General features: G+C 53.3%; 99 protein-coding genes and 3 tRNA genes (2 of these 102 cut by a window edge). 78 read left to right on the top strand and 24 right to left on the bottom strand.

From position 1 onward, the window contains the following. The 4 genes from recC to recD form a co-directional block, all read left to right on the top strand. Positions 1–2,212, top strand: partial view of an exodeoxyribonuclease V subunit gamma gene (gene recC / locus EHV07_RS18460; protein ID WP_147199628.1) — the 3' portion only. Its footprint begins 1,157 nt before the window's first position; the window shows 2,212 of its 3,369 coding nt (coding positions 1,158–3,369); the start codon falls outside the window, past its left edge; its stop codon occupies positions 2,210–2,212. 151 nt (positions 2,213–2,363) lie between these two features. Beyond that, positions 2,364–5,252 carry a pitrilysin gene (ptrA, locus tag EHV07_RS18455; RefSeq protein ID WP_147199627.1) on the top strand — a complete coding sequence of 963 codons (2,889 nt, stop codon included), beginning with the start codon at positions 2,364–2,366 and terminating at the stop codon, positions 5,250–5,252. Further along, positions 5,249–8,776 carry an exodeoxyribonuclease V subunit beta gene (recB, locus tag EHV07_RS18450; protein WP_147199626.1) on the top strand — a complete coding sequence of 1,176 codons (3,528 nt, stop codon included), beginning with the start codon at positions 5,249–5,251 and terminating at the stop codon, positions 8,774–8,776. The genes ptrA and recB overlap by 4 nt, the downstream gene beginning before the upstream one ends. Then, positions 8,767–10,602: an exodeoxyribonuclease V subunit alpha gene (gene recD / locus EHV07_RS18445; RefSeq protein WP_147199625.1), complete on the top strand. Its 1,836-nt coding sequence runs from the start codon at positions 8,767–8,769 to the stop codon at positions 10,600–10,602. The genes recB and recD overlap by 10 nt, the downstream gene beginning before the upstream one ends. A gap of 27 nt (positions 10,603–10,629) precedes the next feature. On the opposite strand, the gene argA is transcribed toward recD, so the two are convergent. Beyond that, complete coding sequence (argA, locus tag EHV07_RS18440) at positions 10,630–11,973, bottom strand: amino-acid N-acetyltransferase (RefSeq protein WP_147199624.1); 1,344 nt, start codon at positions 11,971–11,973, stop codon at positions 10,630–10,632. 235 nt (positions 11,974–12,208) lie between these two features. Here argA and amiC point away from each other — a divergent pair, with 235 nt between their 5' ends. Next, entirely contained in the window at positions 12,209–13,462 is a 1,254-nt protein-coding gene (amiC, locus tag EHV07_RS18435) for an N-acetylmuramoyl-L-alanine amidase AmiC (protein WP_147199623.1), read from the top strand. Positions 13,463–13,631: 169 nt separating this feature from the next. On the opposite strand, the gene EHV07_RS18430 is transcribed toward amiC, so the two are convergent. From EHV07_RS18430 to EHV07_RS18420, 3 genes are all read right to left on the bottom strand, one after another. Then, positions 13,632–13,708, bottom strand: a tRNA-Met gene (locus tag EHV07_RS18430). A 61-nt stretch (positions 13,709–13,769) separates the two neighbouring features. Next, a tRNA-Met gene (locus EHV07_RS18425) sits at positions 13,770–13,846 on the bottom strand. 55 nt (positions 13,847–13,901) lie between these two features. Continuing rightward, positions 13,902–13,978, bottom strand: a tRNA-Met gene (locus EHV07_RS18420). Between the two features lie 204 nt (positions 13,979–14,182). On the opposite strand from EHV07_RS18420, the gene mltA reads away from it, so the two are divergent. Together mltA and tcdA are read left to right on the top strand one after the other, a co-directional pair. Further along, positions 14,183–15,325 carry a murein transglycosylase A gene (gene mltA, locus EHV07_RS18415; protein ID WP_147199622.1) on the top strand — a complete coding sequence of 381 codons (1,143 nt, stop codon included), beginning with the start codon at positions 14,183–14,185 and terminating at the stop codon, positions 15,323–15,325. A 28-nt stretch (positions 15,326–15,353) separates the two neighbouring features. Then, the gene (gene tcdA / locus EHV07_RS18410; RefSeq protein WP_147199621.1) at positions 15,354–16,154 is read left to right on the top strand and encodes a tRNA cyclic N6-threonylcarbamoyladenosine(37) synthase TcdA; all 801 of its coding nucleotides are present in this window, start codon (positions 15,354–15,356) and stop codon (positions 16,152–16,154) included. Positions 16,155–16,161: 7 nt separating this feature from the next. Here tcdA and csdE read toward each other — a convergent pair whose 3' ends face one another. Together csdE and csdA are read right to left on the bottom strand one after the other, a co-directional pair. After that, positions 16,162–16,608, bottom strand: coding sequence for a cysteine desulfurase sulfur acceptor subunit CsdE (gene csdE, locus EHV07_RS18405; RefSeq protein ID WP_147199620.1), 447 nt, complete (start codon positions 16,606–16,608; stop codon positions 16,162–16,164). 2 nt (positions 16,609–16,610) lie between these two features. Continuing rightward, positions 16,611–17,816 (bottom strand): cysteine desulfurase CsdA, encoded by a 1,206-nt coding sequence (gene csdA, locus EHV07_RS18400; RefSeq protein ID WP_147199619.1) that lies wholly within the window; start codon positions 17,814–17,816, stop codon positions 16,611–16,613. Positions 17,817–18,042: 226 nt separating this feature from the next. Between csdA and EHV07_RS18395 the strand changes: the two genes are divergently transcribed. From EHV07_RS18395 to rlmM, 4 genes are all read left to right on the top strand, one after another. Next, on the top strand, positions 18,043–18,267 hold the full coding sequence (locus tag EHV07_RS18395; RefSeq protein ID WP_147199618.1) for a YgdI/YgdR family lipoprotein: 225 nt from the start codon (positions 18,043–18,045) through the stop codon (positions 18,265–18,267). 324 nt (positions 18,268–18,591) lie between these two features. Beyond that, positions 18,592–19,509, top strand: coding sequence for a transcriptional regulator GcvA (locus EHV07_RS18390; protein WP_147199617.1), 918 nt, complete (start codon positions 18,592–18,594; stop codon positions 19,507–19,509). 58 nt (positions 19,510–19,567) lie between these two features. Then, complete coding sequence (locus EHV07_RS18385; protein ID WP_147199616.1) at positions 19,568–19,963, top strand: DUF423 domain-containing protein; 396 nt, start codon at positions 19,568–19,570, stop codon at positions 19,961–19,963. Further along, positions 19,956–21,056 carry a 23S rRNA (cytidine(2498)-2'-O)-methyltransferase RlmM gene (gene rlmM, locus EHV07_RS18380; protein ID WP_147199615.1) on the top strand — a complete coding sequence of 367 codons (1,101 nt, stop codon included), beginning with the start codon at positions 19,956–19,958 and terminating at the stop codon, positions 21,054–21,056. The genes EHV07_RS18385 and rlmM overlap by 8 nt, the downstream gene beginning before the upstream one ends. A gap of 178 nt (positions 21,057–21,234) precedes the next feature. Here the strand turns inward: rlmM and xni are convergent, their stop codons facing one another. From xni to queF, 3 genes are all read right to left on the bottom strand, one after another. Next, on the bottom strand, positions 21,235–22,005 hold the full coding sequence (gene xni / locus EHV07_RS18375; RefSeq protein ID WP_147199614.1) for a flap endonuclease Xni: 771 nt from the start codon (positions 22,003–22,005) through the stop codon (positions 21,235–21,237). A 45-nt stretch (positions 22,006–22,050) separates the two neighbouring features. Beyond that, positions 22,051–23,412 carry a nucleotide 5'-monophosphate nucleosidase PpnN gene (gene ppnN, locus EHV07_RS18370; protein ID WP_147199613.1) on the bottom strand — a complete coding sequence of 454 codons (1,362 nt, stop codon included), beginning with the start codon at positions 23,410–23,412 and terminating at the stop codon, positions 22,051–22,053. 195 nt (positions 23,413–23,607) lie between these two features. After that, positions 23,608–24,453: an NADPH-dependent 7-cyano-7-deazaguanine reductase QueF gene (queF, locus tag EHV07_RS18365; RefSeq protein WP_147199612.1), complete on the bottom strand. Its 846-nt coding sequence runs from the start codon at positions 24,451–24,453 to the stop codon at positions 23,608–23,610. 136 nt (positions 24,454–24,589) lie between these two features. Here queF and syd point away from each other — a divergent pair, with 136 nt between their 5' ends. The 4 genes from syd to EHV07_RS18345 all read left to right on the top strand — a co-directional run bounded on the left by syd (position 24,590) and on the right by EHV07_RS18345 (position 27,301). Continuing rightward, a complete protein-coding gene (gene syd, locus EHV07_RS18360) occupies positions 24,590–25,144 on the top strand; it encodes a SecY-interacting protein (RefSeq protein WP_147199611.1) in 555 nt (184 codons plus the stop codon). A 584-nt stretch (positions 25,145–25,728) separates the two neighbouring features. After that, positions 25,729–26,055 (top strand): YqcC family protein, encoded by a 327-nt coding sequence (locus EHV07_RS18355; RefSeq protein ID WP_147199610.1) that lies wholly within the window; start codon positions 25,729–25,731, stop codon positions 26,053–26,055. After that, positions 26,055–26,834 (top strand): tRNA pseudouridine(65) synthase TruC, encoded by a 780-nt coding sequence (gene truC, locus EHV07_RS18350; RefSeq protein ID WP_147199609.1) that lies wholly within the window; start codon positions 26,055–26,057, stop codon positions 26,832–26,834. The genes EHV07_RS18355 and truC overlap by 1 nt, the downstream gene beginning before the upstream one ends. A gap of 17 nt (positions 26,835–26,851) precedes the next feature. Continuing rightward, positions 26,852–27,301, top strand: a complete 450-nt coding sequence (locus EHV07_RS18345; protein ID WP_147199608.1) for a flavodoxin — start codon at positions 26,852–26,854, stop codon at positions 27,299–27,301. Between the two features lie 71 nt (positions 27,302–27,372). On the opposite strand, the gene garD is transcribed toward EHV07_RS18345, so the two are convergent. Further along, positions 27,373–28,932 carry a galactarate dehydratase gene (gene garD, locus EHV07_RS18340; RefSeq protein ID WP_147199607.1) on the bottom strand — a complete coding sequence of 520 codons (1,560 nt, stop codon included), beginning with the start codon at positions 28,930–28,932 and terminating at the stop codon, positions 27,373–27,375. A 510-nt stretch (positions 28,933–29,442) separates the two neighbouring features. Here garD and EHV07_RS18335 point away from each other — a divergent pair. The 6 genes from EHV07_RS18335 (at position 29,443) to EHV07_RS18310 (ending at position 36,409) form a co-directional block, all read left to right on the top strand. After that, complete coding sequence (locus EHV07_RS18335; protein ID WP_147199606.1) at positions 29,443–30,786, top strand: MFS transporter; 1,344 nt, start codon at positions 29,443–29,445, stop codon at positions 30,784–30,786. Between the two features lie 9 nt (positions 30,787–30,795). Next, the gene (locus EHV07_RS18330) at positions 30,796–32,133 is read left to right on the top strand and encodes an enolase C-terminal domain-like protein (RefSeq protein ID WP_147199605.1); all 1,338 of its coding nucleotides are present in this window, start codon (positions 30,796–30,798) and stop codon (positions 32,131–32,133) included. A 26-nt stretch (positions 32,134–32,159) separates the two neighbouring features. Beyond that, positions 32,160–33,494 (top strand): glucarate dehydratase, encoded by a 1,335-nt coding sequence (gene gudD, locus EHV07_RS18325; RefSeq protein WP_147199604.1) that lies wholly within the window; start codon positions 32,160–32,162, stop codon positions 33,492–33,494. Between the two features lie 20 nt (positions 33,495–33,514). Then, complete coding sequence (gene garL, locus EHV07_RS18320) at positions 33,515–34,285, top strand: 2-dehydro-3-deoxyglucarate aldolase (RefSeq protein ID WP_147199603.1); 771 nt, start codon at positions 33,515–33,517, stop codon at positions 34,283–34,285. Between the two features lie 22 nt (positions 34,286–34,307). After that, positions 34,308–35,192: a 2-hydroxy-3-oxopropionate reductase gene (gene garR / locus EHV07_RS18315; protein ID WP_147199602.1), complete on the top strand. Its 885-nt coding sequence runs from the start codon at positions 34,308–34,310 to the stop codon at positions 35,190–35,192. A gap of 77 nt (positions 35,193–35,269) precedes the next feature. Next, positions 35,270–36,409, top strand: coding sequence for a glycerate kinase (locus tag EHV07_RS18310; RefSeq protein WP_147199601.1), 1,140 nt, complete (start codon positions 35,270–35,272; stop codon positions 36,407–36,409). A 61-nt stretch (positions 36,410–36,470) separates the two neighbouring features. Here EHV07_RS18310 and barA read toward each other — a convergent pair whose 3' ends face one another. Beyond that, positions 36,471–39,203, bottom strand: coding sequence for a two-component sensor histidine kinase BarA (barA, locus tag EHV07_RS18305; protein ID WP_147199600.1), 2,733 nt, complete (start codon positions 39,201–39,203; stop codon positions 36,471–36,473). 112 nt (positions 39,204–39,315) lie between these two features. Between barA and rlmD the strand changes: the two genes are divergently transcribed. The 3 genes from rlmD to mazG all read left to right on the top strand — a co-directional run bounded on the left by rlmD (position 39,316) and on the right by mazG (position 43,884). After that, positions 39,316–40,632 (top strand): 23S rRNA (uracil(1939)-C(5))-methyltransferase RlmD, encoded by a 1,317-nt coding sequence (gene rlmD, locus EHV07_RS18300; RefSeq protein WP_147199599.1) that lies wholly within the window; start codon positions 39,316–39,318, stop codon positions 40,630–40,632. A gap of 33 nt (positions 40,633–40,665) precedes the next feature. Beyond that, positions 40,666–42,894: a GTP diphosphokinase gene (relA, locus tag EHV07_RS18295; RefSeq protein WP_147199598.1), complete on the top strand. Its 2,229-nt coding sequence runs from the start codon at positions 40,666–40,668 to the stop codon at positions 42,892–42,894. Positions 42,895–43,101: 207 nt separating this feature from the next. Beyond that, positions 43,102–43,884 carry a nucleoside triphosphate pyrophosphohydrolase gene (gene mazG, locus EHV07_RS18290; RefSeq protein ID WP_217363416.1) on the top strand — a complete coding sequence of 261 codons (783 nt, stop codon included), beginning with the start codon at positions 43,102–43,104 and terminating at the stop codon, positions 43,882–43,884. A gap of 42 nt (positions 43,885–43,926) precedes the next feature. Here mazG and EHV07_RS18285 read toward each other — a convergent pair whose 3' ends face one another. Together EHV07_RS18285 and EHV07_RS18280 are read right to left on the bottom strand one after the other, a co-directional pair. Then, positions 43,927–45,264: a peptidase gene (locus EHV07_RS18285; RefSeq protein ID WP_147199596.1), complete on the bottom strand. Its 1,338-nt coding sequence runs from the start codon at positions 45,262–45,264 to the stop codon at positions 43,927–43,929. A 92-nt stretch (positions 45,265–45,356) separates the two neighbouring features. Next, the gene (locus EHV07_RS18280) at positions 45,357–46,013 is read right to left on the bottom strand and encodes an O-methyltransferase (RefSeq protein ID WP_147199595.1); all 657 of its coding nucleotides are present in this window, start codon (positions 46,011–46,013) and stop codon (positions 45,357–45,359) included. A 143-nt stretch (positions 46,014–46,156) separates the two neighbouring features. Between EHV07_RS18280 and EHV07_RS18275 the strand changes: the two genes are divergently transcribed. After that, positions 46,157–46,825 carry a TetR/AcrR family transcriptional regulator gene (locus EHV07_RS18275; RefSeq protein WP_147199594.1) on the top strand — a complete coding sequence of 223 codons (669 nt, stop codon included), beginning with the start codon at positions 46,157–46,159 and terminating at the stop codon, positions 46,823–46,825. Here EHV07_RS18275 and EHV07_RS18270 read toward each other — a convergent pair. Beyond that, positions 46,822–47,007, bottom strand: coding sequence for a hypothetical protein (locus tag EHV07_RS18270; protein WP_147199593.1), 186 nt, complete (start codon positions 47,005–47,007; stop codon positions 46,822–46,824). The genes EHV07_RS18275 and EHV07_RS18270 overlap by 4 nt on opposite strands. A 74-nt stretch (positions 47,008–47,081) precedes the next feature. On the opposite strand from EHV07_RS18270, the gene pyrG reads away from it, so the two are divergent. The 3 genes from pyrG to queE all read left to right on the top strand — a co-directional run bounded on the left by pyrG (position 47,082) and on the right by queE (position 50,948). Next, the gene (pyrG, locus tag EHV07_RS18265) at positions 47,082–48,719 is read left to right on the top strand and encodes a glutamine hydrolyzing CTP synthase (RefSeq protein WP_147199592.1); all 1,638 of its coding nucleotides are present in this window, start codon (positions 47,082–47,084) and stop codon (positions 48,717–48,719) included. Between the two features lie 78 nt (positions 48,720–48,797). Beyond that, positions 48,798–50,093 carry a phosphopyruvate hydratase gene (gene eno / locus EHV07_RS18260; protein ID WP_147199591.1) on the top strand — a complete coding sequence of 432 codons (1,296 nt, stop codon included), beginning with the start codon at positions 48,798–48,800 and terminating at the stop codon, positions 50,091–50,093. Positions 50,094–50,276: 183 nt separating this feature from the next. After that, entirely contained in the window at positions 50,277–50,948 is a 672-nt protein-coding gene (gene queE / locus EHV07_RS18255) for a 7-carboxy-7-deazaguanine synthase QueE (RefSeq protein ID WP_147199590.1), read from the top strand. A 56-nt stretch (positions 50,949–51,004) separates the two neighbouring features. Here queE and EHV07_RS18250 read toward each other — a convergent pair whose 3' ends face one another. Further along, a complete protein-coding gene (locus tag EHV07_RS18250) occupies positions 51,005–52,417 on the bottom strand; it encodes a GntR family transcriptional regulator (RefSeq protein ID WP_147199589.1) in 1,413 nt (470 codons plus the stop codon). Positions 52,418–52,785: 368 nt separating this feature from the next. Between EHV07_RS18250 and EHV07_RS18245 the strand changes: the two genes are divergently transcribed. From EHV07_RS18245 to EHV07_RS18180, 14 genes are read left to right on the top strand one after another with little or no spacing between them, the layout of a single operon-like run. Next, positions 52,786–53,028, top strand: coding sequence for a Flp family type IVb pilin (locus tag EHV07_RS18245; protein ID WP_254446269.1), 243 nt, complete (start codon positions 52,786–52,788; stop codon positions 53,026–53,028). Between the two features lie 45 nt (positions 53,029–53,073). Further along, positions 53,074–53,505 carry a prepilin peptidase gene (locus EHV07_RS18240; protein ID WP_147199588.1) on the top strand — a complete coding sequence of 144 codons (432 nt, stop codon included), beginning with the start codon at positions 53,074–53,076 and terminating at the stop codon, positions 53,503–53,505. Continuing rightward, the gene (locus EHV07_RS18235) at positions 53,502–54,254 is read left to right on the top strand and encodes a hypothetical protein (protein ID WP_147199587.1); all 753 of its coding nucleotides are present in this window, start codon (positions 53,502–53,504) and stop codon (positions 54,252–54,254) included. The genes EHV07_RS18240 and EHV07_RS18235 overlap by 4 nt, the downstream gene beginning before the upstream one ends. Further along, positions 54,254–55,576 carry a type II and III secretion system protein family protein gene (locus EHV07_RS18230; RefSeq protein ID WP_147199586.1) on the top strand — a complete coding sequence of 441 codons (1,323 nt, stop codon included), beginning with the start codon at positions 54,254–54,256 and terminating at the stop codon, positions 55,574–55,576. Before EHV07_RS18235 ends, EHV07_RS18230 begins: the two co-directional genes overlap by 1 nt. A gap of 12 nt (positions 55,577–55,588) precedes the next feature. After that, positions 55,589–56,035, top strand: coding sequence for a hypothetical protein (locus EHV07_RS18225; protein WP_147199585.1), 447 nt, complete (start codon positions 55,589–55,591; stop codon positions 56,033–56,035). Between the two features lie 21 nt (positions 56,036–56,056). Beyond that, entirely contained in the window at positions 56,057–57,181 is a 1,125-nt protein-coding gene (locus EHV07_RS18220; protein ID WP_147199584.1) for a hypothetical protein, read from the top strand. A 3-nt stretch (positions 57,182–57,184) separates the two neighbouring features. Next, complete coding sequence (locus EHV07_RS18215) at positions 57,185–58,459, top strand: CpaF family protein (protein ID WP_147199583.1); 1,275 nt, start codon at positions 57,185–57,187, stop codon at positions 58,457–58,459. Positions 58,460–58,463: 4 nt separating this feature from the next. Then, positions 58,464–59,393: a type II secretion system F family protein gene (locus EHV07_RS18210; RefSeq protein WP_147199582.1), complete on the top strand. Its 930-nt coding sequence runs from the start codon at positions 58,464–58,466 to the stop codon at positions 59,391–59,393. Between the two features lies 1 nt (position 59,394). Beyond that, positions 59,395–60,240, top strand: coding sequence for a type II secretion system F family protein (locus tag EHV07_RS18205; RefSeq protein WP_147199581.1), 846 nt, complete (start codon positions 59,395–59,397; stop codon positions 60,238–60,240). Continuing rightward, positions 60,233–60,994 (top strand): lipopolysaccharide assembly protein LapB, encoded by a 762-nt coding sequence (locus EHV07_RS18200; RefSeq protein ID WP_147199580.1) that lies wholly within the window; start codon positions 60,233–60,235, stop codon positions 60,992–60,994. Before EHV07_RS18205 ends, EHV07_RS18200 begins: the two co-directional genes overlap by 8 nt. 36 nt (positions 60,995–61,030) lie before the next feature. Continuing rightward, a complete protein-coding gene (locus EHV07_RS18195; protein WP_147199579.1) occupies positions 61,031–61,561 on the top strand; it encodes a TadE/TadG family type IV pilus assembly protein in 531 nt (176 codons plus the stop codon). Continuing rightward, positions 61,539–62,129 (top strand): tight adherence pilus pseudopilin TadF, encoded by a 591-nt coding sequence (tadF, locus tag EHV07_RS18190; RefSeq protein WP_168199648.1) that lies wholly within the window; start codon positions 61,539–61,541, stop codon positions 62,127–62,129. The genes EHV07_RS18195 and tadF overlap by 23 nt, the downstream gene beginning before the upstream one ends. A 9-nt stretch (positions 62,130–62,138) precedes the next feature. After that, positions 62,139–62,525: a hypothetical protein gene (locus EHV07_RS18185; protein ID WP_147199576.1), complete on the top strand. Its 387-nt coding sequence runs from the start codon at positions 62,139–62,141 to the stop codon at positions 62,523–62,525. Continuing rightward, a complete protein-coding gene (locus tag EHV07_RS18180; protein WP_147199574.1) occupies positions 62,516–64,219 on the top strand; it encodes a TadE/TadG family type IV pilus assembly protein in 1,704 nt (567 codons plus the stop codon). The genes EHV07_RS18185 and EHV07_RS18180 overlap by 10 nt, the downstream gene beginning before the upstream one ends. 43 nt (positions 64,220–64,262) lie before the next feature. Here the strand turns inward: EHV07_RS18180 and queD are convergent, their stop codons facing one another. Then, a complete protein-coding gene (queD, locus tag EHV07_RS18175; protein ID WP_147199572.1) occupies positions 64,263–64,622 on the bottom strand; it encodes a 6-carboxytetrahydropterin synthase QueD in 360 nt (119 codons plus the stop codon). Positions 64,623–64,922: 300 nt separating this feature from the next. Here queD and cysJ point away from each other — a divergent pair, with 300 nt between their 5' ends. The 4 genes from cysJ to EHV07_RS18155 all read left to right on the top strand — a co-directional run bounded on the left by cysJ (position 64,923) and on the right by EHV07_RS18155 (position 69,599). Further along, entirely contained in the window at positions 64,923–66,728 is a 1,806-nt protein-coding gene (cysJ, locus tag EHV07_RS18170; RefSeq protein ID WP_147199571.1) for an NADPH-dependent assimilatory sulfite reductase flavoprotein subunit, read from the top strand. After that, positions 66,728–68,443, top strand: coding sequence for an assimilatory sulfite reductase (NADPH) hemoprotein subunit (gene cysI / locus EHV07_RS18165; RefSeq protein ID WP_147199569.1), 1,716 nt, complete (start codon positions 66,728–66,730; stop codon positions 68,441–68,443). Before cysJ ends, cysI begins: the two co-directional genes overlap by 1 nt. Positions 68,444–68,455: 12 nt before the next feature. Next, positions 68,456–69,187 carry a phosphoadenosine phosphosulfate reductase gene (cysH, locus tag EHV07_RS18160; protein WP_147199567.1) on the top strand — a complete coding sequence of 244 codons (732 nt, stop codon included), beginning with the start codon at positions 68,456–68,458 and terminating at the stop codon, positions 69,185–69,187. Positions 69,188–69,305: 118 nt separating this feature from the next. After that, on the top strand, positions 69,306–69,599 hold the full coding sequence (locus EHV07_RS18155; protein WP_147199565.1) for a hypothetical protein: 294 nt from the start codon (positions 69,306–69,308) through the stop codon (positions 69,597–69,599). On the opposite strand, the gene EHV07_RS18150 is transcribed toward EHV07_RS18155, so the two are convergent. Together EHV07_RS18150 and EHV07_RS18145 are read right to left on the bottom strand one after the other, a co-directional pair. Beyond that, positions 69,585–69,869 carry a YciI family protein gene (locus tag EHV07_RS18150; protein WP_147199563.1) on the bottom strand — a complete coding sequence of 95 codons (285 nt, stop codon included), beginning with the start codon at positions 69,867–69,869 and terminating at the stop codon, positions 69,585–69,587. The genes EHV07_RS18155 and EHV07_RS18150 overlap by 15 nt on opposite strands. Then, the gene (locus tag EHV07_RS18145; protein WP_147199562.1) at positions 69,869–70,903 is read right to left on the bottom strand and encodes an aminopeptidase; all 1,035 of its coding nucleotides are present in this window, start codon (positions 70,901–70,903) and stop codon (positions 69,869–69,871) included. The genes EHV07_RS18150 and EHV07_RS18145 overlap by 1 nt, the downstream gene beginning before the upstream one ends. A gap of 253 nt (positions 70,904–71,156) precedes the next feature. On the opposite strand from EHV07_RS18145, the gene cysG reads away from it, so the two are divergent. The 13 genes from cysG to rpoS all read left to right on the top strand — a co-directional run bounded on the left by cysG (position 71,157) and on the right by rpoS (position 82,494). Then, positions 71,157–72,572, top strand: coding sequence for a siroheme synthase CysG (cysG, locus tag EHV07_RS18140; protein WP_147199560.1), 1,416 nt, complete (start codon positions 71,157–71,159; stop codon positions 72,570–72,572). Between the two features lie 9 nt (positions 72,573–72,581). Next, positions 72,582–73,490 carry a sulfate adenylyltransferase subunit CysD gene (gene cysD / locus EHV07_RS18135; protein WP_147199559.1) on the top strand — a complete coding sequence of 303 codons (909 nt, stop codon included), beginning with the start codon at positions 72,582–72,584 and terminating at the stop codon, positions 73,488–73,490. Between the two features lie 9 nt (positions 73,491–73,499). Continuing rightward, complete coding sequence (gene cysN / locus EHV07_RS18130) at positions 73,500–74,930, top strand: sulfate adenylyltransferase subunit CysN (protein ID WP_147199558.1); 1,431 nt, start codon at positions 73,500–73,502, stop codon at positions 74,928–74,930. Continuing rightward, positions 74,930–75,538: an adenylyl-sulfate kinase gene (gene cysC / locus EHV07_RS18125; RefSeq protein WP_147199557.1), complete on the top strand. Its 609-nt coding sequence runs from the start codon at positions 74,930–74,932 to the stop codon at positions 75,536–75,538. Before cysN ends, cysC begins: the two co-directional genes overlap by 1 nt. Before the next feature lie 56 nt (positions 75,539–75,594). After that, on the top strand, positions 75,595–75,915 hold the full coding sequence (locus EHV07_RS18120; RefSeq protein ID WP_147199556.1) for a DUF3561 family protein: 321 nt from the start codon (positions 75,595–75,597) through the stop codon (positions 75,913–75,915). A 204-nt stretch (positions 75,916–76,119) separates the two neighbouring features. Then, the gene (gene ftsB / locus EHV07_RS18115) at positions 76,120–76,434 is read left to right on the top strand and encodes a cell division protein FtsB (RefSeq protein WP_147199555.1); all 315 of its coding nucleotides are present in this window, start codon (positions 76,120–76,122) and stop codon (positions 76,432–76,434) included. A 3-nt stretch (positions 76,435–76,437) separates the two neighbouring features. Next, positions 76,438–77,154, top strand: a complete 717-nt coding sequence (gene ispD, locus EHV07_RS18110) for a 2-C-methyl-D-erythritol 4-phosphate cytidylyltransferase (RefSeq protein ID WP_174822364.1) — start codon at positions 76,438–76,440, stop codon at positions 77,152–77,154. After that, positions 77,154–77,633, top strand: coding sequence for a 2-C-methyl-D-erythritol 2,4-cyclodiphosphate synthase (gene ispF / locus EHV07_RS18105; RefSeq protein ID WP_147199554.1), 480 nt, complete (start codon positions 77,154–77,156; stop codon positions 77,631–77,633). The genes ispD and ispF overlap by 1 nt, the downstream gene beginning before the upstream one ends. Continuing rightward, entirely contained in the window at positions 77,633–78,679 is a 1,047-nt protein-coding gene (truD, locus tag EHV07_RS18100; RefSeq protein WP_147199553.1) for a tRNA pseudouridine(13) synthase TruD, read from the top strand. The genes ispF and truD overlap by 1 nt, the downstream gene beginning before the upstream one ends. Positions 78,680–78,852: 173 nt before the next feature. Further along, the gene (surE, locus tag EHV07_RS18095; protein WP_147199552.1) at positions 78,853–79,614 is read left to right on the top strand and encodes a 5'/3'-nucleotidase SurE; all 762 of its coding nucleotides are present in this window, start codon (positions 78,853–78,855) and stop codon (positions 79,612–79,614) included. After that, positions 79,608–80,234, top strand: coding sequence for a protein-L-isoaspartate(D-aspartate) O-methyltransferase (locus tag EHV07_RS18090; protein WP_147199551.1), 627 nt, complete (start codon positions 79,608–79,610; stop codon positions 80,232–80,234). Before surE ends, EHV07_RS18090 begins: the two co-directional genes overlap by 7 nt. Positions 80,235–80,383: 149 nt before the next feature. Next, positions 80,384–81,451, top strand: coding sequence for a murein hydrolase activator NlpD (gene nlpD / locus EHV07_RS18085; RefSeq protein WP_147199550.1), 1,068 nt, complete (start codon positions 80,384–80,386; stop codon positions 81,449–81,451). Positions 81,452–81,501: 50 nt separating this feature from the next. Continuing rightward, a complete protein-coding gene (rpoS, locus tag EHV07_RS18080) occupies positions 81,502–82,494 on the top strand; it encodes an RNA polymerase sigma factor RpoS (protein WP_147199549.1) in 993 nt (330 codons plus the stop codon). Between the two features lie 114 nt (positions 82,495–82,608). Here rpoS and mutS read toward each other — a convergent pair whose 3' ends face one another. Continuing rightward, positions 82,609–85,164 carry a DNA mismatch repair protein MutS gene (gene mutS, locus EHV07_RS18075; RefSeq protein ID WP_147199548.1) on the bottom strand — a complete coding sequence of 852 codons (2,556 nt, stop codon included), beginning with the start codon at positions 85,162–85,164 and terminating at the stop codon, positions 82,609–82,611. A 1,371-nt stretch (positions 85,165–86,535) separates the two neighbouring features. Between mutS and EHV07_RS18070 the strand changes: the two genes are divergently transcribed. Both EHV07_RS18070 and EHV07_RS18065 read left to right on the top strand, forming a co-directional pair. Then, positions 86,536–87,522 carry a glycosyltransferase gene (locus EHV07_RS18070; RefSeq protein ID WP_147199547.1) on the top strand — a complete coding sequence of 329 codons (987 nt, stop codon included), beginning with the start codon at positions 86,536–86,538 and terminating at the stop codon, positions 87,520–87,522. A gap of 45 nt (positions 87,523–87,567) precedes the next feature. Further along, on the top strand, positions 87,568–88,860 hold the full coding sequence (locus tag EHV07_RS18065) for a flippase (RefSeq protein WP_147199546.1): 1,293 nt from the start codon (positions 87,568–87,570) through the stop codon (positions 88,858–88,860). 142 nt (positions 88,861–89,002) lie between these two features. On the opposite strand, the gene narL is transcribed toward EHV07_RS18065, so the two are convergent. Next, entirely contained in the window at positions 89,003–89,653 is a 651-nt protein-coding gene (gene narL, locus EHV07_RS18060) for a two-component system response regulator NarL (RefSeq protein ID WP_147199545.1), read from the bottom strand. A gap of 307 nt (positions 89,654–89,960) precedes the next feature. Here narL and EHV07_RS18055 point away from each other — a divergent pair, with 307 nt between their 5' ends. From EHV07_RS18055 to lldD, 6 genes are all read left to right on the top strand, one after another. Continuing rightward, a complete protein-coding gene (locus tag EHV07_RS18055; protein ID WP_147199544.1) occupies positions 89,961–91,355 on the top strand; it encodes a NarK family nitrate/nitrite MFS transporter in 1,395 nt (464 codons plus the stop codon). 78 nt (positions 91,356–91,433) lie between these two features. Beyond that, the gene (locus tag EHV07_RS18050; protein ID WP_147199543.1) at positions 91,434–95,195 is read left to right on the top strand and encodes a nitrate reductase subunit alpha; all 3,762 of its coding nucleotides are present in this window, start codon (positions 91,434–91,436) and stop codon (positions 95,193–95,195) included. Beyond that, positions 95,192–96,760: a nitrate reductase subunit beta gene (gene narH, locus EHV07_RS18045; RefSeq protein WP_147199542.1), complete on the top strand. Its 1,569-nt coding sequence runs from the start codon at positions 95,192–95,194 to the stop codon at positions 96,758–96,760. Before EHV07_RS18050 ends, narH begins: the two co-directional genes overlap by 4 nt. Next, positions 96,757–97,479, top strand: a complete 723-nt coding sequence (gene narJ / locus EHV07_RS18040; RefSeq protein WP_147199541.1) for a nitrate reductase molybdenum cofactor assembly chaperone — start codon at positions 96,757–96,759, stop codon at positions 97,477–97,479. The genes narH and narJ overlap by 4 nt, the downstream gene beginning before the upstream one ends. Before the next feature lie 2 nt (positions 97,480–97,481). Next, positions 97,482–98,159 (top strand): respiratory nitrate reductase subunit gamma, encoded by a 678-nt coding sequence (gene narI / locus EHV07_RS18035; protein WP_147199540.1) that lies wholly within the window; start codon positions 97,482–97,484, stop codon positions 98,157–98,159. Positions 98,160–98,368: 209 nt separating this feature from the next. Further along, positions 98,369–99,505: an FMN-dependent L-lactate dehydrogenase LldD gene (lldD, locus tag EHV07_RS18030; protein ID WP_147199539.1), complete on the top strand. Its 1,137-nt coding sequence runs from the start codon at positions 98,369–98,371 to the stop codon at positions 99,503–99,505. Positions 99,506–99,633: 128 nt separating this feature from the next. Here lldD and mdtI read toward each other — a convergent pair whose 3' ends face one another. The 3 genes from mdtI to EHV07_RS18015 all read right to left on the bottom strand — a co-directional run bounded on the left by mdtI (position 99,634) and on the right by EHV07_RS18015 (position 101,320). Continuing rightward, positions 99,634–99,963, bottom strand: coding sequence for a multidrug/spermidine efflux SMR transporter subunit MdtI (mdtI, locus tag EHV07_RS18025; RefSeq protein ID WP_147199538.1), 330 nt, complete (start codon positions 99,961–99,963; stop codon positions 99,634–99,636). Then, the gene (mdtJ, locus tag EHV07_RS18020; RefSeq protein WP_147199537.1) at positions 99,950–100,300 is read right to left on the bottom strand and encodes a multidrug/spermidine efflux SMR transporter subunit MdtJ; all 351 of its coding nucleotides are present in this window, start codon (positions 100,298–100,300) and stop codon (positions 99,950–99,952) included. The genes mdtI and mdtJ overlap by 14 nt, the downstream gene beginning before the upstream one ends. Positions 100,301–100,735: 435 nt before the next feature. Next, complete coding sequence (locus EHV07_RS18015; RefSeq protein WP_147199535.1) at positions 100,736–101,320, bottom strand: DJ-1/PfpI family protein; 585 nt, start codon at positions 101,318–101,320, stop codon at positions 100,736–100,738. A 200-nt stretch (positions 101,321–101,520) separates the two neighbouring features. Here EHV07_RS18015 and mltB point away from each other — a divergent pair, with 200 nt between their 5' ends. Beyond that, positions 101,521–102,588, top strand: coding sequence for a lytic murein transglycosylase B (gene mltB, locus EHV07_RS18010; protein WP_147199533.1), 1,068 nt, complete (start codon positions 101,521–101,523; stop codon positions 102,586–102,588). On the opposite strand, the gene EHV07_RS18005 is transcribed toward mltB, so the two are convergent. Beyond that, positions 102,585–103,733 (bottom strand): carboxylesterase, encoded by a 1,149-nt coding sequence (locus EHV07_RS18005; RefSeq protein ID WP_147199531.1) that lies wholly within the window; start codon positions 103,731–103,733, stop codon positions 102,585–102,587. The two genes, mltB and EHV07_RS18005, sit on opposite strands and share 4 nt — an antisense overlap. 388 nt (positions 103,734–104,121) lie before the next feature. On the opposite strand from EHV07_RS18005, the gene EHV07_RS18000 reads away from it, so the two are divergent. The 10 genes from EHV07_RS18000 to csrA all read left to right on the top strand — a co-directional run. Then, positions 104,122–104,691, top strand: coding sequence for a fimbrial protein (locus EHV07_RS18000; protein WP_147199529.1), 570 nt, complete (start codon positions 104,122–104,124; stop codon positions 104,689–104,691). Positions 104,692–104,751: 60 nt separating this feature from the next. After that, positions 104,752–105,435: a molecular chaperone gene (locus EHV07_RS17995; RefSeq protein ID WP_147199527.1), complete on the top strand. Its 684-nt coding sequence runs from the start codon at positions 104,752–104,754 to the stop codon at positions 105,433–105,435. 41 nt (positions 105,436–105,476) lie between these two features. After that, complete coding sequence (locus EHV07_RS17990) at positions 105,477–108,032, top strand: fimbria/pilus outer membrane usher protein (protein ID WP_147199523.1); 2,556 nt, start codon at positions 105,477–105,479, stop codon at positions 108,030–108,032. Continuing rightward, positions 108,023–108,550, top strand: a complete 528-nt coding sequence (locus EHV07_RS17985; RefSeq protein ID WP_147199521.1) for a fimbrial protein — start codon at positions 108,023–108,025, stop codon at positions 108,548–108,550. Before EHV07_RS17990 ends, EHV07_RS17985 begins: the two co-directional genes overlap by 10 nt. Positions 108,551–108,602: 52 nt before the next feature. Beyond that, positions 108,603–109,631 carry a fimbrial protein gene (locus EHV07_RS17980; protein WP_147199518.1) on the top strand — a complete coding sequence of 343 codons (1,029 nt, stop codon included), beginning with the start codon at positions 108,603–108,605 and terminating at the stop codon, positions 109,629–109,631. Positions 109,632–109,796: 165 nt separating this feature from the next. Beyond that, complete coding sequence (pncC, locus tag EHV07_RS17975) at positions 109,797–110,291, top strand: nicotinamide-nucleotide amidase (RefSeq protein ID WP_147199515.1); 495 nt, start codon at positions 109,797–109,799, stop codon at positions 110,289–110,291. Between the two features lie 97 nt (positions 110,292–110,388). Beyond that, positions 110,389–111,453 carry a recombinase RecA gene (recA, locus tag EHV07_RS17970; RefSeq protein ID WP_147199512.1) on the top strand — a complete coding sequence of 355 codons (1,065 nt, stop codon included), beginning with the start codon at positions 110,389–110,391 and terminating at the stop codon, positions 111,451–111,453. A gap of 204 nt (positions 111,454–111,657) precedes the next feature. After that, positions 111,658–112,173 (top strand): regulatory protein RecX, encoded by a 516-nt coding sequence (locus tag EHV07_RS17965; RefSeq protein WP_147199509.1) that lies wholly within the window; start codon positions 111,658–111,660, stop codon positions 112,171–112,173. Between the two features lie 141 nt (positions 112,174–112,314). Continuing rightward, on the top strand, positions 112,315–114,942 hold the full coding sequence (gene alaS, locus EHV07_RS17960; protein WP_147199507.1) for an alanine--tRNA ligase: 2,628 nt from the start codon (positions 112,315–112,317) through the stop codon (positions 114,940–114,942). A 246-nt stretch (positions 114,943–115,188) separates the two neighbouring features. Then, on the top strand, positions 115,189–115,343 hold the 5' portion of the coding sequence (gene csrA, locus EHV07_RS17955) for a carbon storage regulator CsrA (RefSeq protein ID WP_004155916.1). It continues 31 nt past the right edge of the window; only the first 155 of its 186 coding nucleotides appear in the window; its start codon is at positions 115,189–115,191; the stop codon falls past the right edge of the window.

The following is a 115,343-nucleotide window of genomic DNA, read 5'->3' as shown; positions in this document are numbered from 1 at the left end:
TTTGCAGGATCGTCTGTTAGAGATCATGGCTAACGATCCCGCGCTTTCACCGCGCGATATTATCGTGATGGTGGCAGATATTGACGCCTACACGCCTTTTATTCAGGCCGTATTTGGTAATGCGCCGGCCGGACGCTATTTGCCTTTCTCCATTTCTGACCGCAGAGCCAGCCAGGCGCATCCTGCGCTACAGGCTTTTATTTCGTTGCTGAGCCTGCCAGACAGCCGCTTTACCTCCGAGGGCGTACTGGCGCTGCTTGAGGTCCCGGCCCTGGCCAGCCGCTTTGCTATTGATGAAGAGGGGCTGCGGCGCCTGCGCCACTGGGTGGGCGAATCGGGCATCCGCTGGGGTCTGGATGACGACACGGTCCGCGAGCTGGATCTGCCGCCAACCGGGCAACATACCTGGCATTTTGGCCTGACGCGAATGCTGCTGGGCTACGCGATGAACAGCGAAACCGGGCACTGGCAGGGGATTTTGCCTTATGACGAGTCCAGCGGATTAATTGCCGAACTGGCTGGCAATCTGGCCGAGCTGCTGATGCGGCTGCGTCGCTGGCGTGAGCTGTTAAGCGCGCCTCGGGAGCTGGAAAGCTGGCTACCGCTGTGCCGCGAGCTGCTAAACGACTTTTTTGCCGGAGATGCCGATGCCGAAGCCGCGCTGGCGCTGATTGAAGAGCAGTGGCAGCAGGTCATTAACTACGGCGTGCAGGCTCAGTATCAGCAGGCCGTGCCGCTTTCTCTGCTGCGTGATGAGCTGGCTTCCAGGCTTGATCAGGAAAGGATCAGCCAGCGCTTTCTCGCCGGACCCGTCAACTTCTGTACCCTGATGCCGATGCGTTCCATTCCCTTTAAGGTAGTTTGTCTGCTGGGCATGAACGATGGCGTTTACCCGCGCACGCTGCCGCCGCTGGGGTTTGACCTGATGAGCCAGCAGCCCAAAAAAGGCGATCGCAGCCGGCGCGACGATGATCGCTATCTGTTTTTAGAGGCGCTGAATTCGGCTCAGCAACAGCTTTATATCAGCTATATCGGCCGTACAATTCAGGACAACTCGGAACGTTTTCCGTCGGTACTGGTCAGTGAACTGGTGGAATACATCAGTCAGAGCTTCTGTTTGCCTGGCGACCAGGGGCGGGATGTTGATACCAGCGCGGCGGCCGTTGTGGCGCACCTGCATCATCTGCACAGCCGTATGCCGTTTGCCGCCGAAAACTTTCTGCCGCAGGCGAAATATCAAAGCTATGCGGCAGAATGGCTACCGGCGGCAAAGGCCAGCGGCGTACCGCATCCGCCTTTTATGCAGCCGCTGCCCGAACTGGAGATGGCCGAACTGAATTTCGAGCACCTGGTGCGCTTCTGGCGTCATCCGGTGCGTGCCTTCTTCAGCCAGCGGCTGGGCGTCAGTTTCCTGCTCTCCGATACCGAACTGCCCGATGCTGAGCCCTTTACGCTGGATAATCTCAGTCGCTACCAGCTAAACAGCCAGCTGTTGAATACCCTGATTGATGAGCAGCCCAGCGAACCGCTGTATGCCCGGCAGCGCGCCGCAGGGAATCTGCCTTACGGCGCCTATGGCGAGCTTTTCTGGCAGGAACAGTTAACAGATATGAGCGAGCTGGCAGGGCAGGTACGCGAACAGCGTAAAGACTCGAAGAGTTGGGAGATCAACCTGCAAATCGCCGGTCTTCAGCTGAACGGCTGGTTGCCCCAGGTTCAGGATGATGGTTTGCTGCGTTGGCGCCCGGGGCATCTTAACTTCACTGACGGACTGGCGCTGTGGCTTGAGCACCTGGTTTATTGCATTTTGGGCGGCAGCGGTGACAGCCGAATGTATGGCCGAAAAGAGAGCCAGTGGCGTTTTCCGGCGTTGCCGGTTGAGGAAGCGCAGGCGTGGCTGGCGCGTTATATTCAGGGCTACAGGCAGGGGATGTGTTCGCCCTTGTTGCTGCTGCCCAAAACGGGTGGCGCATGGCTGGAAGCCAGCTATGACGAGAAGTCCGCCTCAATCCTGCACGATGAAGCGACCCAGGCAAAAGCGCGCATCAAACTGTTGCAGGCCTGGCAGGGCAATATGCAGGTTGAAGGTGAGGGCAGCGACCCTTATCTGGCACGGCTTTTCCGCACGCTGGATGAAGCTACGTTTCGTGCAATTACCGATAACGCAGAAGCGTGGCTGTTACCACTAATGCAGATCAATGACATTAAGTAAGACATCCTGTAATGTTACTTTATAACTATTTTTAACGTTTATTTCTGTTTGCTTGTCCGCCGGGGATAAGTGAAGTCTTTAGGTTTAACGGTCTCACCGCCCCGTGTGCACGGCATGGGGTAACAGAGCAACAGATCGTCGAGGAGTTTGAATGCGTCGTTATGCAGTCTGGTTCACCACTCTTTTCCTGCTTTTTACCTTCTGGAGTCCACTGACACAGGCGCAATCGGGATGGCAGCCCGTCCCTGAAACGATTCGTAAAAGCGAGAAAGATCCGCGCCAGTATCAGGCGATCAAGCTGGATAACGGGTTAACCGTACTGCTGGTTTCCGATCCGCAAGCGACCAAGTCATTATCGGCGCTGACGATCCCCATCGGCTCGCTAGACAATCCACGTAATCAACAGGGGCTGGCTCACTATCTTGAGCATATGTTGCTGATGGGGTCGAAGCGCTACCCGCAGCCAGACAACCTTGCCGAGTTTCTGAAAAAGCACGGTGGCAGCCACAATGCCAGCACCGCTTCCTACCGCACTGCGTTCTATCTTGAAGTTGAGAACGATGCACTGGAGCCTGCTGTTGATCGGCTTGCCGATGCCATTGCCGAACCGCTGTTGGATCCGGTAAACGCCGATCGTGAACGTCATGCGGTCAATGCAGAGCTGACGATGGCGCGGTCCCGGGATGGCTTACGAATGGCGCAGGTGGGTGCGGAAACCTTAAACCCTGAGCACCCGGCTTCGCTGTTCTCAGGCGGGAACCTGGAAACGCTGAAGGACAAACCAGACAGCAAGCTACATGATGCGCTAACCGCTTTTTATCAGCGTTACTACTCGGCCAACCTTATGAAAGCGGTAATTTACAGCAACAAGCCGCTGGCCGAACTGCAAGCTATTGCCGCAAAAACCTATGGCCGTGTGCAAACGCACCAGGCTGCTGTGCCGGAGATCGCCGTCCCGGTGGTGACCGATAAGCAGAAAGGCATCATCATTCATTACGTACCGGCCCAGCCTCGTAAGCAGCTAAAAATTGAATTCCGTATCGACAATAACAGCGACAAATTCCGCAGCAAAACCGATACGCTGATCGGCTATCTGATTGGCAACCGCAGTAAAAATACGCTCTCCGACTGGCTGCAAAACCAGGGACTGGCAGATTCGATTGATGCGGGAGCCGATCCGGTTATCGATCGTAACGGCGGCATCTTCTCTATTACCGTTTCGCTGACCGATAAAGGGCTGGCTAACCGTGATGAAGTGGTGGCAGCAGTGTTCAGCTATCTGAACACCTTGCGCAGCGGCGGCATCGATAAACGCTATTTTGACGAAGTCGCCCACGTGCTGGATCTGGACTTCCGTTATCCCTCCATTACCCGTGATATGGACTATATTGAATGGCTGGCGGATACCATGTTGCGCGTTCCTGTCGCCGATACGCTGGTCGCCCCCTATATTGCTGACCAGTACGATCCCCAGGCCATCAAAGCGCGGCTTGACGGTATGACGCCACAGAACGCGCGCATCTGGTACATCAGCCCGAATGAACCGCACAACAAAATGGCTTACTTCGTGAATGCGCCATATCAGGTGAATAAGATTGAGCCAGAGCGTTTCAAAGCGTGGCAGGCCGCCAGCGATAAGATTTCGTTATCTCTGCCCGTGCTTAACCCGTACATCCCCGACGACTTCACGCTGATTAAGCCGCAGCATAAATATGCGCACCCGGAGCTGCTTATCAATCAGCCTGGCCTGCGGGCGTTTTATATGCCGAGCCAGTTCTACGCGGACGATCCCAAAGCCAATATCACCCTGGCGCTGCGCAACAAAGAAGCGATGAGCACGGCGAAAAATCAGGTGATGTATGGTTTGAATGACTATCTGGCCGGGCTGGCGCTGGACGAGCTGAGTTCGCAGGCGTCGGTTGGCGGCATCAGCTTCTCCACCAGCGAGAACGATGGCGTCACCTTTAATGCCAGCGGTTTTACTCAGCGCCTGCCGGATTTGATGAAAACCTTGCTCAAACGTTATGCCAGCTATCAGCCGGATCGGCAGCAGCTGGATCAGGCGAAATCCTGGTATCTGGAGCGGCTCGACTCCGCGGACAAAGGCAAAGCCTTTGAGCTGGCAATCCAGCCTGCACAGATGTTGTCGCAGCTGCCATACACCCAGCGCAGCGAGCGCCGTAAGCTGGTGGCGGAGGTGACGCTTGAGGATTTGAAGGCGTACCGCAAAATGCTGCTGGAAAATGCTACGCCGGAACTGCTGGTCGTCGGTAACATGACCGCTGACAGCGTTAAGACACTGGCAGGCGAGTTAAAAAACCAGCTTAACTGCGAAGGCCAAAGCCGGTGGCATAGCCAGTATCTGGTGGTTGACAAGAAAACGACGGCTAACCTGCAAAAAGAGGGCAGCAGCACCGATTCTGCGCTGGCCGCGCTTTACGTGCCGCCTGGCTATGAAGAACATGACAGCATCGCTAACAGCGCCATGCTCAGCCAGATTATTCAGCCATGGTTTTACAACCAGCTGCGCACGGAAGAGCAGCTCGGCTATGCGGTCTTCTCTTTCCAGATGCCGGTTGGGCGTCAGTGGGGGATCGGCTTCCTGCTGCAAAGCAACGTGAAACAGCCGGCTTATTTGCTTGAGCGTTTCGCCGCGTTCTATCCGACAGCGGAAAAGCGTTTACGTGACATGAGTAAAGAGGATTTTGCTCAGTATCAGACCGCGATGATCAACGAGCTGAAACAACGTCCGCAAACGCTGGATGAAGAAGCCGGACGCTTTAGCAAAGATTTCAATCGTGAAAATGACAACTTTGATACGCGGGAGCAAGTGATAAAACGCATTCAGGCGCTAACGCCGGAAAAAATCGCGACCTTCTTCCACGATGCCGTCATGGCGCCACAAGGATTAACGCTGCTGTCGCAGATTTCTGGCAGCCAGCACGATAAGGCTGATTACGCTGCACCGTCAGGCTTTACCACCTGGCAGGAAGTGTCGAAATTGCAGCAGTCATTTCCGGTGAAAAGCGACAAATCATGACATTGCAGCGCCTTGATCCTCTGACTCTGCCGCTACAGGGTGAGAGGCTGATTGAAGCTTCTGCGGGAACAGGTAAAACCTTTACCATCGGCCTGCTCTATCTCCGCCTGCTGCTGGGGCTGGGCGGAGAAGCCTCTTTTGGGCGGCCGCTGCCGGTAGAAGAAATTCTGGTTGTAACCTTTACCGAAGCGGCAACGGCAGAGCTACGTGGGCGTATCCGGGAAAACATTCACAAGCTGCGTATTGCCTGCATTCGCGGGCACAGTGCCGATCCGGTGCTTACTCAGCTGATGGCTGAGATAGATGATTTGCCTCAGGCCGCCGCCCAGTTGTTGGCTGCTGAACGGCAGATGGATGACGCCGGGATTTTCACTATTCACGGTTTCTGTCAGCGCATGCTCAATCTGAACGCCTTTGAGTCCGGCATGCTGTTCGAACAACAGCTGATTGAGGATGAGTTTCCGCTGCGGCGGCAGGCGGCGGCCGATTTCTGGCGGCGCTTTTGCTATCCGCTACCGCTGCCGATAGCTCGTGTTATGACGCAAATGTGGCAGGGGCCGGAACAGCTGCTGGCGACGCTCTCGCCCTGGCTAAGCGGCGAGGCACCTGCGCTAAAGCATCCGCTGGATTTAGACGAAACCTTTACCCAGCGGCATGAAAAAATCATTGCGCAAATCGACAGGCTGAAGGCCGCCTGGCGTGCGGCAGAAAACCTGCATGATTTGATTGCTCAGTCAGGCGTAGACAAGCGAAGTTACAGTAGTAAGCACTTACCTAACTGGCTGGAAAAACTGACCCAGTGGGCAGCGGAAGAAACGGCAGACTATCAGGTGCCAAAGGAGCTGGAGCGCTTCGGGCAACGCATCCTGTTGGAAAAAACCAAAAAGGGCGAGCCGCCGCAGCATGCACTCTTTGAACACATCGATCGTTTCCTCGCCGAGCCGCTGTCGCTGCGCGATTTGGTTATCGCTACCGCGTTACGAGAAATCCGTTTTGCTACGCAGAAAGAAAAGCGGCTGAACGCGCTGCTTGGCTTTGATGACCTGCTCGGACGGCTGGATAGTGCGTTACAGCAGCCCGGAGGTGAAGCGCTGGCGCAGGCAATCCGTACTCGCTATCCGGTAGCGCTGATTGATGAATTCCAGGATACCGATCCCCAGCAGTATCGTATTTTCCGTACGCTCTATGGTCAGCAGCCGGACAACGCGCTGCTGCTGATTGGCGATCCCAAGCAGGCGATCTATGCTTTTCGCGGCGCCGATATTTTCACCTATATGAAAGCGCGCAATGAAGTTAGCGCTCACTACACGCTTGAAACTAACTGGCGCTCCTCTCCTGCGATGGTAAACAGCGTTAATCAGCTGTTCCTGCGCCTGCCAAATCCCTTTTTGTTCAACGAGATCCCTTTTATTACCGTTGAACCTGCTGCACCAAACGCGGCACTGAATTTTGTGATGGAGGGTAAGCCTCAGCCCGCATTGCGTTTCTGCTTACAGCCGGGCGAAGGCGTTGGCGTCAGTGATTACCAGCAGTTTATGGCTCGCCAGTGCGCCGCAGATATCTGTCGCTGGCTAACGGCCGGACAGCAAGGCACGGCGCAAATTGGCAAAGGCGAATTTTTACGGCCGGTGCAGGCCTCGGATATTACGATTCTGGTGCGCAGCCGGGGTGAAGCCGCCGTTATGCGGGAAGCGCTGAACGGTCTGAATATTCCTTCCGTTTATCTCTCCAACCGCGACAGTGTTTTTACTACGCCTGAAGCGCGCGAAATGCTTTGGCTGCTACAGGCGGTGTTGGCACCGGAGCAGGAGCGTATATTGCGCAGTGCACTGGCAACCAGCATTTTTGGTTTGGATGCAGCAACGCTGGAAGAACTGAGCCGCGACGAGCGCAGATGGGATGCGCTGGTCGATGAGTTTGACCGCTATCGCCAGCGTTGGCTAAAGCGTGGCGTGCTGCCGATGCTGCGAGAGCTGATGGTAAACCGCCAGATTGCAGAGAACCTGCTGGTTTCAGACAGCGGCGAACGCAGGCTGACCGACCTGTTGCACCTGGGCGAACTGTTGCAGGAAGCGTCAGCACAGCTTGACAGCGAACACGCGCTGGTACGCTGGCTGGCGGCTGAAGTGGCTCAGCCAAACGGCCAGTCGGCAAGTCAGCAGCTGCGGCTGGAGAGCGATCGCCACCTGGTGCAGATTGTCACCATTCACAAATCAAAAGGCCTGCAATATCCGCTGGTCTGGCTACCTTTTATCGCCAACTATCGCGAAGCGGGCCAGGGCATTTATCACGATCGGCAGAGCTTTCAGGCGCTGCTGGATTTGCGCGATGAAGCTGAAAGCGTTGAGCTGGCTGAACAGGAGCGGCTGGCTGAAGATTTGCGCCTGCTCTACGTGGCGCTGACGCGTTCAGTCTGGCATTGCAGCGTTGGCGTGGCGCCGCTGGTAAAAGGCAACCGGAAAAAAGAAGGGAACAGCGATCTGCACAACAGCGCGTTGGGCTATTTGCTCCAGCTTGGCGAGCCTGCGGATGCGGCGGGCCTGCATAAGCAGCTGCTAAGCCTGCAAAGTCCGGCGATTGAGGTCGTTATGCCGACCGAGCCGGAAAGCGAAAGCTGGCGGCCGGAACAGGATTTTTACGAGGAGCTTAACAGCTTGCAGGTGACACGATCGCTGCATGATGAGTGGCGCGTAACCAGCTATTCGGGTTTACAGCAGCATGGACACTCCGCCGCCTTTGAACTGCTTCCCCGACTGGATGTGGATGCGGCGGGCGAAGCGCAAAGCCAGACCGCGCTTCAGCTTACGCCGCATACTTTTCCACGTGGCGCAGCGCCCGGAACGTTTCTGCATGGCTTATTTGAAGCGTTAGATTTTACGCAGCCCGTTGATGAAAACTGGCTGAGCGAGCAGCTGGCCGCGCAGGGCCATGACCTTGCCTGGCTGCCGGTAATGAAGCAGTGGCTGGAAGAGGTGCTGCGAACGCCGCTTAACGACACCGGCGTTACGCTTAATCAACTGACTGCTGACAATCGTCAGGTCGAACTGCAATTTTATTTGCCGATTGAGCAGCTGCTGAGTGCCGCAAAGCTGGACCAGTTGATCCGCCATTACGATTCGCTCTCGCAAGGTTGCCCGACGCTCAACTTTCAGCAGGTACAGGGCATGCTAAAAGGCTTTATCGATCTGGTATTTTGCTGGGAAGGTAAATATTATCTGCTGGATTATAAATCTAACTGGCTGGGCGAGTCTGGCGAACACTATACGCCGGAAGCGATGGCTGCCGCGATGCAATCTCACCGTTATGACTTACAGTACCAGCTCTATACGCTGGCACTGCATCGCTATCTGCGCCATCGTCTGGCTGATTATGACTATCAGCAGCATTTTGGTGGCGTGATCTATCTGTTCCTGCGCGGTATGGAAGGAACAGCCAGTGAAAACGGCGTATTCCGTACCCGTCCACAGGCTGAATTTGTCGCGGCGTTGGATGCCCTGTTCGCCGGAGAAGAAGTATGTCTGTAATGAACCAATTATTGCTGGCCGCCTGCGACCAACGTCTGTTCCGTTCGCTCGACGTGCAGTTTGCCCGCATGGTGGCCGACGAAACGCAACCTGCGCTGATGCTTGCTGCGGCCTGGGTCAGTGCCGAAGCCGGAGAAGGTCACGTATGCCTGCCGCTTGAGCAGCTTACCGAGTCCGCGCTGTTTTCCGGGCGTCATCCTGAGCTTGCACGCCAGCTTTGGCAGGCGGCAGGCGAACCTGACTGGCCCAGCCTGCTGCCCGGTTTTGAAGCGGTAGGCGACGGTACTACGGCCACGCCGCTGGTCATACATCAACAACGCCTTTATCTGCACCGCATGTGGCTGTCAGAAGGCCTGGTAGCGCAGTTTATTCTGCGTGAAACCGCCTTTAGTGATTTTGACCAGCAGCGGCTACGGGCCGCGCTCGACAGGCATTTTGGGCTGGAAGCGGATAACTGGCAGAAAATCGCCGCTGCCGTGGCAATAACCCGACAAATCGCCGTTATTTCAGGCGGGCCGGGAACCGGTAAGACCACCACGGTGGCTAAACTGCTGGCTACGCTGCTGGAGCTGTCGGCCGGTTCAATGCGCATTCGTCTGGCGGCACCCACCGGGAAAGCGGCGGCGCGCCTGACGGAGTCGCTGGGCAAGGCGCTACAGGACCTGGACGTCAGCGAAGCAGAAAAGCAGCGTTTTCCGGCGGAAGCCACCACGCTGCATCGCCTGCTTGGCGCGGTGCCGGGCAGCCAGCGGATGCGCTATCACGCAGCCAATCCGCTGCATCTGGATTTGCTGGTCGTCGACGAAGCGTCAATGGTCGATCTGCCGATGATGGCCAATCTGATTGCCGCGCTGCCACCACATGCCAGAGTGATTTTCCTCGGCGACCGCGATCAGCTGGCATCGGTAGAAGCGGGCGCGGTATTGGGCGATATTTGCCGCTGTGCCGAAGCGGGCTACAGCCATGAGCGTGCTGAGATGCTGGCGCTACTGACCGGCTGCGTTATTGAAGGACTGGATGATGCGACGGCACCGCCGGTGCGTGACAGCATCTGTCTGCTGCGTAAGAGCTATCGGTTTGACGCTTCTTCCGGAATTGGTCAGCTGGCGCGGGCGGTAAATGCAGGCGACACGCGTCAGCTTAATCAGGTTTTTGCGGCTGATTATGGCGATATTGAGCGTTTTTCGCTGAACAGCAGCGAAGAGTACCAGCACCTGTTAAATCGGTGTGTGGAAGGCTATCGCGACTATCTGGTGCAGCTGGCAAAGGGAGCAAGTTCACAGCAGGTACTGGAAGCCTTTGGGCGCTTTCAGCTTCTGTGTGCCCTGCGCGAAGGGCCATTTGGCGTGTTTGGTCTCAACGAACGTATTGAGGCTTCGCTACAACAGAAGCGGCTGATTACCCGTTCAGCGGGCGCTGGCGGTAAATGGTATGTGGGAAGGCCCGTGATGATTGCCCGTAACGACAGCGCGCTGGGCTTGTTCAATGGGGATATTGGCATTGCGATGAATGATGAAGAGGGCGCACTAAAGGTCTTCTTCCCGCTGCCGGACGGCACTATCAAGGCCGTTCAGCCCAGCCGCTTACCGCCGCACGATACCGCTTTTGCCATGACGGTGCACAAATCACAAGGGTCGGAGTTTGACCACACGCTGTTGGTGCTGCCGAACCAGTTTACGCCAGTGCTGACGCGGGAGCTGGTTTATACCGCTATCACCCGGGCCAGACGGCAGCTTACGCTGTATGCCGATGGCCAGGTGTTAAACAGCGCGGTAAAAATGCAGACTCAGCGTCGCAGCGGTCTGGTTGAAAGGCTGGGCGAGTAGCCCGGCCATTCAGAGCCGCGATTAGCGTCAGGCCAGGCGCGCGTGGCGGAGATCGGCCATTAAGACTTTTGAACGGCGCTGGTAGTTATACATCTGCTTTTTACTTTCCGGCAGCTCTTCAATATCAACCGGCGTAAAGCCGCGTTCCTGGAACCAGTGGATGCTGCGAGTGGTGAGCACAAACAGTTTTTTCAGCCCCATCTGACGAGCCTGGAGCGCTACGCGTTCCAGCAAAGCTTCGCCCCGTGAGGAACTGCGATAGTCGGGATGCACGGCAACGCAGGCCATTTCGCCAATCTGCTCTTCCGGGAAAGGATAAAGCGCCGCACAGCCGATGGTCAGGTTATCACGCTCGATAATGGTGAATTTATCGATTTCCATCTCCAGCTGCTCGCGTGAACGCCGCACTAAAATACCCTGCTGCTCCAGCGGACGGATCAGTTCGAGAATGCCGCCGATATCATTAATGGTGGCGCGACGGATCTGTTCAGCGCTTTCCATTACGATCTGCGTACCGATACCGTCGCGGGAGAACAGCTCCTGCAACAGCGCGCCATCCTCCTGATAGCTGATCAGATGGCTGCGACGCACGCCGCTGCGGCAGGCTTTCACCGCGCCGCGCAGGAAGCGAACGGTGCTGGAGAGATAATCATCGTCCTTTTCCAGCTCTTCAATGCGCTGCTGAGCTTCGTTCGGGAACAGCTCAGAGATAATATTGCCTTCGCGGTTGGTCACGCCCTGCTCAGCGCAGAATCCGATCATTTTTTCTGCTTTCAGCTTGATTGCCAGCTGTGTTGCCACTTCTTCCGACGTCAGGTTAAAGCTTTCGCCGGTAACGGAAACCGCGACCGGCCCCAGCAGCACAATGGCGCCGCTGTCGAGCTGGCGGTGGATCGCTTCTTCATCGATACGACGGATACGGCCGGTGTGACAGTAGTCAATGCCGTCATCCACACCCAGCGGCTGCGCGATAATAAAGTTGCCGCTCACCACATTAATATGCGCGCCCTGAAGCGGCGTATTATTCAGACTCATCGACAGGCGGGCGGTGATATCCAGCTGCAAACGTCCGGCAGCCTGTTTGACCAGCTCCAGCGACTGCGCATCGGTCACGCGGGTATGTTTATGATAAAACGGCTCCAGCTGGTGCTCGGCAAGATTGGCATCAATCTGTGGCCGTGCGCCATACACCACCACCAGCCGAATACCCAGGCTGTGCAGAAGGCCGATATCGTTGACGATACTTGAGAAGTTCTCATGCTCGATGGCTTCACCACCCAGCATGATGACAAACGTTTTACCACGGTGGGCATTGATATAAGGGACTGTATGGCGAAACCCCTGAACCAGCTCGGTACTCCGTTCCTTCACGGCAAACCCTCTATGAATTATTATTCGCTAAAAATGTATTTTTATTCTTTTATGCGGCGGGTGCAAGTAGCAATTTTTTTTGTTTTCTTTAACAGCGGGTAACAAGTGGGTTTAACAGACTGCACGGCTGCGCTTTTCCGGATGACACCTTTGGCAGGATTCGCTAAAGTTTGCGTACTTGGTCTTATTTTGGCTCTATTTTTCGCAAAAAAAACAGCAATCACTCTGGAGTTGCATGTCTGATTTACCTTCGCCTGGCCGACGCCTTTTTTTAAAAAGCGCTGGCGCTGCTCTGCTTTTGGGCGTGAGCAAAGTGGGTTTTGCGGCCAGCAGTCACGTCGTGGCTATCCGCATCTGGCCCTCATCGACCTATTCGCGTCTGACGCTGGAATCCAATACTCCACTGAAATACAAGCAGTTTGCCTTGAGTAATCCGCAGCGGGTAGTCATGGATATCAGTAACGTTCATCTTAACCGCGTGCTTAACAATGTGGGAAAGCTGGTTCGTCATGACGATCCCTACATAAAAAATGCGCGCGTTGGTCAATTTAATCCGACGACGGTGCGGCTGGTGCTGGAGCTGAAACGTAACGTCACGCCGAAAGTTTTTACCCTCGATCCCGTGGCCGGTATGAAGAATCGGCTGGTGCTGGATCTTTATCCGGCCCAGGGACACAGCAATCATCATCATGACGATCCGCTGCTGGCGTTGCTTGAGGATTATAACAAAGGCGATCTTGAAGCCAGCCAACCCGCTTCGGCCCCGCTGCCGGGAAAAGCGGGACACGATCGTCCCATCATTATCATGATCGACCCCGGTCACGGCGGGGAAGATACCGGCGCAATTGGCAAGCATAAAACGCGTGAAAAAGACGTGGTGCTACAGATTGCCCGGCGGCTAAAGGCGCTGATCGATAAACAGCATAATATGCGGGCGCATATGACCCGCAGTGAAGACGTGTTTATTCCATTGAAGGTGAGGGTGGCGAAAGCCCGCCGGCTGCGCGCCGATTTATTTGTTTCTATTCATGCCGATGCTTTTACCAGCAGGGCCGCACGCGGTTCATCGGTATTCGCACTTTCCAAACACGGTGCGACCAGCACGGCGGCACGCTATCTGGCTCAAACGCAAAATGAATCGGATTTGATTGGCGGCGTCAGCATGAGCGGCGATCGCTATCTCGACCATACCATGTTTGATATGGTGCAGAGTCTTACCGTTACCGACAGTTTGAAATTCGGTAAAGAAGTGCTTTCAGGGATGGGCAAGATCAACCATCTGCATAAAAAAACGGTGGATCAGGCAGGCTTTGCGGTATTGAAGGCGCCGGACATTCCCTCGATTCTGGTCGAAACGGCGTTCATCAGTAATCTGGAAGAGGAAAGGAAACTGCGCACCAGCAAATTTCAGCAGCAGGTCGCTCACGCCATTTTTTCAGGGATTAAAGCTTATTTCGCTCATGGTGCGCCATTGGCACCTAAAAAATAACAGGTTTGGGTGGCAAAAGCTTTCTGGCTTAACGAGGCAGAGGAAGTCCGTCCGGTCTGAAAACGACGGGAAAGAGGGAAGAAGGGCCACTGGATGGCGGCAGGAAAATAAGCACAGGGAAAGGTTGGCGAATGCCAGAAACAAAAAAACACCCAAAAGGGTGCTTGATTGGTTGCGGGAGCCGGATTTGAACCGACGACCTTCGGGTTATGAGCCCGACGAGCTACCAGGCTGCTCCATCCCGCGTCCGAATTACTGTTGTCGCTTCCGTCACGACAGGTTTACCGCATTTTCTCCTGAGAGAAAATGGTTGCGGGAGCCGGATTTGAACCGACGACCTTCGGGTTATGAGCCCGACGAGCTACCAGGCTGCTCCATCCCGCGTCCGAACGACTGTCGCTTCCATCACGACAGCTTACTGCTTTTCTCCGAAGAGAATTGGTTGCGGGAGCCGGATTTGAACCGACGACCTTCGGGTTATGAGCCCGACGAGCTACCAGGCTGCTCCATCCCGCGTCCGTGGATGCGCACTATACGCTGAGTCGTTTTTCTTGCAACCCTTTTTTGCGCTAAAGTGATGAAAACAGGGCTTACTGCTTAATTTATCTGCCATTTGGTGGTTTATCAATCAAAGATGGCCGTTCTTTTCTGACTGGGCGTTTAAATCTTAAGGGCGCTTTGCTATCTTCGCCTGCAATTCCGCATAAAGGTAGCCGAGCAATGAAAGCACGTTGGACTAAGTATATCGCCACTGGGGCGCTGATTGCCCTGCTCGCGGGGTGTTCTTCTAAACCTACCGACCGTGGGCAGCAGTATAAGGATGGAAAACTGGAGCAGCCGCTGGGACTGGTTAATCAGCCCAGCGCGAAAGGGCGGCCGGTTAATGGAAAAGATTTTGCCGATCAGGTCTCGGAAATCCAGTTTGCTTCACCCGCGATGTTTTCACGGCAGACCACGACCTTTAGTGCAATCAAAGGCTGGTTGATGGCGGGCGGCGATACGCGTCAGCTGCGCCAGTTCGGTCTGGATGCTTACCAGATGGAAGGCACAGACAATTACGGCAACGTGCAGTTTACCGGCTACTACACGCCGGTTATTCACGCTCGCTATACCCGGCAGGGCGAATTTCAGTATCCTTTATACCGTATGCCGCCAAAAGGTAAGCGCCGTCTGCCAAGTCGTGCTGAAATCTACCGTGGCGCGCTTGATGACCGCTACGTCGTTGGCTACAGCAATTCTCTGATGGATAACTTCATTATGGATGTGCAGGGCAGCGGCTATGTGGATTACGGCGATGGCCGCCCGCTGATGTTCTTCGGTTACGGCGGAAAGAACGGTCATCCCTATCGCAGCATCGGTAAGGTGCTAATCGACCGCGGTGAAGTGAAGCGGGAAGATATGTCGATGCAGGCTATTCGCCAGTGGGGCGAGGAGCACAGCCCGGCAGAAGTGCAGGAGCTGCTGGAGCAGAATCCTTCCTTTGTGTTCTTTAAACCTGAAAACTTTGCGCCGGTGCGTGGAGCCAGTGCGGTACCGCTCGTCGCTAAAGCGTCCGTGGCGTCTGACCGTTCGCTGATCCCACCCGGCACAGCGCTGCTGGCTGAAGTGCCTCTGTTAGACAATAAAGGCAAGTTTACCGGGAAATATGAGATGCGCATGATGGTCTCGCTGGATGTCGGCGGCGCAATTAAAGGCCAGCATTTTGATATCTATCAGGGGATTGGTGAACAGGCTGGGCATATGGCGGGCTGGTTTAACCATTATGGCCGCGTCTGGGTGCTGAAAGCCGCGCCGGGCGCGGGTACGCCGCTTTTTTCCACGGCACAAAACGGCAGTCCGGCGTCGTTTACGCAGCAGGACTAACCGCGACTAATGAATTTTGAGGTAAAGCATGACTGCTCTTTCTGACGCCTGGCGACAACGTTTTGGCGGTACGGCACGTTTATACGGCCAGTCAGCCCTGCAACTTTTTGCCGAAGCGCATATCTGTGTGGTGGGCATTGGCGGGGTGGGCTCGTGGGCTGCGGAAGCGCTGGCGCGTACCGGCATCGGTGCGATTACGCTGATCGATATGGATGATGTCTGCGTAACCAACACCAACCGGCAGATCCACGCGCTGAAAGAGACGGTCGGCCAGGCGAAAACGGAGGTGATGGCCGAACGCATCCTGGCGATCAATCCCGAATGCAAAGTCACCTGCGTGGATGATTTTATTACCGCTGAAAATACCGCTGAGCTGATGAGCGGCGGTTTTACTTACGTTATTGACGCGATCGACAGCGTACGACCGAAAGCGGCACTGCTGGCCTGGTGTCGGCGGAATAAGATCCCGCTGGTGACGACCGGTGGCGCGGGCGGCCAAATCGATCCCACGCAGATTCAGGTGGCCGATCTGGCGAAAACTATCCAGGATCCGCTCGCGGCCAAGCTGCGTGAGCGCCTGAAAAGTGATTTTAAGATGGTGAAAAACAGCAAGGGCAAGCTGGGCATCGACTGCGTATTTTCAACCGAAGCGCTGATGTATCCGCAGCCGGACGGCTCGGTTTGCGCTTCACGCAGTACTGCGGAAGGGCCGAAGCGCATGGACTGTGCCTCGGGTTTCGGTGCGGCAACCATGGTTACCGCAACGTTTGGTTTCGTGGCCGTTTCGCATATTCTGAAAAAGATGATGGCGAAAGCGGCGCGCGACTAAAGCCTTTTTAGTCCTGAGCCTGCCTGGCTGCGTTAATGACCGCTTCCGCCAGCGCGTGCAGTCCGGCGCTGCGTGAAGCGCTTAGCTGGTTACGTAATCCCAACTCGTCGAACAAGGTTAGCGGATCCTGGTGTAACAGCGCATCAGGCTGCTGGCCTTCCACGGCGGCAAGCAGCACCGCCAGCAATCCTCGTACAATGCGGCCTTCGCTGTCGCCATAAAAATGCAGGCTGCCGTCGGCCATTTTCTGATGACCAAGCCAGACGCGATTTTCACACCCGCTCAGTTCGATTTCAGCCGTTTTCAGCTCTGGAGCCAGCGGCGGCAGCTGTTTGCCTGTCAGAATCAACTGACGATAGCGATCTTCCCACTGCGTAAACGCCGAGAATTTCTGTTTTAAACCGTCGGCGGTGATCAGATCGCCAAACGGATGGGGAGCATATAAAGAAGTCATAGTTAATCTGCCAGTAATTCCAAAGCGAAGGTCAGGCTTTTGACCAGCGCATCCACATCGTTAAGCGTATTATAAGGCGCAAAAGAAGCACGCAGTGTGCCACTGACGCCAAGCGCTTGCAGCAGAGGTTGAGCACAATGCTGACCGGCGCGTAGCGCAACGCCGCTTTCAGCCAGCAGCGTCACCAGATCGCTATGATGCACGCCAGCAATATCAAATGACAGCAGGCTGGATCGGTCGGCGCGGAAGCTGCGAAAACCGGGAAGGGCCGACAGGCGCTCTTCGGCAATATCCGCCAGACCACGGCTCCAGCTTTCTGCCCTTCCCAGATCAATCTTTTCCAGCCAGCTTAGCGCCGCGCTCAACCCAATCACGCCAGCCACGTTTGGCGTTCCGGCTTCAAAACGCCAGGGAACTGCCTGAGGCGTAAAGCCGGCAAAACTGACATGCGTCAGCATTTTTCCACCGCCTTGCCATGGCTGCATCTCTTCAAGCAGATCGGTTTTGCCATACAGCACGCCGGTACCCATCGGGCCATACAGCTTATGCGCAGAAAAAGCGTAGAAATCAATGTCCAGTGACACAACGTCCGGTGGCGCATGCACTACGCCTTGCGCACCGTCAATCACCACTTTTGCTCCTGCTTCATGAGCCAGTTGGATCGCGCTGGCCATATCCGGACAACCGCCCGTCACGTTCGACATCTGCCCCAGCGCCAGCACCCGGGTCTGCGCGGTGATTAAGTCCGGCAGCGCCGCGACATCAGGCAGGAAACCGTTGCCAATCGGCCACTTAATCACCCTGGCTCCGGTTTGTTCCGCCACCATGAGCCAGGGAACCAGATTGGCATGATGCTCCGCCTCGCTGACAATGATTTCATCACCGGCCTGCAGGCGCGGACGAAAATAGCCCTGAGCCACAAGGTTAATGGCTTCCGTTGTGCCCTTCGTCCAGACGATATTTTTATCTGCTGGCGCTTTCAGCAGGCGGGCGACCTGACCCCGGGCATTTTCATAGCGCTCAGTCAGTTCGCGCGCCGCAGCAAACTGGCTGCGATGAACGGTTCCCGCGCTCAGACTGTAAAACTGCCGGGTAGCTTCAATCACCGCCTGCGGCTTGAGCGCGGTGGCGGCGCTGTCGAGGTAAATACCGGCATCGGCCAGCGCGGGAAACTGCTGGCGAAACTCAACGGGGGAAAATGACGTCATACTCTCCTCGACGCGGATGATGGATTGGTGCGGTTTTTTCAGGGGCCGCGCGGTTTAATGGCGCTTTTCTGGCAATGTTGAAAAAGCGCGTTATCCTGAATTATGCAAGGTTTAAACTATTACCCGCAAATAAGCGTCCTTAAGACAGGCAATTTACTCGCTTTTTGTCTTCAGGTCGTGCGCTTCGGGTGGTTTATCGCGTTACTATCTGCAAGGAGATATAAAGATGAAAAAATTAGCTGCTATCATGGCCGCCTGCGCCATGACTTTCGCTCTGGCTGCCTGTTCAAGCAATTATGTTATGCATACCAATGATGGACGCACGATTGTCGCGGAAGGCAAACCCGTCGTTGATACGGATACCGGTATGATCAGCTACAAAGATGCCAACGGCAACAAGCAACAGATTAACCGTTCTGACGTAAAAGAAATGGTTGAAATGGACCAGTAACGGGCAAAAAAAAGCACCGCAATTTGCGGTGCTACTAAATCACTATGGACAGACAGGGTAAATCTAAAGAATAACGGATCTGCAAGTTAGCAGACCAATTGCAAACACAACATCACGACCACAAGCCAAAAGCCTTTCAAAATCCCGCGTAAATGCTTAAATTTCAAACTGCTTTTCGTTCCGGCTCGGGAAGTGGCGCAACTATAGGTATTTGCTGGTGCATCCTCAACGGACAAATTATAATGGCTCGGATAATAAAAACTAATACGTAAAGCACCGTCAGGAACCTTACGTCCCTAAGCCGTCATCAAGTATCCGGTAATCATGTCTAAACGTCTTCCTCCTTTAAATGCGCTGCGTGTTTTCGATGCTGCCGCCCGACATCTCAGCTTTACCCGTGCAGCGGAAGAACTCTTTGTTACCCAGGCCGCCGTCAGTCATCAGATCAAGTCGCTGGAGGATTTTCTGGGCCTCAAGCTGTTTCGCCGGCGTAATCGATCGCTGCTGCTGACTGAAGAAGGCCAGAGCTATTACCTCGATATTAAAGAGATTTTCACCGCGCTGAACGATGCGACGCGCAAGCTTCAGGCGCGGAGTGCTAAAGGCGCGTTGACGGTAAGTCTCCTGCCGAGTTTCGCCATCCAGTGGCTTGTCCCACGCCTTTCCAGCTTTAACTCAGCTTATCCGGGGATCGACGTCCGCATTCAGGCCGTGGACCGCGAAGAGGAAAAACTGGCAGACGATGTCGACGTGGCGATCTTTTATGGCCGTGGCAACTGGCCGGGGCTGCGAGTAGAAAAGCTGTATGCCGAATATCTGCTGCCCGTCTGCTCACCTCTGCTGTTAACCGGCGACAATCCGTTGAAAACGCCAGCGGATCTGGCCCATCACACCTTGCTGCATGACGCATCGCGTCGGGACTGGCAGTCCTATACCCGCCAGCTGGGCGTGGCGCATATCAACGTGCAGCACGGTCCTATTTTTAGCCATAGCGCGATGGTGTTGCAGGCGGCGATTCACGGTCAGGGGGTGGCGCTGGCCAACAATGTAATGGCCCAGACAGAGATAGAGGCGGGGAGGCTGGCCTGTCCGTTTAACGACGTATTAGTCAGTAAAAATGCTTTTTATCTGGTTTGTCATGACAGCCAGGCAGAACTGGGTAAAATAGCCGCCTTCCGCCAGTGGATCCTGGCAAAAGCGGCCAGTGAACAGGAAAAATTCCGCTTCCGCTACGAGAGCTGAAGTCAGTATGGTTCCTGCGTGGCTCCGGCGGCGCAGGCAAGTTCAGAGGATGATATCAATGTCGAGTCGTGCAATGCTGATTTTTACGGCAATCAGCGGGTTTGTGTTTGTGATGCTGGGTGCGTTTGGCGCCCACATGTTAAGTAAGTCTTTAGGCCCGGGCGAAATGGCCTGGTTGAAAACCGGCCTGGAATACCAGGGGTTTCATACGCTGGCAATTTTGGGTTTGGCCGCCGCTATGCTGCGTCGCGCCAATATCTGGTTTTACTGGAGCAGCGCCTTTCTGGCGCTTGGTACCGTGCTGTTCAGCGGCAGCTTATATTGTCTGGCGCTGTCCCACCTTATGCTGTGGGTTTATGTCACGCCAGTCGGGGGCACCTGCTTCCTGATTGGCTGGATTTTGATGTTAGTTGGCGCACTGCGTCTGAAAAAAAGGGCAGAACGCCATGAATAAAGTTTTACTCTACTGCCGTCTGGGCTTTGAAAAAGAGTGTGCGGCAGAGATCACTGCAAAAGCCGCAGAACGCGAAGTCTTCGGTTTCGCGCGCGTGAAAGAAGACTCCGGCTACGTGCTGTTTGAATGCTATCAGCCAGAAGAGGCGGAAAAGCTGGTGCGTGAGTTACCTTTCAGCGAGCTGATCTTTTCCCGCCAGATGATCGTGGTGGGCGAGCTGCTGCGCGATCTGCCACCAACCGATCGGGTAACGCCTGTTGCTGGCATGCTAACTGGCGTAGTGGAAAAGGGCGGCGAACTGCGGGTTGAAGTCCCTGATACGAACGAAAGCAAAGAGCTGCTGAAGTTTTGCCGAAAATTTACCGTTCCGCTGCGTGCTGGCCTGCGTGCTGCGGGGATCCTGCTGAATTACGAAAGCAACAAGCGTCCGGTAGTGCATGTCTTTTTCATCGCACCGGGCTGCTGCTACGTCGGTTATTCGCTGCCTGAGAACAACTCGCCGTTCTTTATGGGCATTCCACGCCTGAAGTTCCCGTCTGACGCACCCAGCCGCTCAACGCTGAAACTGGAAGAGGCGTTTCACGTCTTCATTCCTGCCGACGAATGGGATGAACGTTTGGGGAGTGGGATGTATGCGGTGGATCTCGGTGCCTGCCCCGGTGGCTGGACCTATCAGCTGGTTAAACGCAGCATGATGGTTCACGCCGTAGACAATGGCCCGATGGCACCCAGCCTGATGGATACCGGCCAGGTCTTCCATCATCGCGAAGATGGCTTCCGCTATCGCCCTACGCGCAGCAATATCTACTGGCTGGTGTGCGATATGGTAGAAAAACCGGTTCGCGTAGCAAACCTGATGGCCGACTGGATGATCAACGGCTGGTGCCGCGAGGCTATTTTCAACCTCAAGCTACCGATGAAAAAGCGCTACGAAGAAGTATCGCAAAATCTGGCGATGATTGATGAAAAGCTAAAAGCCAACGGCATCAACGCGCAGATTCGGGCGCGTCAGCTCTATCACGATCGTGAAGAGGTGACGGTGCATATCTGGCGGATTTGGAGCGCAACGCCAGGCCGTCGCGACGAGCGTTAAGCGAAAACGACTGCGGCTTATCAGAGCACTGAGAAACTCAACGCGCGAGGAACAGAGGTCAGGAACAAAGGGTCACGGGCCATGGACGGAGCCGGCCACGGATATCGCTTTTTGCGTCTTTGTGAAAATCTTCTGTTCCTCGTGCCTCCACTGTCCCGCAGATGCCTGGCATCGCTGGTTAAACCTGAGGCGTATTTTGCGGTAGACGCAGCGCCTTCAGGTTCCCTTCTAAAATCAAATCGGTTTTCAGCGTAGCAACCTGACGGCAAATCTGTGCGGTCTCCTGCTGCTGCTCTAATTTTTTCCGCCACTTTTCCGCCACCGCGGGCAGGTTCTGCCAGATGGCGTCCAGCGTGCCGAACTCCTTCAGCAATTCCGCTGCGCTTTTCGCGCCAATACCCGCCACGCCTGGGATCTTGCTGCTGCTAATACCAGCCAGGCCCCAGTAGTCGGTCAGCTGCGAAGGTGCCACGCCAAATTCGCCGGTAATAAACGGCACGTCCAGCCAGCGCTTCTGAAAATAGTCGCGAATCAAAATATTGGGTGCCAGCAGCTGACAGTAGCCTTTGTCGGTAGAAACAATCGTCGCCTGATGACCGCTGGCGGCCACTTTTGTCGCCAGCGTCGCGGCAAGATCGTCCGCTTCCTCGCCGACTGCCTGCCAGCAGGCGACGCCTGCGGCTTCAAAAGCGGCTCTTAGCTGTGGCATCTCCTCTTTCAGATTATCCGGCATAGGCGAGCGGCCCGCTTTATAGTCGGGCAGCAGCTGGTGACGCCAGCCTTCATGACGATCGTCGTCATCGAAAACCGCAACGGCGTGCGTTGGCTTGCTGTGCAGAATAAGCTGCTGCAATGCATGCACACAGGTTTCCTGGCAGGGCGAATCCTGAACGGCATGAATGCGGCGGATCAGGTTGAGAGCGTCAACAATCAGTAAATGAATGGTCATAAGTACACACAAAGAAAGAGCGGCACGGCTGCCGCTCCCGGGTAATTATCTGATGATTTCGTAGCAGGGGATGTAGGCCGTTCCCGGCAGCTTCATACGGTGCTGGGCAACAAATCCCTGTAACAAATCGTCCATGCGGCGCATCATTTCCGGATCGCCATGCAGCTTGTACGGGCCTTTTTCTTTAATCTCCCGAATTCCTAAATCTTTTACGTTACCGGCCACAATGCCGGAGAAAGCCCGGCGCAGCGAGGCGGCCAGCTGTTCGGCAGGCTGGTCAGGGTAGAGATTAAGATTGGCCATATTTTCATGCGTCGGTATAAAGGGCACCTGAAGTTCAGGATCGATGCGTATTGCCCAGTTGAAGCTGTAAGCATCTCCCGTTTCGCGACGGTGTTCTTTTACCTTCGGCATCGCCTTCTTCATCAGGCGTGCCACTTCGGGCGCGTCATCAATAATGATGGCGTAGTGCTTACGAGCGGCTTCACCCAGCGTACTGACGATGAATTCGTCCATGACGCGGAAATAGTCCGCGCTCTCTTTCGGCCCGGTGAGGATCAGCGGAAGGACCTGCTCCTGGTTTTGCGGGTTCATCAGAATGCCCAGCAGATAAAGCAACTCTTCTGCGGTACCAACGCCCCCCGGGAAGATAATAATTCCGTGCGCAATACGGACAAACGCTTCCAGACGCTTCTCAATGTCCGGCATAATAATCAGCTCATTGACCAGCGGATTCGGCGGCTCGGCAGCAATGATCGACGGCTCGGTCAGCCCGATAAAGCGTCCTTCTTTATAACGCTGCTGCGCGTGGCCTACCGCTGCGCCTTTCATCGGCGCTTCCATCACCCCCGGACCACAGCCGGTACAGATATTCAGTTCTCTTAGCCCCAGCTGCGAACCGACATTGCGGCAATACTGATATTCAACCGCATTGATTGAGTGGCCACCCCAGCACACGACGGTATTAGGCAGTTCACCAACGTGCAGCGCCCGGGCGTTACGCAGGATAGAGAACACCAGGTTAGTGATCTGCACCGAATCGTCGGCGTTTTGCTGGAAACGTTCAGCGCTGTCGAACTGGCCGTTGACGAACAGAATGTCGCGCAGTACGGCAAACAAATTCGCCTGCAAGGCCCGAATGATGCGCCCGTCCACAAAGGCTTCTTCCGGTGGGTTAATGAGTTCCAGCTTGACGCCGCGCTCGCGACGCAGAACGTTGATATCGAAGTTCTCAAAGCGTGACAACAATTCATGACTGCTGTCTGTCTGGCTACCGGAGTTAAGGACGGCGAGTGAACAGTTGCGAAAGAGTTGGTAGAGGTCGCTGCTGGCGGTACGTTTCAGCATATCGACTTCCAGTTGTGACAACAGATCCATTGAGCCCAGCGGGCTGATATGAGTAATCAAATTAACTCCTTTACACCCATAAGGGTAAGTCACTCAGCAACAAACATTTACCTGAGCGCCTCAGGCAAATGTGAAAGAGATCGCGCCACAGAGCGAGGCTGCTCCGCTTCGCTCCTGTCCAGATTAGCCCTGTCCGCAACAGATAAACAAGAGTGCACGTGGTGCTAATGCGTAACAACTCGCAAATCGAACCCTTTACTGACGTACCAGGCGGGAAAGACCCGGCCGGAAATCGCCGTTGCTGCGCCATGGATTGATATCCAGACCACCGCGTCGGGTATAGCGAGCATAAACGCTCAGGCTTTCTGGCTGACAGAAGCGCAGGATGTCGTTAAAAATACGCTCTACGCACTGCTCATGGAACTCATTATGGTGGCGGAAAGAGACCAGATAACGCAACAGCGCCTCGCGCTGAATGCGCGGGCCGCGATAGCTGATTTGTACCGAGCCCCAGTCAGGCTGGTTGGTGATCAGGCAGTTAGACTTCAGCAGATGGCTGACCAGCTGCTCTTCCACCACTTCAGGCTGTGTCGCCTTTTCCAGATAGTCGGTCGTGAACTGATAGTTATCGATTTCGATATCCTGTTCGTCAATGCAGTAACCGGAAAAATGGCCAATCGGCTGGCCTTCGATTTCCCGCAGACGGAATAACGCGACGCTGACGTTGCCCTGAGCGCAGGCGCTAAGGTCGCGCTCAAGCGTCGCTCGCACTTCACCCCAGTCAGCAAATTTCGTCTGATTAAAGCTGTTAAGGTAAAGCTTAAAGCTTTTCGATTCGATCAGATTAACGCTGCTGGCATCCAGATTAACTTCGCCTACCGCTACCTGCGGCAGCCCTTTAGCGTTAAGCCAGGACAATTCATACAGCGTCCAGATATCGCCGCCGTGGAAAGGTAAGTTCTCAGGATAAAGCCCAAGAGGCTCACGGTTCATACTCCGTGGCACAGCCTGCAATAAAGAAGGCGCATAGCTATCGTGATACTCTGTTGGTTTTCCCAACGTCAGGCCGCTGAGCGCCTGATGTGAATCTGGTGAAGACATCGTAATACCTTTTGGCCTGCCTTAAGCTGGCGGTGTCGCAAATTAAATTTCCGCTCACGACGCGCCAGATGGCGTATTCGCGAGTGAATATGAACATAGCCTTAGTGTAACTCAGGCCGTTAAGAGTGAAAAAAGAATGAGTGAAGAGATTACCCATGCACTGAAAGAGTTTACCGATAAATACTGCCATCGCTGGATCCAGCAATGCGGTCATCCCCCTGCCAGCAGCGAACTCTATGGTGTGCCTTCCCCCTGCATTCAGCAAACGGTGGGGGAAGCAATTTACTGGATGCCGCAGCCTTTTACGCTGGCGAAAAATTTCGATGCGATAGAACGAGCGTTAGATTTGCAATTGCAGCCGGCAATTGTCGCCTGGTACACCTCTCAGTTTGCCGGTGATATGTATGTCAATATTGGCGGCAAGGACTGTACGTTGTTGCAGACCTGGAGTGAAGACGACTTCCTGCGGGTGCAGGAAAATTTGATCGGTCATCTGGTGATGAAGCGCCGTCTGAAACAGACTCCCACCTTATTTATCGCCACTACGGCTTCTGAAATGGATGTCATATCCGTATGTAATTTGAGCGGAGAAGTCATTCTTGAGCAGCCTGGAACGCAGAAGCGTGAAGTACTGGCCAAAGACTTAGCCGCGTTTGTTGACGCTCTGGAGATAATTGATCCTGTACAATAATGTGCCGGTCCCCGTGTGAGAGATATCTTACAATATCTGTAAGATATCGCTTTTTAATACGTCGGGACTGATAAAGCTTTTTTGACAAAAACCTAGTAAATCAAAACGTTGTTTTAGATGTTTCCGAACAAAAACGGGTATAAATCAAAAAAGTGCTCAGGCTATATTGTTTGCCTGGGGGATTCGGGCAAAATCTATTACGTCGGAAGGGATGCTGTTACTTATGGAATGAGTCAGGACACATCGGGAAGATGCAACAGGGAAAGGCTTCAGGATGAAGTCAGGATATCTCAGGATTGAGACCAGGGACACCTCCAGGATGGAGAATGGGAGCTGCCAGTATAGGCAGCGAGCCAGGATGCTTAGGGACTCTCGCCAGTGACGGTGAAAAAGTAAGGAAGCTGCAGGACAAAGTTATCAAGGACGAGCAGGGAGCATAGATGTAGCGGGATGGCTGCGAACGAACCGGGAGCACTGTTTTCACAGTGCTCCCTTTTTTTCGTCCATACTTTTACCATCTCCGCGTGGTAGTGCTATGCTTGCGGCCCTTTTTTAACTCTGAATTCTGATACAGGAGAGCGCTTATGAGCCGGGAACAACAAGTTCGCGAACGCTTGCAGGCGATTGAGCAGGTATTACACGATGCGGGACTGTGGCAAACCTGCGCCCCAAACACAGAGGCTTTTGAAAGCCCGGAACCCTTCTGTGTGGATACCATGATGCCGGTTCAGTGGCTGCAATGGGTGTTTATTCCGCGCATGCAAAACTTACTGGATACAGAAACGCCTCTGCCGGTTAAGCTGGCTATTGCGCCTTATTATGAAATGGCGCTGGAAGGCAGCATGCCCGGCCGGGCGACGTTGCTTCACATGCTGAATCAGCTGGATCAACTGTTCGAGCATGATTCCTGATGCTGGAGATTTTGTATCAGGATGAATGGCTGGTGGCGGTAAATAAGCCTGCCGGATGGCTGGTTCACCGCAGCTGGCTCGACAGACATGAAAGCGTTTTTGTGATGCAAACCGTACGCGATCAAATTGGTCAGCACGTGTTTACCGTTCACCGCCTTGATCGACCGACTTCAGGCGTGTTGCTGATGGGATTGTCCAGCGAGGTCGCCCGGTTATTGTCGCAACAGTTTGAGCAGCACCAGCTGCAAAAAACCTACCATGCTGTGGTGCGCGGTTGGCTTGATGGCGAAGAAACCCTTGACTATGCCCTGACCGAAGAGCTGGATAAAATTGCGGATAAATTCGCCAGTCCTGAGAAGGCCCCCCAGCCTGCGGTAACGCACTGGCGTGCGCTGGCCACTGCTGAGTTACCGGTTCCGGTTAGCCGTTATGAGACATCGCGTTATACGCTGATGGAGCTGAAGCCGCAAACAGGCCGTAAGCATCAGCTGCGCCGTCATATGACTCATCTGCGCCATCCGATTATCGGCGACAGCGCGCATGGCGATTTGCGGCAAAACCGGAGTGCGGCCCAGCATTTCGGTATGAAACGGCTGATGCTGCATGCCAGCGAACTTCAGCTGACTCACCCGGTTACGGGAGAACCGCTGGTACTGCGTGCCGGGCTGGATACTGTCTGGCAGGGAGCAATGCAGCAATTTGGTTGGCAGGCGTGTCTCCCTCATCTTCCCAGGGTTGAGTTTGATGCCGCCCGCCTTCAGGATAGTGCAGCAGAATAAAGGAAAAGGAGAAAAGCATGGCTCAGGTAGGTATTTTTGTCGGTACGGTTTACGGTAATGCACTGCTGGTTGCGGAAGAAGCGGAACCTCTGCTGGTGGATCAGGGCCACCAGGTAAAAATTTTTGAAGATCCAACGCTGGATGACTGGCTGCGCTACAGTGAAAACGTGGCGCTGATTATCACGTCGACGACAGGACAGGGTGATTTTCCGGACAGTATCGCGCCTCTGTTTCACGCCATTAAGGATAAGCTCGGTCATCAGCCCACGTTACGCTATGGCGTAATCGCGCTGGGCGATAATAGCTATGATGATTTCTGTGGCGCAGGCAAAAAATTTGATGATTTATTGCAGGAGCATGCTGCCCGGCGCATAGGTGATGTTTTGCTGATCGATGCGACCGAGCATCCCGAACCGGAAGAAGTCTCTTCACCCTGGATTGAAGAATGGGCTAAACAGCTTGGCTGAAAAGGTTTGATTCCTCCCTGTCAGCATTAAAGCGGTGCCGGCCAATACGCTTACCGGCACCGTAAAATAAATCAGGTGACAGGGGCAGGATTAAAGACCGCCAGTGAATTGCGTATCCCCCAGCGATCTGACCAGGTCTGTTTGCGTCCGCTGGCAATATCCAAAATCAGTTCAAACAGCCGCCAGCCCACCTGCTCAATGGTCTCTTCTCCCGTCGCTATCGTTCCCGCATTAATATCCATCAGGTCATGCCATCTGTCGGCAAGCGCCGTTCGGGTAGCCATTTTGATCACCGGGATCACCGCAAGGCCGTAAGGCGTGCCGCGACCGGTCGTAAACACCTGTAGGGTAATACCCGAAGCCATCTGCTGCGTGCCGCAAACGAAATCGCTGGCGGGCGTTGCGGCATAAATCAGGCCGCGTTTAGTCGGACGCTGACCCGGCGAAAGCACTTCGACAATGGCGCTTCGTCCGGATTTGGCAATTGAGCCCAGCGCCTTTTCCACCACGTTGGCTAACCCCCCTTTTTTATTGCCCGGAGAAGGGTTCGCGCTACGATCGGTTTTCCCCATATTCAGATAGTCGTCATACCAGGCCATCTCTTCCAGCAGGCGCTTACCCACCTCTTTATTGATCACGCGTGGCGTGAGCAGATGAACGGCATCGCGCACTTCCGTGACTTCTGAAAACATCACCGTTGCGCCGCAACGTACCAGCAAATCGGAAGCAAAACCCACGGCGGGATTCGCGGTGACGCCCGAGAAAGCATCGCTACCACCACACTGCATGCCGACGACCAGTTCTGAAGCCGGAACGGTCTCGCGCTGACGCTGGTTCAGGCGCTGTAAATGGCGTTCGGCAACCTGCAAAATATCCTGCACCATCGATTCAAAGCCGACATGTTTTTCGTCCTGAAGGCGCACAATATCTTCTTCACCAAGCGAAATGGCCTGTACGTCAGGGGTGCCTTCCAGCAAGCGCTCCGGCTGCAACTTCTCACAGCCCAGCCCCACGACCATAACTTCGCCGCCGAAGTTAGCATTCAGCGAAAGATTATGGATAGTGCGAATAGGAACGATGGCGGCAGGCGCATTGATCGCTACGCCGCAGCCATAAAGATGATTGAGGGCGACCACGCCATCGACATTGGGATAGTTGGGCAACAGCTGCCGCTCAATAATCTGAACAACATAATCCACAACGCCCGCGACACAGTGAACGCTGGTGGTAATCCCCAGAAGATTTCGTGTTCCCACACTGCCATCGGCGTTGCGATAGCCTTCAAAGGTATACCCTTCAAGCGCAGGTAAATCGGCAGGAATATGGGTGGCGAGCGGCAGGCTGGCGAGTTCCGGTGCTTCCGGCAACACCACCAGCGACTCATCAATCCAGCTGCCGCGCAGAATATCGCGCAGGGCATAGCCGATGACTTCACCGTAACGAATAATATCGTTGCCCTTGGCAATATCGCTTAACGCAACTTTATGCCCCTGGGGAATATGCTCTTTGAGTTGTAAACCGCATGGAAATTCCGTGCCCGCCTTCAGGCCGTTATTATTGACCACGATGGCGACATTATCGTTTTCATGCACCTTAATATAGAGAGGTGTGTCATTTTGCGTTTTGTTCATTGCTCGACAAGTCCTGAAATAAATGAAAGAAGCGTTTTCTTTCTCTCCCTGAAATACGAGATTTAAAGACTTTGTGAGTAGACGTTATTCTGCTGTTGGACAGTATATGAGCCGGCCGGGGCAAAAACATTATGCAAATGTCCGACATCATACTTCTTTAACCGTTTATTTTAGGGCGTTTCCCCAGCAATCAGTGAGAGTGCTCACAAACAATGCGGCATTACCGTTAGAGTGTGACCGCTTCCACAGATTATCAGGTTCCGTGAGCCAGCCCGCAGCATGTTGTGCAATTGCCAAAAGAACAGGGCTATTTAACCGGTTTAACCGGGCAGTTTACTGATGTGTTCCCGTTTTACCCTTCTTATACTTTTTAGCGAACGGGACAGAGTTGTTAGCGCATTATTCTGCTATTTAATCGCTGTGTTTAACCCAACGTCATTCTGATACCCAACGCGATGTGTATGCAGTCCAGAGTGAGTTTGCCTGACCGCTATATTTCAGGAGTGCATCATGAATTCAATCAGCAGTGCTGCGAGCGAAGTGCAAAAAAGAACGAATGCTCGCTACTGGATAGTGGTGATGTTATTTATCGTCACCTCTTTCAACTACGGGGACCGCGCAACGATCGCCATTGCGGGTTCGGCCATGTCAAAAGATATTGGGATGGACTCGGTCGGGCTGGGCTACATCTTCTCGGCATTCTCCTGGGCTTACGTTATTGGGCAAATCCCCGGCGGCTGGCTGCTGGACCGCTTTGGATCTAAAAAGGTCTATTTCTGGAGTATTTTTCTGTGGTCGCTGTTTACGCTGTTGCAGGGATTTGTCGACCTGTTCAGCGGCTTCACCATTATCGTCACGCTTTTTATGCTGCGGTTTATGGTTGGGCTGGCCGAAGCGCCCTCGTTTCCGGGCAACAGTCGTATTGTCGCGGCATGGTTTCCGGCGCAGGAACGCGGCACCGCCGTGGCCATTTTCAATTCAGCACAATACTTCGCGACGGTTATTTTTGCACCGATCATGGGCTGGCTAACGTCGCAGGTGGGTTGGGCGCATGTATTCTGGTTTATGGGGGGGCTCGGCATCATTATCAGCTTTATCTGGCTGAAAGTGATTCACGATCCTAACGATCATCCGGGCGTCAACAAAGCCGAACTGGAGTATATGGAGCAGGGCGGCGCGTTGATCAACATGGATCAAAAGAAAGAAGATCGTAAAGTCAGCTGGGCAGAAAAACGTTATCAAATTAAGCAGTTAATCGGATCGCGTATGATGCTTGGCATCTACCTCGGGCAGTATTGCATTAACGCTTTAACCTACTTTTTTATTACCTGGTTCCCGGTTTATCTGGTGCAGGCGCGCGGCATGTCGATTCTGAAAGCCGGCATGGTGGCCTCTGTCCCAGCCATCTGCGGTTTTCTGGGCGGCGTACTGGGCGGCATTATTTCTGACTGGCTGATGCGTAAAACCGGCTCCCTTAATATTGCACGTAAAACGCCGATCGTGGCGGGCATGCTGCTCTCTATCACCATGGTGGTCTGTAACTATGTCGATACCGAATGGGTCGTGGTGTTCTTTATGTCGCTGGCATTCTTTGGGAAAGGCATTGGTGCACTCGGCTGGGCGGTAATGGCGGATACCGCGCCAAAAGAGATTAGCGGTCTCAGCGGCGGCCTGTTCAATATGTTCGGTAATGTCTCCGGCATTATTACGCCTATCGCTATCGGCTACATCATTGCCACCACCGGCTCCTATAACGGTGCGCTGATTTACGTCGGTATTCACGCCTTCGTTGCGGTATTGAGCTATCTGGTGCTGGTACGTGATATCAAACGTATTGAGCTGAAATCCCTGTAAGGACGGAATATGGATACGCAAAGCAGCCCGACCATTACGGATATGAAAGTTATCCCCGTGGCGGGTCACGACAGTATGTTGCTTAATATTGGCGGTGCTCACGGCGCTTATTTTACCCGAAATATCGTGGTACTGACGGACAGCGCCGGGCATACCGGCGTAGGCGAAGCACCAGGGGGCGAGACCATTTATCAAACGCTGATGGACGCCATTCCCCAGGTAAAAGGGCGGGAAGTGGCAAGGATGAACCGGCTGGTGCAGGACGTGCACAAAGGCAACCAGTCGGCTGATTTCGATACTTTTGGTAAAGGCGCCTGGACTTTTGAGCTGCGGGTGAACGCGGTAGCCGCGCTGGAAGCGGCGCTGCTGGATCTGTTAGGACAATGCCTGAACGTGCCGGTGGCGGAGCTGCTCGGCCCTGGCAAGCAGCGTGATGAAGTGACGGTGCTGGGTTATCTGTTCTATATCGGCGACCGCGAGCAAACCGATCTTCCTTATCTTGCGGGCAAACAGGCAAAACACGCGTGGTATCACCTGCGTCATCAAAAGGCGATGGACAGCGCCGCCGTGGTGCGTCTGGCGGAAGCTGCCCAGGACAAATACGGCTTCAAAGACTTCAAGCTGAAGGGCGGCGTTCTGCCAGGTGAACAGGAAATTGATGCGGTGAAAGCGATGAAAAAACGCTTTCCTGACGCGAGAATTACCGTCGATCCCAATGGGGCCTGGCTGCTGGATGAAGCCATTGCGCTGTGCAAAGACATGCAGGGCATTCTGACTTATGCCGAAGATCCCTGCGGTGCAGAACAGGGTTATTCAGGTCGCGAGGTGATGGCCGAGTTCCGCCGTGCAACGGGCCTGCCTGTCGCCACCAATATGATCGCCACTAACTGGCGCGAGATGAATCATGCGGTGATGCTCAATGCCGTCGATATTCCGCTGGCGGATCCGCATTTCTGGACCCTGAGTGGAGCAGTTCGCGTCGCGCAGCTTTGCGACGACTGGGGGCTTACCTGGGGCTGCCATTCCAACAATCATTTTGATATTTCGCTGGCGATGTTCACCCATGTGGGGGCGGCCGCGCCGGGTAAACCGACGGCCATTGATACCCACTGGATTTGGCAGGAAGGGAACCAGCGCCTGACTAAAGAGCCTCTGCAAATCCGCAACGGCAAGATTGCCGTGCCGGATGCGCCAGGATTGGGGATAGAGCTGGATTGGGCACAAGTTGAGAAAGCCCATGCGCTGTACAAAACATTGCCTGGCGGCGCACGTAACGACGCCGCCTCTATGCAGTATTTGATCCCTGGCTGGACTTTCGATCGCAAGCGTCCCGCTTTTGGCCGCTGATGCCCACTTCTCAGAAGGAACAGGTTATGAGTCAAACAACACCGCTGATAACGGAAATGCAGGTGATCCCCGTGGCGGGACACGACAGTATGCTGCTGAATCTCAGCGGCGCTCACGGTCCTTTTTTTACCCGGAACATTGTCATTATCAAAGACAATTCCGGGCATACCGGCGTGGGAGAAATACCCGGTGGCGAAAAGATTCGTCGCACGCTGGAAGAAGCCGCCGCGCTGCTGAAAGGACACAGCATTGGAGAATATAAAAACCTGCTGAGTCATGTGCGCAATACCTTTGCCGATCGTGATTCGGCGGGACGGGGAAATCAGACCTTTGATTTGCGCACGACAATCCACGTCGTCACCGGCATTGAAGCCGCGCTGCTGGATCTGCTTGGGCAGCACCTGGGCGTGAACGTGGCTTCGCTGCTGGGCGATGGGCAGCAGCGCGATCGCGTCGAAATGCTGGGCTATCTGTTCTATGTCGGCGACCGGCGTAAAACGTCGCTGCCTTACCAGAGCCAGCCGGATGAGCACTGTGACTGGTATCGCCTGCGCCACGAAGAGGCGCTGACGCCGGAGGCGGTGGTTCGCCTGGCGGAAGCCACGTATGAAAAATATGGTTTCAACGACTTCAAGCTGAAAGGCGGCGTGCTGGCCGGCAGCGAAGAAGCCGAAGCGGTTACCGCACTGGCTAAGCGTTTTCCTGAAGCAAGAATTACGCTCGATCCAAATGGCGCATGGTCGCTGAACGAAGCGATCGCGCTGGGCAAACAGCTGAAAGACGTGCTGGCTTATGCTGAAGACCCGTGTGGCGCAGAACAGGGCTATTCAGGCCGGGAAGTGATGGCGGAATTCCGACGTGCGACGGGTCTGCCAACCGCCACCAACATGATTGCCACCGACTGGCGGCAGATGGGTCATACTTTATCTTTGCAGTCCGTCGACATTCCGTTGGCCGACCCGCACTTCTGGACGATGCAAGGCTCCGTCCGCGTGGCGCAGATGTGCAACGACTTTGGCCTTACCTGGGGCTCACATTCCAATAATCATTTCGATATTTCACTGGCGATGTTCACTCATGTGGCCGCAGCCGCTCCTGGCAAAATCACCGCCATCGACACCCACTGGATCTGGCAGGAAGGCAATCAGCGCCTGACGCGTCAGCCTCTACAGATCAAAGGTGGCTGTGTGCAGGTACCGCAAAAGCCGGGGCTGGGCGTCGAGCTGGATATGGATCAGGTAATGAAGGCTCACCAGCTGTATCAAAAATTTGGTCTGGGCGCGCGCGACGACGCGCAGGCAATGCAGTTCCTGGTACCAAACTGGACCTTTGATAACAAACGCCCTTGTCTGGTGCGCTAACCCTTTTTCAGGAGAGAGCAATGAGCTATGTAAGCAGTCCTAACAGCTTCCGCCAGCGTTTACTGGCAGGCGAAACCTTAATCGGCAGCTGGTGTGCGCTGGCAAATCCTGTTACCACGGAAATTCTTGGTCTGGCCGGTTTCGACTGGCTGGTGCTTGACGGAGAGCATGCCCCAAACGACATCACCACCTTTGTCCCTCAGCTGATGGCACTGAAAGGCAGCGTCAGCGCACCGGTAGTGCGTCCTCCCTGTAATGAGCCGGTAATCATCAAGCGTCTGCTCGATATCGGCTTCTCTAACTTTCTGATCCCGTTTGTTGAAACGGAAGAAGAAGCGGTGCGCGCCGTCGCCTCCACGCGCTATCCGCCAATGGGCATTCGTGGCGTGTCGGTTTCGCATCGTAGCAACATGTACGGCACCGTGCCGGAGTACAACAGCACCATCAACAGCAACATCACCGTGCTGGTACAAATTGAAACGCAGCAGGCGGTGGACAACATTGATGCGATAGCGGCAGTTGAAGGCGTGGACGGCATCTTTGTCGGTCCTGGCGATCTGTCGGCGGCACTGGGCTATCTCGGGCAGCCGGCCCATCCGGAAGTCCTGAAAGTCATTAAATATATCTTTGAACGAGCGAAAGCAGCGGGCAAACCGAGCGGCATCCTCGCGCCGGTGGAAGCCGATGCCCGGCGCTATCTGGAGTGGGGCGCCGGTTTTGTGGCGGTAGGCAGTGACGTAGGCGTGTTCCGTGGAGCCACTCAGGCTCTGTGCGATCGCTTCAAAAAATAACGCATATTTTAAGGAGACAGAAATGAAAATCGGATTTATTGGTCTGGGCATCATGGGCAAACCCATGAGCAAAAACCTGCTGAAAGCGGGCTATTCGCTGGTTGTACGCGATCATAATGCAGACAGCGTGGCGGAAGTGGTCGGCCTTGGTGCCACCGCGGCCGAGTCGGCAAAGGCGATAGCTGAGCAGAGCGACGTCATTATCACCATGTTGCCTAACTCACCACACGTCAAAGAAGTGCTGCTGGGCGAAGGTGGCGTCATTGAGGGCGCGAAACCCGGTACGATCGTTATTGATATGAGTTCCATCGCGCCGCTTGCCAGCCGCGAAATTCATGAACAACTGGCGAAGAAAAACATCGCTCTGCTGGATGCGCCCGTCAGCGGCGGCGAACCTAAAGCGGTAGACGGAACGCTGTCGGTAATGGTCGGCGGTGATAAAGAGCTGTTCGATAAATGCTACGACATTATGAAAGCGATGGCCGGTTCTGTTGTTCATACGGGAGATATTGGCGCGGGCAACGTTACCAAGCTGGCAAATCAGGTGATTGTGGCGCTGAATATTGCAGCCATGTCGGAAGCGCTGACGCTGGCGACTAAAGCGGGTGTAAATCCGGAACTGGTTTATCAGGCGATTCGTGGCGGACTGGCAGGCAGTACCGTATTAGATGCCAAAGCACCAATGGTCATGGATCGCAACTTCAAACCGGGCTTCCGTATCGATCTGCATATTAAAGACCTGGCGAATGCGCTGGATACCTCGCACGGCGTGGGTGCCCAGCTGCCGCTGACGGCGGCGGTGATGGAGATGATGCAGGCGCTGCGTGCCGATGGCCTTGGCACGGCCGATCACAGCGCCCTGGCTTGCTATTATGAGAAATTAGCGAAAGTAGAAATCAGTAAGTAAGCCAGGAATCCGGCTTAATTATTAAGCCGGAACCTGCATTTCTGGCGCAGGCCAGTCCAAACGCGCACGGATAACGTATGAAAATAGTCATTGCACCTGATTCATATAAAGAGAGCCTGACAGCCCAGCAGGTTGCCACGCAAATCGAACAGGGATTTAGTGAGATTTTTCCTGAAGCACAGTATGTCAAACTTCCGGTTGCCGATGGCGGAGAAGGCACGGTAGAAGCGATGGTCGCCGCGACCAAAGGTAAAATTATCCGGCTGAACGTCACCGGTCCGCTGGGTGAAGAGGTGGAAGCCTTTTACGGCCTCTCCGGTGACGACAGCTGCGCCTATATTGAAATGGCCGCGGCCAGCGGACTCGAACTGGTTCCCGCTTCACGCCGCGATCCGCTGATCACCACCTCACTGGGTACGGGGGAGTTAATCCGCAACGCGCTGGACCGAGGCGTTGAGCACTTCATTATCGGCATTGGCGGCAGCGCCACCAACGATGGTGGGGCCGGAATGGTTCAGGTGCTCGGCGCAAAGCTTCTCGACAAGCAGGGAAAGCAAATTGGTTTTGGCGGCGGCAGGCTGGCGGAGCTGGACAGCATCGATCTCAGCGAATTTGATTCGCGCATTAAAAATTGCCGTTTTGAAGTCGCCTGTGACGTGACAAACCCGTTACTGGGGGAAGAGGGGGCTTCCGCCGTATTTGGCCCGCAAAAAGGTGCCACGCCAGAACTGGTCAGACAGCTGGATAAGGCGCTTGAGCACTATGCACGGATCATTCAACGCGATCTGGATATCGATGTGCTTTCCATTCCGGGCGGTGGTGCGGCCGGTGGCATGGGCGCGGCGCTGCATGCATTTTGTCAGGCTGAACTGCGTCGGGGCATTGAAATTGTCACTGAGGCGCTGGGGCTGGATGAGCTGGTGAAGGACGCCACGCTGGTGATCACCGGCGAAGGACGCATCGACAGCCAGACGATTCACGGTAAAGTGCCGATTGGCGTAGCGAAAGTAGCCAAACGCTACAACAAACCGGTGATTGGCATTGCCGGAAGCCTGACTGCCGACGTTGCCGTGGTGCATCAGCACGGGCTGGATGCGGTTTTCAGCGTTATTTACAGCATTTGCACGCTGGAAGACGCGCTGGAAAACGCTGCGGAGAACGTTCGAATGACGGCAAGAAATATCGCCGCCTCGCTGGCAATTGGCCAAAAGATGTAGCGCTTTGGAATAAAACAGCCCCGGTTTAATGGGGCTTCCGCATATTGTCTGTTGCGTGCCGTCAGTGAGATCGGCTCAGCCTTTCTTTTGCCAGCTTCGCGACGTTTTCCATCTCATCAAGCAACTCAAACAACTCCGGTTCAATATCCGCAATAGGGTTATCGGCCCGCAGAGCTTGCTCCAGCTGCTGGCAAAGCGCCTTCATGCGGGGCACACCGCTGTAGCTGGCGCTGCCGTGAAGCTTGTGAATAATATCCCGCAATCCCTGCCTGTTTTCATCGGCCATATGATCTTCAACCTGCCTGCGAACTTCCGGCAGGAAATCCACCAGCATCTGGAGCAAATCGCGTGCTAAATCGGGCTTATTGGCGGCCTGGCGCAGCGCGAGATCCCAGTCAAGCGATGCCGAAACGCCGTTTGATACGGGCACAGCAGGTAAAAGATGAGGCGAATAACGCGCCAGCAGATGGCTAAGCTTAACTTCATCTATCGGCTTGGCGAGATAGTCGTTCATGCCCGCTTTGATCAAATGCTCTTTCTCGCCATCCAGGGCGTGAGCGGTGACGGCGACGATAGGCGTGTTGATATGATGAGGGATTTCCCGAATCAATTCGCTGGCGCGCAGGCCGTCAATTTCCGGCATCTGAATATCCATCAGGATAATATCCAGCTCCCGTTGTTCAGCCTGCTGAATGGCGGTGACGGCGCTGTCGCAGAGAATAATAGTCTCCGCCTGCTCTTCCAGCAGCGCGCCGATCAGTTTCAGGTTAGCCGGGTTATCATCTACGGCCATCACCGTAAGCGGAAGTTTAATTCTGTTCGTGCGGAAATCGGTCTCGCGTGCGTGATTGTCAAGCAACACGGGCAGCAGGCGGGAGAGCGAAACCGGTTTGATCAGGCAGGCACTGACCCCTTTTTCCTTCAGTTCTTCGGCATGAACCTGCATCTGGCAAGGCAACGCCATAATAACGTGATCGGCCCGTTTCAGCGCAGGAAGCAGCGCGTCCAGGCACAGTTCACGGTGCCGCTCTTTCGCTATCGGTAAGCCAACTAACAGCGCGTCGTAGCGCTCCTTCTGCAAGCCTTCCAGCGTGGTGCTGTAGCTGACGGTCATGTTCGTGGCCGCAAGCAGGTCTAACGTTGCCTGGGCAGCGGCCGGGTTGGCTTCAACATAGGCAAGGCTTTTGCCGTGCAGGCAGTCTACCGCATGCAGATCGCTGGCGGCATTGGGGTTAAGCGCCAGGTTAACGTGGAACCAGAACGTTGAGCCCTGATTCAGCCGGCTGTGGAAGGAGATTTCACCGCCCATCTCATTGACCAGCTTCTGAGTAATGACCAGCCCCAAACCGGTGCCGCCGTGGCGACGTGAAATGCTGGCGTCGGCCTGACGAAACGCCTGGAACAGCTGTGACTGCTGCTTTTCGGAAATGCCGATACCGGTATCGTGGATCTGAACTTCCAGATCGACCCGATTATTACTTTGCGAACGCTTTTCTACGCGAATATCAATGTGGCCGCTTTCGGTGAATTTGATCGCGTTGCCCAGCAGGTTTACGACGATTTGCTGCATGCGCAGCGGATCGCCGATGGCATTGTCCGGCACGTCATGCTGGATGCTTAGCGTCAGTTCCAGCCCTTTTTCATGAGCCGACTGCGCCAGCAGTACCACCACTTCATCCAGCGTGGCGCGCAGCGGGAAAGGAATGGTTTCCAGCACCAGCTTGCCCGCTTCCAGCTTGGAAAAGTCGAGCACGTCATTAATGATGCTTAACAAGTTATTCGCGGAGCGTTCGATGGTATGCAGATAATCGCGCTGGGTAATATTCAGCTGTGTTTTCAGCGTCTGACGGGTAAAACCAATCACGCCATTCAGCGGCGTACGCAGCTCGTGCGACATATTGGCAAGGAATTCTGACTTGATCCTGGCTGCTTCCTGAGCGCGTTTCTTCGCCAGATCCAGCTCAACGTTCTGGATCTCCATCTGCTCTAACGTCTCGCGCAGATCTGACGTCGCCTGGTCAATATTCTGCTGCATCTCTTCATGGTAGGCGGTCAGCGACATCGCCATTGAGTTGATGCCGTTTTTCAGCATATCCAGCTCGCCGAGCATATGCCCGGTGACGCGGCTGTCCAGCTGGCCGCGACGAATGCGGTCAACGGTATTCACCATATCGCGAATCGGCCCGGTCACGTCCCGCATCAGCCGGTAGGCGAACAGCATGGCAAGACAGAGGCAAAACAGCAGCAGCAGGGTTGAAACAAAAACTTCTTTATATTGCTGTAGCCTGACCGACTGTAAATCCAGTTCGATAGCGACATAGCCGAGCGGATTACCGTCAGGCTTGACGTTTTCTCCCGGCGACTCATCCGGGTAATAGCTTTCGGATAAAATAGGCGTTCGCAGAATTACCGAGTTGCCCTTACGTTCATAGCTGAAGGTCGCCGGCAGCGGGCTGCCTGCTGGCAGACGTAATTTGTCGGCGCTGAGATGATAGTTAGAGGTAACGAACAGCTGATTCTGCGCGTCAAAAACGGTAATCGCCCGAACGATATCCGAATGCCGACGGTGCAGCAGGCTGACCAGCTGGCGCACCGACTCCTTACTGCGGAAGGTCATGCCGTATTCACTGGAAACGGCCAGTGGCTCAATAATATTGGCACCGGCATCCACCAGCTGACGCTGAAGTTCATTGTAGCGATGCACAATAAAGAAGGTGCTTAACAGCAGCCCGATCATCAGCGTGGGCGCCAGAATCAATATCATCATGCGTGCCCGCAGGCTGTATTTGGTCATAATCATCCTGTAGCGCGATGATAATCGCCCGCTGTCACACCTCGAATTAATTCGACTGCTGGTGTAGGCTACGCGCGTTTACGCTAACTACTTTTCGAGATAAAACTGAATAATGGCGCAATTCTACTCTGCAAAACGGCGCGTGACGACCCGCCAGATCATGACAGTGACAGTTAATGACCTTGACGGTTCAGGGCAGGGCGTCAGTCGGCTTAATGGTAAAGCGTTGTTTATCAATGGCGCATTGCCAGGCGAGCAGGTTGAAGTAGAAATCGTCGAAGACAAACGTTCGTGGGCGCGGGCAAAGACAACGCTTATTCTGAGCACCAGCCCGGAACGGGTGAAACCTCAATGTCCGCACTATCACCAGTGCGGCGGTTGCCAACAGCAACACGTTTCTTCTGCGTTGCAGCAGCGCAGCAAAGCAAACGCCCTGTCTCATTTATTGCATCAGCAAACCGGGCAGCAAGTCACAGTCGATTCTATTCTGGCGGGCGAATCTTACGGCTATCGCCGCCGTGCCCGCCTCAGCCTGAATTATCATCAGCGTAGCCAGAAATTACAGATGGGTTTTCGTCAGGCAGGCTCCAGCGAGCTGGTGGCGATTACCCAGTGCCCCATTTTGAAGCCCGAACTTAATGCGTTAATTCAGCCGCTGCACCAGGCGCTGAGCAGTTTGCAGGCGGTCCGACGGCTTGGACACGTTGAGCTGGTGCTGGCTGACAACGGCCCGCTGCTGGTTTTACGCCATTTGGATCCGTTAAGTGCGGCCGACCGACGTAAACTGGAACAGTTTTCGCATGATCGGCAAGTTGCACTCTTTTTAGCCCCGGATAGCGAGACGCTTGAACAGGTTAAAGGCGAGAAGCCTTTTTACCGCCTTGATGGCCTGACGCTGACCTTCAGTCCGCGTGATTTTATTCAAATCAATGGCGAACTGAATCAGCAGATGGTGGCGCAGGCCATCGACTGGCTGGATCTCCAGCCGCAGGACCGGGTGCTGGACCTCTTTTGCGGTATGGGCAACTTCACGCTTCCGTTAGGAAAAAGGGTAGAAAATGTTACAGGAGTGGAGGGTGTTGCAGCATTAGCGCAAAAGGGTGCGTATAATGCCACGCAGAATAATCTGAATAATATCGCTTTCTTTCAGCACAATCTGGAAGAGGACGTGTCCGGGCAGCCCTGGGCAGCTGAAGGATTTAACAAAGTTTTACTGGATCCGGCCCGGGCTGGAGCCGCAGGTGTGATACCTCACATTATTAAACTTGCGCCCCAATGCGTGGTCTATGTTTCCTGTAATCCGACTACACTTGCTCGGGATAGTCAGATTCTTCTGGCGTCCGGCTACCAACTGGAAAGGGTTACCCTGCTTGATATGTTTCCGCATACCGGGCACGTGGAATCCATGGTGTTATTTAGCCGAAAATAGCTTCCCGGAAGGGAGCGTTAGTCTGGAGAGGATATGGTTGCGGTAAGAAGTGCACATCTGAATACGGCTGGCGAGTTTGCACTCGATCAATGGATCGCCCGTTTGGGGATCGCTAACCCGCAGTCATGTGAACGACTCGCCGATACCTGGAGCTATTGCGAAGAGGCGACCCGGGATCATCCCGACGCGGCTCTGCTGCTCTGGCGCGGCGTGGAGATGGTCGAAATCCTCTCAATGCTCAGCATGGATAACGAAAGCCTGCGTGCTGCACTGCTGTTTCCGCTGGCCGACGCTAACGTAGTTTCTGAAGCGGTACTGGAAGAGAAATTCGGCACGGCCATCGTCTCGCTGGTACATGGCGTAAGAGACATGGACGCCATCCGCCAGCTAAAAGCCACCCATAACGATTCAATGGCCTCCGAGCAGGTGGACAACGTTCGCCGTATGCTGCTGGCGATGGTGGAAGATTTCCGCTGCGTGGTCATCAAGCTGGCTGAGCGTATCGCCCATTTACGCGAGGTAAAAGACGCGCCGGAAGATGAGCGCGTACTTGCCGCGAAAGAGTGTACGAACATTTATGCGCCGCTGGCTAACCGACTCGGTATCGGCCAGCTGAAATGGGAGCTGGAGGATTTCTGTTTCCGCTACCTGCATCCCGACGAATACAAGCGCATTGCCAAACTGCTGCACGAGCGGCGTATCGATCGCGAAGGCTATATCGATACCTTCGTGCAGTCGCTGCGCACCGAAATCGTTAAAGAGGGCGTTAAGGCGGAAGTCTATGGCCGTCCCAAGCATATCTACAGCATCTGGCGCAAGATGCAGAAAAAATCACTGACGTTTGACGAGCTGTTCGACGTGCGTGCCGTACGTATCGTGGCCGAACGTTTACAGGATTGCTATGGCGCGTTGGGGATTGTGCACACGCTGTATCGCCATCTTCCCAGCGAGTTTGATGATTACGTGGCAAATCCGAAACCTAACGGCTACCAGTCAATTCATACCGTGGTGCTGGGGCCGAAAGGCAAAACCGTTGAAATTCAAATTCGTACCCGCCAGATGCATGAAGATGCAGAGCTGGGCGTTGCTGCGCACTGGAAGTATAAAGAGGGCGGTACAACGGGCAGCGCACGTGGCGCGTCAGGTCATGAAGAGCGTATCGCCTGGCTGCGTAAACTGATTGCCTGGCAGGAAGAGATGGCGGACTCCGGCGAAATGCTGGACGAAGTGCGCAGCCAGGTGTTCGACGATCGTGTTTATGTGTTTACCCCAAAAGGGGACGTGGTGGATCTGCCCGCTGGCTCAACGCCGCTGGACTTTGCTTATCATATCCACAGCGATATCGGGCACCGCTGCATCGGCGCAAAAATCGGCGGCCGTATTGTGCCCTTTACCTATCAGCTGCAAATGGGCGATCAGATCGATATCATCACCCAGAAGCAGCCGAATCCAAGCCGTGACTGGCTAAACCCGAATCTGGGCTACGTGACCACCAGCCGTGGACGGTCAAAAATTCACGCCTGGTTCCGTAAGCAGGATCGCGACAAAAATATCATTGCCGGAAAACAGATTCTGGATAACGAGCTGGATCATCTTGATATCAGTCTGAAAGAAGCTGAAAAGCTGCTGTTGCCGCGCTATAACGTCAACTCGCTGGATGAACTGCTGGCGGCGATTGGCGGCGGTGATATTCGTCTGAACCAGATGAGCAACTTCCTGCAATCGAAGCTCAACAAGCCAAGTGCGGAAGAAGAAGATCGCGAAGCGTTACGCCAGCTGACGCAGAAGTCCGCCGCGCCGCGCAGCAAGGAGAGTGGCCGGGTCGTGGTCGAAGGCGTCGGCAATTTGATGCATCACATTGCGCGCTGCTGCCAGCCGATCCCGGGTGACGATATTACCGGTTTTATTACGCAGGGCCGGGGTATTTCTATTCACCGCGCAGATTGCGATCAGCTGACCGAGCTGATGTCGCACGCGCCAGAGCGCATTGTTGATGCTGTCTGGGGCGAGAGCTATTCCAGCGGCTATTCGCTGGTGGTGCGTGTGACTGCTAACGATCGCAGTGGTTTACTGCGCGATATCACCACGATTCTCGCTAACGAGAAAGTTAACGTGCTTGGCGTCTCCAGCAGGAGCGATACTAAAAAGCAGCTGGCAACCATCGATATGGATATTGAAATCTACAACCATCAGGTGCTGGGACGCGTGTTGGCGAGGCTCAACCAGGTGCCTGATATCATCGACGCGAGAAGATTGCATTAATCTTTCAGGTGGCTACTTTGCTTGCCATTTTGCGGTCTGGCAGTGCTCACCCCTGGTCACATACTTGAGTATGCTCCCAGGGGATTGCGCGCTGGCAGAACGCAAACTGCCAGCGCCAGGAGCGCCACGACGTTGCCTGCATGCATTTTCCTTCATCATGCCGTAAAGTTATCCGACTGTTTTCATCACACTCAAATGGACTCCGCTATGACCTCACTCGATCGCCTGCTGGGCATCATGAAAACCCTGCGCGATCCGCAGAAGGGCTGCCCATGGGATCGCGAACAGACTTTTGCCTCTATCGCGCCCTACACCCTCGAAGAAACCTATGAAGTGCTGGATGCCATCAGCCGGGAAGACTTTGACGATCTCAAAGGCGAAGTGGGCGACCTGCTGTTTCAGGTTGTTTTTTATGCGCAAATGGCGGAAGAAGAAGGGCGTTTTGATTTTGATGCCATCTGCCAGACGATTAGCGACAAGCTGGAGCGGCGTCATCCGCATATTTTTGGTGACGTAAAAGTCAGCGACAGCAAGGAAGTGCTGGCCAACTGGGAACAGATCAAAATCAGCGAACGTGCCGGAAAAGAGCAGCATTCGGCGCTGGACGATATTCCTCGTGCGCTGCCCGCTCTGATGCGCGCACATAAGATCCAGAAGCGTTGCAGCAACGTCGGTTTTGACTGGCATACGCTTGGCCCGGTGCTGGACAAAGTGCATGAAGAGATCGACGAAGTGATGCATGAAGCGCAGCAGGCCGTGGTCGACCAGCAGAAGCTGGAAGAGGAAATCGGCGACCTGCTGTTTGCCACCGTGAATTTTTCCCGCCACCTTGGCAGCAAGGCCGAAACGGCCCTGCAAAAAGCCAACGACAAGTTTGAGCGGCGTTTTCGTCAGGTCGAACAGATTATCGCCGCACAGGGCTTAGCGATGCAGGAAGCGACGCTTGAACAGATGGAAGCCGCCTGGCAGCAGGTAAAAGCCGGGGAATAGCCGTAAACCCGTTTGTAAGGAGGCGACCCAGCCTCCTTACCCTTAGCCGGATTTCTTCTGACGAAACAACCATTCTCTGATCGGCTCGATACTATAAGCGATGCGCCATGTGTTTCTATGGCCGCTTGCGCCCGCAGCCGACTGGCCTGCGGGGATCACCGTGCCTTTACGAAAGGAGACGTAGTTGATCGGGCTATTTTCCGCATCAATTTGCTCAAAGGCAACCCGGAATGCCTTCTCGTCCCAGGTGCCATCCCATTCTGCCCGACTGATTTTTGCTCCCGCTTTTGCCAACGCCCCGGTGATGGCATTTTGGCCGGGCCAGGCTTTGTCATCATCCTGCGACACCAAAATCCACAGCTTCTGACGGGCGAGAGGCGCTACCAGCGTTGCATCCCATTGACCCGCAACCAGGAAGGACGCGGCAAAGAAATCCGGATATTTAATATCCATGGCAATCGATGTCATGCAGCCGCCGGACTGTCCGGTAGTGTACAGCCGGGAACGATCTATGGGGTATTGTTCCACTAGTGTGTTGATCAGGTTAATGGTGATATCCAACATATCGGAGGTATGGGAATCGTCATCGGCAATGATTTCGCCATACTGCGGTGCCAGCACAAAACAGGGGCGCTGCGCCTGATCCTGCGGACTGGCCCATGTCACTGCGCCCAGCCCCTGAAACAGCGTAGTTCGCGTCACATCACTGGTCGCGCCCGCATCGTGCATAAACAGTACCAGCGGCAGGCGATGTTCAAAAGTGGCCTTTTCAGGAATGAATAAATTGTATTTTAAGGACTTCCCGGTTACGGCATCGTGAAATTCAGACTGTTTAAAATCATCCACTACCAGATTCTTCACGGCTTCTGTAATCACAGGAACCTTGTCTGCCGAGATCCGCTCACCATTGGCTGCTTCCAGCGGAACTAACTGAGTCAGAGTGGCTTTGGCTGGTGGGTAAAGGGTGTCATAAAAAGGCACGTCGCCCGCCTTTCCGGGACCGCCTTTTGCCGGGGTTTTCTGAGCAGGTAGCGTTACCTTTTGCGCCAGCAAAGCATCCTTATCGGCGGGCGAGAGCGTGATAATCACATAGTTGCCCGTTGTGGCCCTGTCTGCTGGGTTGGCTGAGCGGCTGGCGAAAACCTCAATGACCGTTCTTCCCTGCACTGCAAAATCTGTTGATGCCAACCGGTTGGCGTCAATGCGGCTGTCGTATTCTATCGCGACGGCAATCAGACGGACGCCGTCACCGAATACCTGGGTGACGGCCGTTGCGTGCAGGATGCCTTTTCTTCCCTGAAGAGCGTATGCTGGCGCACTCAGTGCAATCATGGCGGCCAGCCCGGAACTCATCATCAGAAACTCTCTACGTGTTTGCATCACTCTTTCTCCATCCCTGCCGTTTTTTTGCCTTATGGGCCGTTACACCACACGGCTGCGATTGCCCGCAGGCAAACCGCAGCCGTTCTGCATTATCGAATTTTCAACGCCAGCTCGGTGCCGCGCTTAATGGGTAGCGTGACGGAAATAAAGCCGTTTTGCGGATCGCGAATATAATCAAGGAAATCCGGTTCGGCGTTATCGTTCAGCACGTAACCGCCAACGCGCAGCTGGGGCGCAAGCAGTTCAATCATCTGGCGGGCCAACGTTGGGCCTTCTGCCTGCGGCCAGCCGTCAATGAGCGCAAAATCGATCGGGCCGCCAACGTCACGCAGCGTTTCACGCGCGTCACCAACACGAATATCAGCAAATTCCGCCAACCCTGCCTCGGCCAGGTTTTTCCGCGCCACTGCCGCTTTTGAGGCAACCAGCTCTGCACCAATGACCTGGCCACCGCCGTTATCTCGCATTGCAGCAGCAAAATAAAGCGCTGACATACCGATGGAGGTGGCAAAGTCGACTACCCGAGTCGCTTTCATTCCCCGACACAGCAGATAGATGAGATCGCCCTGTTCAGGATGTATGGAAAAACCATAATCAGCAAAGCTTTCGGCATCAAATCGCGAGACGCCTTCCAGCGATTTACCTGACGGTCGGCTCCGGGCATTGTTCAGAACGGTAATAACAGCATTTACTCGAGGATCGCTAATGGGACTGCGCTGGATGTTTTTCACATTATGTTCAGACATAGACTTCCCCTGTAAACCGGATGAGTTCTGCCCGGCCTGCTCTACCATATTCTGATATACTGCCGGGCATGCAGGAATAATGGTACTAGTGAGTACCTATATTAGCAAATAGCGCTTTTTGTCATTTTGTTGCGGAGGCAGAAATGGACGACGCCGTTAATAAAGCTGTCACCAGGCGGGGGCGGCCCAAAGCATCGAACGAAACCGAACGTCGCCAGCGTATTCTTGCGGCGGCCATGCAAATTTTTATTGAAACGGGTTTTAAGGCAGCGACAACGGCTGGCATTGCCGCCAGGGCTAAAGTTTCTAAGCGGACGCTTTATGAAGCGTTTACGGATAAAAAGGCGTTGTTTGCGGCCGTAGTGCATCAACATCGCCATTTGATCCTCGATCTTCCGCGTCCTGGCGGGGAAGACCTTTCGGTGATGGCCACGCTGTATCATATTTTCAGGCTCGACAGCAATGAGGAGCTGTCCCGGTCGCGTGAGACTTTGCTCAACCTTATTGTCAGGGAATCCGTGCTAATGCCTGAGCTTGCTGATTATCTCTATGAGCATGAAATTGTTCGTTCACGTGAGAGGCTGATTGAGTGGCTGGAAAGCGAAAACCAGCGAGGAAGAATAGCCATTGAGGATCTGGCATTGTATGCAGGCATGCTGATGGACATCGTTTTTGGCGCGCTGTTGCCCCGCAGAAAACCCCAAAATGCCACGGAAAGATCGCTGGGTATTGAGCATATAAAACAACGGTTGCAGATTGTGATGCAGGGTGTTTTACGCAGCGTTAATGAGTGCCCGGCATCGACAGACTAAGTTGTTAATAAGTCTTGTTGATTGTGCAGAACCGATAAAATTATTCCCTCAAACCGAATAACCCGCTGACACGATTCAACAAAAGTGTGACCTGCGTCAATCTCAGCCGTCACAAAATCGGGTAGTGTTGGGGCGGTCAACACGATGGCTGGCAGATAACCAGAAACGATTAATTGTGGCATGAAGGGGATTCCCGTATACTGTTTTCCCGTCCTGGTTATTCCATCGTCTTTAAACCTACTTTCTCAGGTTCAGCATGACAACGAACTATATTTTTGTGACCGGCGGGGTCGTATCCTCTCTGGGTAAAGGCATTGCCGCAGCCTCCCTGGCCGCCATTCTTGAAGCACGTGGTCTGAATGTGACCATCATGAAGCTGGACCCGTACATCAACGTGGATCCGGGTACCATGAGTCCTACCCAACACGGCGAAGTGTTCGTCACCGATGACGGCGCGGAAACCGATCTGGATCTGGGCCACTACGAGCGCTTCATCCGTACCAAAATGAGCCGTCGTAATAACTTCACGACGGGTCGTATCTACTCGGAAGTGCTGCGCAAAGAGCGTCGTGGCGACTATCTGGGCGCGACTATTCAGGTAATCCCGCACATTACCAACGCCATCAAAGAGCGCATCATCGAAGGCGGTGAAGGCCATGATGTGGTGCTGGTTGAAATCGGCGGCACCGTCGGCGATATCGAATCTCTGCCGTTCCTTGAAGCCATTCGCCAGATGGCCGTCGATGTCGGTCGCGAGCACACCATGTATATGCACCTGACGCTGGTGCCGTATATGGCAGCGGCAGGTGAAGTCAAAACCAAACCCACTCAGCATTCCGTTAAAGAGCTGCTTTCTATCGGCATCCAGCCTGATGTGCTGATCTGCCGTTCGGATCGCGCGGTTCCGGCAAACGAACGTGCGAAGATCGCGCTGTTCTGTAACGTGCCGGAAAAAGCGGTTATCTCCCTGAAAGATGTTGATTCAATTTATAAAATCCCTGGCATGTTGAAATCACAAGGCCTGGATGATTATATTTGTAAGCGTTTCAACCTGAACGCGCCGGAAGCGAACCTGTCCGAATGGGAACAGGTCATTTATGAAGAAGCAAATCCGGGCGGCGAAGTGACTATCGGTATGGTCGGCAAATATGTCGAACTGCCGGACGCCTACAAATCAGTGATTGAAGCGTTGAAACACGGCGGCCTGAAAAACCGTGTCACCGTGAACATCAAGCTGATTGACTCGCAGGATGTCGAAAGCCGTGGCGTTGAGCTGCTGAAAGATCTGGATGCTATCCTTATTCCTGGCGGCTTCGGCTACCGTGGCGTTGAAGGGAAGTTGATGACCGCGCGTTATGCGCGCGAAAACAACATTCCTTACCTCGGCATTTGCCTGGGCATGCAGGTTGCGCTGATGGAGTTTGCTCGTAACGTCGCCGGTATGGCGGACGCGAACTCAACGGAATTTGTGCCGGACTGTAAATACCCGGTTGTGGCGCTGATTACCGAATGGCGTGATGAAGATGGCAACGTGGAAGTGCGTTCCGAGCAGAGCGATCTGGGCGGCACGATGCGTCTGGGTAGCCAGCAGTGTCAGCTGACGCCGGGCAGCCTGGTCGAGCAGCTGTACGGCTCCGATACCATCGTTGAACGTCATCGCCACCGTTACGAAGTTAACAACATGCTGTTGAAGCAGATTGAAGCGGCTGGATTGCGTGTAGCGGGCCGTTCAGGCGACGATCAGCTGGTAGAGATCATCGAGCTTCCTGAGCATCCGTGGTATGTCGCCTGTCAGTTCCATCCGGAATTTACATCTACACCACGTGACGGTCATCCTCTGTTTGCCGGCTTCGTTAAAGCCGCCAGCGAGCATCAAAAGCGTTTGGCAAAATAAGTGTTTTCATAACGACGCGCGAACTTTTCGCGCGTTGTTTGTCTGAGTTTTAAGTTAACTTGTACTGAGGAAAAACTAATGTCCAAAATCGTTAAAGTCATCGGTCGCGAAATCATCGACTCTCGTGGCAACCCGACCGTTGAAGCAGAAGTGCATCTGGAAGGCGGTTTTGTCGGTATGGCAGCGGCTCCATCAGGCGCTTCTACCGGTTCCCGTGAAGCGCTGGAACTGCGTGACGGTGACAAATCTCGTTTCCTGGGTAAAGGCGTGACGAAAGCCGTTGCTGCGGTAAACGGCCCAATCGCGGACGCGGTAACCGGTAAAGATGCAAAAGACCAGGCAAACATCGACAAGGTCATGATCGACCTCGACGGTACTGAGAACAAATCCAAGTTCGGCGCAAACGCCATCCTGGCCGTTTCTCTGGCAGCAGCGAAAGCAGCAGCCGCCGCAAAAGGCATGCCGCTGTACGAGCATATCGCTGAGCTGAACGGCACCCCAGGTAAATTCTCTATGCCACTGCCAATGATGAACATCATCAACGGTGGCGAGCATGCCGACAACAACGTCGACATCCAGGAATTCATGATCCAGCCAGTGGGCGCAAAAACCCTGAAAGAAGCCATCCGTATGGGTTCTGAAGTGTTCCACACCCTGGCAAAAGTGCTGAAGTCGAAAGGCATGGGCACGGCTGTAGGTGACGAAGGCGGCTACGCGCCAAACCTGGGCTCTAACGCCGAAGCGCTGGCCGTTATCGCTGAAGCGGTAAAAGCAGCAGGCTACGAGCTGGGCAAAGACATCACGCTGGCGATGGACTGCGCGGCTTCTGAATTCTACAAAGACGGCAAATACGTGCTGGCTGGCGAAGGCAACAAAGCCTTTACCTCTGAAGAGTTCACCCACTTCCTGGAAGACCTGACTAAACAGTACCCAATCGTTTCTATCGAAGACGGTCTGGACGAGTCTGACTGGAACGGCTTCGCTTACCAGACTAAAGTGCTGGGCGACAAAATTCAGCTGGTGGGCGACGACCTGTTCGTGACCAACACTAAAATCCTGAAAGAAGGTATCGATAAAGGTATCGCTAACTCCATTCTGATCAAATTCAACCAGATCGGTTCTCTGACCGAAACTCTGGCTGCGATCAAAATGGCGAAAGATGCTGGCTACACCGCCGTTATCTCTCACCGTTCAGGCGAAACTGAAGATGCAACTATCGCCGACCTGGCGGTAGGTACAGCCGCAGGCCAGATCAAAACCGGTTCTATGAGCCGTTCTGACCGTGTTGCTAAGTACAACCAGCTTATCCGTATTGAAGAAGCGCTGGGCAGCCGTGCGCCATTCAACGGCCTGAAAGAAGTTAAAGGCCAGTAAGCCTGCTAATCCCAGCCGATACAGGCTGCGGATTTTCTGAAAGCCTCGTCTTTGGACGGGGCTTTTTTTATGTCCCGTTGAGCCGCGGAAAACATTCTCTGTTTCTGGCACAATGTGGTTTGGTTAAAAAGGCGCTATCTGTCATAATCTGCGCCCTTATTTTCACAGCCAGTTGAGAGCGTAATGCAGTACCCGATTAATGAGATGTTCCAGACGTTGCAGGGCGAAGGGTTTTATACCGGTGTTCCTGCAATTTTTATCCGCCTGCAAGGATGCCCGGTGGGCTGCAGCTGGTGTGACACCAAACACACCTGGGATAAGCTGGCCGATCGGGAAACTTCGCTCGGCGATATCCTTATCAAGACAGTGGAAACCGATGCCTGGGGCGCGGCCGATGCACAGGCTTTGCTGGCGGTAATCAGCCAGTATGGCTGGACCGCAAAGCATGTGGTTATCACCGGTGGTGAGCCTTGTATCCACGATCTGACGCCGCTAACGCAGACGCTGGAGCAGCACGGTTTCAGCTGCCAGATCGAAACCAGCGGCACGCACACAGTGCTGTGCAGTGACGATACCTGGGTAACGGTTTCGCCAAAGGTAAATATGCGCGGTGGCTATGACGTGCTGAATCAGGCGCTGGTGCGTGCCGATGAGGTGAAGCATCCGGTTGCCCGTCAGCGCGATGTGGATGCGCTGGATGCGCTGCTGGTAACGCTTAACGATGACAAAAGCCGCATCGTGGCGCTACAGCCGATCAGCCAGAAAGACGAAGCGACAAAGCTGTGCATTGAAACCTGCATTGCGCGTAACTGGCGTCTTTCCATGCAGACGCACAAATATCTCAATATCGCCTGACGTTTGCTGAGTGAAAACTGAAATTACCGATCCGGTATTTCAGTTTTCACCTTTCCTCATTCTTCCTCATCGAATTCTGCTATCAACCTGCTTTTCTGAAGTGATGCCAGCCTCTTATTAATTGCCTTAATATCAGCCGTGGAAAGCGATCCTGTTGCATAAATATAGCGGTTGGTTTGCCATAGCGGCGAGGTATGGCAAAACAGCGTTAAAGGGATAAAATTCTGCGCTTTTAACATCCCGGGTAAAAGCGCATTGCCGCAGGAAAAGCTGAAATAACCAGCGTGCATCAATCCCCAACAGTCGATATCGCCACCCACTTTTCGCAGCCCGCTAACGGCAAGTTCATATCTATTCTGCCGGGTTTTTAACGTGGCGGATAAATATTTAAGCAGGTGGGGGGATTCCAAAAAACTGTTAACGAGGTGATACATCGCCACAGGAACCGGGCTGGTGAACAGGGGATGAAGCTGTTTAAACGCGGTAACCAGAGAAAGCGGCAGCGATAACAGGCTAAGGTTAATACTGTTACCAATAAATTCATTCAGGCTATAGAGATAAATAATATTAGCTGCCGGATAAAATTCACAAAGCGGTGGAATGATATTCTCGCCAAATCCCAACATAAAGCAGGCGTCATCTTCTATCACCAGCACGTTGTTACGCAGGCTCCATTGCAGGAGCCGCTTACGATGAGCGACGCTCATTTTTGCGCCCGTCGGAAACTGATTTGCTGGGGAAGTATAAATAAAATCTACGTGACGTTCAGGTAACGATGCGGTATCCATTCCCTCCTTACCAACGCTGACCCTGATAATTTCATAACCCAAGCCGGAAAAGAGCTGGAACACAGCGGGAGAGACGGGGTCTTCCAAAACAATACTCGGTCGCGCAGCCTGTTGTTTTCCATAATGAGCAATCAGCATTAATGCTTGCTGCTGACTTTGCATCACCAGGGCGTTTTCAGTATCAATGAGACAGCCTCGGGTTATCTTCACATAGCGGGTCAGATTATGATTAAGCCGCTGGTTGTTATCTGGCCGCTTCCCGCCAGGCTCCATGGCGATGTCATTAAAATATTTACGCATAAAATGCAGTGGCAGGCTGGCGTTATTGTTAAAAGTAATACGATTGGCTAACGCCATAAGATCAGGGCCGGGTAAAGATGCAGAATTTTTTATTTTCTCACTTCCACTGGCCGGACGGCCTGAAAGGTTTTCAGGTTGCATTTGTCGCTTGCTGACCACGCGATAACAGCGCCTTTCACGGCCTTCAATAAATCCCAAACTCTCCAGTTCTTTATAAGCAGAAACAACGCTATTGCGAGAAATATGGTAGCGCTCGCTCATATTTCGAATGGACGGCAGATAATCGCCATCATTGATCATGCCGCGAAATATCATGCTAATAACGTTTTCCACTAATGTTCTTCTGATATGAACGTCCTTGATTTTTTCCACTACAATCATAAAAGCTCCCTGTTAGTGATTAGCGTATTACGGTATAAGATATTGGCCACAGATGAATGCCGCGCAGCCCTGCTACGGCTGATAAATGAGTCAGCAAGCGTCTTACCCGCGGGTAAATAAATACTATAGGCATTTTCTTTTCAGATATCTATCGGTGCCAGAGCAGAAAGAACATTCTCGCCGTGCAGGCAACGCTGTCTGTAATTTACTTTATTCTGTCAGAAAAATAGTTAGTGACTGTCACTTACATTTTTGGCCGGGTTGGTTCATATTGCTGCATGTTTCAAAGAAGCAGTATGAGCATTGTCGGTGGCGTGCAGTTTAATCGACGCTATTGGTTTCGGGTCAGGTCACTAAGGAGCAGTAAAATGAACGGTATCGTACTGAGCAGTTCGGTAATGATTTACAACGGATTGCAGACTATAGGTAATAAACTGCACGATTTCATACGCAAACAGGATGGCGTTACCGCCATTGAATATGCCGTTATAGCTGTCGCTATCAGCGGATTATTGATGGCGATTTTTAAGGATGATAACAGTTCTTTTATCGGCGTGCTTAAAGCAAAATTCAACCTTATTAGTGATAACGTTAAAGGCACGGTTAACTAACAGTAAATACTTAGTAATTTTCTAACGTGGCGTGGTGGAACAGCAATGATGTGCGGCCTTTATTTACTCCTTTTAATTCTGTTTTTCCATGTTTGCTACAGTGATATCCGCTATCGGAAGATAAGAAATACCACCACGCTACTTATCAGTTGTTTATCGCTGGCGATTGGCTGCCTTACGCCAGGCGGGATTTTTATTATTCCTGCGCTACTGGTTTTTACGGCGGGTTTCTTATTAAGCGTTATCGGCGTACTCGGTGCCGGAGACGTAAAACTCCTGGCCGGCCTGTCCCTTTCACTGGGGAGTGATGATGTCATATTGCTGCTGTTATTAACGGCGCTGGCAGGTTTACCCGTTGCGCTCGCCACGGTGATCGGTCGCTATGTTAAATCATCTGGTCAACGTGGCGTCCCATACGGCGTGGCCATTGTTAGCGGCTATACGGCAACGGTTGTCTTGACGAGGTCAGCATTATGAATCAGCGGCTGTTGGTGATTTTGGCGCTGCTGCTGCTGGTTGTCGGTATTGTGGGCCTAAAATTTTCCGGTGAAGAGCGGGTTGAGGCGATGACGGATGTCACGACCTTCACCGCCACTAAGGCGTTAATAAAAGGCGAGCCACTGACGAAGGAAAGCTACAGCAAACAGGTGGTTCGATTGCCGGTAAAAGAGGCTCCCACGGAGCCAGGGCTACCGGAAAGCCTTGAAGGCTATCAGGTCGTTAATAACATCGCGGCTGGCGAGGCGCTGACGCGAAAAGATATTGAATATGTTCCCAGAGAAACGGTGTCGCTGAAAAGCGATCACTACATTTATCCTGTGCCCGTGCGTAATGCCGATCTTTTTTTGCTGACGCGATTAAAAAAAGGCGATGAGGTAAACGTCTACCTGCGCTATTTCATTCGCCAGCAAGAAGATGAAACGAAGCGTGTTGAGTTTATTGATGGTAAGGGAAAAAGCATCATAAATAAAACCAGCAAGATGGTTTGGTTGTTAGGCCCGAAGCGATTTTTCTCGGCAGAAAAAATGGCCGGCAATGAAGGCGAAGCCGCAAAAACCGGCAGCAGCACTGTGGTCTATGTTGAGCTTAGTAGCGACGACCTGACGCGAATTTACGCGGTCAGGCATCTGGGCGATACCGTTTTATTTCCCGCCAGCGCCTCACCAGGGAATAAACAGGGCGCAATCCCCGAGCTGGTTACTCAACTACGAGGCAGGCAGAGGTAATGGAAAAACCTAAATTAACGTCTGGCATGGGGCTGTTTATTCTGCTGCTGCTATTCGTATTGTATGACGGTAAAGCCCATGCAGAAACGATTTATCTGCAAAAGGGGGCGGCGAGAACCCTCAAGCTGAACGACGTCGTTGATACGGTTTTCACCTCAAGTCCTGAGGTCGTGGATTATCAGGTAATCAGCGATCGCGAAGTGGTGGTATACGCTTTGGGCAACGGGCGCGGCGAGATTTTGCTGGTACAGGGCGGGCATACCCGCAGCATCAGCGTGATGGTCGATCCGCTCATTGGTCAGCTAAATCAGACGGTACGGGAGCATTTTCCCGGCAGCAACATTGAGCTACGAAAAGTGGGCGATGGCTATATTCTTTCCGGCACCGTGACGGACGAAGAAAGTCGGGATGCAATCCATCAGCTGGTCGGGGAATCGCTCGGGCTGGAGCGAGAAGTGACCAAAACCCAGCTGGAGATCAACGATAAAACGGTCGCCGATTTAAAGCACATGGATTATGTCAGCTTCAGAAAATTACAAAACCATCTTACGCTGCCGCTGGCGAACCAGGTCAATGTAAAAATCACCCTGGTGGAGATCAATAAAACCTATTCCGACAGTCTGGGTATTGACTGGAGCGCTGCCACGCAAATTGGCGATTTCGTGCTGAACCAGTTTAAGTTTGATGCCAGTAGCCTGGTAACGGCCATCCATGCGGTGGGAAATGAAGCCCTGGCGCGGGTACTTGCCGAGCCGAATCTTTCGGTGCTGTCTGGCGAGACGGCGGATTTTTTGGTTGGCGGGGAAGTACCTGTTATTACCCGTTCTCAAAACGGTACCGAAGTCACCTATAAAGAGTTCGGCATTAAAATGTTTGTTGCTGCAAAGGTTGAAAGCAGCCAGAAGGTCAGGTTAACGCTGGGACAAGAGGTGAGCCTGGTTAATGGTGAGATTCTTTCAATCCCCATACTGAAATCGCGAAAAGCCAGAACGACCATTGAACTTGCCGATGGTGAAAGTTTCGTGTTGGGCGGTTTATTGAGTGAAACAGAAAGAGAATCGTTATCAAAAGTGCCGTTTATTGGTGATGTCCCCATTCTTGGAGCACTGTTTCGCAATACCTCGTCAACGAAGGAACGGACAGAATTAATTATGGTGGCCACCGTGAATCTGGTCAGGCCAATATCTCCCCGCAACGTGCTCTATCCGTCGGTAAATCGCAGCAGCCTGCTGGAGCGTTTTTTTAACGTGAATGTATTACAAAAGGAAAGATCGCGACGCGAAGTTCGAATGTTTATGGAACAAAGCGGTTTTATTCAATAGAAAGGATTATCTATGTTGAGGATAGCACTCTTTTTCGTCGCGGCTCTTTTTTCATTACCTACTGCTGCCAGTGAGTATTATCAGTTTAAGCTTAATAGCCGCAATCCGATCGATCGGGAAATAGTAGTCGCGCAAATACTGGAGAGTTATCAATACATCAGCGGCCAGATCCTGATTAGCTGGCAGCGTAATGATATGGACGACCTGGCAAAAGCGTTAAAAGAGAATCTGGTCCGCGCCGGCGTAGTGCCTGGCGACGTTCGCCTGCAAAAAGAGAGTAAATACAGCGACAAATCTTCAGCAACATTAATCGGCGTGAATATTGTTTTCGCCCGACAGCCCTACAGCTGTGATTATCAATATCAGTTTTACAGTTACCGAGACACGGATAAGTTCGGCTGTGCTTTAGAAAATAATTTGCACGCTTCCTTAATTGATAACAACAAAGTGGTTTTTTAATCCATAAAAAGGCAGGTGGCTATGTTGCTCTTTCCGGGTACCAGGGAAAAAAAACGGGATCTGTTCTCGCTGGTCGTGGTGATTTCTCCCCGACAGGAAGTCATCAGCAGCGTCTGCGACCAGCTGAACGTGCGTAATCTGGGGGAGCTTAGCGTCCATCAGGTTACCCTGGAGCAGTTTGACCCGCAAAATTTAGCCGGAAGCATCAGCCATTTTATCTTTGATATCGGTTCTTCCGATCAAGGCGACAGCTTCGTTGAAAAAATCAGCCTGTTCCTTTCTAAAGAGACGCTCTGCATTGCCATCGGCAACAGCGATTCATTGTTGCTGGCCGGAAAATATCAGTCACAGGGGATTCATTATATTTATTTCCATCCTGACGAAATAAAGTCGTTGGGTAAGATCCTGGATAACCCCGGCGAGCAGGTGAGCAGGAGCAAATCGTCATTAAAAATCGCCTTGCTCAGCTGTAAAGGCGGTGTAGGAAACACGTCGTTGAGTTTCCAGCTTGCACAAAATCTGGTTCAACAGCGTAACGTCTCTTTGCTTTTAGTTCAGGGACAGGGCGGCACCCGAAATCTGGATCTGATCGCCAGGAAAGAGATCGCCAGCGACGTCATTAAAATTCAGGAAAATCTTTTTGCCCTGGCGGAGCAAAGCGAACATGCCTGGAATTTTAATCAGCCTTTATACGACGCTTACGATTTCGTGGTGTTCGATCATACGATTTATAACGCAGACAACAGTGAAATTGAACGCGCCTTGCACAACTGCCACAGCATTATACTGGTTTTTCATTTTGATCTGGCATCGATACGCACTGCCAAAAAAGTGATCGAATATAACCAACACCTGAAAAAAAGCGGCAATCGCACGAAAAGAATTATCCTCTGTTTTAATCAGAGCCAGCCCACACAAAACGGCATGATTAATCCGCCGGAGGCGGGAAATCTTATTGGTCAGTCAGTGGATGTGGCAATCCCGTTTATTAAAAACGCGGGCGATCCCGCTATGGCGCTCAGTTTCAACGGTAAACATAAAAAACTGCTGCAACGGCTAACCAATTTGACGCTGGGCAGCACGGAAAAGCTACCGCCCAGTTCGGCGCTAAAGCAGCTTCTCAAGCTCGCCGGCAAAAGGAGTTAAGGAATGAATACGCAGTATGATGAATTAGTGCGGACAATGCGTACGACCGTATTGCCGCTTCTCGACCTGGACACTGTCGAGCGGCTGATGGACGACCGGCCGGCGCTGGTAAATGAAATTGCACAGATGATCCAGCAGGTGAGTATTGAAACCAACCGCTATCTGCCTTCTGAAGTGATGCAGACGCTGGCGGGCGCCATGGCAGATGAAATCACCGGGGTTGGGCCGCTGCGTGAGCTGATGGAGGACAACAGCATCAGCGATATCCTGGTTAACGGGCCGGACAATATTTTTATCGAAACGGGCGGCAAGCTGGTTAAAACCACCAGGCGCTTTATCGATAACGCGCAGCTTACCGAAATCGCCAAAAGACTGGTTAGCCGGGTAGGGCGTCGCATTGATGATTCGCAGCCGCTGGTTGATGCCCGCATGAGCGACGGCAGTCGACTTAATGTGGTGATCAATCCTGTGGCGCTGGATGGTACCGCAATTTCCATTCGTAAATTTAGCAAGGTGTCGCGTACCTTTGCCGATTTGGTCGCCTGGGGTGCCATGGACGAGCGCATGGCTAACTTTCTCTCCATTGCCGCTAAATGTCAGGTCAATATCGTGATCTCTGGCGGGACCGGCTCCGGTAAAACCACGCTGCTGAACGCGCTTTCCCTCTACATCAATGAGGATGAACGTGTCATCACGCTGGAAGATGCGGCAGAGCTTAAATTGCAGCAGCCCCATGTGGTTCGCCTGGAAACGCGGATGGCCGGCGTGGAAAACAGCGGCCAGGTCACCATGCGGGATCTGATGATCAACACGCTGCGTATGCGTCCCGACCGCATTATCGTTGGCGAGTGTCGCGGCGGCGAAACCTTTGAGATGCTGCAGGCGATGAACACCGGGCACGACGGCTCAATGACCACGCTGCACGCTAACTCCCCGCGAGACGCGCTGGCACGTATGGAAAATATGGTCATGATGGCTAACCTCAGCCTGCCCATTGAATCGATCCGCCGCAATATCTGTTCGGCGGTGAATCTGATTGTTCAGGTCTCTCGCCTGTATGACGGTTCGCGAAAAATCACGCATATCAGCGAGATTATGGGCATGGAGGGCGAAACGATCGTTTTGCAGGATATTTTTACCTGTGAAGTCGAACCGGCGGCAGAAGGAGCACGGGTGAAAGGCACATTTGTTAGCGCGGGATTATCAACGCGCTCGGTGGTTTATCGTAAAGCCCGGGAGCACGCGTGCGAAGGCTATCTCAACACCATTTTTAGCTGAAACGATGCGTACTCTGTTTATCGTCGTCATCGTCTTTGGTCTGCTATGCCTGCTGCTGTTGGTTCAGCGCAGAAAGCTTACCCGCCATGCCATGCTGTTTCGTGGACGACGAAAGCGCTCACTACAGCTGTTGCTGGGCCAGTCATCCCCCCAGCGTCGTGACGCATTTTGGCGGCAGGCAGGCCGGCTGATAACGCAAAAAGTCGCCCGCTATTGCAGCGTACTGGAACCGCATAATAAACCGGCCTTTCTGCGCAACGTGTTAATACCGACGATGATCTGCCTGGCCACAGGCCTGGTGAATATGCTCTACATTAATCTGCCTGCGTCATGGTTGCTGACGCCGACAATTCCGATCGTTTTTACCGTCTGGCACGCGATGCTGGCAAAAAAGAAACAAAAGCAGTTTAACGAGAATTTTATGGAGGCTTTAACCTCTATTGGCGGCGCTGTTTCAGCGGGACGAACCTTTGCGCAGGCCATGCAGGACTACTCCTTTACCAGCAGCACACCGCTGGGCGCAGAATTTGGTAGGGTTAGCCGGCGTCTTAATTTAGGTGAAAGTCCCGAGCAGGTGTTTAACGACTCCTGGAAACGCTATCCCTATCGACAATATTATTTTTTTATTGTGGCTGTGTTACTCAATATCAGCAGCGGCGGCCGTCTGAAAGAGGTGCTGGCCAAACTGCAACGGGCGATTGCTTCCAGCGTGGCGACGGAAAAAAAGATGCTGACGATGACCTCTGAAATGCGCATGTCGGCCAAAATCACCGGGGCGATCCCTTTTGTCTTTCTTATTCTGCTTAAGTTTATCAGCCCGGAAAATTTTGACTTTGTGCTGTACGACCAGAAGGGGAATTATATTCTCTATTATCTGCTGGGCAGCGAGATTCTGGGTATCGCCGTTATCCGTTTTTTAATGCGTGGAGTATAAAATGCAAATCATGATGGGCGTATTGATTGTGTTGTCGCTGGCGATACTGGTTCACTTTATTTTACGCCAGCGAAGGATGAAGCGGTTAACCCTGATGATGGAAATTATGAGCAAAGCGTCGGCCGTTAAAAATGTTCAACAGCTTAAAATGCATCATGAAGCAGAAATGGTGCTGGAAAAGCAAAACAGGACGCTGAGCTATTTCCGCATTCTTGACGGTAATATTATTTATAAGCTGGGCTTGTTGCTGGTGCTGTTAACGCTATTTTTTATTATTAACGCGATTTTTAATATAGAAATAGGGCGAACGGGCCTGATTGCCACCCTGATGGTCATGCTGATTATCGCGATTATTCTTCCCGGCAGGTTGCGCAGCCTGATGGTTAATCAACGCGTTAAGAAGCTCAGCGGCGAGATCCCGTGGATGGTTGATTTGCTGGCCGTGTGCGTTCAGTGTGGGATGAGCCTTGAAGTAGCTTTTACCTTTCTCAGTCAAAAAATGGCCGGGATCAATCCTGACTTTACGCCGTTTCTGGCCCGGCTGGTAAAACGTACCGAGGTCAGCGGCCTGAGCGATGCCCTGCGTCAGTTCTATATCGAAATTCCGTCGCCGGAGAACCGCATGCTCTGTGCGATGCTGATGCAAAGCTTGCAGTATGGCGCCTCGCTCTACGAACAACTGATTATTCTTTCAAGGGAAATTCGTGAAATCCAGCTCCTCACGCTGGAAGAAAAAATCGGCAAGCTGGGCGCAAAAATGAGCGTGCCGCTGATCCTGTTTTTTATGTTTCCGGTGATTGTGGTGGTTGGCGCACCGGGCGTAATGAGGATGATGGCCAATGTGTAAACAACGAAAGGCGCAGGCATGTTACCTGATGCTGCTGATTTGTTTGTCAGGCTGCACGTCAGGAGATTACCGCCATGACGGGCAAAGCAGCGTCGACAACCGTCAGCTTGCCGATAAAGAACGCATTCTGCTTAAAACCAAAAACTACCAAAGCCTGATCGATCTGAATCGCCGGTCGCTGCAGAAAAAGGAAAATCCGGAGGTACGGCTCAGGCTTGCGGAGTACGCTTATCTGGCAGGGAATTACGACGCTTCGCTGCATTACCTGGTGGTCTCGCTGAAAAATAATCCGTCGGCACGGGTCTATCTGCTGCAAAGCAAAAACCTGGTGGCTCAGCAGAAATATGATAATGCGCTGAATTTCGTCAATCTGCTGTTGCAGAAAGAACCTGCCAACGGCGAAGGACTGAATTTGCGCGGTATTATTCAGGCTCAGCGCGGCGAGCTGCCGGGTGCCCTACATGCTTTCGAACAGGCCCGCAACGCGTTCTATTCTGAAGAGAAAGTGGTGAATAATATTGCGCTGATTCATATTGCCGACAGGCGTTACTCGCAGGCAATAGAACTGCTGCTGCCGGTTTATTTACGTGGCTATCGGGATAATCACTTAACTCACAATCTGGTCTTTGCGCTGGTGAAAGCGGGCGATCTTCGCTATGCAAGAGAAATCATTAAGCGTGAGAATTTATCCAAATATCCGGATACGCTGGTTTCTTCATTATTTGAAATTGAAAGTAACCTTTCGACTTTATAACGCAGCAGAGGCTATTTAAAGAGCACAGGGATTGTTATGAACAACAGAAAATATACGCGCTTGCCGCTGGTTAACATACTGGAGGAAGAAAAAGGTATCGTCGCTGTGGAATTCTCCTTCGTGATTGTTATTTTCCTGTTTATGGTTTTTTTTATTTTTGAGATAAGCCGCTATATGTTTATCTCTTCCGCGATCGATTTTATGCTTTCATCGGCGTCACGCACCAGCGCTTCCCGGTCGGCAAGCCAGACGGATTACAACGCGCTGTTCAGAAAAACGATCACTACCGACAACGGCTTTTGGGCCGGATTTATCGACCCGTCATTGCTGACTACTGGCGTCACTTTTTGTGACACGGTGGCGCAGGCCGCCGCGAATAAATGCAGCGCGTCCGATTCTGATCTAAAAAAGCTGGCCGTCTATCAGGTGAGCTACAGCTACCAACCGCTGATCCTTTCCGGCATCCCAGGTGCAGGTACGCTTGTCGCAGCCCTGAAAAACTCGCTGTCGCGCCAGATTATCTCTGTACAGGAATATGAAACCAGTGCCCATTTCAAAGATATGTAGCCTGAGCAAAGGCCTGTTTGCCCGCGCAGGTGACGCTTCCGCCGTGGTTGCCGTAGAGGCTGCCTTTATTTTTTCTCTGCTCGTCATCTTAGTGATTGCCGTCACGGATTACGGTTTCTACCTGACATTGCGCAGCCGCGCCGAAGCCGTAAACTATTCATTAACCTCGGTTTTGCGAGAAAGAACCTGGCTTTATGATGCCGATGAAGCGGTGACACAGGTACAGCTTGACGAGCTGGCCAAACTGGCGGGCGTTATGTTTGGCAAAACGGGAGCGCAGCAGCTGTGCCTGACCGTGGAACAAATCGTCTTTAAAGACGAGAAGATAAAAAGCGTGGCGGCAAGCACGATATTTTTTAGCGGAGCGGCCAACTGTCGGACTCAACCCATCACCCGGCTGGAAGCCCTGACCGAACTTTCACCCTGGAGCAGTGCCAGCCGCTGGATGCCGCTTTACCAGGTAACGCTGAGCGTGCCGACGCCGGAAAACAGCCTGCATAAACTGCTCCAGGGCGTCGGCGCGTTACCGGAGCGTATTATTATTTCTAACGTGGCGCTGCCGCGATAGGACGACGCCATGTTCAGCGCTATCTGCAAAATTCTGCCGCTGCTTTTACTGGCGTCGCATCAGACGGCGGCAGGAAAAAAGCAGCCGGAGAGGCAACCTACTGAAGCGATCGTTTTTATCAATTCGGCTTTTCTCACGCAAACAACCTTAGTACAGGATATTAATCGTCAGCTGGCTTACAGCCAGCAAATCCGCAGCCGGCTTACCGTCACCATCGTCGATATTTATCCCCGAGGCAATTACGTTCTGGGGCCCGCTAACTATATCAAGGCGGGAAGCGGGGCCTGGGTAGGGAAATATCGGCCAGGGGAAATCCCCGCCTTGATTTGCCTGAAAGGAGGAAAGATGCGAGCTGAAAAATTCACTGCGGCACAGGAGATACGGACATGCCTGTAATTTCTCTGTTTAAAAAATGGATGACCCGCCAGAAAGGCGCTTTAACCCCTGCCTTCGCCATTATTCTGCCTGCATTAGTCGCTATGATGGCCTTTGGCCTGGATGGCGCTCAGGCACTTTCGCAAAAAGCGCGGCTGGCAAGGGCGGTGGGGGAAGCCTCGCTGGCCGTGGCGGCAGGAGGCAAATATGAGATGAGCCCGGAGGAGATAACCACCGCGAAGCAGATAATTACTCACTATATTGATTATTACTTCCCTGAAAAGCTGGCGATTAGCCATATTGATATTGCCAGCGCCTTTCATGAGGTTGACCAGGACAGCGTTAGCTATACCGGTTACGATATTAGCGCTGTAATAAAAGTGCCCATTCTTTTCACTGCAAAAATGGTGAGCGGGCTCGAGCGCAATCTGGCGATTGGATCCGGCAATGTGAGGATTAAAAAATACAGTTCCGTTCCGGCTGATTATGTGCTTGTGGTTGATTTCACGAATTCAGCGTCACGACAGTCATTCACCAGCCTCAAAAGCGTGGTAAACGAAGTGAGTGAATATGCCTTAAAAAATAACCCGGAAAATAAAATAGCGCTGGTGCCTTACACGATCGGCGTGCCGGTAAAACTTCCCGGTAAAAACCAGCGTGGAGGCCAGCGGGTCGGCTGTTCGCTGCTATTTGTTCCCAATGAAGGTTACGATATTGATTATACCTTTTGGGGTGATAAAAGTATTAATAATCAGAGCACTGCTACATTTAATCAGTTTATGTACACTATGGACAGAGGACGCTTTGATTTTTATCGTTACTACGTAGGGGGACTCTACTTTAACCCTCCCACGGATGATGTGCTTGTGCTTGCTCGCTGGTGTGCAAAGAATAAAAAATATGGTTCTAAAGAGGGCAGGGGGGAGTACTCCTGTCACGACGGAAACTATCCCGATGATGATATTTTCTCCGAGCGTTCGCAGCGTATTATTGCCAGTGAAAGAGCAAAGGCCAGACACGTAGTTTTAATGCAGTATAAGTGGAATTCGTTATTTAATGATAATGCCATTGATTATCAGGCCACGCTTAACAATATGTTTTCGAATAACGCTGTTATTACCTATCCGCTGCTGTGGTCGCGCAGCACTCTATCTACCTTTCGTCCTTTTCAAATGATGTGTGAAAATGCCGGCGGTTATAATCCTGCTTTACCTGATAACGATTTAAGCCAGGCAGCCCCCTTTTCGTGGCTGATTGAGTTAACCAACGATAAAAGCGAGCTGGCTCAGGTTGAAAACATGTCTCAGGCCGGATCCTGGACGCAAATTTCTTCCGGGCTGGTTCGTTCCGTACCGGTGATGATGAAAGGACGCAATAAGCGTAAGGTTTTTATTATCATTTCACGCCGGGTCGATTATCTCCAGCCTAATGCTGACGTCACGGAGAAGTGGCTAAAGCAATATCAGCTGTGCGAAAAAATCAAAGCGGGGATCAAAGAACGCGGCGAAACCAATACCAGCAGAGTAGAAATGTATTTTATTACCTATTCGGAAGGGGTCTATGCCATACCAATAAAACAAGCTAAACAATGGCATACGATATGGGCAGAGCATTGCGTGGGCACAAACAATGCCGCCACGGCTGATGATAAAGATGAGCTGCTTAAAACCATTAAAGGTTTTATGAACGACGAAACCGGGCACTTTGCCAGCTGAAAAGAAACAAGGAACGGGATCGGCCGCGGCCGATCCCGACAGGTTAACCTTTATACACGCAGCCTGCGGTACAGGTTTCTTTAATCATCACGGCGCTCAACAGCGGCAGCTGCGGCTTCATCTGGTCCCAAATCCATTTAGCCAGCACTTCACTGGTGGGATTCTCAAGGCCCGGGATCTCGTTCAGATAGTAGTGATCCAGGCGGTCATAAATCGGTTTAAACGCCGCTTTCAACTCGGCAAAATCGATAATCCAACCGGTATGCGCATCCACTTCGCCGGTAATTTCGAGCCGCACCAAAAAAGAGTGCCCATGCAGGCGCCCACATTTGTGCCCGGCAGGCACGTTAGGCAGATGGTGAGCAGCCTCAAATACGAAATCTTTAAACAGCGTGGTAGCCATAAACACAGTCTCATTCTGGGAAAACGGGCGAAGTCTACCCGAAAAAGCCTTTTTTCGCACCCGTTTCCCCATGGATTCCGTGCCGGCGCGGCGTAACAGAAAGGTGCCGATCCTAACTAACTGATATATTGCAAATTAATTAACCTGTTTATCTACTATGTCTTACTTGTAAAACCGTTTAGTCATTTTGGTTATTTAATATTACCAACCCTTATTTAAGGGTTATTATGTCAGTCGTTACCCTAACCCCATCTTGCTGGCTTAACGGCCCGGACTATCCCTACTGGAACATTTAACGCAATGACGACTCAGGCACCTCCAGGTTCTCTGCTTCCGCTTCAGCCGGAACAACTCGCCCGCTTGCAGGCGGCGACCGGTGATTTTTCCACAACGCAACTGGCATGGCTTTCCGGCTATTTCTGGGGCATGGTCAACCAGGCACCGGGCACCGCTGCCGTTAGCGCGCCTGCACCGGTCGACACGCCAACCATTACTTTGCTGTCTGCTTCCCAGACCGGTAACGCCCGTCGCGTAGCCGAACAGCTGCGTGATGACCTGCTGGCTGCCAAACTGAACGTCAACCTGGTCAATGCCGGCGATTATAAATTTAAGCAGATTGCGCAGGAAAAATTGCTGGTCGTCATTACCTCCACGCAGGGTGAAGGCGAGCCGCCGGAAGAAGCCGTGGCGCTACACAAATACCTGATGTCGAAGAAAGCGCCGAAGCTGGACAATACCGCCTTCGCGGTCTTTGGTCTGGGCGACACCTCTTATGAATTCTTCAGCCAGGCCGGTAAAGACTTCGACAGCAAGCTGGCGGAAATGGGCGGCGAACGCCTGCTGGATCGCGTCGATGCCGACGTTGAATTCGCCGCAGACGCTGAAAAATGGCGCAAGCAAATCGTTGACGTGCTGAAAGCACGCGTGCCGAGCGAATCGCCAGCCGTTGCCGCTGTTACCGCGGCGGGCACGGTAAACGAAGTTTTCAGCAGCCCGTATACTAAAGAAGAGCCGCTGACCGCCAGCTTTGCGGTGAACCAAAAAATTACCGGTCGTAACTCAGATAAAGATGTGCGCCATATCGAAATCGATCTCGGCGATTCGGGCCTGCGCTATCAGCCTGGCGACGCGCTCGGCGTGTGGTATGAAAACGATCCCGCGCTGGTGCAGGAACTGGTTGAACTGCTGTGGCTGAAAGGCGATGAGGACGTTCAGGTTCACGGACAGACGCTGCCGCTGGCTGAAGCCTTGCAGAAACATTTTGAACTGACGGTGAATACGACGCAGATCGTTGAGCAATACGGCACGTTGTGCCGCGACGAGAAGCTGCTGGAGCTGGTGAGCGATAAGAGCCGCCTGCAACAGTATGCGCAGTCAACGCCAATTGTGGATATGGTTCGCCAGGCACCGGTTGAGCTGAGAGCAGAACAGCTGCTTGAGCTGCTGCGTCCGCTGACGCCGCGCCTTTACTCCATCGCTTCTTCACAGGCGGAAAGCGAATCCGAGGTGCATATCACCGTGGGTGCCGTGCGCTATGAAATCGATGGACGTGCCCGCGCAGGCGGGGCTTCCAGCTTCCTGGCCGATCGCCTGGAAGAAGATGGCGAAATTCGCGTGTTCATCGAGCACAATGATAACTTACGTTTACCGGCAAACCCGGAAACGCCGGTCATCATGATTGGGCCGGGCACCGGCATCGCGCCGTTCCGCGCGTTTATGCAGCAGCGCGATAACGATGGGGCAGAAGGTAAAAACTGGCTGTTCTTCGGCAATCCGCATTTTACCGAAGATTTCCTGTATCAGGTTGAGTGGCAGCGCTACGTGAAGGATGGCCTGCTGACCCATATCGATCTGGCCTGGTCCCGCGACCAGCAGCATAAAGTCTACGTGCAGGATAAAATCCGCGAAAAAGGGCAGGAAGTCTGGCGCTGGATTGAGCAGGGCGCACACATTTATGTTTGCGGCGATGCTAACCGCATGGCAAAAGATGTCGAAAAAGCATTACTGGAAGTCGTATCAGAACACGGTGGCATGGATTTAGAGACCGCCGATGAATTTTTAAGTGAGCTGCGCATTGAGCGCCGTTATCAGCGAGACGTTTACTAATGACTGACGAAAAACATCCTGGACCGCTGGTGGTTGAAGGCAAGCTGGTTGACGCCGAGCGCCTGAAAAAAGAGAGCAACTATCTGCGCGGCACCATTGCCGAAGATCTGCATGACGGCCTGACCGGTGGCTTCACCGGCGATAACTTCCTGCTGATCCGTTTCCACGGTATGTACCAGCAGGACGACCGCGATATCCGTGCCGAGCGTGCCGAGCAGAAGCTGGAGCCGCGTCACGCGATGATGCTGCGCTGCCGTCTGCCTGGCGGGATCATGACGCCGAAACAGTGGCTGGGCATTGATAAGTTTGCCGAAGACAACACGCTCTACGGCAGCATTCGCCTGACCAACCGTCAGACGTTCCAGTTCCACGGCATCCTGAAAGGTAACGTGAAGCCTGCGCACCAGATGCTGCATGAGGTGGGCCTGGATGCACTGGCCACCGCCAACGATGTGAACCGTAACGTGCTGTGCAGCTCTAACCCGGTAGAGTCTGAACTGCATCAGGAAGCGTACGAGTGGGCGAAGAAACTTTCCGAACATCTGCTGCCGCAAACTCGTGCCTACGCGGAAATCTGGCTGGATCAGGAAAAAGTCGCGACCACCGACAAAGAGCCGATTCTGGGCGAAACTTATCTGCCGCGTAAGTTCAAAACCACCGTGGTAGTGCCGCCGCATAACGATGTGGATCTGCACGCCAACGACCTGAACTTTATCGCCATTGCCGAAAACGGCAAGCTGATTGGCTTTAACCTGCTGGTCGGTGGCGGGCTATCTATCGATCACGGTAACAAAGCGACCTATGCGCGCACCGCCAGCGAGTTTGGTTATCTGCCGGTTGAAAAAATCCTCGACGTGGCGGAAGCGGTAGTGACGACCCAGCGCGACTGGGGCAACCGTACCGATCGTAAAAATGCCAAAACCAAATACACGCTGGAGCGCGTGGGCGTGGAAACCTTTAAGCAGGAAGTGGAACGACGTGCTGGAATAACGTTCGAGCCAATCCGCCCTTATGAATTCACCACGCGTGGCGACCGCTTTGGCTGGGTAAAAGGCATCGACGACAAATGGCACCTGACGCTGTTTATCGAAAACGGCCGTATTCTCGACTATCCTGGCCGCCCGCTGAAAACCGGACTGGCTGAGATCGCCAAAATCCATCAGGGCGATTTCCGTCTGACCGCGAACCAAAACCTGATCGTTGCAGGCGTTCCGGAAGCGCAGAAACAGGCTATCGAGCGGCTTGCCCGCGATCATGGCCTGATGGAAAACGTGACCGCGCAGCGTGAAAATTCGATGGCCTGCGTCGCGTTTCCAACCTGCCCGCTGGCAATGGCGGAAGCCGAACGTTTCCTGCCTGAATTCGTTACCCGCGTAGAAGGTTTGATGAATGCACACGGCGTGGGCGATGAGCACATCGTGCTGCGCGTGACCGGCTGTCCTAACGGCTGTGGTCGTGCGCTGCTGGCCGAAGTTGGGCTGGTGGGCAAGGCGCCGGGCCGTTATAACCTGCATTTGGGGGGCAACCGTATCGGTACGCGTATCCCGCGCATGTATCGCGAGAACATTACTGAAGACGAAATTTTAGCTACCCTTGATGAATTATTGGGCCGCTGGTCGGCAGAGCGCGAAGCGGGTGAAGGCTTTGGCGATTTCACTATTCGCGCTGGCGTGGTGAAACCGGTTCTCGATCCGGCCCGTGATTTCTGGCAATAACGGAGGCGTGTAATGGCTGTACTCGATCTCGCAGCACTGAACGATTTGCCTAAAGTGGAGCGCGTAATGGCGCTCGCTGAAGTTAACACTAAGCTGGAAAAGCTGTCCGCTCAGGATCGCGTGATCTGGGCGCTGGAAAACCTGCCCGGTGAAGCGGTGCTCTCCTCCAGCTTTGGCATTCAGGCGGCGGTAAGCCTGCATCTGGTTTCCCAGATCAAACCGGATATTCCGGTGATCCTCACCGATACCGGCTATCTGTTTCCTGAAACCTATCAGTTTATCGATGAGCTGACCGACAAGCTTGGCCTGAACCTGAAAGTCTTCCGCGCTGAACAGAGCGCGGCCTGGCAGGAAGCGCGCTACGGTAAGCTTTGGGAGCAGGGCGTGGAAGGCATTGAGCGCTACAACGACATCAACAAAGTAGAGCCAATGAACCGCGCACTGGAAACGCTGAATGGACAGACGTGGTTTGCTGGTTTGCGCCGCGATCAGTCCAGCAGCCGTGCCAACCTGCCGGTGCTGGCTATACAGCGCGGCGTGTTTAAAGTGCTGCCCATTATCGACTGGGACAACAAGCAGGTGTACCAGTACCTTAAAGAACACGGTCTGGGCTATCACCCGCTGTGGGAGCAGGGCTATTTGTCGGTAGGCGACACGCACACCACACGCAAGTGGGAGCCGGGCATGGCGGAAGAAGAAACCCGCTTCTTCGGCCTGAAGCGCGAGTGCGGGCTGCACGAGTAGTAAAAAGGGCGGAAAGTATCCCGCCCTTTTATAACCGACGACGCCTGAATTCAAAGCGTAAAGCGCCCTGGCCGGGAATAAAGCGTCCTGGGCCATGGACGGCCCAGGTCGAGCTGTCATGGACGACGTCTTTTGCGTCTTTATGGACGGCCAGAGGGCTTTGCGCCTGTCACCGGCTTACAGCGAACGCTTTGGTGTTCAGCACCAGCCACCGGCTTACAGTGAGCGCTTTGGTGTTCAGCACCAGCCACCGGCTTACAGCGAACGCCCTGGTGTTCAGCACCAGCCACCGGCTTACAGCGAGCACTTTGGTGTTCAGCACCTGCCACCGGCTTACAGCGAGCGCTTCGGTGTTCAGCACCAGCCACCGGCTTACAGCGAACGCCCAGGCATCCACTCAGATCCCCACTAGCCCGGCAAATTCATCGGTCGCCCGCGTCACATTCACCTTCGTCACTTCATACTCCGCCACGGCCTGGAAAGCATCTTCTGCCAGAATGGCATTCAGCCGATCCCGATCGATATCCCGCACCAGCACCACACCGCCAGTACGCGGATCCTTACGGCCCGCGGTAATAAAAATACCGGCGTCAAAATACGTATCCAGCCAGGCAATATGCGCATCCAGAACGGCTTCAACTTCCTCCATCGGGCGGGTATAGCTAAGCGTAACGATATACATTAAGACTCCTTTGACGGGGTTTTAGGATTAATCAGCTCGGTAATCAACGGTAGCAGGATCCGTACGCTGTTGTGCATCCGTTGGGTAATACGGCCAGGCAGCCAGCGGTCAAGATAAGTCAGATTATCAATAGCGGCCTGGTGTTGGCTGGTACCCTGCGGAAAGTGGTGGCTGATAGCTCGCTGCTGATTCCCATCCTGTTTGCCCAGATCCCAGTTAGTGGCACGCACGCTCAACAGCGGGAATCCCGCTTTATCAAACAAATCTGCCGCAGGCTCGGTTTTCACTGCTTTACCCCGCGTAGAAACGGCGATTCGGGCCGAGCGGGCGATGGCCAGCGCCCGATCTCGGGTCTGCCGCGCCACGGGTTCGGGCGTATTCACGCCGCTGTTGAAATACAGCTTATCGCCAACCACCAGGCTGTCGAGTTTGATCACCAGCAGCGTATTTTTCTTCTCTTCTGGCTTCATACGGGCGAGATAATCCTCCTCGCCGCGCTGATTCAGCTCCTCGCCGCTCAGCGCCACAAAACGCAAACTGTAATGCAGCGGAACCTTACTCAGGCGCTGTGCCAGCTCCAGCATCACGCCCAGGCCAGAAGCGTTATCATCCACGCCCTGTAGCGTCAGGCCGCCAAGATTCTGCTGCCTGTCGCTGTCGCTTTGCGGCAGATACGTATCGGCATGCGTCAGGATAATAATCTGCTGTGGCACCTCGCCAGCCCGCGCGGCAATCACCGTGGTCGCCGTCGCGTTATGGTCCGTCAGATGGCCATTCTGTGATTTATACTGATAGTGAAGCGTGAAATTTCGTTTATTGCTGTCGTAGCCCAGTGCCTGGAACTGTTGCTGTAAGTAGTCTGCGTTCAGCATCTCCGCCGGGCTACCTGGCATACGGCCCGGATACCGGGTCGCGATGTGCCGCAACTGCTGCTCGGCAAGATGGCCACAGGCGTTAGTGGCCGCCTGAAGAGGGAAAATCGCACCGCTAGCGAGCAGCGCGGCCAGCGCGCTCAGGCGGAGTCGGGAAAACATGTAGCGTCCTTAGTCGTCATCCTGTGACGATCTTGCGAAAATATTTTGCCGTCACAGTATGAAAGTGTGACCGTGCGCGCACAATTACATTCTCTCTGAAAGCCCCGGTTTTTCATCCGTTAAGCACATTTTGTCCTTAGCTTTGCCAGGGCGTTATTCCATTCGGGAACTACTCATTCCAATTAGTAATTTCATAAGCCTTAAGCCGGGGCCGTATAGTCGCGTTAACTTTTTGTTATTTGATAAGGCTGACGTGGACTATCTCCCTCTTTTTGCAGACATCCGAAACAAACCGGTGCTGGTTGTTGGCGGCGGTGATGTTGCTGCGCGCAAAATCGAACTGCTGCGTCGCGCAGGCGCACGCGTGCAAATCGCTGCCCGGGAACTTTGCGAAGAGCTGTCGTCCCTGCACCACAGCGGCGCGGTCGAGTGGATAGCTCAGGAATACCAAAGCAGCCAGCTGGACAGCGTTTACCTGGTGATTGCCGCCACCGACGACGGTGAACTCAACAGCCGCGTCTTCGATGACGCCAGCGAGCGTCGGCTACTGGCTAACGTGGTGGACGATCAGCCTAAATGCTCCTTCATTTTTCCATCGATTGTGGATCGCTCACCGCTGGTGGTGGCGATCTCTTCCAGCGGCACCGCGCCGGTTCTGGCCCGCCTGCTGCGTGAGAAACTTGAAGCGCTGTTACCCGCTAATCTGGGACAGATGGCGGAAATCGCCGGTCGCTGGCGAGGCAAGGTGAAAGACCGCTTTAGCAAGATGTCCGAGCGTCGCCGCTTTTGGGAAACCGCGTTTAACGGACTGTTTGCCAGCCAGGTCGCTGCGGGCAACGTTCAGGGCGCCGAACAGACGTTGGATCGCCAGCTGACTGACACCCAGTCGAATCAGGGTGAAATCATCCTGGTGGGCGCAGGCCCGGGCGATGCTGGCCTGCTGACCTTGCGCGGCCTTCAGGTGATGCAGCAGGCGGACGTGGTGCTCTATGACCATCTGGTCAGCGACGAAATTCTTGATTTAGTACGCCGGGATGCCGACCGCATCTGCGTAGGCAAGCGGGCTAATGCGCACACCGTTCCCCAACACGAGACCAACCGTCTGCTGGTGGAGCTGGCGAAAAAGGGCAAACGCGTGGTGCGGCTGAAAGGCGGCGATCCCTTTATCTTTGGTCGCGGCGGCGAAGAATTGCAGGCAGCGGTTGAGGCCGGCATTCCTTTCCAGGTCGTACCCGGCGTCACGGCTGCCGCAGGCGCAACCGCCTATGCCGGTATTCCGCTAACGCACCGCGACCACGCTCAGAGCGTACTGTTTATTACCGGTCATTGCCGCGCCGATGGCGAAGGCATGGACTGGCCATCGCTGGCACGTGCCCGTCAAACGCTGGCGATTTATATGGGTACGGTGAAAGCCGCTGAGATCTCGGCGCAGCTGATTGCCCATGGCCGCGATGCCCACACGCCGGTCGCGGTGATTGGCCGTGGAACGCGTCAGGATCAGCAAGTGCTGACCGGCACGCTGGAAGAATTAGAAGGACTCGCGCAACGCGCGCCAACGCCAGCCCTGTTAGTGATCGGGGAAGTGGTTAACCTGCATCAGCAGCTGGCGTGGTTTCAACATTCAGCGCAGCAGGCCGGACGCGAGTCGGCTGTTGTGAATTTGGCTTGAGGAAAAGTTATGGATCAAAAACGACTCACCCACCTGCGTCAACTGGAAGCGGAAAGTATCCATATCATCCGTGAAGTGGCGGCAGAGTTCGGCAATCCGGTGATGATGTACTCTATCGGAAAAGACTCCTCGGTAATGCTGCACCTGGCGCGTAAAGCATTTTATCCGGGCACGCTACCGTTCCCGCTGCTGCACGTCGATACCGGTTGGAAATTCAAAGAAATGTACGAATTTCGTGACCGCACGGTGAAAGAGATTGGCGCAGAGCTGCTGGTGCATCGCAACCCGGAAGGCGTGGCGATGGGCATTAACCCGTTCGTGCACGGCAGTGCCAAACATACCGATATCATGAAAACTGAAGGACTGAAGCAGGCGCTGAACAAATACGGCTTTGATGCCGCGTTCGGCGGCGCTCGTCGCGACGAAGAAAAATCGCGTGCGAAAGAGCGTATCTACTCCTTCCGCGACCGTTTTCACCGTTGGGATCCAAAAAACCAGCGTCCTGAGCTGTGGCACAACTACAACGGCCAGATCAACAAAGGCGAAAGCATCCGCGTCTTCCCGCTCTCTAACTGGACCGAGCTGGATATCTGGCAGTACATCTTCCTGGAAAATATCGACATCGTCCCACTTTACCTGGCTGCGCCGCGTCCGGTACTGGAACGCGACGGCATGCTGATGATGATTGATGACGATCGCATTGATTTACAGCCTGGCGAGAAAATTGAAGAACGCATGGTGCGTTTCCGCACGCTCGGCTGCTGGCCGCTGACCGGCGCGGTGGAATCGGAAGCGCAAACGCTGCCTGAAATCATCGAAGAGATGCTGGTTTCCACCACCAGCGAACGTCAGGGGCGCGTCATCGACCGCGATCAGTCCGGCTCGATGGAGCTGAAGAAACGCCAGGGTTATTTCTAAGGAGCCGACATGAATACCGTCATTGCACAACAAATTGCCGATCAGGGCGGCGTGGAAGCCTGGCTGCACGCACAGCAACATAAAAGCCTGCTGCGTTTTCTGACCTGCGGCAGCGTCGACGATGGCAAGAGCACGCTGATTGGCCGTCTCCTGCACGACACGCGTCAGATTTATGAAGATCAGCTCTCCTCGCTGCATAACGACAGCAAGCGTCACGGCACCCAGGGCGAAAAACTGGATCTGGCGCTGCTGGTCGATGGCTTGCAGGCCGAGCGCGAGCAGGGCATCACCATCGACGTGGCTTACCGTTATTTCTCCACCGAGAAGCGTAAATTTATTATTGCCGACACGCCGGGACACGAGCAATACACCCGCAACATGGCAACCGGCGCGTCAACCTGCGACCTGGCGATCCTGCTGATCGATGCGCGTAAAGGCGTGCTGGACCAGACGCGTCGCCACAGCTTTATCTCCACGCTGCTGGGCATCAAGCATCTGGTGGTCGCCATCAACAAAATGGATCTGGTTGAGTATAGCGAAGCGACGTTTGAGCAAATCAAAACCGATTACCTCGACTTTGCTGCTCAGCTGCCGAACGATCTGGATATCCGCTTCGTGCCGCTTTCCGCGCTGGAAGGCGAGAACGTCGCCAGCCCAAGCGAAGCGATGAGCTGGTACACCGGCCCAACGCTGCTGGACGTGCTGGAAACGGTCGAAGTGAAGCGCGTGGTGGAACAGCAGCCCATGCGTTTCCCGGTGCAGTACGTGAACCGTCCTAACCTGGATTTCCGCGGCTATGCCGGGACGCTGGCGTCAGGAGCGGTTCATGTGGGTCAGCGCGTCAAAGTGCTGCCTTCCGGCGTGGAATCTTCTATTGCACGCATCGTCACCTTCGACGGCGACTTGCAGGAAGCGCAGGCGGGTGAAGCGATTACGCTGGTGCTGAAAGATGAAATCGACATCAGCCGTGGCGATCTGCTGGTAGAAGCGGGTGCCGTGCTGAAGCCGGTACAGGCAGCCAGCGTTGATGTGGTCTGGATGGCAGAACAGCCGCTGGTACCGGGGCAGAGTTTTGACATTAAAATTGCCGGTAAGAAAACCCGCGCGCGCGTTGAGAAAGTGCAGTATCAGGTGGAAATCAACAGCCTGAAGCAGCTGAGCGTGGAAAGCCTGCCGCTGAACGGTATCGGCCTGGTCGATCTGACTTTCGATGAGCCGATGGTGCTGGATAAGTATCAGCAAAACCCGGTGACCGGCGGCATGATCTTCATCGACCGTCTGAGCAACGTGACGGTGGGTGCCGGTATGATCCGTGAACCTCAGGAAGAGGCGGTGCAGGAAAACGGCAATTTCAGCGCCTTTGAGCTGGAGCTGAACGCGTTAGTCCGTCGTCATTTCCCACACTGGGGCGCTCGCGATCTGCTGTCAGGCGGCAAATAATGGCTGCCGCTCATGATGAAAACGTCATCTGGCACGACCATGCCCTGACGCGTGAGGAACGTGAAAAGCAGCACGGCCATCAGGGCGTGGTGCTGTGGTTTACCGGCCTGTCGGGGTCGGGGAAATCTACCGTTGCGGGTGCGCTGGAGCAGGCTTTGCATCAGCTTGGCGTCAGCACCTATTTGCTGGATGGCGACAACGTTCGCCATGGCCTGTGCCGCGATTTGGGCTTCAGCGATGACGATCGTAAAGAGAACATTCGCCGCGTCGGCGAAGTGGCGAAGCTGATGGTGGATGCCGGGCTGGTGGTGCTGAGCGCGTTTATTTCGCCGCATCGTGAGGAGCGCCAGATGGTCCGCGATCTGCTCGGCGAAGGCCGCTTTATTGAGGTCTTTGTCGACACGCCGCTGGCGATTTGTGAGGCGCGCGATCCGAAAGGATTGTACAAAAAAGCGCGTGCCGGTGAGCTGCGTAACTTCACCGGCATTGACGCCGTATATGAAGCGCCAGAACAGCCGGAAATCCGCCTCGACGGCGAACAATTGGTAACAAATTTGCTGGTTCAAGTGTTAGATCTGCTGCGCGGTCGCGATATCATCAAGCCCTGAGATAGCCACGGCAAAACGCCTCAGAGCGGGCCGTATCACGCGTCAACAGGATACTTATGCATAACGTTACGCCCATGCTGGCCCGTAAAGATGACCGGGACCAGGAAGAGATTTCCTGGTCGTTTCCCGGCGGGGTTGTCGGCTTTGCCTGCTACTGGCTCGCCCTCGCGATCCCCTTCATACTCTACGGCTCCAACACGCTGTTTTTCTTTCTGTACACCTGGCCTTTCTTTCTGGCACTGCTGCCGGTCTCGGTGCTGATCGGCATCGTCGCCAGCGTGCTGCTGCGCGGTCATCTCATCTGGACGCTCCTGCTCACGATTGTCGTCGTCGTCGGGCTGTTCTGGCTGTTGTTTACGCTGCTGAGCGGCTGGTAATTGTCGCTGATTGTCGGAAGGTTTGCCTGCGCACTGGCAAAATCTGATGTCTGAATGCGCATACCGGTAACAGAACTTTGCTTAATCCTGCCTGTTTCAGGTCGCTAAACGCTCACCGATCCGTTAATCCGCGGCTAAATCTCTGTCGGAGTGGAGTCGGGGGAAAAGTTGTGGGATGATTGGGCCGTTTTTCAGGGGGCGGGGATGGGAAAACTTACGCTGCTGTTACTTGTTTTACTCGGCTGGCTGCAATATTCGCTCTGGCTGGGCAAGAACGGCATACATGATTATACGCGCGTCAATGAAGATGTTGCCGTGCAGCAAAGCAGTAACGCGAAGCTAAAAGCGCGTAACGATCAGCTGTTTGCAGAAATCGACGATCTTAACGGCGGTTCTGAAGCAATTGAGGAACGCGCACGTAACGAGCTGGGGATGATCAAACCCGGCGAAACCTTCTATCGCCTGGTGCCGGATCAAAACAGACGAAACGTGCAGCAGGGTAACAGTCAGCAACGATAAAACATGAACATCGCAGGCACCGAACCGGACGTCATTGCCATTGTTCCTGCTGCCGGTATCGGCAGCCGGATGCAGGCTGAATGCCCTAAGCAGTATCTGACTATCCAGGGGAAAACCATTCTGGAACATGCGCTCGACAGATTACTGGCGCATCCCAGAATTTGCCGCATTATCGTCGCTATCAGTCCGGACGATCCCTGGTTTTCTACGCTGCCCATTGCTAACGACCCGCGCATTATCAGCGTGGCGGGGGGCAAAGAGCGGGCCGACTCCGTTCTGGCCGGTTTGCAGGCAGCATCTTCCTCACGCTGGGTGCTGGTACATGACGCCGCGCGTCCTTGCCTGCATCCCGACGACCTTACGCGCCTGCTGGCGCTTACCGCAACCAGTCAGGTTGGCGGTATCCTTGCGGCACCGGTCCGCGACACCATGAAACGAGCGGAATCAGCCGGTCTTGCAATCGCGCATACTGTCGATCGCGAGGCGCTTTGGCACGCTCTGACGCCGCAGCTTTTTCCGCTCGACCTGCTGCGTAACTGCCTGCAACGCGCGCTCAACGAAGGCGCGGTGATTACCGATGAAGCCTCAGCGCTGGAATATTGCGGCTATCACCCTGAACTGGTCGCAGGCCGCAGCGATAATATAAAGGTGACGCGGCCAGAAGATCTCGCGCTGGCCACGTTTTACCTGACTCAACGACAGATTAAGGAGAACGCATAATGCGTATCGGCCACGGTTTTGATGTTCACGCGTTTGGCGGCGAAGGCCCGCTGATTATTGGCGGCGTGCGAATTCCTTATGAAAAGGGCTTACTGGCGCATTCTGACGGCGACGTCGCGCTGCACGCGCTGACCGATGCATTGTTGGGTGCGGCGGCGCTAGGTGATATCGGCAAGCTGTTCCCGGACACGGACGCGGCTTATAAAGGCGCTGACAGCCGCGAGCTGCTGCGCGAAGCCTGGCGTCAGATTCAGAAGAAAGGCTATCGCATTGGCAACGTGGACGTCACGATTATCGCTCAGGCCCCTAAAATGCTGCCGCACGTGCCGCAAATGCGCATCAACATCGCTGAAGATCTCGGCATCCATATGGACGATGTCAACGTAAAAGCCACCACCACCGAAAAACTGGGCTTTACCGGTCGCGGCGAGGGCATCGCTTGTGAAGCTGTCGCGCTACTGATGAAGGCGGCTGCCTAATGACGGTCAACACTCTGCAATGGCTGTACGGTCAGCCTGCGGCCAGCGGCGTGGTGAAGGCGAACCCGGAAGACTTTATCGTTATCGAAGATCTGGGCTATCGGCCAGACGGCGAGGGCGAGCAGGTGCTGGTTCGCATCCGTAAAAACGGCTGCAATACCCGTTTTGTCGCCGAGGCGCTGGCAAAATTCGCCGGTGTCCATCCTCGTGATGTCAGCTTTGCCGGCATGAAAGATCGCCATGCAGTCACCGAGCAGTGGTTTTGCCTGCGTGTTCCTGGTAAAGAAACCCCTGACTTCACTAAGTTTGATCTGGAAGGCTGCGAGGTGCTGGAAAGCGCTCGTCACCGCCGTAAATTGCGTACCGGTGCGCTACAGGGCAATGCTTTTACGCTGATTTTGCGTCAGGTTTCTGACCGGGAAGCGGTAGAGCAGCGGCTGAAACAGATTGCCGTCGCCGGCGTGCCTAACTATTTTGGTGAACAGCGCTTTGGACGTGACGGCAACAATCTGACGATGGCGAAACGCTGGGCAGCCGATGAAATTCGCGTTCGTGAGCGCAATAAACGCAGCTTTATCCTGTCTGCCGCCCGTAGCGTGCTGTTCAATCAGATCGCGAGCGATCGCCTGACGCAGCAGGGCTCGTTGACTCAAGTGATGCCGGGCGATGCGCTTCAGCTCACCGGGCGCGGCAGCTGGTTTGTTGCCGACGAAGCGGAGCTGGCTTCCCTTCAGGCGCGCGTAGATAACAACGAGCTTCGCATTACCGCTCCGCTGCCGGGCAGTGGCGACTGGGGCACTCAGGGCGAAGCGCTGGCTTTTGAGCAGCAGAGCCTTGCAGGTGAAGCCGATCTGATCGGCCTTATTGAACGCGAGAAAGTGGATGCTGCCCGGCGCGCAGTGCTGGTCATCCCGCGCGATCTCGGCTGGAGCTGGTGGGATGATGTCACCGTTGAACTGAATTTCTGGCTGCCGGCCGGAAGCTTCGCTACCAGCGTGGTGCGTGAAATTCTGAATCAGCACGAAGAAGTCAGTATTGACGAATAAGCCGGTTCACTGCGCCTGGTACTGTTGCTTTCCTCACGATAGAATGCAGTTTGCTCATTCCAGAACATCCCGCCTGAACTGACCTTCTGCCGCTGTGATTAACCCGCAGGCGGCAGGATGCATAAAGCGTGGTATGATAGATAGCATATTGAAATCAAGAGGTTGAAGTTCAGATGCGAATTTTGCTGAGTAACGATGACGGTATTCATGCTCCCGGTATCCAAACGCTGGCTACCGCGCTGCGTGAATTTGCGGAAGTGCAGGTGGTCGCGCCGGATCGCAATCGTAGCGGGGCGTCTAACTCACTGACGCTGGAAACGCCGCTTCGTACTTTCAGCTATCCCAACGGTGATATTGCTGTACAAATGGGGACGCCGACCGATTGCGTCTATCTGGGCGTTAACACGCTGATGCGCCCAAAACCCGATATCGTGGTCTCCGGCATCAATGCCGGGCCGAACCTCGGTGATGACGTCATCTATTCCGGTACGGTGGCGGCGGCAATGGAAGGGCGTCATCTGGGACTGCCCGCGCTGGCTGTCTCGCTTGATGGCCATCAACATTACGATACCGCTGCGGCCGTCACCTGTTCAATTTTGCGCGCTTTGCAGCGTGAACCGCTGCGCACTGGCCGCATCCTCAATATTAACGTTCCCGATCTGCCGCTGGCGGAAATCAAAGGTATTCGTGTGACCCGTTGCGGCAGTCGCCATCCCAGCGATCAGGTTATTGCACAGCAGGATCCGCGCGGCAACACGATGTACTGGATTGGGCCGCCGGGCGACAAGTTCGATGCCGGTCCGGATACCGATTTTGCTGCCGTGGATGAAGGCTATGTTTCGGTCACTGCGCTGCACGTCGATCTCACTGCCCATAACGCGCAGGAGGTTGTTGCTGCATGGTTGGTTAGTGCCGAGGTTGGCAGCGAATGGTGATGCGACGCATTGATACACTGCTGGCGCAGCTGCGTCAGCAGGGGATCGACGATGAGCTGCTGCTGAAAGCCATGGAAGAGGTGCCGCGCGAGCGGTTTGTCGACGAGGCTTTCGAGCATAATGCCTGGGAAAACATGGCGCTGCCGATCGGTTCCGGGCAGACCATTTCTCAGCCTTATATTGTGGCGAAAATGACCTCGCTACTGGCGCTTAAGCCCACGTCTCGCGTGCTGGAGATTGGTACGGGATCGGGCTATCAGACCGCTATCCTGGCGCATCTGGTCGGGCATGTTTACTCCGTTGAACGTATCAAAGGTCTGCAATGGCAGGCCAAACGTCGCCTGAAGCAGCTCGATCTGCACAACGTTTCCACCCGCCACGCTGATGGCTGGCAGGGCTGGCCGGCAAAAGGGCCATTTGATGCCATTATCGTTACCGCGGCTCCCCCGGAAATCCCTGTTGAGCTGCTTAACCAGCTGGATGAAGGCGGGGTGCTGGTGCTGCCGGTTGGCGAAGAGCAGCAGGAATTGAAGCGCATCACCCGCAAGGGCAGCGAGTACAGGGTGGAAACGATCGAGCCGGTGCGTTTTGTGCCGTTAGTGCAGGGCGACCTGGCCTGACGCCGATACGCAATTGGTCACATCTGTGAATGGCACCTGAACCACGATATTGTTACTATCTCATCCATTCAGAATTTAATACTGCGGATGCCAGCTAAGTGGCCTGCATCCGGACAGTTATCACAGTTTTGCCGTAACGGGGGATATAAATGAGCACGGGAAGCCCAGTACTTAAGTTACGCCGGATTGCGGCGCTTTCACTTGTTGGATTTTGGTTGGCTGGCTGTTCCAGCAACAATTCACAGGCCCCTATCAGCTCCGTTGGCGGCGGTAATAATGCGCAAACCAGCGAAGGCGGCGGTGGGCTGATTGGCCGTCCTCCGGCGATCTCCACGCGTTCATCTGCTCCCGTAGCCTCCGGTCAAAGTGAAAACGTTGTTACACAAAATGGTCGCATCGTGTACAACCGCGCGTATGGGAATATTCCTAAAGGTAGCTACAGCGGACAAACTTATACCGTTAAACGCGGTGATACGCTGTTCTATATTGCCTGGATTACCGGGAACGATTTCCGCGATTTAGCGGAACGAAATAACGTCACTGCGCCATACAGTCTCAACGTGGGCCAGCAGTTGCAGGTTAGTAATGGCTCCGGTGGTACCCTCACTGGCGGCAACGCAATTACCGCAGCCGATGCCACATCGGGTGGCGTACCGACTCAGCCGACCACTTCACAAATGAAAGGCGCAACGGTTGCGCACCAGCCAGTTATTACGTATTCTGAGGATTCAGGTAAACCAAGTGAAGGCAAAATGTTACCTTCATCCGGCACTAATACTGTTGCAACGACAACAGCGCCGGTTACCGCACCGACCGTCAGCAGTACAACGAACAGCAGTACTCCAGTGGGAAGCTGGCGTTGGCCGACTGACGGGAAGATCATTGATAACTTCTCTGCTTCCGAAGGTGGCAATAAAGGTATTGATATCGCGGGATCGCGAGGGCAACCCGTCGTCTCAACCGCCTCAGGGCGCGTTGTTTATGCCGGGAATGCGTTACGCGGTTACGGTAACTTGATTATCATCAAACATAATGATGATTACCTGAGTGCATACGCCCATAACGACACGATGCTGGTCCGCGAGCAGCAAGAAGTTAAAGCGGGTCAGAAGATTGCGACCATGGGCAGTACCGGCACGAGTTCGGTTAGATTGCATTTTGAAATTCGTTACAAGGGGAAATCCGTAAACCCGTTGCGTTATTTACCGCAGCGATAATCCGGCAGAACCCTGGTGTTCTGCCCTGGGATCACGGGTAGGAGCCGCTTATGAGCCAGAATACGCTGAAAGTTAATGAGTTACATGAAGACGCGGAATTCGACGAAAACGGAGCTGAGATTTTTGATGAGAAGGCTCTTGTCGGAAACGAACCTGCTGATAACGATATAGCTGAAGAAGAGCTGTTGTCGCAAGGCGCTACGCAACGTGTATTAGATGCAACGCAGCTTTACCTGGGAGAGATTGGTTATTCTCCGCTCCTCACGGCTGAGGAAGAGGTATTCTTCGCTCGTCGTGCACTGCGTGGGGACGTTCCGTCCCGTCGCCGTATGATTGAAAGTAACTTACGTCTGGTAGTGAAGATTGCCCGTCGTTACAGCAATCGTGGTCTGGCTTTGCTGGATCTGATTGAGGAAGGTAACCTCGGCTTAATCCGCGCGGTAGAGAAATTTGATCCTGAAAGAGGATTCCGTTTCTCTACTTACGCTACCTGGTGGATTCGTCAGACCATCGAACGGGCTATCATGAACCAAACCCGTACGATTCGCCTGCCAATTCACATTGTTAAAGAGCTGAACGTCTATCTGCGTACTGCTCGCGAACTGGCCCACAAGCTGGATCACGAACCAAGCGCAGAAGAAATTGCCGAGCAGCTTGATAAACCCGTTGATGATGTCAGCCGTATGCTGCGTCTCAACGAACGCATTACATCAGTTGATACGCCGTTAGGCGGAGATTCTGAGAAAGCGCTGCTGGATATCCTGGCCGACGAGAAAGATAACGGCCCGGAAGATACCACCCAGGACGATGATATGAAGCAAAGCATCGTCAAATGGCTGTTCGAACTGAACGCCAAACAGCGTGAGGTTCTGGCGCGTCGCTTCGGCCTGTTGGGCTATGAAGCCGCTACGTTAGAAGATGTGGGCCGCGAAATCGGTCTGACTCGCGAACGTGTCCGTCAGATTCAGGTTGAAGGTCTGCGTCGTCTGCGGGAAATCCTGCAGGCTCAGGGACTGAATATTGAAGCCTTGTTCCGCGAATAAGCAAGGCGCTTTCGATGTAGATGCGAGAAGCGGTGGCGAAAGCCACCGCTTTTTTATTGCCTGTAAATCCGTATTAGCTACTAAAACAGCCTGCGTAGCAGGCCACTTCCAGATTTAAACCAGCGCTTTCAGACGGTAAATCCACTCCAGCGCCTGACGTGGCGACAGCGAATCGGGATCCAGCGCTTCTAACGCTTCAACGGCCGGGGACGTTTCCTCCACCAGCAGCGGCAGCTGTGGGCCATCGGCTTTAGTGGCGGCCGCATTGCCAGACATCGTTTCCAGCTCCTTCAACTTTTGACGCGCACGCTTGATCACTTCTTTTGGCACACCTGCCAGCGCGGCAACGGCTAAACCGTAACTTTTACTGGCTGCGCCATCCTGCACGCTATGCATAAAGGCGATGGTGTCACCGTGCTCTATAGCATCCAGATGCACGTTAGCGACGCCCTCCATCTTCTCCGGTAGCGTGGTCAGCTCGAAGTAGTGCGTGGCAAACAGCGTCATGGCCTTAATGCGGTTTGCCAGGCTTTCTGCACAGGCCCAGGCCAGCGACAAGCCGTCATAAGTGGACGTGCCGCGCCCGATCTCATCCATCAGCACCAAACTGTGTTCCGTGGCGTTGTGCAGAATATTGGCGGTTTCGGTCATTTCCACCATAAAGGTCGAACGGCCGGAAGCCAGATCGTCTGCGGCGCCGACGCGGGTAAAAATGCGATCGATTGGGCCCAGTACCGCTTCTTCTGCCGGCACGTAGCTGCCGATATAGGCAATCAGCGCAATCAGCGCGGCCTGGCGCATATAGGTGCTCTTACCGCCCATATTCGGCCCGGTAATCACCAACATACGACGCTGTGGCGAGAGCGAAAGCGGATTGGCGATAAACGGCTCTTTCAGCACCTGCTCGACTACCGGATGACGGCCGCCGGTCAGCTTGATGCCGGGCTTGTCGGCAAACGTTGGGCAGTTAAAATTCAGTGTCCAGGCACGCTCCGCCAGGTTCGCCAACACGTCCAGTTCCGCCAGCGCGGCGGCACTGTCCTGCAATGCTTCCAGATGCGGCAGCAGCAGATCGAACAGCTCTTCATAAAGCCCTTTTTCCAACGCCAGCGCTTTGCCTTTTGAGGTCAGCACCTTGTCTTCATATTCCTTCAGCTCAGGAATAATATAGCGTTCGGCATTCTTCAGCGTCTGGCGGCGCACATAGTTAATCGGCACCAGATGGCTCTGCCCACGGCTGACCTGAATGTAATAACCGTGTACGGCATTAAAGCCCACCTTCAGCGTATCCAGCCCCAGCTTTTCCCGCTCGCGAATTTCCAGACGATCAAGATAGTCCGTGGCGCCGTCGGCCAGCGCTCGCCATTCGTCCAGCTCGGCGTTATAGCCTGGCGCAATGACGCCGCCGTCGCGAACCAGCACCGGCGGCGATTCAACCACGGCACGTTCCAGCAGATCGCGCAGCTCGTCAAACTGACCCATTTGCTGACGCAGCGTTTGCAGATGAGGCGTTTCGCTGTCAATCAGCAGGGCATCAAGCTGTGGAAGCTGTTGGAACGCGTGGCGCATTCTTGCCAGATCGCGAGGACGCGCCGTACGCAATGCCAGCCTTGCCAGAATACGTTCCAGGTCGCCAACCTGGCGCAGCAGGGGAGTGAATTCAGCAGAGAAATCCTGAAGCGCGCCGATACTTTGCTGGCGATTGCTCAGCGTTTTTGTATCGCGGATCGGCATATGCAGCCAGCGTTTGAGCATGCGGCTGCCCATCGGCGTGACGGTTTTATCCAGTACCGATGCCAGCGTGTTCTCAATGCCGCCAGCCAGGTTCTGGGTAATCTCCAGATTGCGGCGAGTAGCGGCATCCATAATGATGCCATCCTGCTGGCGCTCCATGGTCAGCGAGCGGATATGCGGCAACGAGGTGCGTTGCGTATCTTTAACGTATTGCAGCAGGCAGCCAGCGGCGCGCAGGGCAAGCTGAGCCTGCTCCACGCCAAAGCCGGTAAGATCGCGGGTGCCAAACTGCATGTTGAGCTGCTGGCGAGCGGTGTCGACTTCAAATTCCCATAAAGGGCGGCGACGCAGGCCACGGCGATTCTCGATCAGCGACATGGCGGCAAAGTCTTCTGAATAAAGCAGCTCGGCGGGATTGGTACGCTGGAGTTCTGCCGCCATCGTTTCCAGATCGGAAGGCTCAGCCAGGCGGAAGCGGCCGGAGCTGATATCCAGCGTGGCGTAACCAAAGCCGCGCGCGCCCTGCCAGATAGCGGCCAGCAGGTTGTCCTGGCGCTCCTGAAGCAGCGCTTCATCGCTGATCGTGCCTGGCGTGACGATACGCACCACTTTGCGTTCAACCGGTCCTTTGCTCAGCGCCGGATCGCCAACCTGTTCACAGATGGCTACCGATTCGCCAAGCTGAACCAGTTTGGCCAGATAGTTCTCAACGGCATGATGTGGCACGCCCGCCATCGGGATCGGTTCGCCGGCTGAAGCGCCGCGTTTGGTCAGCGAGATCTCCAGCAGCTGCGAGGCGCGTTTGGCGTCATCGTAGAACAGCTCGTAGAAGTCTCCCATTCGGTAAAACAGCAGGATCTCAGGATGCTCAGCCTTAAGGCGCAGATACTGCTGCATCATGGGGGTGTGCGAAGAGAGGTTTTCTGTGGTCATCATCAGGTCTTCTTTTCCAGTCCATTGAATATAAAGTCAGTTGCGATTTCTGAATCCCGCGTTTGCGTTGTCTGAACATCACTGATTTTTACTTCAACGTGGCGGTTATTTGCGGGGCGCTGGCGTAACAGGCAGCAAGCCGGTTGCCGCTGGTTGTGGGCTCCAGGGCCTTGTGAATGTCGCTATAGTAACGCAGCAGTACAGAGGCTGTCACAGGTAAAACAGGAAGACTTGCCGCAAGTTTCAAAAAAGCCTTGCTGCAAAAAGCACTCACCGGTTACGACGGGCGCTAAACGAGCGCCGGGTTGAAATTCTCCACGCATTGATATCGGACAAGCAGAAGAGCGAAACCAGGGATATTTCTGATTATCGTTTTTTTAAGATAAAACACGACAGTAATTTTCAGGCAGGTTGATAAATAGTTATAATCAAAGCAACGACGGTGATAGAATTATTTAAGACAGGAATCTTCTTTATAATCCTGCTGGGACGATCAAAAAAATTTTTCTGAGTAATTCTTCTTCTTTCACCTGGTTTAATTAACCTCCTTAAAATCCCTGCTGTTTTATTGTGCCAGATGAAATGCTTAGCCGGTAAGGCACTTAACGGTCTGAGGCCTGATGTAGTCTGGTTTCGTCGCCTCCCCAGTATAATTTTTCTCACTGCATTATTAATAATAATGACGGGATGAAAACGTTAAGGTGAATTGTTGCTATGACTGCCAGATAAAAAAGTTAAATAATCACACCAGGTGATTCTTTGCGAAAAAACTTAAAAATTAACTTCTTGTGAGATAATTCCTAAAAAGTCTGTGCAATCTTATTGTGCTAGACCTCATGATGTAATTGCGGTACTTTTTCATAGCATCTTGACAATTGGCCTGGCTGCGACACTGATTGAAATGGTGGCAATATGATAATTGATATTTTCGGGAACGGATTTGCGATAAGAAAAACCTCATTCGCAAATACCGCTCATTGTGCTGTCAGCCTGCCAGGATGCAGGTCAGCGGCATACATTAAGAAAATGTCCACCCTTTCGCTAAAAATCAGAAAATTCCCTTTCCGCGCCAGCGCGTTCTGTTTTCCACTCGGGAATTCTGTTATTCAGCTGTCCAGGAACCTTGTCAGTACTGTAAAGCAATTTACCGTTTTTTCCGCATCGGCAACGACACATGGGTCATAATCGGATAAAACGTGACCACAGTTGAACGTGTTCATTGGTCGTTTTGAGGATATTGACAGGACGAGTGAGAATATTCCTATAAAGTAGTGTTTTTCCTGACAATTATCATTGGTGGAATGTACTTTTCACGGTTAATTGCTAAAGGATAATATGTTTTATACCTCATATTAAAAAAGCAAGGGTAATCCAATGAACTCCATTTTATTATCGGTGATCATACCGGCATTCAATGTGCGTGAGTATATTATTGAATGTATCGACTCACTCACAGGACAGGTTTCCATTCCTCACGAGATCATCGTGGTAAACGACGGTTCAACGGATGGCACGGGCGAACTTGTTGAGCAGCACTATGCTGGCAATGCCGCAATAAAAGTCATCAACTCGCACAATCAGGGTGCTGGTCTGGCAAGAGATACCGGGATTGCCGCAGCGGAAGGGGAGTACCTTTTCTTCTGCGATCCGGATGATATCGTTGGCGACGGTATGTTCCGCGAATTCAGTGAAGTCATCGAAGCCCATCCGGCAACCGACCTGTTTTGCTTCAACTCCAAAACCTTTGTCGATGGCCATCCTGAAAAAACGCAGTTTAAAGTTCAGCATACGCTGTCCGGCCTGACGCAGGCCCGCGAAGTCCTTTCTTCTCTTCTGGCCAACAGCCGTTACACCTCTGCGGCGTGGAACTATATCGTCAGAAGAAGTTTAGTTCTTAAGCATCAACTGGTTTTCCAGGATCGGGTACACGAAGATCACTGCTTCACGCTGGGCGCCTTCCTGCATTCCGGTCAGGCATGGGTCAGCCGCGAAACTTACTACAGGCAGCGTGTGCGTAACGGTTCTCTGACCAACAGTCACAAACCTGAACACTATTTCCAGGCGCGTTATGAAGCCTTTTCTAAATCCGTAGACATGCTGCTTGCGAATACGGATAACAGCCCTTTGTCGCAGCGTATCCGCAGAAACTATCTGCTGCACTCGTTCAGGCTGATGATTTACATCTCCTTATATAACAGAACGGATGTGCCACGCCCGGTGATCAACGCTATTCGCGATATGGGCAGAACCATCAGTCCTGAAAACCTGAAAGAAAGGCTGCTGCTCCGACACACCACAAAATTTATTCTGCTTCAGAAGATAAGAACCGCCAATGAAATGAGACGAACGGCGGCGAATTAAGTCGCCTGCGGTTTCTTAACTGTTTTGAAAATTTAGAGGTTTTACGTGCGAAGATTTTTGGATAAGTCACTGCTTATCAACATATTATCATTGTTGGCCTACCGTGGGACGTCGCTACTCTTCCCGCTGATTACGCTGCCTTATCTGGCCCGAACGCTGGGCGTCAGCCAGATGGGTGTTCTGGCGTTGGCCATCGCCTGCGTGCTCTATTGCAGCACGATCGCGGACTGGGGCTTTAACGTTTTCACCACGAAAAGCATTGCGCACCATCGTGATGATAAAGAACAGGTTTCCTGCCTTTTCTGGTCCACCTTCAACGCCAAGCTGATGCTGATCCTGCTAACCGCAGGCGTGCTGCTTAGCGTGACCTGGTTCAATCCTGAATGGCATTATCTGTTCTGGGTGGTGCTGGCAAATGCCACCACGCTGGTTGGCTCGCTGTTCTCTTTCGGCTGGCTGATGCAGGGCTATGAGAAACTGGGCAAAACGGCGACCATTTCTACCTTAGGTAATTTCTGCGCCATTCCACTGACTTTCCTGCTGGTTCACGGCCCGGAAGATACCTGGCTTGCGGCACTGATTCCTGGACTGACCTCAGTAATCAGCGCGCTGATCACCCTTAAATTTGTGGTTGAGATGAAGGTTATCGGCCGTTACCGGTTTGAAATCGCCGAAATCCGTAAGCGTCTTGCCGAAAGTGGCGACATCTTTATCGCCATTGCGGGTGCAAACCTGTTCAACAGCGTAAACGTGCTGATCCTGGCGACCTTTACCTCGCACTATGCGATCGGGATATATAACGGTGCCGACAGGTTGCGTAAAGCCGCAAACTCCGTGCCGGAGCAGATTGGCAACGCCTTCTTCCCGCGAGTGAGCTACCTGTTCGGCCGCGACAAAAAAGCGGCAATCGAAGCGAGCCGCAAAAGCCTGGCACTCTCCTTTGCGCTGAGCCTGGCTATCGTTATCTTCACCTGGTTCTTTGCCGAAGAGATCGTCACTATTCTGTTAGGTAAAGAGTTCCTGGCGTCAGTCGATGTACTGAAAGTGCTGGTGCTGTGCTTCCTGTTCGGCAACATCGCTTATCCTGCTGGCTTGCAGATTCTGATCCCACACGGTCTGACGCGTCAGCGTACGGTGATTATCGTGGGTGCGGGCCTGCTGAACATTCCAGTGTGCTGCTTCCTGGCCTGGCAGTACGGTGCAATTGGAGCTGCATGGTCAATGGTAATTGCAGAAGTGATTATCTGTCTGGGCATTTTCTACCTGATGGTGAAACATAAAATTCTGCACGAATACCTGCATATCGGTGCCAAAACTGGCCCGGCAGTAAAAGAATAACCCGCTGTTGATGCTGTCTGGCCTGCAAAGGTCAGACAGCCATTTCCTTACGCACTCCGAATACCCAGCGCATCACGCAAAGATTTTGCATTTAATGAGACCGCCAGGGATCAATTGCCGGTGGAAATGTTACACATCGCTCTCATTCATAGCCGTTTTGCAACGCCCACACCGCCGCTTCAACCCGTGACTTCAGCTTCATCTTTTTCAGCAGATGCTTAACGTGAACCTTTACGGTGCTTTCGGTAATCGACAGTTTGCGGGCAATGGCTTTATTGGTCATGCCCAGCGTAATCAACTGTAAAATATCGCGTTCTCGCCGGGTTAACTGTTCTACATCGCGCTCTTCCGCCAGGCGAGAGTCGCGCAGGCTGGCCACCAGCACATTGGTCAGCTTCTCGCTGAGTACCATCTGGCCCGCAGCAGCCTGATGCAGCGCTTTTAGCAGATCCTCGGGTTCCATATCTTTCAGCAGGTAGCCATCGGCACCGCGCTTCAAAGCATTTACCACATCGTCTTCATGATTCGAGACGCTGAACACCACAATCCGACCGGAAAGATCGATGGTACGCAGCTGGACCAGCGTATCCAACCCGTTCATACCGGGCATATTCAGATCCAGCAGGATCAGGTCGGGATCGTGTTGCTCAGCCAGCGCGACGCCCTCTGCACCGTTACTGGCTTCACCTATTACCCGCAGCGCTTCATCAAGCTCAATCAGCTGTTTTACGCCATTGCGCAGCATAGGATGATCGTCAATCAGTAATATCGAGGCGGCTTCTTCTTTCACCAGGTGCTCCTGTGAACCTTGCGGCAGTTTAACGGATAACGTCTCATTTTCTTTGTTAAGAAGATATAACCCTATACCTCCAAAGGAGTAACCCTTAATTTCTGAGTGGCTTTATTCAGTTTAAAAAAGGTCGGAAAGTTTTTTTTAACTGATTGATTTAATTGTTTTTAACAGGCTATTTCTGCTTTTCCAACAGGAGGAGGGAAGCGACAGCGGAAGATTTACTACCTCTCACTGCGTTGATTTGCGTCAATCTGGCCTGAGAAGGCGTTAAGCAAAATGCGCGGATATTTTAGCCAGTGAGAATATTATGTCGCAACTTTCCCAACAGCCTGCTCAACAAGGTGCTGCCGTTATCCAGAACTGGCAACCTGAAAACAACGAATTCTGGCAGCAGCAGGGAAAACGGATTGCTAATCGCAATCTGTATATTTCCGTTTTTTGTCTGCTGCTCGCTTTCTGCGTCTGGATGCTGTTCAGTGCCGTCGCGGTTAACCTGAATAAAGTCGGTTTCAACTTCACTACCGATCAGCTCTTTCTGCTGACCGCGCTGCCTTCCGTGTCCGGCGCGCTGCTGCGCGTGCCTTATTCATTTGTGATCCCGCTGTTTGGCGGTCGGCGCTGGACGGCTTTCAGTACGGGGATCCTGCTGGTTCCCTGCCTGTGGCTGGGATTTGCCGTACAGGATGCAACGACAGCGTTCAGTACGTTTGTCGTCATCGCACTGCTGTGTGGGTTTGCTGGCGCTAACTTTGCTTCCAGCATGGGCAATATCAGCTTTTTCTTTCCGAAGGCTATGCAGGGCGGGGCGTTAGGTATCAATGGCGGCCTGGGCAACCTTGGCGTCAGCGTAATGCAGTTTGTTGCTCCGCTGGCGATCTCTTTTGCTGTTTTCGGCGCTTTTGGCGGCGGCGCGCAAAACGTGGTCGGTGGCGAGGCGATTTGGTTAGAAAATGCGGCATGGATTTGGGTGCCGTTCCTGGCTGTCGCCACGCTTGCCGCATGGTTTGGCATGAACGATCTGGCGGCGGCAAAATCCTCGCTGCGTGAACAGTTGCCGGTGCTGAAACGCGGCCATCTGTGGATTATGGCGGTGCTTTATCTGGCGACTTTCGGATCGTTTATCGGCTTCTCCGCGGGTTTTGCCATGCTCTCTAAAACCCAGTTTCCTGACGTTGTGATTTTGCATTACGCCTTTTTTGGCCCCTTCCTCGGCGCGTTAGCCCGTTCAGCGGGCGGTATTATCTCCGATCGCTTTGGCGGGGTCCGCGTCACCCTGATCAATTTTGTGCTGATGACGCTGTTCGCCGCGCTGCTATTCCTGACGCTGCCGGATGCCAATCATGCGGGTTCATTTGGCGCCTTTTTTGCCGTGTTTATGGGGTTGTTTTTGACCGCGGGCCTCGGCAGCGGATCGACTTACCAAATGATCGCGGTGATCTTCCGCAGGCTTACGCTTGAACGAAGTAAAGCCGAAGGCCGGAGTGAAGAGTCATCACAGCATGAAGCCGTTACCGAAACGTCAGCCGCGCTGGGTTTTATTTCGGCAATCGGCGCGCTGGGCGGCTTCTTTATCCCGCAGACTTTCGGGCTGTCGCTGAGTTTGTTCGGCACACCAACCGCCGCAATGAAAATCTTCCTGGTGTTTTACCTGATCTGTGTCGGTATCACCTGGCTGGTTTACGGGCGTAAAAAAATCGCATAGGCCGTCCTGGACAGATCCGTTTTTATGGGTCTGTCGCACCTTAGCAATGTCAATTCCTCGCCTTCAGGAGAAGTCCGGATGAGCAAATTTCTCGACAGGTTCCGCTATTTTAAACAGCTCGCGGAGCCTTTTTCTGGCAATCATGGCCAGACCCTCAACACCAACCGCGACTGGGAAGACGGCTATCGCAGCCGCTGGCAGCATGACAAAATCGTGCGTTCTACTCATGGCGTCAACTGTACCGGCTCGTGCAGCTGGAAAATTTATGTCAAAAATGGCCTGGTAACCTGGGAAACGCAGCAGACAGATTATCCCCGCACCCGGCCGGATCTGCCGAATCATGAACCTCGCGGATGCCCGCGCGGTGCCAGCTATTCCTGGTATCTCTACAGCGCTAACCGGCTGAAATATCCGTTAATGCGCAAGAAACTCATCCAGCTCTGGCGCGAAGCCAAAGCCCGGCACAGCGATCCGGTTGAGGCCTGGGGATCGATTGTCAGCGATGCTGAAAAATCTAAAAGCTATAAGGTAGCCCGCGGACGCGGCGGGTTTGTCCGCTCCAGCTGGCAGGAAGTGAATGAGCTGATTGCCGCGTCCAACATTTACACCGCCCGTACTTTTGGCCCGGACCGCATTGTGGGATTCTCACCGATCCCGGCGATGTCGATGGTCTCTTACGCTGCGGGCGCGCGCTACCTGTCGCTGATTGGCGGCGTCTGCCTGAGCTTTTACGACTGGTATTGCGATTTACCGCCCGCGTCGCCAATGACATGGGGTGAGCAGACCGACGTGCCGGAATCGGCAGACTGGTATAACGCCTCCTACATCATCGCCTGGGGGTCGAACGTTCCGCAGACCCGTACCCCGGATGCCCATTTCTTTACCGAAGTGCGCTACAAAGGCACCAAAACCGTGGCGATCACGCCAGACTATGCCGAAGTGGCTAAGCTGTGCGATCAGTGGCTGAATCCGAAGCAGGGCACCGACAGCGCAATGGCGCTGGCGATGGGCCACGTGATGCTGAAAGAGTTTCACCTTGACCGGGAAGTCAGCTATTTCCGCGATTACGTACGTCGCTATACCGATATGCCAATGCTGGTACTGCTGGAGCCGCGTGAAGGCGGCTACTACGCCGCAGGACGCCAGCTACGCGCCAGCGACCTGGTCGAGAACCTCGGTCAGCAGAACAATCCTGAATGGAAAACGGTAGCCCTTGACCAGACCAGCGGCGAGCTGGTGGCACCGCAGGGCTCAATTGGTTATCGCTGGGGTGAAAAGGGCAAATGGAACCTGCAACAGCGTGAAGGCAAATCTCAGCAGGAAGTCACGCTGCAACTCAGCCTGTTGGGCAGCCACGACGAGGTGGTTGACGTTGGCTTCCCCTATTTTGGCGGCACAATAAGCGAACATTTCAACAGCGTCGCGCTGGATGAAATTCTACTGCACAAGCTGCCGGTAAAACGTTTACAGCTGGCCGACGGCAGCGAAGCGCTGGTTACCAGCGTTTATGACTTAACGCTGGCAAACTACGGTCTGGATCGCGGGCTGGATGACGCTAACTGCGCGCAAAGCTACGACGAGATAAAAGCCTATAGCCCGGCCTGGGCCGAGCAGATTACTGGCGTGTCGCGTCAGAACATCATCCGTATTGCCCGTGAATTTGCTGAAAACGCGGAAAAAACACGCGGCCGCTCAATGATCATTGTGGGTGCGGGTATGAACCACTGGTATCACATGGACATGAACTACCGCGGCCTGATGAACATGCTGATCTTCTGCGGCTGCGTAGGGCAGAGCGGCGGCGGCTGGGCACATTATGTCGGGCAGGAAAAGCTGCGGCCGCAAACCGGCTGGACGCCGCTGGCGTTTGCGCTGGACTGGCAGCGTCCGCCTCGCCATATGAACAGCACCTCGTTTTTCTACAACCATTCCAGCCAGTGGCGCTATGAAACGGTGCAGACGCGCGAACTGCTTTCGCCGCTGGCCGACCCGACGCGCTACAGCGGCAGCCTGATTGACTTCAACGTGCGCTCGGAGCGAATGGGCTGGTTACCCTCTGCGCCGCAGCTCAATACCAATCCGCTACGCATTGCTGCACAGGCCCGGGCGGCCGGTCTCTCCCCGGTGGATTATACCGTTGCGAGTTTGAAAGAAGGCTCGCTGCGTTTCGCAGCGGAGCAGCCTGACGATCCACAGAACTTTCCGCGCAACCTGTTTGTCTGGCGCTCAAACCTGCTTGGCTCGTCCGGCAAAGGGCACGAGTACATGCTGAAATATCTGCTCGGCACCGAGAACGGCATTCAGGGTAAAGACCTGGGCGTGCAGGGCGGCGTGAAGCCGGAAGAGGTGGAATGGCAGGATTGCGGCGGCGAAGGCAAGCTGGATCTGGTCGTGACGCTCGATTTCCGCATGTCCAGCACCTGCCTCTATTCCGACATCGTGCTGCCTACGGCAACCTGGTATGAAAAAGACGACATGAATACGTCGGATATGCATCCATTTATTCATCCGCTGTCGGCGGCGGTGGATCCCGCCTGGGAAGCGAAAAGCGACTGGGAAATTTATAAAGGCATTGCCAAAGCCTTCTCGGATCTCTGTCCGGGACATCTGGGCGTGGAAACCGACGTAGTAACGCTGCCGGTTCAGCACGATTCTCCGGCGGAGCTGGCTCAGCCTTTTGACGTTAAAGACTGGAAAAATGGTGAATGCGATCTGCTTCCGGGTAAAACCGCGCCGCATATCATCGTGGTTGAGCGCGACTATCCGGCGACCTGGGAGCGTTTTACCTCGCTTGGCCCGCTGCTGGATAAACTGGGTAACGGCGGGAAAGGCATTAGCTGGAATACCCAGACGGAAGTCGATTTCCTCAAACAGCTCAATTACATCAAAACCAGCGGCCCGGCGGCGGGACGCCCTAATATCGACAGCGCAATTGATGCTGCCGAAGTCATTCTCTCGCTGGCTCCTGAGACTAACGGTCAGGTCGCTGTGAAAGCGTGGCAGGCGCTGAGCGACATCACCGGTATCGATCACCGCCATCTGGCATTGAATAAAGAAGATGAAAAGATCCGCTTCCGCGATATTCAGGCGCAGCCGCGCAAAATTATCTCCAGCCCGACCTGGTCCGGTCTGGAAGATGAACACGTTTCCTATAACGCCTGTTACACCAACGTCTATGAGCTGATCCCATGGCGCACGCTCAGCGGCCGTCAGCAGCTTTATCAGGATCATGAATGGATGCGTGCTTTTGGTGAAAGCCTGCTGGTTTATCGTCCGCCCATCGACACCCGCGCGGCGAAACCGCTGCTGAACCAGAAGCCAAACGGCAATCCTGAAAAGGCGCTGAACTTTCTGACGCCGCATCAGAAATGGGGCATTCATTCTACCTACAGCGACAACTTGCTGATGCTGACGCTGTCGCGCGGTGGGCCAATTGTGTGGATGAGCGAGGAGGATGCGCAGGCGCTGGGCATTGTCGATAACGACTGGATTGAAGCGTTCAACGCCAACGGCGCACTGACCGCAAGAGCGGTTGTGAGCCAGCGCATTCCGGCGGGTATGACGATGATGTATCACGCTCAGGAACGCATCGTGAATATTCCCGGTTCGGAAATCACCAGCCAGCGCGGCGGCATCCATAACTCTGTGACCCGCGCCTGTCCTAAACCGACCCACATGATCGGTGGCTACGCGCAGCTTTCCTATGGCTTCAACTATTACGGCACCGTCGGATCCAACCGCGATGAGTTCGTGATTGTACGCAAAATGAACCACATTCACTGGTTAGACGGTGAAGGCAATGATGACTGTCAGGGCAGCCAGCAGGAGAAAAATCGATGAAAATTCGTTCGCAAGTCGGCATGGTACTGAATCTCGACAAATGCATCGGCTGTCATACCTGTTCCGTGACCTGTAAAAACGTCTGGACCAGCCGTGAAGGCATGGAATATGCCTGGTTTAATAATGTCGAAAGCAAGCCGGGCGTGGGCTATCCCCACGCATGGGAAGATCAGGAGAAGTGGAAAGGGGGCTGGATCCGCAAGATCAACGGCAGGCTGATCCCGCGCATGGGTAATCGCGTTGGCCTGCTGTCGAAGATCTTTGCAAACCCGGATGTCCCGGCGCTGGACGATTATTACGAGCCGTTTGATTACGACTATCAGCATCTGCATACCGCGCCGGGCGGCAAACATCAGCCGATAGCGCGACCTCGTTCACTGATCACCGGTCAACGAATGAAGAAGATCGAAAACGGTCCGAACTGGGAAGAGATCCTCGGTGGTGAGTTTTCCAAACGTTCGCAGGATAAGAACTTCGATAACATGCAGAAGGAGATGTACGGCCAGTTTGAGCACACCTTTATGATGTATCTGCCGAGGCTGTGCGAACACTGTCTGAATCCGGCCTGCGTGGCAACCTGTCCCAGCGGCGCTATCTACAAGCGTGGCGAAGACGGCATTGTGCTGATCGATCAGGATAAATGTCGCGGCTGGCGCATGTGTCTGACCGGCTGCCCGTATAAGAAAATCTACTTCAACTGGAAAAGCGGCAAGTCGGAAAAATGCATTTTCTGCTATCCGCGTATTGAAGCGGGCCAGCCAACAGTCTGTTCCGAAACCTGCGTTGGGCGTATCCGCTACCTGGGCGTGCTGCTGTATGACGCCGATAAAATTGAGCAGGCCGCCTCGACGGAAAACGAAACGGATCTCTATCAGCGTCAGAGGGATATTTTTCTCGATCCGCACGATCCAACGGTGATCGCTCAGGCGCTGAAGGACGGCGTAGCACAAAGCGTGATCGAGGCCGCTCAGCGCTCGCCAGTCTATAAAATGGCGATGGAATGGAAGCTGGCGCTGCCGCTACATCCGGAATACCGCACTTTGCCGATGGTCTGGTATGTCCCGCCGCTTTCACCGATTCAGTCGGCGGCAGATGCAGGCGCGCTGGCGCATACGGGTATCCTGCCGGATGTCGAAAGCCTGCGGATCCCGGTGCAGTATCTGGCTAATTTGCTGACGGCTGGTGACACCGCGCCGGTATTGCTGGCGCTGAAGCGGATGCTGGCGATGCGTCACTATAAGCGAGCCGAAACGGTAGAAGGGGTTTCTGATATCCGCGCGCTGGAACAGGTTGGCTTAACCGAAGTGCAGGCTCAGGAGATGTATCGTTATCTGGCGATTGTCAACTATGAAGATCGCTTTGTCGTGCCTTCCAGCCATCGTGAACTGGCACGGGAAGCGTTTCCGGAAAGCAAAGGCTGCGGCTTTAGTTTTGGTGACGGCTGCCACGGCAGCGACGGTAAATTCAATCTGTTTAACAGCCGTCGAATCGATGCCATCGATATCAGCAGCAAGACCGGGCACAACGATAACCAACAACAGGCTTTGCCGGAGGATGCATCATGATCGCCTTACGTGTGATTGGTCGCCTGCTGGATTATCCGGATGAGGCGCTTTTTGCAAACCAGCATGAACTGCACGAGGCGCTGGCTACCGCCAGCGAATTAAACGAGCGAGATCGCCATACGCTAACGCAGTTTATTACCCGGCTGTGCGCCCGCCCGCTGCTGGACGTGCAGGCTAACTACTGCGAGCTGTTCGACCGTGGTCGTGCAACATCGCTGCTGTTGTTTGAACATGTTCATGGCGAATCGCGCGATCGTGGTCAGGCGATGATCGATCTGCTGGATCAGTATCGTGCCGACGGACTCGAACTGAATGCGAAAGAGCTGCCAGACTTTTTGCCGCTCTATCTCGAATACCTCGCCAGCCTGAGGCCGGAACGTGCCTGTACAGGTTTGCAGGATATTGCGCCGATTCTGGCGCTGCTGGCGGCAAGGCTGCAACAGCGGCAAAGTCCTTATGGCGAACTGTTTACCCTGCTGCTGACCCTTTCCGGTGCAGAAATTCAGACCGCTGCGCTTGCTCCTCAGGTAGCAAAAGAGGGGCGCGATGATACGCCTGCGGCACTGGATGCAGTTTGGGAAGAGGAACAGATCAAATTCCTCGGCGAACAGGGCTGTGCTTCTGCGCAACAGGCAGCGCACCAACGGCGTTTTGCCGGTGCGGTTGCGCCACAGTATCTGGATATTTCGCAGGCGACTACGCGGAGTAAAGGACTCTAATTATGCATTTTATTACCCTGTTCTTTTTCGATATCTATCCTTATCTGGCTGGCAGCGTGTTTCTGATCGGCAGCTGGCTGCGCTATGACTATGGTCAATACAGCTGGCGTGCGGGTTCCAGCCAGATGCTGGATAAAAAGGGCATGCGGCTGGCTTCCAACCTGTTCCATATCGGTATTATTGGCATTTTCTTCGGGCATTTTGTCGGCATGCTAACGCCGCACTGGATGTATGAATCTTTTCTGCCTGTTGCGGTGAAGCAGCAGCTGGCGATGGTTGCTGGCGGCATTTGTGGGGTATTGACCTTAACCGGCGGCGCACTGCTGTTAAAACGTCGTCTGACTAACCCGCGTGTGCGCGCCACCAGCAGCATTGGCGACATTCTGATTTTAACGCTGCTGGTGGTGCAGGTTTGTCTCGGATTGCTGACCATTCCGTTCTCCGCACAGCATATGGACGGCAGCGAGATGATGAAGCTGGTGGCATGGGCGCAGGCGGTCGTTACTTTTCATGCCGGCGCTTCACAGCACCTTGAAGGCGTGGCGGTGATCTATCGTATTCATATGGTGCTCGGCATGACGCTGTTCTTACTGTTCCCGTTCTGCCGTTTAGTCCATATCTGGAGTGCGCCAGTGGAATATTTAACGCGACGTTATCAGCTGGTGCGCAATCGTCGTTAAGACTTTTCCGCTCAACATTTTGTTGTAAATATGTTGTTTATGTTGAGATATCGGTCAGCGTAACGCTGATTTTTATCCACTACACTGCCTGAACTGACGGGTACCGAGGCTGATGATGACCAGCTTTCGGTGGCCCGTAACACCCGTTTCGCTGTGGTACTGGCTTATGGATGCCGCCAGCGAGCGCACCTTAACAGGCAGGAGAGTAGATGATTATTTCTGCATCAACGGACTATCGGGCGGCAGCGCAGCGCAGGCTGCCCCCTTTCTTATTTCACTATATTGATGGCGGAGCCTACAGCGAGCATACCCTCAGGCGTAATACCGCTGATTTAGCCGATATCGCGCTGCGCCAGCGCATCCTCAACAATATGTCCGCGCTGAGTCTGGAAACCACGCTGTTTGACGAAAAACTGGCGATGCCGGTTGTACTGGCCCCGGTGGGTCTGACCGGTATGTACGCCAGACGCGGTGAGGTGCAGGCCGCCCGTGCCGCAGCGAAAAAAGGCATTCCTTTCACCCTTTCCACCGTTTCTGTTTGCCCTATTGAAGAGGTCGCGCCAGCAATCGACCGGCCAATGTGGTTCCAGCTCTACGTGCTGAAAGATCGGGGTTTTATGCGTAACGCGCTGGAACGTGCTCAGGCGGCAGGGGTTAAAACGCTGGTATTCACCGTCGATATGCCGGTACCGGGCGCCCGCTATCGTGATGCGCATTCCGGGATGAGCGGGCCAAACGCGGCTGCCCGTCGCGTTCTACAGGCGATGCTGCACCCGCAGTGGGCGTGGGATGTCGGCCTGAACGGCAAGCCTCACGATTTGGGTAACGTTTCTGCCTATCGTGGGCATCCCACCGGGCTGGAAGATTATATCGGCTGGCTTGGGGCAAACTTCGACCCGTCCATTTCCTGGCAGGACCTGGAGTGGATCCGCGATTTCTGGAAAGGGCCGATGATTATTAAAGGCATTTTAGATCCACAGGATGCAAAAGATGCCGTCAGTTTCGGTGCCGATGGCATTGTGGTTTCCAATCACGGCGGTCGCCAGCTTGATGGCGTACTGTCAACGGCCAGGGCGCTGCCAGCGATTGCCGATGCGGTAAAAGGCGAAATAAAAATCCTGGCGGATTCCGGTATTCGTACTGGTCTGGACGTGGTGAGGATGATTGCGCTGGGCGCAGATAGCGTGCTGCTGGGTCGGGCATTTGTTTATGCACTTGCCACAGCAGGGGAAGCTGGCGTGATTAATTTGCTCGAACTGATTGAAAAAGAGATGCGGGTGGCCATGACGCTGACGGGGGCGAAGTCTGTTGCCGACCTCAGCCGCGATTCGCTGGTTGCTCTTTAGTGGCGATCTTCACGGGCCGTAAATGGCCCGTGATGCGTTGCTCCAGGCATGCTCCCTTCGCTTCAGGTTTGTCAGCCGTCTGCCGCTCCCCATAAAGGCTTAACGCGGTACATACGGTGAAGATGGGGTTACGCCAGTTTAAGCAACACAATGCCCATCAGCAGCAGGGCGACGCCAAACCAGCCTTTACGGGTAAAACGCTGTCCAAACAGAATCGCGCCCGCCGCTGCGGTGGCGATAATGCCAAATCCTCCCCAGAGCGCATACGCCACCGACAGATCGATACCTTTCACCGCCTGTGCCAGCGCGCTGAAAGCCGCCATAACGCCTGCCAGTGACAGCATGCCGTAAAGCGGGCGACGGAAACCATCGGAATATTTCAGGAAGATATTGGCGGCGATCTCCAGCACAATAGCCAGTAACAGCCAGGCGCTGTGCACCCAATCAAACGCTGACATGTTTCTGCCTCCTTATAACCTGCGTACCGGTTTTGATAAAAATAATGCCCATAACCAGTAGCATCAGCCCGGCGACTTTTAAGCCAGAGACGGGTTCATCAAAAAGTAGCGTGCTGAAGAAAGTAATAAAGAGGATCCCGATCCCTTCCCACAGCGCGTAGGCAACGCCCAGAGCAATGTGTTTTACGGCGAAGCACAGGAAAATATAGGAAATGGCAATCATCACCAGCATAAAAATATAGCCTGAGGCATTATCGTTAAGCGCCGCCCATTTCATCGATAAAGTACCAATAATTTCTGTCGCAATAGCTAGCGCTAATAATATCCAGTACAGCATAAAATCTCTCCTGATAAAAAGACACGGCTAAACCTGAAGGCAGGTAAGCCAGCAGCTTAATTAAAAATCAGTGCAGGAGAAAAAGGCTACAGGGCAGAGCGCCAGTGTTGTTCGCCGTTCTGGAAAAAAGAGATGCACGGGAAAAGGGAAGGGATATTTTTTTGTGGAATGAAGAAATTATCCATAATGTTACACGTTATCCACGGTGTTGCTTTTCATCGGTGTGGACAGACAATTGCTCTCAATAGTTAAACACCGACATACTTTGACATAAAGAGGCAAGGTCTGCCTGTTTATTTTCATTGTTTTACTTTCCCCCCGGGCTTTATATTATTTTAAAAGTGGATTTTCACAAATAAGCAACAAACAGGCTGGTGAGAATGCGCCGTTTTATTTTTCCTTGCGCTGCGTTAATAAAACGGCGTGACTAACCTGTTAAGCGTTAATACCGCTGTAAGAACGCCAGCTGTCGCAATAGATATGTTCCGCCTGAAAATCGGCGGTTTCAGTGTCATCGGTTAAACGCCATGCCAGCTGAAAAGCAAACTCAAAGCTAACGCCCAGGCCTTTACCGCTTAGCAGATTGCCGTCTTCAACCACGTTTTCGCCGCTGTAAACGCCATCGGTTACGGCTTTATACAGGTCCCCTGAGCAGGTATAACGACGGCCTTTCAGCAGATGATTCCCTCCCAAAACCCGGGCGGCGGCAGAGCAGATGGGCGCAATCCATTTTCCAGCGTCGTCATGACGGCGAATAAATTCCACAACATGCGGATTAGCGGCAAGGTTAACGGTGCCTTCCGGGCCGCCGGGTATCACCACGGCATCGAATTCCTGTTGCAGGTCGGATAACAGAACATCGGCAATTACCGGTACAGCGTGGTAGCTGGGAACCTCTCGCGAGGTATGGCAGGCAATGGTTGTCACCTTTACATGCAGCCGGTTTAAAATATCGATGATGATAAAGGCTTCGGCTTCTTCAAAACCGGGAGCCAGCAGTACAGCGGCTTGTTTACTCATAACGCCTCCTGATTAACAAAATGACAGTTTATAATAAATGAAATAATGTTTTATTTATTTGTTGTCAATCATTTCCCGGTCGTAATGACGATGCGCCGCCAGTGGCAGACCTACGTAGCTTTACATAACATCTGTTTTCTTCACCGCCGCCAATGCTTTAACATGACTTCCCTTTTTCAGCTTCGCACTCTGGATATTCAATGCGTCATCTGGCCACACTGTTACCTGCGCTGCTGCTGCTTTCGGCCTGCAGCAGTAAAGCACCCCAGCCGCAACCGCACGGCAATCCTTTTAAGGGCGGCAACGGTTTTCTGCTGGAGCCTTCCCATAATATTGCCCCGTTAGGCGGCGATTTTGCGGATAACCCCGCGACGGCGGCCTTTATTGATAAAATGGTACGCGAGCATAATTTCGATCGTCAGCAGCTGCATGATGTGCTGGCGCAGGCGAAGCGGCTGGACTGGGTATTGCGGCTGATGGATCGTCAGGCACCGGCTTATCAACCCCCGGCCGGCCCGAATGGCGCATGGCTGCGCTATCGTAAAAAATTCATCGTTCCGGATAACGTTCAGAACGGCGTGCAGTTCTGGAATCAGTATCAGGATGCGCTCAATCGCGCCTGGCAGGTCTATGGTGTGCCGCCGGAAATCATCGTCGGCATTATTGGGGTGGAAACCCGCTGGGGAAGGGTGATGGGGAAAACCCGCATCATTGATGCGCTGGCGACGCTCTCTTTTGCTTATCCGCGCCGTGCTGAATATTTCAGTAGCGAGCTGGAAACTTTCCTGCTGATGGCGAGAGAAGAAAACGACGATCCGCTCGATTTGCGTGGCTCCTTTGCGGGTGCCATGGGCTACGGCCAGTTTATGCCGTCATCTTTTAAACAGTATGCGGTAGATTTTAACGGTGATGGTCATATCAACCTATGGGATCCGGTCGATGCTATCGGTAGCGTCGCCCACTATTTTAACGCACATGGCTGGGTGAAGGGGGCCACGGTTGCCGTACCGGCTAACGGACAGGCACCGCTGCTGGAAAACGGTTTTAAAACCCGCTATACACCCGCCGAGCTGTCAGCGGCTGGCCTGTCACCACAGGTGCCCCTGAACGGCGAACAACAGATCAGTTTGTTGCGCTTTGATATGGGTACCTACTATCAGTACTGGTACGGATTACCTAATTTCTACGCGATTACCCGTTACAACCACAGCAACCACTATGCGATGGCAGTGTGGCAGCTTGGTGAAGCAGTGCGGGATGCCCGTTAGGGAATATCAGAGACAACCTGCTTCATTACCCTGTTTTGCCAGCTGAACCAGGGATTCCAGGTCAGGCGCGCATGAATTTTACCGGTTTCCCGCAGTCCCCAGTCGGAAAACCACACTTCAGCGCCCTGGCGGCAGGCGAGATAGTCGGTATCGCTCTGGCCGTTTTCACATATCCGGTCGCTGCCGTGCACACCGTAGACGGGATTCTGCGGTGAAAAGAGCACCGACATATGGGAAAACTGGCTGATATGCTGGTCTGGCAGGGAGTCTGTCCGGATCAGCACCCGGTTTGACAGCGCGTTTTGTGGCTGCGGATAGCCATACCAGATCAGGCGGCTTTGTGGCGAGGTGAATTGTCGATCAAAGTGCGCCAGCAGGCTTTGGGTATCCAGCACCGAATCGTGCTCGGTGGCGACGATCAGCACCGGTTTATCATAGGGATGCTGGTTTAGCTTTTGCTGTGCGGCGCTGCTGGTGCGCCAGAACTGCGCGAAGCCGTTGGTTGGTACCGTCATATAACGCGTCGCGCGCTGAGTGGGATAGCCGGGTTTCGGTTTTCGCAGCCAGTTGCGGAATAAGGCAATAAACGGTGTCGTTGCTACCAGCGGCTCATTCGCCTTAATCGCCGGTGAAAAGAGCAGCAGTCCTTTAACGTCCTGATGCTGGTAGGCATATTCAATCGCCAGGTTGGCTCCGGTCGAAAAGCCGCCCAGCCAAACCTTGCCCACATCCTTGCGCAATATAGCCATCTGTTCGTTAACGATACTCCGCCAGTCATCCGCCGACACCCCGATTAAATCTTTTGGCTGTGTACCCTGTCCCGGCAACAGGACTGTACGTACCAGAAAACCGTCCTTTGCCAGTTCCGGCCCGATATCCGTGAAAGAGCCGGGTGAATCGCCCAACCCATGGATCAACAGAATGCCTTGATCAGGAACGCCCGCCGGCCGCCATTCTTGTGGCGTATTCCACCTCAGCTCGGCTACCCGATCGCTGCTCTGAAAGAGCCGGTGTTGCTCTACCCAACGTGTGGTTTCCTGCTGGTAATGCGCGAATGTTGCCTGACCATGCGGCGGGATAAGTTCAGCTGAACGACTACAGCCTGTTAGCAACAGCAATATGACGAAGCGCGGGGAAAGTTTCACAGCGTATTCCTGAGAGCCAGACGGCAAACATTAACCCTGGATGGCCGATCCGGGATCCGTCAACTTTTCGAAAAAAATTTAAGTCATTCTGCGATCCTGCCGTATTAATACCGTAACGGAGTTAGCTTTATTTCGCAGGAAGCCTCTAACTACCGGGCAGGGAGCCATTTTTTAGATTGAATCTTATCCGTTCATTTTAAGTTAGTTGATTAATTATCTTGTTGTTGTATTGATTTTGTTAGGGAGTTTTTGACAGGGATGTTATCAATAAAATTTTTTTTATAAATTTATCGGCAACGGTCGGCAGCCAGTGGTGAAGTTTTTATTTTATGTTTCATTGTTATTTAAATAGATTAATTTAAAGTTTTTGCATATGGAGAGTGTAATTATGCGTTTAATGTTGAAATCAGTTGTAGCAATGTCAATTTGCAGTGCATTAGCTGTTATGCCAGCACTGTCTTATGCCGAAGATGAGGTTATCCCGGTTACGGTTGATGGCGGCACCTTAAATTTTGAAGGCAGCGTAATTACTGCCGCTTGTGCTTTATCCAGCAGTTCTGCCGTTCAGAGTATCAATATGGGACAGGTACGTGCAGCTTCACTTGCTACAGCGGGAACAACACTTTCAACCGGAAAAGATTTCACTATTAGTCTCGAAGATTGCGACAACAGTACTTATACCAATGTAGCTGTAAACTTTACCGGCATTGCCGATGCTGATGATGCCAGCGGTCTGGCCACCGGCACGAATGGCGGAAGCGGATCGGCACAAAATCTGTCAATTCGTTTTTATGATGAAGCGGGCACCCAGATTAAGTTAAATGAGAATAGTGATAACACGGCACTACGCGCCGGAACGAATACCCTGAAATTTAGTGCAAAATACCATACGGAAAAAGGCAGTGTGACAGCAGGTGACGCAAGCGCAGTAGCAACTTATACCCTCACTTATTCTTAATAAACCCTGAAGCCGGAATGTTAATCATTCCGGATATTCTATTTTTAGAGGTAAACGAATATGCGTGTTACTGGTCTCCTGCTGGCGATCTTTTCATTATTTTTGTCAGCGCAGGCGGCAATAGCTGGCTCAGGTGGCGTTGGGCTGGGATCAACTCGTCTGGTTTACCATGCAAATGAGAAACAGACGTCCCTTGATGTTCGTAATACTCATACTACTTCACCTTTCCTTATTCAAACATGGCTGGAAAACGATGCCGGTGTGAAAACGCAGGACTTTGTTGTGGTTCCGCCATTATCCGTGCTGCGGCCAAAAAGTGAAAATACCTTACGTATTATCTTTACCGGAAAAGGGTTGCCGAATGACAGGGAAACGCTTTACTGGCTTACGGTAAAAGCCATCCCCCAGACTTCAGAACAGGGAAAAAACACATTACAGCTGGCTGCGGCCAGTCGAATTAAAGTTTTTTACCGTCCGGCAGGGCTGTCTGAAAAATCAAATGAGACATATAAGAAAATATTGCCTTCTCTCAATGGCAGTAAGCTCACGTTAAAAAACCCAACGCCTTATTACCTGACCCTGATTACGCTGCGTGTAGACAATAAGGAGATCAAACCTTTTATGCTGCCACCTGAAGGAAGTGTTACGGTTCCAGGTAACTTTAGTAATGCAAGAAACATGAGTTACCAAACTATTAACGATTATGGTGCGTGGACATCTCTGTTGAACAAGAAGATAAATTAACGAGCCATTAATACAATGCAGATAATTCGTAGACGATACCTATGAATAAAAATTTTTATTTTCCCGGGAATGCGTTAACGTTGGGGCTACTTCTGTTCCTCAATGCAGCCGTTGCTCAGGATAAATATCAATTCAATCCGCTTTTTCTTGCGGGTAAAGAAGGTAACGTAGCCGACTTGTCCTGGCTGGAGCAAGGAAATGATATTCCTCCGGGAAAATATCACACAGCAGTATTTGTAAATAATGAGTTTGTAGGCGACAAAGAGGTTTCTTTTGTCGCTCCTGAGGAGAGCCAGGCCTCACAACTTCTTCCCTGTTTTACCGCTGAGGAAATGGACGAGCTGGGTCTCGATCGCCAGCGGGCATCTAAAATTTCGCCACAAAAGGGCTGTCTTCTGCTTAAAAGTATTTTTCAGGACAATGATATTAAGAGCGATTTTGATGCCGGCAAGATGACTCTGAAACTGACTTTCCCTCAGGTACTCATGCAAAACCGGCCGCGAGGTTTTATCAATCCAGCGAGCTGGGAGCAGGGTATCAATACCGCCTTTGTTAGCTATAGCGCCAATGGTTCCCAAAGTGATTACTCCGGACAGAGCAACTTACGGCGTACCAACTATTTTCTTGGTCTTAACAGTGGGGTTAATATAGGGCCATGGCGTTTAAGAGACGCTTCTAACTGGACCTATACTACCAGCCAGAAGGGCACCTGGAATCACATTAGTACCACGCTGCAACGGGAGGTTATCCCTTTAAAATCCCAGATAACCCTGGGCGAAACCTACACATCTTCCGCCATTTTCGATAGTGCGGGAATTCGCGGGGTCCAGCTCGCCTCTGATGAGAATATGTTGCCAAATAGCCTGCGAGGCTACGCTCCGCAGGTCAGAGGCATTGCCCGGACTAACGCAACAGTCCGCATTCGTCAGAACGGCAATGTTATTTACCAGACCAGCGTAACGCCGGGTGAATTCATTATTAACGATCTTTATCCGACATCATCAGGCGGCGATCTGGAGGTGGCTATTGAAGAAGTTGATGGCCAGGTTACGCGTTACGTGGTGCCTTTTGCCAGCGTCCCGAACCTTGTCAGGCAGGGGCAGTTCAAATATTCACTGGAAGCGGGTAATTTTCGTGGAGAAACTCACCAGGCAGCTCCTGCTTTCGCGCAGAGCGATTTTTTCTATGGTTGGCGTTATGGGCTGACGTTTTATGGCGGGATACAGTTCTCAGAAAACTATCGCGCTTTTGCTGTTGGAATGGGACAAAATATCGGCGCTTATGGCGCCTTTTCCATTGATGCTATCCATGCCAACAGCTTATTAGCCAATAATACTCGCCACAGCGGTGATTCGGTTCGTTTCCGATACAGCAAGATATTAAACACGGCTGGAACGACCCTCAACTTTTATTCATGGCAATACACAACCCAGGGATTTTATACGCTGTCAGATACGGCCTGTAAGCGTATGCAGGGCGGAGAAAGAACGACATCTTTGGATGACAGGCATATCGTCAACGATAACAGTAGCTATTACAACCTGACCTATGCTCGAAAAATGCATAATCAGCTGCTGATTTCGCAACGTATTGCGGATTATGGCTCACTCTCTTTATCTTTGGATCAGCAACGTTACTGGAATTCCGGCAAAACAAATAAAAGCTTGCAGGTGGCCTGGAATAGCAGTTGGCAGGCGGTGTCATGGGGGCTGGCATGGCAACGCAGCCAAAATATCTGGTCAGATAAAAGTGATAACATAATTTCTCTTTCTGCTTCAGTACCTTTAAATAAAATAGTGTCGGGTGCTCGGGCGCGCTATTCAATGACTAACAACCATCGTTCCGGAACGACCCATACCACAGGTGTTAGTGGGAATATGCCGGGATATGAAAACTTAAATTACAACCTGAATGCACGTTATGGAAACAAAAGCAATAATCAGAGCGGAGCAGATATGTCGGTTAAATATCAAGGCAGTCATGGGGTTTATAATGCCGGCTACAGCTACTCAGCAGAGAGTCGTTATTATAATTATGGTACCAGTGGAGGTATTGTTCTGCACGCAAATGGCCTGACGTTAAGCCAGCCACTCGGGAATACCAATATTTTGGTAAAAGCGCCAGGTGCAGCCAATGTAAAAGTAGGTAATCAGACGGGAATTTATACCGACTCTCGGGGTTACGCAGTGATTCCTTATGCTTCGGCTTACAGAGAAAATCGTGTAGATCTGGACGTTAAGACGCTCGGCGATAACGTTGAGATCCCGCAGTCAGTAGTGAGTAAAACCCCTGGTGAAGGTGCTATGGTCCGCGCCACACTTACCACTCAGCTTGGATATCGGGCTATTTTTTCGATAAAAAAAGACGGCGAGTGGTTGCCTTTTGGTACCACCGTTACGTTGAAAACGCGTGATAATTCAACGGGGATAGTTGGAGATGCGGGATCGCTTTGGCTTTCAGGATTACCAGAAAGTGGCGTGCTGATTGCGCAATGGGGACGGAAAGCGCACCAACGCTGTACGGCTAACTATCGTCTTATCGCCAGTAAATATAATGCTGATACAAATATTTATACACAAGGGTTGGTATGTCAGTGAATTTATTAATCCGACGGTTATTCCCAATACTATTGGCATGTAGCTACTGCTTTCCCGTTGCGGCCTATGATGTATATATTAAAGTATCAGGTGTGCTTTATGGCAATACATGCACAATTGCGACCGAATCGGAAAATATCACTATTCCATTGGGTAATATTTCCACTCGGCAGTTCTTAAGGACAGGCGCTGTTAGCCAGATTAAAACGCCTTTCAGGATCAAACTCGAAGAGTGTGGCCCAACATTTAAGGGCGCAACGATTACTTTTACTGGTGAGGGTGATGAATATGATGGCCGGTATTTAAAAACGGATGAAGGGGGGGCATCAGGTGTGGCAATTTCTTTGCTTGATCGCACTGGCTCGGTTATTCCACTTGATCATCCCACCGCAGCTTATGGCCTGACCGGAGAAAATAGTGTGGATATGCTTTTTTATGCGCGTCTTATTGCCACTCAACTTCCTGTGACGCCTGGCAATGTCACAGCAACGGCAACTTATACGGTTGAATATCGCTAACGTTGCAAAAATTGCCCGGTAATTTCTTCTTCGGTACAAGGATCAACTTCAGATGAGACATTTTGATAAATATTACCTGGTGATTTTTCTGGCGGGTATGTTTCTCTTCCGCCCTGCTTACGCGCTGGAGTGGAAGTCAGACATAACCTTGTCACCTGGTGAGCTGAATTATTCCGGCCCGGCAGACTCTGTGACTGGCGGTAGTATTATTGGTGGAGACTGGAGCGCATCGGTAACAAATAACAAGGTGTTTTGGTGTGGCACAATCTACTGGTGTTCTAAAGGGACCATGGAACCCGACAGTAGCGTAATCCCATCCGGGCAGACGGTAATCCTGGACGGCGTAAGCTACGCGGTATTTGAAACGGGCGTGCCGGGTGTCGGTTTTATTCTGGGACTCAAAGATGCCAATGGCACAAACTATGTGCCATTGCAGAGCGGTATTACCCAAACGTATCCTGCTGACGGGACAAGTGGTACGGCAATGAACTTGGGCTGGGCTGCTAAAGTCACTTTTGTAAAAACCGGGCAGCCTCTTGCCAGTGGCACTTATACTACGCCTGCCATTAATGCGGCGATACTTACTGCGTATAACAATGAAACCGCCACGGCAAAAGTTATTATTGAGCCAACGACTATCAGCGTGCTGGCATCAGGCTGCACAATCGGGACGCCAAATGTGCAAATTGATCTGGGACGGGTGGATGTGCGGACGCTTTCTGCCGTAAACAGCACTTCAGACTTGCGCAATTTTTCCGTTAACCTGAGCTGTGATGCAAATATCTCCCTGTATGCCGTAGTCACCGATCAGACGGATCCAACCAACGTCACGGATACCGTTTCGCTTACGCCGGACTCCACTGCTTCTGGCGTTGGAGTGCAATTTTTTTATAATAATATTGGCCCCTTATCACTCGGACCAGACAGTTCTTTGAATTCGACCGTTAGCCAGTTTTTTATCCAAAGTACTTCGCAGGCTGAAGTGCTAAACCTGCCTTTTCAAACCCGTTATATTCGTACCGGCGACATTACGCCAGGTACAGCGGATGCTGTGGCCAGCATCACTTTTTCCTATCAATAGCGGTTCGCCTGGCGCTTATCCTCAGGCATGGCTTAAGCGCCCGCAGGCAAAGGTAATGAAATCCCATTACTGGAAAGCTACTCGCAATCTCTGACTGTGCCTCTCCGCGTGCTTTGAAAAAATGCTAACCTTGCTCTTTCTTCTATAAGTTAGCGAGGAGCGCTGATGACGGATAATGAGTTAATCCAGCTGAGTACAGAAGTAGGCGGTTACCTGAAACGCCTGAATGCCACGGTGACCACGGCAGAGTCCTGTACCGGCGGCTGGATTGCTAAAATCCTCACGGATGTTGCGGGGAGTTCGCAATGGTTTGAACGGGGATTTGTCACTTACAGCAATGATGCCAAACAGCAGCTGGTAGGCGTCAGCGTGGATTCTCTCACTGGCTACGGTGCAGTAAGCGAACAGGTTGTTCGCGAAATGGCTGAAGGCGCGAGGGAAAAAGCCTGTGCTCAATTCGCCATCTCCGTAAGCGGGATTGCCGGTCCTGATGGCGGCTCCGCAGAAAAACCCGTGGGAACCGTATGGTTTGGCTTCGCGTCAGCAACAGCCGAAACGCTGGCGCAGCGCAAGGTATTTTCCGGCGATCGGGAAGCGGTACGACGTCAGGCCACGGCCTGGGCACTGCTGACGTTGCGTGACCATTTTCTTAAAAATTAAGCTTGATACTGTATGACTATACAGTATAATTGCACCCATATTGATTGTGACACGAAGCCGCGAAAGCGTGCTTTACCCCGCGTGATTAGGAGTTGAAATGGCTATTGACGAAAACAAGCAAAAAGCACTGGCAGCAGCGCTGGGCCAGATTGAAAAACAGTTTGGTAAAGGCTCCATCATGCGCCTGGGTGAAGACCGCACGATGGATGTGGAAACGATCTCAACCGGATCTTTATCACTGGATATCGCGCTGGGCGCTGGCGGTCTGCCAATGGGCCGTATCGTCGAAATCTATGGCCCGGAATCATCCGGTAAAACCACGCTGACGTTGCAGGTTATCGCTGCTGCACAGCGCAAAGGTAAAACCTGTGCCTTTATTGATGCAGAACACGCCCTCGATCCGGTCTATGCAAAAAAGCTGGGCGTGGATATCGACAACCTGCTGTGTTCACAGCCGGATACGGGTGAGCAGGCGCTGGAAATCTGTGATGCGCTGGCACGTTCTGGCGCGGTAGACGTTATCATCGTTGACTCCGTGGCGGCTCTGACGCCTAAAGCAGAAATCGAAGGCGAAATTGGTGACTCCCACATGGGGCTTGCTGCTCGTATGATGAGTCAGGCAATGCGTAAGCTGGCCGGCAATCTGAAAAACTCCAATACGTTGCTGATCTTCATTAACCAGATCCGTATGAAAATTGGTGTGATGTTCGGTAACCCGGAAACCACCACCGGCGGTAACGCTCTGAAATTCTACGCTTCCGTCCGTCTTGATATCCGTCGTATCGGCGCGATCAAAGAAGGTGATGAAGTGGTGGGCAGCGAAACCCGCGTGAAAGTGGTGAAAAACAAAATTGCCGCACCGTTCAAGCAGGCTGAATTCCAGATTATGTACGGCGAAGGCATCAATATCTACGGCGAGCTGGTCGACCTGGGCGTTAAGCACAAGCTGATTGAAAAAGCAGGTGCATGGTACAGCTACAACGGCGATAAGATCGGTCAGGGTAAAGCTAACGCAGGTAACTTCCTGAAAGAAAACGCGGCAGTCGCCAGCGAAATCGAAGCTAAACTGCGCGCGACCTTGCTGAACAATCCTGACAGCAAGCCTGATTTCGTTGCTGACCCAAGCGACGTTGATGCGGCGGAAGAGAAAGAGAACTTCTGATTAGTCGGCTGAAAGGGAACCCTTTCAGCATGCTGGTAAACGTTAAATGCGTTTGCCTGAGCACGATGTTAATCATTCAAAAGGAACGGCTACCATGCCGTTCCTTTTTGCATTTCCGCAGCCTGAAAAGCGAAAACCACTTTGTTTCTTCAGCGGTTCCTCGCTACCCTTACTTTGATTTAAACCTGATACCTTCGGAGTACCATGTCTGACGCCACTGAACGTAACCAGTTTACTCGCCAGCTGGACAGAGCGATGCGTATTTTGACCTTGCGCGATCACAGCGAAGCTGAATTTCGACGCAAGCTGTCGCTTTCAGCCGAACGTGCTGCCATGTTTGCAAAAGATCGAACCCAGCAGCCTGAGCCTCTTACGCCAGAGCTGATCGACCGCGTGGTCGCCTGGTGTTATGAAAACAATTATCTTGATGATGCCCGTTTCGCCGAGCGCTTTGTTGCCAGCCGTAGCCGTAAAGGCTATGGTCCACAGCGTATTCGTATGGAATTGGGACAAAAAGGCATTGATAAAGCCTTAACGGATCAAGTGCTGGCTGAATCTGATATCGACTGGCAAAGAATGGCATTTGACGCAGCCGAACGTAAGTTTGGGCTGCCGTTACCGGTCGACTGGAAGGAAAAAGCTAAAGTGCAGCGCTATCTGATGACAAAAGGCTTCTTTTCCGAAGATATTCGCAGCATTTTTTCTAATTTTGATGATTGAGCGCCAATGTGATTTTACTTCCCTCCGAAGAAAATTTATCTTATTCACCACTTTTTGTTCGTGTGTTGCCGGGGAAAGGGTCAGCCCTGCCGGCGTAGTAAAACCCACGAAATGTTTCGTTAGCGTGATTCCAGGACAATTATGAGCAAGAGCACTGCGGAGATTCGCCAGGCGTTTCTCGACTTTTTCCATGGCAAGGGACATCAGGTTGTAGCCAGTAGCTCCCTCGTCCCGACTAATGATCCGACGTTGCTGTTTACTAACGCCGGGATGAACCAGTTTAAAGATGTTTTCCTTGGGCAGGATAAGCGCAACTATTCGCGCGCGACAACTTCCCAGCGCTGCGTTCGCGCTGGTGGCAAACATAACGATTTGGAAAACGTGGGTTACACCGCTCGCCATCACACCTTCTTTGAAATGTTGGGCAACTTCAGCTTCGGTGACTATTTCAAGCGTGAAGCTATCGGCTACGCATGGGAACTGTTGACCGGCGCGCAGTGGTTTAACCTGCCGAAAGAGAAGCTGTGGGTGACGGTATATGAAACCGATGACGAAGCTTTCAACATCTGGGCCGACGAAGTAGGCGTGCCGCGCGAGCGCATTATCCGTATTGGCGACAATAAAGGCGGCGCTTACGCTTCAGATAACTTCTGGCAGATGGGCGATACTGGCCCGTGCGGCCCGTGCAGCGAAATTTTCTTCGACCACGGCGACCATATTTGGGGTGGGCCTCCGGGCAGCCCGGAAGAAGATGGCGATCGCTTTATTGAGATCTGGAACATCGTCTTCATGCAGTTTAACCGTCAGTCTGACGGCACCATGCTGCCGCTGCCAAAACCATCCGTCGATACCGGTATGGGGCTGGAGCGTATTACTGCTGTACTGCAACATGTGAACTCCAACTACGAAATCGATCTGTTCGAGAAACTGATCAAATCTGTGGCCTCCGTTACCGGCGTAACCGATCTGACCAGCAAATCGCTGCGCGTTATTGCCGATCACATCCGTTCCTGTGCTTTCCTGATTGCCGATGGCGTGATCCCGTCGAATGAAAACCGTGGCTACGTGCTGCGCCGTATCATTCGTCGTGCTGTACGCCATGGCAACATGCTGGGCGCTCAGGGAACCTTCTTCTGGAAACTGGTTGCTCCGCTGATTGACGTCATGGGTGCAGCTGGCGAAGATCTGGCTAAACAGCAGGCTCAGGTTGAGCAGGTGCTGAAGACGGAAGAAGAGCAGTTTGCTAAAACGCTGGAGCGTGGCCTGGCGCTGTTAGATGAAGAGCTCACAAAACTGCAGGGCGATACGCTGGACGGCGAAACCGTTTTCCGTTTATACGATACCTTCGGTTTCCCTGCCGATTTAACGGCAGACGTTTGCCGCGAACGTAATCTGAAAATTGATGAAGCCGGTTTTGAACAGGCAATGGAGCAGCAGCGCCAGCGTGCGCGTGAAGCCAGCGGCTTTAGCGCAGACTATAACAACGTTATCCGCGTTGATGATGCTTCAACGTTCAAAGGCTATGACCAGCTTGAACTGACCGCTACCGTGAAGGCAATTTTCGTTGAGGGTCAGCCAGCGCAAGAAATTTTGGCCGGGCAGGAAGGCGTGATTGTGCTGGATGAAACGCCATTCTATGGTGAGTCAGGCGGTCAGGTTGGTGATACCGGTCAACTGCAAGGCGAAAGCGCGCTGTTTACCGTGACCGACACGCAAAAATATGCGCAGGCGATTGGCCATATCGGCAAGCTGACGTCTGGCACGCTGCGCGTGGGCGATCGTCTGGCCGCGCATGTCGATGAAACGCGTCGTGCCCGTATTCGTCTGAACCACTCTGCAACTCACCTGTTGCATGCCGCACTGCGTCAGGTGCTGGGAAATCACGTAGCGCAGAAAGGCTCGCTGGTAAATGACAAATACCTGCGTTTCGACTTCTCACATTTTGAAGCGATGAAGCCGCAGGAAATTCGTCAGGTTGAAGAGATCGTCAACGCGCAGATCCGTCGTAACCTGTCCGTCGATACCAACATCATGGAACTTGAGTCAGCCAAAGCATTGGGCGCAATGGCCCTGTTTGGCGAGAAATACGATGACCATGTGCGCGTTCTGACAATGGGCGATTTCTCTACCGAGCTTTGCGGTGGCACACACGCCAGCCGTACGGGAGATATTGGGTTGTTCCGTATCACCTCTGAATCAGGAACGGCAGCAGGCGTACGTCGTATCGAAGCGGTAACGGGTGAGGGCGCGCTAAAACAGGTGTACGCTCAGAGTGAACAGCTGCATGAAGTGGCCCAGCTGGTTAAAGCCAACAACAGCAATCTGAACGAAAAGGTTCGTGCGATGATCGATCATGTGCGCGGGCTGGAGAAAGAGTTACAACAGTTGAAAGATCAGCAGGCGGCGCAGGAAAGCGCGTCGCTCAGCAGTAAGGCCGTGGACGTTAAAGGCGTCAAGCTGCTGGTGAGCGAGCTAAACAACGTTGAACCGAAGATGCTGCGCACCATGGTCGACGATCTGAAAAATCAGCTCAAGTCAGCGATTATTGTGCTGGCAACCGTGGCAGAGGGTAAGGTTTCGCTGATTGCAGGCGTTACGAAAGATTTGACCGACCGCGTGAAAGCCGGCGAGCTGGTGGGCGAGTTAGCTCAGCAGGTAGGCGGTAAGGGCGGCGGACGCCCGGATATGGCACAGGCTGGTGGCACCGACGCTCAGGCGCTGCCTGGAGCACTGGCAGGCGTTGAATCCTGGGTGGCTGCAAAACTGTAACACAATAAAAAGGCATCTCAGAAGGCGCTATGGAGAGCCTCCATGGCGTTTTCTGGCCAGGTGCAATCGCAAAAAACACAAAGTCAGGTTGATGGTGTGTATTTCGGCTAAACTAAATATCAGCAGAATGTATGAGTGTGATGGTGCACTTCCCGTGTATTTGTCATAGTCTACATTTAGCGTTATATGATGGATAATGCCGGGCGACAGTTAACCCGACTCTTTTAATCTTTCAAGGAGCAAAGAATGCTTATTCTAACTCGTCGAGTTGGTGAAACCCTCATGATTGGTGATGAGGTGACTGTAACGGTGCTGGGAGTGAAAGGGAACCAGGTTCGCATCGGTGTGAATGCCCCTAAAGAAGTTTCGGTTCATCGCGAAGAGATCTATCAGCGTATCCA

The organism is Pantoea sp. CCBC3-3-1, assembly GCF_007981265.1.
Taxonomy (GTDB): Bacteria; Pseudomonadota; Gammaproteobacteria; order Enterobacterales; family Enterobacteriaceae; genus Erwinia.
The sequence above is the reverse complement of the archived record's forward strand: the minus strand, read 5'-3'. Positions and strand labels throughout refer to the sequence as shown.

What these genes read in the sequence shown, in the direction of transcription:
- mltB (WP_147199533.1), top strand. Translation starts at nt 101,521, where the DNA reads ATGCGTCATCTGGCCACACTGTTACCTGCGCTGCTGCTGCTTTCGGCC.
- EHV07_RS18050 (WP_147199543.1), top strand. Translation starts at nt 91,434, where the DNA reads ATGAGCAAATTTCTCGACAGGTTCCGCTATTTTAAACAGCTCGCGGAG.
- EHV07_RS18235 (WP_147199587.1), top strand. Translation starts at nt 53,502, where the DNA reads ATGAATCAGCGGCTGTTGGTGATTTTGGCGCTGCTGCTGCTGGTTGTC.
- csdA (WP_147199619.1), bottom strand. Translation starts at nt 17,816, where the DNA reads ATGACGTCATTTTCCCCCGTTGAGTTTCGCCAGCAGTTTCCCGCGCTG.
- EHV07_RS18055 (WP_147199544.1), top strand. Translation starts at nt 89,961, where the DNA reads ATGTCGCAACTTTCCCAACAGCCTGCTCAACAAGGTGCTGCCGTTATC.
- EHV07_RS18385 (WP_147199616.1), top strand. Translation starts at nt 19,568, where the DNA reads ATGTCGAGTCGTGCAATGCTGATTTTTACGGCAATCAGCGGGTTTGTG.
- relA (WP_147199598.1), top strand. Translation starts at nt 40,666, where the DNA reads ATGGTTGCGGTAAGAAGTGCACATCTGAATACGGCTGGCGAGTTTGCA.
- narJ (WP_147199541.1), top strand. Translation starts at nt 96,757, where the DNA reads ATGATCGCCTTACGTGTGATTGGTCGCCTGCTGGATTATCCGGATGAG.
- EHV07_RS18090 (WP_147199551.1), top strand. Translation starts at nt 79,608, where the DNA reads ATGGTGATGCGACGCATTGATACACTGCTGGCGCAGCTGCGTCAGCAG.
- EHV07_RS18120 (WP_147199556.1), top strand. Translation starts at nt 75,595, where the DNA reads ATGCATAACGTTACGCCCATGCTGGCCCGTAAAGATGACCGGGACCAG.
- mutS (WP_147199548.1), bottom strand. Translation starts at nt 85,164, where the DNA reads ATGATGACCACAGAAAACCTCTCTTCGCACACCCCCATGATGCAGCAG.
- cysI (WP_147199569.1), top strand. Translation starts at nt 66,728, where the DNA reads ATGACTGACGAAAAACATCCTGGACCGCTGGTGGTTGAAGGCAAGCTG.
- EHV07_RS18210 (WP_147199582.1), top strand. Translation starts at nt 58,464, where the DNA reads ATGCGTACTCTGTTTATCGTCGTCATCGTCTTTGGTCTGCTATGCCTG.
- garD (WP_147199607.1), bottom strand. Translation starts at nt 28,932, where the DNA reads ATGAACAAAACGCAAAATGACACACCTCTCTATATTAAGGTGCATGAA.
- narH (WP_147199542.1), top strand. Translation starts at nt 95,192, where the DNA reads ATGAAAATTCGTTCGCAAGTCGGCATGGTACTGAATCTCGACAAATGC.
- EHV07_RS18195 (WP_147199579.1), top strand. Translation starts at nt 61,031, where the DNA reads ATGAACAACAGAAAATATACGCGCTTGCCGCTGGTTAACATACTGGAG.
- queE (WP_147199590.1), top strand. Translation starts at nt 50,277, where the DNA reads ATGCAGTACCCGATTAATGAGATGTTCCAGACGTTGCAGGGCGAAGGG.
- mltA (WP_147199622.1), top strand. Translation starts at nt 14,183, where the DNA reads ATGAAAGCACGTTGGACTAAGTATATCGCCACTGGGGCGCTGATTGCC.
- EHV07_RS18395 (WP_147199618.1), top strand. Translation starts at nt 18,043, where the DNA reads ATGAAAAAATTAGCTGCTATCATGGCCGCCTGCGCCATGACTTTCGCT.
- EHV07_RS17990 (WP_147199523.1), top strand. Translation starts at nt 105,477, where the DNA reads ATGAATAAAAATTTTTATTTTCCCGGGAATGCGTTAACGTTGGGGCTA.
- queF (WP_147199612.1), bottom strand. Translation starts at nt 24,453, where the DNA reads ATGTCTTCACCAGATTCACATCAGGCGCTCAGCGGCCTGACGTTGGGA.
- mazG (WP_217363416.1), top strand. Translation starts at nt 43,102, where the DNA reads ATGACCTCACTCGATCGCCTGCTGGGCATCATGAAAACCCTGCGCGAT.
- gudD (WP_147199604.1), top strand. Translation starts at nt 32,160, where the DNA reads ATGAGTCAAACAACACCGCTGATAACGGAAATGCAGGTGATCCCCGTG.
- EHV07_RS17965 (WP_147199509.1), top strand. Translation starts at nt 111,658, where the DNA reads ATGTCTGACGCCACTGAACGTAACCAGTTTACTCGCCAGCTGGACAGA.
- EHV07_RS18390 (WP_147199617.1), top strand. Translation starts at nt 18,592, where the DNA reads ATGTCTAAACGTCTTCCTCCTTTAAATGCGCTGCGTGTTTTCGATGCT.
- EHV07_RS18215 (WP_147199583.1), top strand. Translation starts at nt 57,185, where the DNA reads ATGAATACGCAGTATGATGAATTAGTGCGGACAATGCGTACGACCGTA.
- garL (WP_147199603.1), top strand. Translation starts at nt 33,515, where the DNA reads ATGAGCTATGTAAGCAGTCCTAACAGCTTCCGCCAGCGTTTACTGGCA.
- cysD (WP_147199559.1), top strand. Translation starts at nt 72,582, where the DNA reads ATGGATCAAAAACGACTCACCCACCTGCGTCAACTGGAAGCGGAAAGT.
- EHV07_RS18310 (WP_147199601.1), top strand. Translation starts at nt 35,270, where the DNA reads ATGAAAATAGTCATTGCACCTGATTCATATAAAGAGAGCCTGACAGCC.
- EHV07_RS17985 (WP_147199521.1), top strand. Translation starts at nt 108,023, where the DNA reads ATGTCAGTGAATTTATTAATCCGACGGTTATTCCCAATACTATTGGCA.
- EHV07_RS17995 (WP_147199527.1), top strand. Translation starts at nt 104,752, where the DNA reads ATGCGTGTTACTGGTCTCCTGCTGGCGATCTTTTCATTATTTTTGTCA.
- EHV07_RS18240 (WP_147199588.1), top strand. Translation starts at nt 53,074, where the DNA reads ATGATGTGCGGCCTTTATTTACTCCTTTTAATTCTGTTTTTCCATGTT.
- nlpD (WP_147199550.1), top strand. Translation starts at nt 80,384, where the DNA reads ATGAGCACGGGAAGCCCAGTACTTAAGTTACGCCGGATTGCGGCGCTT.
- ispD (WP_174822364.1), top strand. Translation starts at nt 76,438, where the DNA reads ATGAACATCGCAGGCACCGAACCGGACGTCATTGCCATTGTTCCTGCT.
- EHV07_RS18250 (WP_147199589.1), bottom strand. Translation starts at nt 52,417, where the DNA reads ATGATTGTAGTGGAAAAAATCAAGGACGTTCATATCAGAAGAACATTA.
- truD (WP_147199553.1), top strand. Translation starts at nt 77,633, where the DNA reads ATGACGGTCAACACTCTGCAATGGCTGTACGGTCAGCCTGCGGCCAGC.
- tcdA (WP_147199621.1), top strand. Translation starts at nt 15,354, where the DNA reads ATGACTGCTCTTTCTGACGCCTGGCGACAACGTTTTGGCGGTACGGCA.
- pyrG (WP_147199592.1), top strand. Translation starts at nt 47,082, where the DNA reads ATGACAACGAACTATATTTTTGTGACCGGCGGGGTCGTATCCTCTCTG.
- alaS (WP_147199507.1), top strand. Translation starts at nt 112,315, where the DNA reads ATGAGCAAGAGCACTGCGGAGATTCGCCAGGCGTTTCTCGACTTTTTC.
- EHV07_RS18330 (WP_147199605.1), top strand. Translation starts at nt 30,796, where the DNA reads ATGGATACGCAAAGCAGCCCGACCATTACGGATATGAAAGTTATCCCC.
- EHV07_RS17980 (WP_147199518.1), top strand. Translation starts at nt 108,603, where the DNA reads ATGAGACATTTTGATAAATATTACCTGGTGATTTTTCTGGCGGGTATG.
- EHV07_RS18015 (WP_147199535.1), bottom strand. Translation starts at nt 101,320, where the DNA reads ATGAGTAAACAAGCCGCTGTACTGCTGGCTCCCGGTTTTGAAGAAGCC.
- mdtJ (WP_147199537.1), bottom strand. Translation starts at nt 100,300, where the DNA reads ATGCTGTACTGGATATTATTAGCGCTAGCTATTGCGACAGAAATTATT.
- rpoS (WP_147199549.1), top strand. Translation starts at nt 81,502, where the DNA reads ATGAGCCAGAATACGCTGAAAGTTAATGAGTTACATGAAGACGCGGAA.
- recA (WP_147199512.1), top strand. Translation starts at nt 110,389, where the DNA reads ATGGCTATTGACGAAAACAAGCAAAAAGCACTGGCAGCAGCGCTGGGC.
- EHV07_RS18225 (WP_147199585.1), top strand. Translation starts at nt 55,589, where the DNA reads ATGTTGAGGATAGCACTCTTTTTCGTCGCGGCTCTTTTTTCATTACCT.
- EHV07_RS18070 (WP_147199547.1), top strand. Translation starts at nt 86,536, where the DNA reads ATGAACTCCATTTTATTATCGGTGATCATACCGGCATTCAATGTGCGT.
- amiC (WP_147199623.1), top strand. Translation starts at nt 12,209, where the DNA reads ATGTCTGATTTACCTTCGCCTGGCCGACGCCTTTTTTTAAAAAGCGCT.
- EHV07_RS18355 (WP_147199610.1), top strand. Translation starts at nt 25,729, where the DNA reads ATGAGCCGGGAACAACAAGTTCGCGAACGCTTGCAGGCGATTGAGCAG.
- cysC (WP_147199557.1), top strand. Translation starts at nt 74,930, where the DNA reads ATGGCTGCCGCTCATGATGAAAACGTCATCTGGCACGACCATGCCCTG.
- xni (WP_147199614.1), bottom strand. Translation starts at nt 22,005, where the DNA reads ATGACCATTCATTTACTGATTGTTGACGCTCTCAACCTGATCCGCCGC.
- ptrA (WP_147199627.1), top strand. Translation starts at nt 2,364, where the DNA reads ATGCGTCGTTATGCAGTCTGGTTCACCACTCTTTTCCTGCTTTTTACC.
- EHV07_RS18180 (WP_147199574.1), top strand. Translation starts at nt 62,516, where the DNA reads ATGCCTGTAATTTCTCTGTTTAAAAAATGGATGACCCGCCAGAAAGGC.
- EHV07_RS18200 (WP_147199580.1), top strand. Translation starts at nt 60,233, where the DNA reads ATGTGTAAACAACGAAAGGCGCAGGCATGTTACCTGATGCTGCTGATT.
- barA (WP_147199600.1), bottom strand. Translation starts at nt 39,203, where the DNA reads ATGACCAAATACAGCCTGCGGGCACGCATGATGATATTGATTCTGGCG.
- rlmM (WP_147199615.1), top strand. Translation starts at nt 19,956, where the DNA reads ATGAATAAAGTTTTACTCTACTGCCGTCTGGGCTTTGAAAAAGAGTGT.
- EHV07_RS18285 (WP_147199596.1), bottom strand. Translation starts at nt 45,264, where the DNA reads ATGCAAACACGTAGAGAGTTTCTGATGATGAGTTCCGGGCTGGCCGCC.
- pncC (WP_147199515.1), top strand. Translation starts at nt 109,797, where the DNA reads ATGACGGATAATGAGTTAATCCAGCTGAGTACAGAAGTAGGCGGTTAC.
- eno (WP_147199591.1), top strand. Translation starts at nt 48,798, where the DNA reads ATGTCCAAAATCGTTAAAGTCATCGGTCGCGAAATCATCGACTCTCGT.
- queD (WP_147199572.1), bottom strand. Translation starts at nt 64,622, where the DNA reads ATGGCTACCACGCTGTTTAAAGATTTCGTATTTGAGGCTGCTCACCAT.
- cysN (WP_147199558.1), top strand. Translation starts at nt 73,500, where the DNA reads ATGAATACCGTCATTGCACAACAAATTGCCGATCAGGGCGGCGTGGAA.
- cysJ (WP_147199571.1), top strand. Translation starts at nt 64,923, where the DNA reads ATGACGACTCAGGCACCTCCAGGTTCTCTGCTTCCGCTTCAGCCGGAA.
- EHV07_RS18335 (WP_147199606.1), top strand. Translation starts at nt 29,443, where the DNA reads ATGAATTCAATCAGCAGTGCTGCGAGCGAAGTGCAAAAAAGAACGAAT.
- EHV07_RS18000 (WP_147199529.1), top strand. Translation starts at nt 104,122, where the DNA reads ATGCGTTTAATGTTGAAATCAGTTGTAGCAATGTCAATTTGCAGTGCA.
- EHV07_RS18245 (WP_254446269.1), top strand. Translation starts at nt 52,786, where the DNA reads ATGAACGGTATCGTACTGAGCAGTTCGGTAATGATTTACAACGGATTG.
- EHV07_RS18275 (WP_147199594.1), top strand. Translation starts at nt 46,157, where the DNA reads ATGGACGACGCCGTTAATAAAGCTGTCACCAGGCGGGGGCGGCCCAAA.
- ftsB (WP_147199555.1), top strand. Translation starts at nt 76,120, where the DNA reads ATGGGAAAACTTACGCTGCTGTTACTTGTTTTACTCGGCTGGCTGCAA.
- EHV07_RS18185 (WP_147199576.1), top strand. Translation starts at nt 62,139, where the DNA reads ATGTTCAGCGCTATCTGCAAAATTCTGCCGCTGCTTTTACTGGCGTCG.
- cysH (WP_147199567.1), top strand. Translation starts at nt 68,456, where the DNA reads ATGGCTGTACTCGATCTCGCAGCACTGAACGATTTGCCTAAAGTGGAG.
- EHV07_RS18150 (WP_147199563.1), bottom strand. Translation starts at nt 69,869, where the DNA reads ATGTATATCGTTACGCTTAGCTATACCCGCCCGATGGAGGAAGTTGAA.
- EHV07_RS18345 (WP_147199608.1), top strand. Translation starts at nt 26,852, where the DNA reads ATGGCTCAGGTAGGTATTTTTGTCGGTACGGTTTACGGTAATGCACTG.
- EHV07_RS18220 (WP_147199584.1), top strand. Translation starts at nt 56,057, where the DNA reads ATGTTGCTCTTTCCGGGTACCAGGGAAAAAAAACGGGATCTGTTCTCG.
- recD (WP_147199625.1), top strand. Translation starts at nt 8,767, where the DNA reads ATGTCTGTAATGAACCAATTATTGCTGGCCGCCTGCGACCAACGTCTG.
- narI (WP_147199540.1), top strand. Translation starts at nt 97,482, where the DNA reads ATGCATTTTATTACCCTGTTCTTTTTCGATATCTATCCTTATCTGGCT.
- EHV07_RS18270 (WP_147199593.1), bottom strand. Translation starts at nt 47,007, where the DNA reads ATGCCACAATTAATCGTTTCTGGTTATCTGCCAGCCATCGTGTTGACC.
- truC (WP_147199609.1), top strand. Translation starts at nt 26,055, where the DNA reads ATGCTGGAGATTTTGTATCAGGATGAATGGCTGGTGGCGGTAAATAAG.
- surE (WP_147199552.1), top strand. Translation starts at nt 78,853, where the DNA reads ATGCGAATTTTGCTGAGTAACGATGACGGTATTCATGCTCCCGGTATC.
- syd (WP_147199611.1), top strand. Translation starts at nt 24,590, where the DNA reads ATGAGTGAAGAGATTACCCATGCACTGAAAGAGTTTACCGATAAATAC.
- EHV07_RS18145 (WP_147199562.1), bottom strand. Translation starts at nt 70,903, where the DNA reads ATGTTTTCCCGACTCCGCCTGAGCGCGCTGGCCGCGCTGCTCGCTAGC.
- rlmD (WP_147199599.1), top strand. Translation starts at nt 39,316, where the DNA reads ATGGCGCAATTCTACTCTGCAAAACGGCGCGTGACGACCCGCCAGATC.
- EHV07_RS18155 (WP_147199565.1), top strand. Translation starts at nt 69,306, where the DNA reads ATGGACGACGTCTTTTGCGTCTTTATGGACGGCCAGAGGGCTTTGCGC.
- ispF (WP_147199554.1), top strand. Translation starts at nt 77,154, where the DNA reads ATGCGTATCGGCCACGGTTTTGATGTTCACGCGTTTGGCGGCGAAGGC.
- csdE (WP_147199620.1), bottom strand. Translation starts at nt 16,608, where the DNA reads ATGACTTCTTTATATGCTCCCCATCCGTTTGGCGATCTGATCACCGCC.
- EHV07_RS18280 (WP_147199595.1), bottom strand. Translation starts at nt 46,013, where the DNA reads ATGTCTGAACATAATGTGAAAAACATCCAGCGCAGTCCCATTAGCGAT.
- EHV07_RS18230 (WP_147199586.1), top strand. Translation starts at nt 54,254, where the DNA reads ATGGAAAAACCTAAATTAACGTCTGGCATGGGGCTGTTTATTCTGCTG.
- EHV07_RS18205 (WP_147199581.1), top strand. Translation starts at nt 59,395, where the DNA reads ATGCAAATCATGATGGGCGTATTGATTGTGTTGTCGCTGGCGATACTG.
- recB (WP_147199626.1), top strand. Translation starts at nt 5,249, where the DNA reads ATGACATTGCAGCGCCTTGATCCTCTGACTCTGCCGCTACAGGGTGAG.
- lldD (WP_147199539.1), top strand. Translation starts at nt 98,369, where the DNA reads ATGATTATTTCTGCATCAACGGACTATCGGGCGGCAGCGCAGCGCAGG.
- garR (WP_147199602.1), top strand. Translation starts at nt 34,308, where the DNA reads ATGAAAATCGGATTTATTGGTCTGGGCATCATGGGCAAACCCATGAGC.
- mdtI (WP_147199538.1), bottom strand. Translation starts at nt 99,963, where the DNA reads ATGTCAGCGTTTGATTGGGTGCACAGCGCCTGGCTGTTACTGGCTATT.